The following is a 111,612-nucleotide window of genomic DNA, read 5'->3' as shown; positions in this document are numbered from 1 at the left end:
CTCGAGGAAGATGACCGGGTCGTCGCAGGCGATGGCCTGCTGGATCATCCAGTAGCCGTCGACCGGGTTCGAGCAGGCCACCACCTTCAGGCCCGGGGTGTGGGCGAACTGCGCCTCGGGGGACTCCGAGTGGTGCTCCACCGCACCGATGCCGCCGCCGAACGGGATCCGGATCACCAGGGGCATCTTCGACCGCCCCCGGGAGCGGTAGTGCATCTTGGCGACCTGGCAGACGATCTGGTCGTAGGCGGGGTAGACGAAGCCGTCGAACTGGATCTCCACCACCGGGCGGTAGCCCCGCAGCGCCATCCCGACCGCGGTCCCGACGATCCCGGACTCGGCCAGCGGGGAGTCGATGACCCGGTCCTCGCCGAAGTCCTTCTGCAGGCCGTCGGTGATCCTGAAGACCCCGCCGAGCTTGCCGACGTCCTCCCCCATCACCAGCACCTTGGGGTCGTCCTCCATCGCCTTGCGCAGGCCCATGTTGAGGCCCTTGGCCAGGGTGATCATCGGCGTGCCCCGTCCTCGAAGGTCTCCAGGTAGGCCGCGTAGCCCTCGCGCTGGACGCGCAGCTCCTCGGTCTCCTCGGCATAGACGTGGTCGAACATCTCCAGCGGCTTCGGGTCCGGCATCGCCTTGCACCCCTCGCGGAGCACGTGACCCAGCTCGTCGGCCTCGTCCTTGAGCTCGGCCACGAAGTCGTCGTCGACCAGCCCGTTGCGGCGCAGGTAGACCTCGACCCGCGAGATGGGGTCGCGCAGCTTCCAGCGCTCCACGTCGTCGGAGAGCCGGTAGCGGGTCGGGTCGTCGGTCGTGGTGTGGGCGCCCATCCGGTAGGTGTAGGCCTCCACCAGAGTCGGGCCCTGCCCGTCGCGGGCGCGCTGCAGCGCCGCCTCGGTCACCGCGTAGGTCGCGAGCACGTCGTTGCCGTCGACCCGGACGCCGGGGAAGCCGAAGCCCAGGGCCCGCTGGTAGAGCGGGATCCGGGACTGCCGCTCGATCGGCTCGGAGATGGCCCACTGGTTGTTCTGGCAGAAGAAGACCACCGGGGCGTTGTAGGAGGCGGCGAAGATGAAGGCCTCGTTGACGTCGCCCTGGCTGGAGGCGCCGTCGCCGAAGTGGGCGACCACCGCCGCATCCCGGTCGGGGTCGCCGGTGCCGACCACGCCGTCGCGCTGCATGCCCATGGCATAGCCGGTGGCGTGCAGGGCCTGGGCGCCGATCACGATCGTGTAGAGCCCGAAGTGCTTCTCCTCCGGGTCCCAGGAGCCGTGGTCCACGCCGCGGAAGAGGCCGAGCAGCGCCAGCGGGTCGATCCCGCGGCACCAGGCGACGCCGTGCTCGCGGTAGGTCGGGAAGACGTGGTCCTGGGGGCGCAGCGCCCGGCCGGCGCCGATCTGGGCCGCCTCCTGGCCCAGCAGCTGGGCCCAGATGCCAAGCTCGCCGTGGCGCTGGAGCGCGGTGGCCTCGGTGTCGATCCGGCGGGTCAGCACCATGTCGCGGTAGAGGCCGCGCAGCTCCTCGGCGGTGAAGTCCCGGTCGAACTGGGGATGGTGGGTGCGCTCCCCCTCCGGGGTGAGCAGCTGGACCAGCTCGGGTCCCCCGTCGGACTGGGAGGGGCCGAACACCTCGGCCAGGTCCGGACCGAAACCATGATGGCTCACGTGCACTCCTTCGTGTCGCGCGGCCTCCCGGGGTCTCCGTCGGGTCGCTCGCCGCCGGTGCCGGTCGGGGTGTGACCCGCACCACAGGGCTCGTAACTTACCGGGAGGCTCCAGCAGGTGACCAGCCGGGCTGGGCCGGCGCCGACGCGGCGGTGTGCGGGCGGGTGCGGAGCGTCTCGTTGGGCAGCACCCCGAAGGCCTCGCGGTAGTGGGCGGCGAACCGGCCCGCCTGGCTGAACCCCCACTGCGCCGCCACGTCGGCGACGGTGACCCCGCTGTCGAGCTCGGCGGCGGCCAGGTCGCGGTGCGCCCCCTCGAGCCGGACCCGGCGCAGGTAGGCGGTGGGGCTGGTGTCGTGGTGGCGGACGAAGGCCTGCTGGAGCGCCCGGACGCTGATGCCGGCGGCCTCGGCGATGTCGCCGACCCGCAGCGGCGAGCCGGCGTTCGCCTCGATGAAGGCGGTCGCCCGGGCGACCGGGTGCTCGGCGTCGACGCCGCCGGTCTCGGCCGCCCCCGTGGTCGGGCGGACGCCGAAGGTGGACAGCGCCGCCTCGGCCAGGCGCCGGGCCACGTCGTCGAGGGAGTGGCCGCCATCGCGCAGGTGCTCGGTGATCTCGCGGTTGGCGCGCCGGACCGCCTGGCGCCACCGCTCCGTGGCCGTGCCGGCCGGCACCGGACCGCGCGGCAGGCTCAGGTCCTCCACCGCGACGCCCGCGGCCTGGGCGAGCAGCTCACGACTCAGGGTGACCACCCCGACGTTGACCGACCTGCTCACCGAGAGCGGGCTGCTCACCTCGTCCATGGCGACCAGGTCGCCGGGGACCAGGCGGGTGACCTCGTCGCCGTCCTCCAGGGTGAGGGTGCCGCCGAGCACCTCGATCACCTGCACCGGGCCGGGCACGGCGGTGGTGGTGAAGCGCAGGCTCGAGGTGTGGGCGAAGCGTTCGACGCGGAAGTCTTCGGAGCGCACCCCGTTGACCTGGAGGGAGAAGCGCGGGCCGAACTCGACTCGGCCCAGGCTGCCCCAACGGTCCCGCAGGAACTCCTCCGCGCTCGCCAAGTCGCTGGTCGCGAAGCGGTGTGGTCGGACCTCCATCCTCCGGGCGTACCCGCAAGGACGCCACGCCATTCATCTACGGTGCTCCCATGGGCTGGGGTCACGGGCACGGACACGGGGGCGCGCCCGGACACGCGGGCGCTCGTCACCGCTGGCGCCTGGTGGCGTCGTTCGTCCTGATCGGCTCCTTCTTCGTGGTCGAGCTCGTGGCGGGCCTGGTCGCCGACTCCCTGGCGCTGCTCTCCGACGCGGGCCACATGGCCGCCGACGTGGTCGCGCTGGGCGCCGCCCTGGCTGCCACCCGGATCGCGGTCCGCCCCGACCGGAGCGGGCTGCGCACCTACGGCTCCTACCGCGCCGAGGTCTTCGCCGCCGGTCTGACCGTGCTGCTGATGCTCGGTGCGGCGGCCTACGTCGGCATCGAGGCGCTGCGGCGAGTGGGCCGGGAGGTCGAGGTCGCGAGCGGGCCGATGCTGGTGGTCGGCGCGCTCGGCCTGGTCGCCAACCTGGTGGCCCTGGTGCTGCTCCGTGGTGGCGCCCGGGAGTCGCTCAACGTGCGCGGCGCCTACCTCGAGGTCGTCGCCGACACCCTCGGCTCGGTCGGCGTGCTGGTCGCCGGGGCGCTGGTGGCCACCACCGGAGAGGCCGGCTGGGACACCGCGGTGGCGATCGGCATCGCGCTCTTCGTGGCGGTCCGCGCGGTGCTGCTGGGTCGCGAGGTGCTGGCCGTGCTCGGCCAGCACGCGCCCGCCGGGATGGTGCCCGCCGACGTCGAGACCGCCCTCGAGGCGGTGCCGGGCGTGCAGGAGGTGCACGACCTCCACCTGTGGACCCTGACGTCGGGGATGAACGTGGCCACCGCCCACCTGGTCGCCGCGGACGCCCCGTCCGAGACCGTGCTCCGCGACGCCCGCTCGGTGCTGCGGGAGCGCTTCGGCGTCGAGCACGCGACTCTCCAGGTCGAGAGCAACGGCACCGACTGCGGCGAGGTCAGCTGGTGAGAGCCCTCGTCCTGGCCGTCCTGGTGACGGCGTCGTTGCTGGCGCCCCTCACCCCCGCCGCCGCGGGCGTGCCGCGGCCGGTGCTGCCGGGCAACTTCGCCGACCCGGCGGTCGAGAGGTTCGGCGGCGGCTACGTCGGGTTCGCCACCGGGGAGCGGGCCCCGCGCGCGTGGACCAGGAGCCGCAACGGGACCTGGCGCCCGCACGGGCCGGCCCTGGTGCGGCTGCCGTCATGGTCGCGGCGCGGCGACATCTGGGCCGCCGACGTGAAGAAGGTGCGCGGCTGGTGGCTCCTCTACTACTCCGCGCCGGTGCCCGGGCTCGGCGAGTACGGCCGGTGCATCGGGGTGGCCAGGTCGCGGCATCCGCTGCGCGGCTTCAAGCCCGTCGGCGGACGCCCACTGGTCTGCCCCGCCTACGTGCGCCAGGTGCCGACCGCCCAGGACCCGCTGCTGCCCCGCGACCCCACCCTGCCCCGCGCCGGGGTCATCGACCCGTCGCTCCACCTCGGCGAGGACGGCCCGGTGCTGCTCTACAAGACCGACCGGATCCCGTCCTCGATCCGGGCGGTGCCGCTGACCCGCGGCGGCACCGCGGTGAAGCGCGCGGCGGTGAGCGTCGAGCTCTACCGCTATCCGGGGGTGGTGGAGAACCCGGTGCTGGTGCAGCGCCCCGAGGGGTGGGTGCTGCTCCTCTCCGAGGGCGACTACACCCGGTGCAGCTACCGCACCATCTGGCTGCGCTCGGCGACCCCCACCGACTGGAGCGCCGCGGAGTCGGGGGTGCTGCTCGACCGGGAGACCACCGGGCTCTGCGGACCGGGCGGCGCCGACATCGCCGGCAAGCGCCTCTTCCTGCACGGCTGGGTCTGCCACGGGAAGCCGAAGCCCTGCGCGTCGGGCTTCGACTGGTCCAAGAAGGAGCGCCAGCGCGGCCAGCGGGCCATGTATGCCGCCCGCCTGCGCTGGGTCGGCGGCCTGCCGACCGTGACCGGGTGGCTGCGCCGCTGATCGGGTACCCACCCGGCATGGACCTCGTCGCTCTGCTGGCCGCCGCGGGCCGCGCCGCGTTCCGGCTCGGCTCCCGGGCCCGCGGGGCACGCTTCTTCCACCCTCGCGGGGTGACGCTCGTGGCCCGGCTCCGGGTCAGCGGCCAGGGTCCGCTCCCCGTCGGCGAGACCGACTGCCTGGTGCGGATCTCCAAGGCCCTCGGCACCCCGGGCGACGCGCCCGACATCCTCGGTCTGGGGCTGCGCTACGCCGACCGCGACCGGCCGGTCGACGTCCTGGTGGCCAGCAGCGCCGGTGGCCGGGGCTGGCGGCGCTCCACCCTGTGGCCGGCGGGCGCCTGGGGTGCGGTGAGCCTGACCTCGCTGCTGGCCTGGGAGTCCGAGGACGGCGTCCGGGGCCGCGTCGTGGTGGAGTCCGACGACCCGCGCCTGGCCACCCCCGACGTGCACGACGTCGTGGCGCTCCTCCCGGCCCTGTTCCAGGTGCGCGTCGACGGGGTGGACGGTGTCCTGCAGCGCGGGGAGCTGGAGCTCACCGGCCCGGAGCGCCCGGCCGTCGACTTCGACCCGGTGCTGCACGAGCCGCCCGGCTGGCACTTCGTCCCGCGCTGGGTGGCCCGGGTGCGGGCCGCCTCCTACGCCGGCAGCCGGGAGGGGCGGTCGAGCCGTTCCAGCAGCCCCGTCGCGTCGTGCGGGGCGAACCCCTTCGCGTCGTTGTCGAAGTAGACGAAGACGTCCTGGCCGGCCTCGGACCACTCCCGGCACCTGCGCGCCCAGGCGTCGAGCGCCGCGGCGGAGTAGCCGCTGGTGTAGAGCTCGGAGTCGCCGTGCAGCCGGACGTAGCGGAAGTCGGCGGTGTCCTGCTCGACCCGGGGCCAGCGACCCGCCGTGTCGGCGAGCACGCAGGCCACCCCGTGCTCGCGCAGCAGGTCGTAGGCGCGGTCGGTGACGAACGTCGGGGAGCGGAACTCCAGCGCGTGGCGCACCGGGAGGTCGGCCTCGGCCACGGTCAGCGCCCGGTCCTCGGCGAGCTTGTCGTCGTGTCGGGCGGCCAGCCGCGCGAGCTCCTCGGTGGTGCGGGGCAGCCGGGAGAGGAAGTCGTCGAGCACCTCGGCGTCGAAGGCGAGGTTCGCCGGGAGCTGCCAGAGCACCGGACCCAGCTTGGGCCCCAGGGCCAGCACGCCGGAGGCGAAGAAGTTGGCCAGGGCGGCGTCGACGTCGCGCAGCCGCTTGAGGTGGGTGATGAACCGCCCGCCCTTGACGGCGAAGACGAAGTCGTCCGGGGTGGCCTCACGCCACGCGGCGTACGAGCTGGGGCGCTGGAGGGAGTAGAAGGACCCGTTGATCTCGATGGAGGTGAGCCGGGAGGCGGCGTGCTCCAGCTCGCGCCGCTGGGGCAGCCCCTTCGGGTAGAAGTCGCCCCGCCAGCCGGCGTACCGCCAGCCACTGATGCCGATCCTCAGCTCGCCACGTCCCATGGCCTCCCCGTACCCCCGATACCCTCGCGGCCATGACCTCGGCTCCCCCGCGCAGGATCGTCCTGGCCGCGATAGCCAAGGACGAGGGGTCCTACCTGGTGGACTGGATCCACCACCACCTGCGCGCCGGGTTCGACGAGATCGACCTCTTCCTCAACCGGACCAGCGACACCTCGGTGGAGATCCTGGAGGCGGTCCGCGCGGTGGAGCCGCGGGTGCACTACCGCAACGCCGACCGGATGCTCGACAGGTGCCTGGCGACGGGGCGCAACTTCCAGCACCGGGCCTACGCCCAGCTCGCGCGTCGCGCCGAGCAGCGCGGCGCCACCCACGTGGCCTTCCTCGACCTCGACGAGTACTGGGTCCCGCGCGACCTGACCACCCCGGTCGGCGCCTTCGTCGGCGGCGACGAGGAGGTCGCCGTCGTCTCCTTCCCCTGGTGCCTCGACGTCCCCGACGACGACGCCGCGCCCTTCCGGCACCCCTTCGCGAGCCGGCCCGCCCTCCAGCTCGACCCGCACGTCAAGTCGGTGGTCCGGCTCGGTGACCGGGTCCGCCAACTGCGCACCCACACCGCGCGCACCCACAGCGGACGACGGCTGCTGGTCCGCGAGCCCTTCCCGCTGACCGACGAGGAGGCGCAGCAGTGGGGCAGCCTGGTCCCGGCCGACTGGCTCGCGGAGCGCTGCCACACCCTGCCCGAGGCGTTCGTGCTGCACGCGGTGCACCGCTCGCCGGTGGAGTATCTCGGCTCCCTGGCGCGCGGGCTGCGACAGACCGGCAGCGAGATCGCGGTCAAGGCCAACCGCCCCGGGTTCGTCGCTGCCGGCACGCCGGTGCTGCCCTTCCCCGACCTGCCCGGCCCGCTGGCCGACCACGCCCGGTCCCTGGCCGCCTTCCGCGCCCGGGTCGGGGCCGGGGCCGCCGTCGCGCGGGCGCAGCAGGCCCTGACGGAGCGCGGCGAGGCCCTGGTCGTCGCCGCCGCCGAGGACCTGGGCGTGCTGCAGCAGCTGCGGGCCCCGGCCCGCGGTCTCACCCTCCCGCTGCTCGACGCCCGGCGCCCCGGGTGGGACCACCGGCTGCCGTGGTGCGTGGACGAGGTGTCCGGGAGCGTCGCCACCGGCTGGGCCTACGACCCGCGGGGGCGTCCGCTGGAGTTCGCGGTGCGCGCCGCCGGGTCGCCGCAGGACCGGCCGGTGCGGGCCACCAGGCTGCCGCGGCCGGACGTGGTCGCCGGCCACCCGGCCGCCCCGCCGGGCTGCGGCTTCGCGGTGGAGCTGGCCGACGACGCCGGCGCGGTCGAGGCCGACCCGGTGCTGCGGGTGCGTCCGGCCGGCACCGTGCTCTGGGAGGAGTGGCCGCTCTAGCGCGCTCCCGGCCCCAGCCGCTCGCGCCCGTGGGCGCTGTGCCACGACTCGAGCTCGGGGCCCTTCGGGATGATCCCGGACGGGTTGATGTCGGTGTGCACCACGTAGTAGTGCGCCTTGATCTGCTCGAAGTCGACCGTCTCGCCGAAGCCGGGGGTCTGGAAGAGGTCGCGGGCGTAGCCCCACAGGTTCGGCATCTCGGTGAGCTTGTTGCGGTTGCACTTGAAGTGACCGTGGTAGACCGGGTCGAACCTGACCAGGGTGGTGAAGAGCCGCACGTCGGCCTCGGTGATCGCCTCGCCCATCAGGTAGCGACGGTCCGAGAGCCGCTCCTCCAGCCAGTCCATCGCGGTCCAGAGCCGGTCGTAGGCGTCGTCGTACGCCTCCTGGGAGCCGGCGAAGCCGCACCGGTAGACGCCGTTGTTGACCTCGGTGAAGATCCGCTTCATCACGGTCTCCATCTCGTCGCGGACGTCGTCGGGCCACAGGTCCGGGGCGTCGGGGCGGTGGTGCTCGCGCCACTCGAAGAACAGGTCGTGGGTGATCCACGGGAAGTCGTTGGTGACGACCTGCGTGGTCTCGACCTCGACCATCGCGGGGACGGTGATCCCCTTGGGGTAGTCGGGGTACCGGTTGAGGTAGGCCTCCTGGAGGCGCTCGATCCCGAGCACGGGGTCGCGCCCGCCCGGGTCGCGGTCGAAGGTCCACGAGCGCTTGTCGTGGGTGGGGCCGGGCTTGCCGACGCTGATCACGTCCTGCAGGCCGAGCAGCTCGCGGACGATCAGCGACCGGTTGGCCCACGGGCACGCGGGGGCGGCGACGAGGCGGTAGCGGCCCGGCTCGACCGGCCAGACCTGCACGCCGTCGCGGCCGCCGTACTCGGCGTCGTGCGGGTCCCGGGGACGCTCCCCGGCGAGGATCCGGTCGGGGATGTAGTCCATGTCCCGCTCGAACGCCTTGCCCTTCTCGGTGTAGGTCGGGGTCAGGTCGGCGCTCATGGCCTCGACCCTAGCCCGGCCCCCGCGAGGGTCAGCCGGCGACTCGGGAGCGAGCGCCGGCCTCGTCCCAGCCGCTGGGCAGGGTGGTCGCGGCCCAGTCGGCGGGGGGCGTCCAGGCGGCCCAGGAGCGGTCCCACCACTGGTTGCGCCACGAGAGCATCGACTCGATCCCGGCCGCGACGCCCCGGATCTGCTCGGCCTGCGCGGCGTCGTAGCGGCCCTGGGCCACCCGCTGCTCGAAGGTGGTGTCGGGCAGCCGCTTCCAGCTGCCGTCGGGGGCCATCTCGAAGTCGAGGCCGTGGCCGAGGGTGTCGAAGCCACGCGGGTGGCGGCGGATGGGCTCCTGGAGCAGGATGCGCCAGCCCTCGAACTCGCGCTGCGGGCCCTTCCAGGACAGCTCCACGGCGTAGGCGTCGTCGGGGCGCTGGAGGACCAGCTTGCCGTGACCGCTCCAGGCGCGGCGGCCGGCGGACTTCCACGGGTGCTCCCAGCCGAGCGACTCGGCGGCGCCGAAGCCCAGCTCGGAGCCGGAGGGCAGGAAGACGGCCAGCAGGTCGAAGGAGTCCTCGACGACCCGGACGGACCAGCCGATCCACGGCTGGCCGCGCAGGATCTCACGTCGCACGACGACGTCACCGGGCTTCCACGTGGTGCTCATGGGCAAGACCGTAACCCGCCGGGCCGGAGGGAGGCGAGACGGGACCGGGTACTGATCGGTCACATCACCTGCTCAGGGGGTGACCCGCCGGGCCAGCTCCACGATCCGCTCGCACGCCTCGGGCTCCCCGATGCTCACCCGCACGCCCTCGCCGGCGAAGGGCCGCACCGTGATGCCCAGCTCCTCGGCGGCCGCGACCAGCTCCGGCGTCCGCTCGCCTGCGGGGAACCAGACGAAGTTGCCCTGGGCCTCAGGGATCCGCCAGCCGGCCTCCCGGACGCCCGCGAGGACCCGCTCGCGCAGCCCGACCAGCGCCTCGACCCGCTCCAGCAGCTCGGGCTCGGCGGCCAGCGACGCGATCGCCGCCGCCTGGGCGACGTGGCTGACGCCGAAGGGCAGCGAGACCGCCCGCAGCGCCGCGGCGAGCGGGGGCTGGGCGATCGCGTAGCCGATCCGGAAGCCGGCCAGCCCGTAGGCCTTGGAGAAGGTGCGGGTGGAGACCACGTGGGGGTGACGGCGTACGCAGTCCACCCCGTCGACCGGGTCGGCCATCCGGACGAACTCGGTGTAGGCCTCGTCGACCACCACCAGCACGTGCCGCGGGACGGCGTTCAGGAAGGCCTCGAGCTCGGTCGCGGTGACCGCGGGCCCGGTGGGGTTGTTGGGGGTGCAGACCAGCACCACCCGGGTCCGGTCGGTGATGGCCGCCGCCATCGCGTCGAGGTCGTGGCGCCCCTCGGGGGTCAGCGGCACCGGCACCGCGACGGCCCCGGCCACCGCGATCGCGATCGGGTAGGCCTCGAAGGAGCGCCAGGCGTGCACCACCTCGTCGCCGGGGTCGCAGAAGGCGCTGACCAGCTGGTAGATCAGCCCCACGCTGCCGGTGGCGACGGCCAGGTGGTCGGTCGGCACCTCCAGCCGGTCCGAGAGCGCCTCGTAGAGCGCGGCGCTGCCCATGTCGGGGTAGCGGTTCACCTGCGCCGCCGCCTCCACGGCGGCCTCCAGCACGCCGGGCAGCGGCGGGTAGGGGTTCTCGTTGGAGGAGAGCTTGTAGGTCGTCAGCCCGGGACGCGGGGTCGGCGGCCGGCCGGCGACGTAGGCCCCGAGGGCGGAGACGGCGCTCCGGGGGCGGGGGGTCTGGTCCATGCCCGTCACCCTAGTGACGCCGCCGCCAGGGCTGGAGGATGAGGGTCAGGGCCAGCCCGACCGCCGCCCCGAGCAGCGCCCCGGTGGAGTTGTCGACCACGTCGGTGACGTCGCAGGAGCGGTCGATGCGGGCCAGCTCGAGCTGGGTCAGCTCGATCAGCACCGAGTAGCCGACCAGGCCGGCCAGGCCCAGCGGCACCAGCACCCAGGCCGCCCGCCAGCGCCCCAGGCCGAGCACCAGCAGGGCGCCGGCCGGCACGAAGAGGGCGGTGTTGAGCATCCGCTGGGTGCCGCTGAAGATCCAGAACCCCTCGGGCGCCGGCCCCCCGTAGTCGGTGGAGCAGACCTCACCCCCGGGCTGGGCCGGCACCAGGGTCGTGGTGCCGGTCGGCGGCACCAGGGTGACCAGGGCGATGACCACCAGGGCCCACACGAAGCCGGTCAGCGCGAAGGCCGTCACGGGCCCCAGCCATCTGGCCAGGATCAGCCCGACCAGGGCCAGGAAGAGCCCCGAGACCGCGGCTCCTCCCACCATCAGCGCCGCGGCCCCCACCTCGATCATCGACAATCAGCCTACCTGCGGGACAATGCACCTATGGCTGCCCCGCGCCGGATCGGCGTCTCCCTGGTGGTCCTGGGCGCGGTGCTGTTCATCATCAACTCCGGGGTCTCCCGGGTCGCCCTGCGCAACGGGATCGAGTCGCTGGAGCTGACCTCGCTGCGGATCACCGGCACCTTCGTCACGCTGCTGGTGATCGCGGCGCTGTGGCAGCGCTCCGCTCTCCGGCTGCCCCGTGGCCGCCAGGTGCCGCTGGTCCTCGGCCTGGGCCTCGTCGGGGTGGCGCTGCTCCAGCTGTGCTACTTCGTGGCGCTCGACCGGTTGACCATCAGCCTGGCGCTGCTGCTGGAGTACCAGGCGCCGATCCTGGTGGCGCTGTGGGCCAAGTTCGTCCAGGGCGCCCGGGTCACCGCCCGCCTCTGGTGGGGCCTGGGCCTGGCGGTGGCCGGGCTGGCCGCGGCCACCGAGATCTGGGAGGGCGCCTCCTTCGACTCCCTGGGGGTGCTCGCAGGGCTGGGGGGCGCCGTCTGCTTCGCGGCGTACTTCCTGCTCGGCGAGGCCTGCCACGAGAGGGGCATGTCGTCGGTCCAGGTGATGCTCTGGGGCTTCGGGGTCGCCACCGTGGCGATGAACATCGCCTCGCCGGTGTGGAGCGTGAAGGCCGACTTCGCCGCGTCGGTCTCGCTGCAGGGCAACCTCGACCACCTCTCGGTGCCGCTGTGGCTGGTGCTCGCCTGGGTGGTGCTGCTCGGCACCCTCGCCCCCTTCGGCGTCGAGCTGGTCGCGCTGCGCTTCATCCCCGCCACCCTGGTCACCGCGATCGCGATGCTGGAGCCGGTGGGCGCGGCCGCCCTGGGCTGGGCCTGGTACGCCGAGAGCCTCAGCGCCGTGGCCGTCATGGGCTGCGTGGCCGTGGTCGCCGGGATCCTGCTGGCGCAGACCGCCCGCGCCACCCACCCCGAGGACCCCGTCGCGCTCACCTGACCCCGCCCACCCGGGCGCCCCTAGGGTGGGGGCATGCGCTTCCTCATCTGGCTCGTGGCCACGGCCCTCGCCGTGGCGACCGCCGCCTGGCTCTTCGACGGCATCTCCTTCGAGGGAGCCTCGGCCCCCTTCAGCACCGAGGTGCAGGACAAGATCGGCCCGCTGATCGCGGTCTCGCTCGTCCTGGGAGCGGTCAACATCGTGGTCGGCAAGCTCCTCAAGCTGCTCTCGCTGCCCTTCATCATCCTCACCCTGGGCCTGCTGCTCCTGGTGATCAACGCCTTCCTGCTCAAGCTCACCGCGTGGATCGCCGACGAGCTGGGCCTCGGCTTCGAGGTGCACGGGTTCTGGACCGCGGTCGGCGGGTCGGTGGTCATCTCCCTGGTCGGCTGGTTCTTCGAGACGGTGCTGAGCGACGACTGAGATGCCGCGCCCTCCTCGCCCGCGCACCCTGGGCCGCTACCGGATCGCGGTGGTCTGCCTGGGCAACATCTGCCGCTCGCCGATGGCCCACGTGGTCCTCGAGCGGCAGGTCGCCGAGGCCGGGCTCGCGGCCCGCGTCGAGGTCCGCAGCGCCGGCACCGCCGGCTGGCACGTCGGCAAGGAGATGGACCCACGGGCCGCCGCCACCCTGAGCGCCGCCGGCTACGACGCCACCCGGCACCGGGCCCGGCAGTTCACGGCCGACTGCTTCGACGACCTCGACCTGGTCCTGGTGATGGACCGCAGCAACGAGACCGACGTGCGCGCCCTGGCGCCCGCGGAGGAGGACGCCCGGGTGCGGCTCTTCCGCGACTTCGACCCCGTCGACCCCGGGGGCGAGGTTCCGGACCCGTACTACGGTGGTGAGGAGGGCTTCTCGGAGGTGTTGCAGATGGTCGAGCGGACGAGCGCCGCCCTGGTCGAGGCCGTGGGCGACGAGCTCGCGTCAGGGCCGTGACCCGGCAGCCCGCCGTGGCCCGCCGCGCGGAGGCCCTGCTGGGCACTCCCGTGGTGAGCACCGCACCGGTGGCCGGCGGCGACATCGCCACCGCCACCCGGCTGCGCCTCAACGACGGCACCACCGCCCTGATGAAGAGCCTGCCGCACCCTCCCCGGGACTTCTTCGCCGTCGAGGCGCAGGGCCTGCGGTGGCTGGGCGAGGTGGCCGACGGCGCGCCGGTGGCGCGGGTGCTGGCCGTCGACCAGGACTGCCTGATCGTGGGCTGGATCGAGCCGGGAAGGCCCGGCGCCGACGCCGCCGCCGACTTCGGGCACCGGCTGGCCGCCACCCACCGTGCCGGCGCGGCGGCCTTCGGGGCCACCGGCGCCGGGCACCGCGACGGCTTCATCGGCCGCCTCCCCCTGCCCAACCGCGCGGCGCCGACCTGGGCGGAGTTCTTCGCCACCCGCCGGGTGCTGCCCTACCTCAAGCTGGCCCAGGACCGCGGCGCGATCGAGCCCGACGACGCGCGCAGCATCGAGGCCCTGGTGGGCCGCCTCCCCGCGCTCGTCCCCGACGAGCCGCCGGCCCGGCTGCACGGCGACCTGTGGAACGGGAACTGCCTGTGGGGCCACGACGGTCGCGTCCACCTGGTCGACCCGGCCGCCCACGGCGGCCACCGGGAGACCGACCTGGCGATGCTCTCCCTCTTCGGGCTCCCCCACCTGGCGCGGGTGATGGCCGGGTACCAGGAGAGCGCCCCGCTCGCCGACGGGTGGGAGGAGCGCCAGGGGCTGCACCAGCTCTTCCCGCTGCTCGTCCACGCGTGCATGTTCGGGGGCGGCTACGGGTCGCGGGCCGGCGAGGTGGCGCGGCGCTACTAGCGCGGCGCTACTGGAGCAGTGGCCCCGGCCAGGGGGTGGAGCGCCCCATCTCCAGCGCCCGGGAGAGGACGAACGGGTCCGCCTGGTAGTGGAGCCACGGGCGGCCGAACCAGACGAAGCCGTCGACGTGGCGCCGCGCCAGCCGCCGGATGTCGGCGGGCAGGCCCCAGCGGTCGTCCGCCGTCCGGACGGTCGGCGGGATGCCGAGCGTCACGCAGCGGTTCATCCGGTGGCTCCGGCAGGTGCGGGCGTTGTCGTTCTTCTCGCCCGGCGCCGCCGGGATGACCTGCGGCCACATCGTTGGCCGGCCGGACTTGGCCGTGTCGATGATGAAGTTCTTGTGCCCGAAGCCGCGCTTGCGCAGGATCCGCACGATCTCGCTGCCGTGCAGGATGTTCTCCACCGGCCCGGTGTAGTGGGTGGAGTCGAGGGCGAAGCCGCGGGCGTACTGGATGCCGACCCGGCTCAGCAGGTCGGCGCAGTGCTCGGGCTGCTGGCCGGTGCCCTTCTTGCACCAGTCCGCGGCGCCGGCGTCGAGGTAGACCTCGGTGCGCGGCAGCTCGCTGAGGATCCGGGTCGCGTAGGAGAGCAGCCGGGCCTTCGCGCCCCGGTCGGGGGTGCACCAGAAGAACGGCATGTCCGGCTGCATCACCACGAGTGCCGGGGCGGAGCCGATGCCCGCGGCCACGTTGCGCATCCAGGTCTTGTAGCTGCTCCGCTCCTCGGGGGTGGAGGGGCGCTCGCACGCCTCGCCCTCCCACGGCGACATCCGGAAGAGGGCCATCTGCACCAGCGCCTCCGGGTCGCCCGCCTGGGAGGTCTCGACGTAGCTCGCGACCTTGGCGGTGATCTCCTCGTCCGGGATCCAGCCGCCGAACCACTTCGTCCGGGGCCGGTTCGCGATCTTGGCCAGCTGTGCCTGCTCCTCGCCGGTGGCCGCGAGGAAGGGGGAGTAGACCTGGTCCTGCGGACCGAGGTAGACCCCCCAGCGACGTCCCGCCAGCGGGTTCGACGGGTTCTGGGGGTACGCCGCCTCAGGCACCTGCCACACCTCGGCCGCGGGCAGCAGGCCCGCGGCGGCCTCGCGCTGGTCGTAGCGGGCCGCCTGCCGCGTGTACTCGCGGGTGGTCCTGGAGGAGTCGGACGCCGCGGCGACGGTGGCCGGCAGCAGGCCGGTCAGCGTCGTCAGCAGGCCCAGGACGACCACGGCGGCGGGGTGCAGGAGACGGCTCACGCCACGAGAGTAGGGACGCGGCGCGCCGGTTGTCCCGGTTCCGTCCGAATCGGGCCGGCGCTCACAGGCGACACTCAGGCGCGGCTGGCACAGTGGTGCCGTGCAGAACGCTCCCGCCCGCCCCCGGGTCCTGGTCGTCGACGACGACCGGGCCGTCCGAGAGTCGCTGCGCCGTTCCCTGGAGTTCAACGGCTACGCCGTGTCGCTGGCCTCCGACGGGGCCGAGGCGCTGGCCAGCATCGCCGCCGCCGCCCCCGACGTGGTGGTGATGGACGTGATGATGCCGCGGCTCGACGGGCTCGACGCCACCCGCGCCCTGCGCGCCGCCGGGCACGACCTGCCCATCCTGGTGCTCACCGCCCGCGACGCGGTCGGCGACCGCGTCGAGGGTCTCGACGCCGGTGCCGACGACTACCTCACCAAGCCCTTCGCCCTCGAGGAGCTGCTCGCCCGGCTGCGGGCCCTGCTGCGCCGGGCCGCGCCCGGGGACGACGGCGAGGACGAGGTGCTGACCTTCGCCGACCTGTCGATGGACCTCGCCACCCGCGAGGTGCGGCGCGGCGAGCGCCTGATCGAGCTGACCCGCACCGAGTTCACCCTGCTGGAGATGTTCATGCGCCGGCCACGACGGGTGCTGGAGCGCTCGTTCATCCTCGAGGAGGTGTGGGGCTACGACTTCCCCACCAGCGCCAACTCGCTGGAGGTCTACGTCGGCTACCTGCGCCGCAAGACCGAGGCCGACCACGAGCCGCGGCTGATCCACACCGTCCGCGGCGTCGGCTACGTGCTCAGGGAGGCGTGAGCCGAGGCATGACCGGGTTCCACTACCGGCGCTCGCTGGCCAGCCGGGTCGCCCTGCTCACCACCATGGCCGTGGGCGTGGCGATCGCCTTCATGGCCGCTGGCGCCTTCCTGACGGTGCGGATGCAGCTCCAGTCGAGCCTGGACTCCTCGCTGCTCGACCGCGCCTCCCGCGCGGCCTCCTACAGCACCCTCGCGGAGATGACCTTCCGCGAGGTGCCCCCGTGGATGCTCGGCGCCGCCGACGTCCGCGTCGTCTTCATCACCTCCGACCGCCGGTGGTTCACCGCCGACAGCGACGGGCCCGCCTTCCGCCTCGGCCCCCCCGAGCTCGAGGTGGCTGCCGGCGAGCGCCCCGAGTCCGTCCGCACCCTGAGGGCAGAGGGCGGGGTCCGCTACCGGGTGGCGACCGTCCCCGCCGGGCCGGGGCAGGCGCTGGTGCTGCTCCAGCCGCTGGCCGACACCGACCGGACCCTGCGCGGCGTCGGCACCGTGATGTCGATCTTCGGCGGCACCGGGGTGCTGGTGGCGGCGCTGGCCGGCTGGCTGGTGGCGCGCAACGGGCTGCGCCCGGTACGCCGGCTCACCGGCGCCGTGGAGCGGATCGCCCGCACCCAGGACCTGCGGCCGATCAAGGTCGAGGGCGACGACGAGGTGGCCCGGCTGGCCCGGGCCTTCAACGAGATGGTGCAGGCCGTCTCGGCCTCCCGGGACCGGGAGCGGCGCCTGGTCGCCGACGCCGGCCACGAGCTGCGCACCCCGCTGACCAGCCTGCGCACCAACCTCGACCTGCTCAGCCAGGCCGGGGACGGGCTGCCCCCCGAGGCCAGGGCCGAGCTGCTCGACGACGTGCGCGCCCAGATCGAGGAGCTCTCCACGCTGGTCGGCGACCTGGTCGAGCTGGCCCGCGACGAGCCGCTCTCCCACGTGGTCGCCGAGCTCGACCTCGCCGAGGTGGTGCAGCGGGCGGTCGCCCGGGTGCGCCGCCGCTCCGCCGCCCGGTTCGACGTCCACGTGGAGCCGTGGCCGATGCGCGGCGAGGCCCCGGCGCTGGAGCGGGCGGTGACGAACCTGCTCGACAACGCCGCGAAGTGGAGCCCGCCCGACGGGACCGTCACGGTGCGGCTCTCCGAGGGCGTGCTGATCGTCGACGACGAGGGGCCGGGGATCGCCCCGGAGGACCTGCCACACGTCTTCGACCGGTTTTACCGCTCCGACGACGCCCGGGCGCTGCCCGGCTCCGGCCTGGGCCTGTCCATCGTCCGCCAGGCGGCCGAGCGCCACTCCGGAGCGGTGCGCGCCGACACCTCCCCCAGCGGCGGCGCCCGCCTGGTCATGTGGCTGCCGGGGACCTCGACGACGGAGCCGGGCTGAGGCTTCGCCGTGGGCCCCGCTGGGTACCGGGTGACATGGCCACCACCTCCTCGAACCCGCTCGTCCGCGCGACCCAGGCGCTGGAGCGCAGCCCGCGCCTCGACCCCCTCGTCGGCTTCTACCAGCCGCTGGTCGACGCCCTGGTCGGCAGCGAGGGCCGGCGTCGGCTCCTCCAGGGTGAGTGGCTGGGCCATGCCCTCCACCCCGTGATGACCGATGCGCCCATCGGGATGTGGATGTCGGCGACCGTGCTCGACCTGGTCGGCGGGGAGCGCTCGCGCCCGGCCGCCGAGGTGCTGGTCGCCGGCGGTCTCGCCACCTCCGTGCCGACCGCGCTGGCGGGCTGGGCGGAGTGGCACCGCACCGGGACGGCCGAGAAGCGGGTGGGCGTGGTGCACGCCCTCTCCAACGTCGCCGCGATCGGTCTCTACGGCGCCTCCCTGGTGGCCCGCAAGCGCGACCGGCACGCGGGCGGCGTGCTGCTCGGGCTGGCCGGCAGCACCGCCCTGGGGGTCGGCGGCTACCTCGGCGGACATCTCTCGGCGGGGCGCAAGGTCGGCAGCCGGCACCCGGACCTCGAGGCGGACGGGCTCACCTGAGCGCAGCGAGGAGCGGTTCGGCCTTCCACACCGTCTCGGCGTGCTCCTCGGCGACCTCCGACCGGACCGTGACACCCCCGCCGGTGCCGAGGGTCCAGCGCCCGTCGCCCGGCGTGGTCAGCGACCGGATGACCACCCCGAGGTCCGCGCGACCGTCGCCGGCCAGCCAGCCGAAGGCGCCCGCGTAGGCACCCCGCGGGGTCGACTCGACCGCGTCGATGATCTCCATGGTCCGCAGCTTCGGGGCGCCGGTCATCGAGCCGGCGGGGAAGAGCTCGCGCAGCGCCTGCACGGTGGAGACGTCGTCGCGCAGCAGGCCACGGACCGTGGAGACCAGCTGGTGGACGGACTCGTAGGACTCCACCTCCATCAGGGTCGGGACCTCGACGGTCCCCGGCACGCAGACGCGGGCGAGGTCGTGGCGGAGCAGGTCGACGATCATCAGGTTCTCGGCGCGGAACTTCGGCTCAGCCGCGAGCCGCCGCCGCGACTCCTCGTCCTCGGTCGCGCTCGCACCCCGCGCGGTGGTGCCCTTGATGGGTCGGGTCTCCAGCACCCGGTCGGCCGTGACCAGCGCGTAGCGCTCCGGGGAGGAGCTGAGCAGCCAGGCGCGGTGACCCGCCACGTCGTGCTGCAGGAAGCCGGCGTACGGCGCCGGGTTGAGCTCGCGCAGCCGCAGGTAGACCGCGGCCGGATCCAGCGCGGAGCCGCTCTCGAGCCGGTGGGTCAGGTTGACCTCGTAGGAGTTGCCGGCGTGCAGCTCCTCCTGCACCCGCGCGAAGGCAGCGGCGTACTCCGGCGGCACCGGCGGGGGCGCGGCCGCGCTCCCGGGCCGCGGCGGCCTCACCGGCCGCGACGGCGGGTCGTGGAGGAACGCACGCACGTGGTGCGGGCGCATCCACACGGCGTCGGGCAGGTGCGGGTCGGGCCGGGCCGGCAGGTCGGGCCGGCTGGCGGAGCCCAGGTAGCCGAACCACCGGGCGTCGGCCGGGCCGGCGGCCAGCTCCTGCTCCAGCACCGCGAAGACGTCCTCGCCGACCACCTCGGCCCGGGCCGAGGAGCCGGTGCCGGTGTGGCGGCGCACCACCCGCGCGGCCGCGTCGTAGGTCAGGGAGACGTCGTCCTCGTCGAGCCAGCCGATGATCGAGCGGCGGCCCGACCAGGCGCGCGCGCCGCCGCCGTCGAGCCAGAAGCACCGCGGACGGGTCGCCGCGACCGCGGCGAAGGTCTCCTCCGGCGTCACCGCGCCACCCGGCCGGGGGCGTGGAGGAAGTTGGCGACGATCTGGTGCCCGTGCTCGGAGAGCACCGACTCGGGGTGGAACTGGACGCCCTCCAGCGGCAGGTGCCGGTGGCGCACGCCCATCACGGTGCCGTCCTCGGCCCAGGCGGTGGCGACCAGCTCGGCGGGCAGCGCGAGGGCGGCCAGGGAGTGGTAGCGGACCGCCGCGAACCCCTGCGGCAGCCCGGCGAAGACCCCGACCCCGTCGTGCTCCACGCGGGCGACCTCGCCGTGCGCCGGCCGCACCCGGCCGACGACGCCGCCGAAGACGGCGACCAGGCCCTGCATCCCCAGGCAGACCCCCAGCACCGGCCGGGTCGCGGCGCGGAGCACCTCGGCGCCCACCGCGAAGTCGCGGACGTGGTCGGGGCGGCCCGGCCCGGGCGAGAGGACGACGTGGGTGTGGGCCAGCACCTCCTGCGCCGTCGCCTCGTCGTGCTGCACCACGTGGGGCAGCACCCCGGTGACCGCGGCGACCAGGTGCACCAGGCTCCAGGTGTAGGAGTCGTGGTGGTCGACCACGACCACGTCGATGCCCTGCACCCCACGGAACCTAGTCGGTCCGTGATCCCTGCCGCGGGCGCGGGTCGCGACAGGACGCCGGCACCGCGGTGTCGCCGCGCACCCTCGCGCACCGGTCGAACGCCGCGAGGCGCCCCATCAGCTCGGCCTGCAGGTCGGCGTACTTGGCGACGCCGAACTTGTTCTTCTTCTCCCAGGGGTGCTTGTCGTAGGAGTAGAGCTCGTAGCCGTGCCAGGTCCGGTCCTCGGCGGGGTCGAGGTCGTGGCGGACCAGCAGGGCGTCCCGGGTGCGGACCGCGACATAGCTGGGGATCCGCAGCAGCTCGCCGCCGGTGAACGCCCGGTCGGGGTCGCCGCCGGCGGTGCCGGTGGTGTGCTCGAAGAAGACGTGGGTCCGGGTGCGCAGCCCTGGGTCGGTGAGGCCGGGCACCAGCGAGGTGCCCGAGCGGTACGGCGCCGGCGGGAGCCCGGCCAGCTCCTCGAAGGTGGGCGCGAGGTCGATGTTGCTGGTCATCTCGTGCCGCTGCCCCGGCACCACCCCGGCGCCGGCCAGCAGCAGCGGCACCCGCACGTCGGTGTCGTAGGGGGTGCCCTTGCCCATCCCCAGGCCCAGCTGCCCGAGGTGGAATCCGTTGTCGGAGGTGAGGACGACGAGCGTGTCGTCGTCGACGGCGCGCAGGATGCGCCGCACCGTGCGGTCGACCGACTGCACCATGCGGGCCCGGTCGCGCAGGTGGGTGACGGCCTCGCGCGCGGAGGTGGTGCGGATGGTGTTCCAGGGCCGCGTCCGCTTCCCGGCGCGGGTCCGCGGCACGTTGTCGCGCCGGTTGTCGCCGAAGCCGGGGAGGTCCCGGGTGGTCAGCGAGCGGCACTTCACCCGGCCGCAGTCGCCCCCGGCCTTGGTGCCGCCGGGCCGGTCGGCGAAGGCGGGCGGGAAGACGGGGTCGCCGGGGTAGGCGCCGTCGGGGTTGGTCCGGTTGTGCGGGGCGTACGGCGCGACCTCGAGGAAGTAGGGCTGGTCGGAGTCGCGCTGCGCGGCGATGAAGTCGAGCGCGTAGTCCTCGATCACCTGCCCGGCGTAGGCCCGGTCGAGGACCTCGGGTGGGGAGCCGGCGGCGGGAGCGGGGTGGTGGTCGACCCGGACCTCGCCGTCGACGACCGCGCTGGCATCGAAGCCCCAGCCGTCGTAGGCGGAGCCGAAGAGCACGTTGAACTGGCTCCACCCCGGCGGCACGGGCGGCATGGCCTCCACCCCGGGGACGTACTCGAACTCGTTGAGGTACTTGCCGACGAACCCGGTGGTGTAGCCGACCTCCTGGAGGCGCACGTTGAAGCTGCGCGGCCCGTTGCCGTAGCGGGCGAAGGCCGGGTAGCCGCCGTAGGGCAGCACGCCGTCGGAGGTGTTGGTGCGCACCCCCGTCTGGTGCGGGTACTGGCCGGTCATCAGGCTGGCGCGGGAGACGCAGCACAGCGAGTCGACCGCGAAGTGGTCGTAGCGGGCCCCGGTCCGGGCGAGCCGGCGGGCGCTGCGCATGGTGGGCAGCAGGTCCATGGAGAAGTCGTCCATCAGCACCAGCACGATGTCGGGACGCGAGCCCGCCAGGCTGGGCGCCTCCTCGGTGCCCCGCGCCTCGGCCTGGGCGCGGGCCTCGCCGCCGGTGCGCTCGGGCCGCTCCACCTGCACGGGCCCGCCGGGCGGGAGCGCCTCGCCCTCCTGCCCCGCGGCGGTGCCGCAGGCCGTCATGGCCACGAGTGCGAGGGCGCCGGCGAGCGGCGACCGCCACCCGGACGTGCGCTCTCGCACTCGTGACCTCCCCCGGCCGATCCGCCACGTGACGTGGCGACAACCTAGGAGACGTCCGGGGCCGACGTCCGGTTGCCACACCGGACGAAGTCGGGACCAAGGTCCCTCAGTCGTGGCCGTCCCCCAGCAGCAGGTCGGAGACCAGGTCGTTGACCAGGTCGAAGCCCCGCTCGGTGAGGATCGACTCGGCGTGGAACTGGATGCCCCGGTAGTGCGGGCCGCGCACCAGGTGGACGTCGCCGGTGGCGGGGTCCGCCTCGACGCTCACCTGGTCGGGCAGCGCCGCGTCGCCGACCCGGCCGACGAAGGTGTTGTAGAACCCGACCCGCTCCACCCGGTCGCCGAGCGGGACGGCCGCCTGGGTGCCCTGGAAGACGATGTCCTTGAAGACCAGCGGGATCCCCAGCGTGTGGCACAGCGTCTGGTGGCCCAGGCAGACGGCGAGGAAGGGCTGCTCGCGCGCCAGCAGCCGCTCGGTGGCCCGGCGGACCGTGGCGATCTTGGGGTCGTCGCCGTCGCGCGGGTCGCCCGGGCCGGGCCCGACGATCACCAGGTCGTAGTCGTCCAGGCAGCCCTCGACGTACGCCTCGTGCCGGATCACCTCGCTGGTCATCCCCATCACCGCGAGCAGGTGCCTGAGCATGTTGACGAAGTCGTCCTCGGCGTCGAGGATCCCGACCCGCTTGCCGGCCAGCTCGGGGTCGGGCGTGGCGCCCGCCTGGTCGGTGAGCCAGAACGTGGAGAGCCGGCGGTTGCGCGACTGCAGCGCGATCAGCACGTCCTCGTCGCGGGCCAGGTCGGCCAACCCCTCGGAGGGGGAGCCGGCGGCCGGCACCAGGCCGAACGCCGACAGGATGCCGCCGGCCTTCGCGTGCGTCTCGGCGACCTCGTAGGCCGGGTCGGAGTCGCGGACCAGGGTGGCCCCGGCCGTCACCTTCATCCGCCCCTTCAGGTCGACGTCGGCGCTGCGGATCACGATCGGACTGTCGGCGGTGGGCAGCCCCTCGTCGTCGCGGCCCAGCAGCGCCAGCGCCGCGCCGTAGTAGCCGCGGCCCTGGGTCTCGTACTGCTTGATCAGCCGGACGGCGTTCTCCACCGGGCTGCCGGTGACGGTGGCGGCGAACATGGTGTCGCGCAGGATCTCGCGGACGTCGCGGCGCGACCGGCCGGCCAGCAGGTACTCGGTGTGCACCAGGTGGGTCATCGGCTTCAGGAACGGGCCGAGCACCATCCCGCCCTCGTGGCACAGGTCGCACATCATCTTGAGCTCTTCGTCGACGACCATGAAGAGCTCGTAGATCTCCTTCTCGTCGCGCAGGAAGTCCAGCAGGGCCGGCTTCATCTCGGCGGCGGTGCGGCCGCCGACGCGGAAGGTCCCCGAGATGGGGTTCATCCGGACGTCGCCGCCGTGCACGCTGACGTGGCGCTCGGGGCTGGCGCCGACCAGGAAGCGGTCGCCGGTGAAGAAGACGTAGGTCCAGTAGGCCCCCCGCTCCCGCTCCAGCAGACGGCGGAAGACGGTCAGCGCCTTGTCGACGCCCCAGTCGGCGACCACCGCGCGGTAGTGGCGCCCGACCACCAGGTTGGCGCCCTCGCCCTGCCCGATCTCGTCGCGGATGATCGCCTCGACGACCTCGGCGTAGTCCTCGTCGGAGGTGTCGAAGCCGCCGCGGTCGGTGAAGTCGATCCCGGTGTCGGGGATCGCGGCGAGCACGTCGGCCACCGGGTGGCGGCGCTCCAGCTCGATGTCGACCACCACCAGCGGCGCGCCGTCGTCGTGGGCCTCGAAGCCGCGCTCGCGGACCTGGCGGAAGGGGACGGCGAGCAGCCGGTCGAAGCGACGGCCCGCGGCCGGGACGCCGTCCTCGAGCGGCACGTCGAGGAGCGACTCGACCTCGCTGCGCGCGCCGCCGACGAAGGTGACGACGTCGGCGTCGCCGGGCTCCTTGCGGGCGAGGCGGATCACGGCCCACGCCTCGTGCCCCTGGAGCTCGGCGAGCGTGGCTCGCACCTCCTGGGCCGGCGCGGGTGTGGTCTCCATGCCGTGCACCCTAGTTCGGCCCACCCTGGGCGGGGCCGCCGGTCTCAGCAGCCCGGTGCGACCTGGGGCACACTGTGCGCCATGTCCGACTCCGCACCCGAGGCCCCCTACGTGACCTATGCCGTCGCCGACGGCGTCACCACGATCACCCTCGACTCCCCGCACAACCGCAACGCGCTCTCCCGGCGGCTGGTCACCGAGCTCTACGAGCACCTCGAGGCCGCGGCCGCCGACGACTCCGTCCGCGTCGTGCTGATCCAGAGCTCCGGCAAGGTCTTCTGCTCCGGCGCCGACCTCTCCGAGGCGGCCACCACCAGCATGGAGGAGGGCACGAAGCGGATCATCGCGCTGCAGCGCCTGATCGCGACCATGCCCAAGGTGGTCGTGACCAAGAACCTCGGCGCCGTCCGGGCCGGCGGCATCGGCATCGTCGCCTCGGCCGACATCGCGGTCTCGGCCGAGGAGGCCACCTTCGCGCTGACCGAGGTCAAGCTCGGCCTGGCCGCGGCGATCATCAGCCTGTCGGTCTTCCACCGGATGACCCCGCGGGCCGCCTCGCTGACGGCGCTGAGCGGCGAGGTCTTCACCGGCGCGCAGGCTGCGGAGTTCGGCCTGGTCACCAAGGCGGTGCCGGCCGCGGAGCTCGACGAGCACGTCGCGAAGCTCTGCGCCGACGTGGCGACCGGCGCCAACCAGGGCATCCGGGAGACCAAGGGCATCCTCAACGCCGGCCTGGTCGCGCGGATCGACGAGCTCGGCGACGACATGTCCGCGCTGAGCACCCGGCTCTTCGGCTCCGACGAGGCCCGCGAGGCGATGACCGCCTTCCTGAGCCGCAAGAAGTAGCAGGCAACCCTTTCCCCCTGCCGACGGGTAGTAGGGGGCATGACCGTCCTGTCTGCCCACGAGACCCGGGAGGGGCCGGTGCCCGAGCCCGTCGGCTTCGACGACTTCGTCGCGGCCCGGTCCCCCCACCTGCTGCGGACCGCCTATCTGCTCACCCGGGACCACGCCCTGGCCGAGGACCTGCTCCAGACTGCCCTGGCCAAGGCGTGGTTCGCCTGGCGGCGGATCGACGGGCACCCCGAGCCCTACGTCCGGCGCATCCTGGTCACCACCTACTCCACGTGGTGGCGCCGCCGGTGGAACGACGAGCGACCCACCGGGGAGCTGCCGGAGAACGGCACCGCGGACACCACCGGAGCCGCCGAGGACACCCACGACCTGTGGACCGCGATGGGTCGGCTGCCGCGCCGGATGCGTGCCGTCGTGGTGCTGCGCTACTTCGAGGACCTCTCCGTCGAGGAGACGGCCGCGCTGCTCCAGTGCTCGACCGGGACGGTCAAGAGCCAGACCAGCAAGGCGCTGGCCAAGCTGCGGATCGACCCTGCTCTCGGCGACGCCCGACCGGACGGAGACCTGCGATGAACGACCTCGACGACCTGCGCACCGCGCTGCACGACCGCGCCCACGGCCTCGCCGCCCCGCTCGACGCCGGCACCCGGACCTCGCAGGTGCGCGGCCGGGTCCGCGCCGCCCGCCGGCGCCGTACCGCCGGGGTGGCGGTGGTCACCGCAGCCGTGGTCGCCGCCGTCGCCCTGGCGCCGGCGCTGCTCCCCGGGGACCGGGCGCCCGGCCCCGCCTCCGTGCCCACCGAGCTCGCCGGGCACCCGGTGCCCGCGACCATCGAGGCGGCCGGGTGGACCTACGAGTACGCCGGCTCGGTCACGGGCACCGACCACGTGGAGCTCGACCTGGAAGGCCTGGGCCACCCGATCGTGATCGCCTGGGCCAACGAGGCGGTCCCACCGCCGGGTGAGCTGGACGACTGGAAGGTCGCGGAGCCCGACGGGGACGTCTACCAGCCGACGGCGGCGGACTTCTCCCAGTACTGGCGGGCGGACGCGGGCGAGGAAGGGACCTTCGAGTTCCACGGACCGGGCGTGAACACGCTGGCCTTCTACGAGCTCTCCGACGAGCGGCCGCCCGGCGTGACCGTGGAGGGACTCACCTTCCGCGACCGGGTCGCAGGAGACCGGCTGATCGTCGCCGACGCGGTGCGGGGGCAGGAGTCGCTGCGGCTCCCCGTGGAGGTGCCCGACGGCGCCCTGCGGTTCGGTGCGGTCTGCTCAGGCACCGAGGAGTCCGTCCAGTACGAGCTCCTGCTCGAGGGTGAGCCCGTGGTCTCCGGCGGCAGCTGCACCGACGAGGTCACCTTCGACCCCGGCACCGTCACGCTGGCCACCCTGACCGACGGGGTGGAGACCGAGGCCGGCCGGCTCGCGCCCGGCGAGATCGTGCAGGCGGAGGTGCGGCTCGTCGACGCCGACGGTCGCCCGGTGGAGGGATCCGACGCCCTGCTCGCCGCGGGGTTCTACGAGGTGGCCGAGCCGGCCAGCCTGCTGGAGCCTGGCGGGGTGCCGTTGCCCGAGCTGGTGGAGGTGGACGGGGTGACCTGGACGCTGGCACAGGCCAGCAGTGGCGACCTCGGAAGGCTCCGGACCCGGAGCGGGACCGTCGACGAGCCGTCCATGGGATACGCGTTCGCCTCCGGGATTCCGAGGAGGTCCGAGGCCGTCGTCACCGTCGACGGTGAGATCCGAAGCACCATGCAAGGAGGCGGCGGCATGGGTCCCTTCTTCCTCCCCGCGGGCAGCCGGATCGACGTCCGGGTCGATGACCTCCCGGCGGGCGAGAACTCCACCCTGGGCACGGCGGTCTACACACGGACGCCCTGACGCCCCGCGGGCGCGGGGTCGGTAGTCTTGACGACTTGCCGAAACCGCGTCCGCGGTCGCACAGGAGTGAGGAAGCCGAGTTGTCCGAAGAGCTCGTCGAGCGGGAGATCGCCACCGAGCAGGCGTTCGTCGACCGGGTCTACCTGCAGCTGGAGAAGTCCGCTGCCGCCGCGCAGCAGCTCGCCAAGGAAGGGCACAGCCGCGCCCACCTCGGCCACGAGGGCGGACTGGTCGAGCGTGACGCGATGGTCTTCCAGGCGTCCCGGCGGATGGCCCAGCTCGACGCTGCGCACGAGGGGCTGGTCTTCGGCCGCCTCGACCTGCGCGACGAGCTCGACCCCGAGCCTCGCTACGTCGGCCGGATCGGCCTGCGCGACGAGCACCGGGACTCCCTGCTGATCGACTGGCGCGCCCCGGCCGCCGCCGTCTTCTACCAGGCCACGGCCGCCACCCCCCAAGGCGTCATCCGCCGCCGGGTGCTCCGCTCCGACCACCACACGGTCGTCGGCGTGGAGGACGAGCTGCTCGACGCCGAGGCGCTGGCGGAGTCCGGACGCGACCTGCCGATCGTCGGCGAGGGGGCCCTGATGGCCCAGCTCTCCCGCGCCCGCGACCGCTCCATGCACTCCATCGTGGCCACCATCCAGGCCGAGCAGGACCGGGCGATCCGGGCGCCCGGCAAGGGCGTGGTCTCCATCTCCGGGGGCCCGGGCACCGGGAAGACGGTGGTCGCCCTGCACCGCGCCGCCTACCTCCTCTACGCCGACCGCCGCCGCTACGAGAGCGGCGGGGTGCTGGTGGTCGGGCCCAGCGGCGTCTTCATGCGCTACATCGAGCGGGTCCTGCCCTCCCTCGGCGAGACCGCGGTGGCGCTGCGCTCGCTCGGCGAGGTGGTCGACGGGGTGCGCGCGACCCGGCACGACGCGCCCGAGGTCGCCGCGGTCAAGGGCGCGGCCCGGATGGCCGAGGTGCTGCGCCGCGCCGCGCGGCAGCAGGCCCCGGGTAGCCCCCGGGAGTTCCGGATCTTCTGGCGCGACGACTCGATCCGCCTCGACGCGGCCGTGCTGCGCCGGGTCCGCGGACAGCTGATGGGTCAGGGCGGGCGCAACCGCCAGCTGCCCCGGGTGGCCAACGCGCTGCTCGACGCGATGTGGCGCCAGGTCAAGGGTGAGCGCGGGCGCGAGCGCGGCCGCGAGCACTTCAACGACGACATGCTCTCCACCGCCGCCTTCGTCGACTTCGCCGCCGCCTGGTGGCCGCCGCTGGAGGCCCGCGACGTGCTGGGCTGGCTTCGCGACCCGGAGTTCCTGGCCCGGGTGGCCGAGGGCGTGCTCTCCGTGGACGACCAGAAGCTGCTGCTGCGCTCCTGGCAGGAGGCCGACCCCGAAGGGCTGGGCCTGCTGCCCACCCGCCCCGGCCACACCGAGCCGCTGAGCGTCGAGGACGTGGCGCTGCTCGACGAGCTGCGCTACCTGCTCGGCGACGTGCCCCAGCGCACCGACGAGGACCACGACCTCGACGACACCCTCGCCTACCGCGACGGCGGGGTCGACCTCCAGGAGCTCACCACCGCCGCGGAGCGCGAGTTCGCCCCCCGCGGGCGGGTCTGGTCGCCGCCGCTGCACAAGCTCGAGGACGACCCCTTCGCCCACGTGCTCATCGACGAGGCCCAGGACCTCACCCCCATGCAGTGGCGGATGGTCGGCCGGCGCGGCAGGGCGGCGTCGTGGACGATCGTCGGCGACCCGGCACAGTCGTCCTGGCCGGTGCGGTCCGAGGCCGAGGAGGCCCGGGCGGCCGCGCTGACCGGCAAGGAGGTGCACTCCTTCCACCTGTCGAAGAACTACCGAAACTCCGCCGAGATCTACGACTACGCCGCGGCGTACGCCCGACGGGCGGGCCTGGACGCCGACCTCCCGGAAGCGGTCCGCTCCACCGGGGAGGCACCCGTGGAGCGCGAGGCCGGGCCCGACCTGCGCGCGGCCGTGCGCGCCGCCGTCGGGGAGATCGCCGCGCGGGTCACCGGCACGGTCGGCATCGTGGTGCCGGCCGAGCGCCGCTCGCTGGTCAACGAGTGGCTGGCCTCCTGGCCGGAGTTCGCGGCAGACGCCAAGGGCGCCCGCGCGGCCATCGACCCGGCGGTGCCGCCGTCGGGCGACGACCGGGTCGTGGTGCTGTCCGGCCTGGACACCAAGGGCCTGGAGTTCGACGGGATCGTGGTGGTGCGCCCTGAGGAGATCGAGACCGAGTCGGCCACCGGGCGCGCGACGCTCTACGTGGTGCTGACCCGGGCGACCCAGCTGCTCACGGTCCTCAGCGGCTCCTGAGCCGGCCCGCCCGCGGGCGGGCTCAGTCCCCGGAGAGCTGCCGCTCGACCCGGGCGCGCTGGGTCGGCTTCAGCGCCGCGGCGAAGGCGTCGGCCCGGCGGGTGGCCGCCGCGACCCGCTTCGCCGCCTTGGCCTTGCGCTTCTCGAGCCGCTCGGTGAGCGTGCCGACCCGCGCCGACAGCGACTCCAGCGTCTCCCGCGCCTGGGCGAGCTCTTGGTCCCTGGCGGCGACCACCAGGTTGAGGTCGTGCACGAGGGTGAGCGCGTCGCGCAGCTCGTCGTTGACCTCGCTGACCCGGGCGGCGAGCCAGGCCCGCGCCTCCTCGTGCTGGCGGCGGATGTCGTCGATCAGCTCCTCCTGCTCGCCGACGATCTGCTCGGCCCGGCGCAGGCGCCCCAGGTCCTCCCGGAGCACCGAGGTCTCCCCGGCGGGGAGCAGCAGCGGTCGGGAGTCGATGAAGCGGTTGATGGCCGCGTTGTTCTGGGCCCACTCCTCCGGCGAGTGGATCGACCGCGAGGACTCCCGGCGGGTCCACCACTGGTAGAGGGCGATGACGCGCGGGATGTCGGTGACGCCGGTCAGGCTCGCGGAGCGGAGCAGGAAGTCCCAGTCCTCGGTGGTGGAGAGGTCCTCGTTGAAGGAGAGCCCGAAGTCGGCGTGCAGCGACCGGGGGAAGGCGAAGGAGAGCGGCGGCGTCTGGTTGCGGACGAGGTGGTGGGCCAGCGAGAACTCCTGGTCGTAGACCGCCTCGGGGGCGTCCAGCGCCCGGACGCCGGGCTCGCCCCGGACGTCGACCACGTCGACGTCCTGGCGCAGCGCGACGCCGCGCAGGATCCGGCCCCGGTTGTCCTGCTCGGCCTTCCGGAACGACTCGACCCAGTGCGCGAGCAGCACGTCGTCGTCGTCGAAGATCGAGACGTAGCGCCCGCGCGCCTGGCGGAGCGCGACGTTGAGCGGCGCCGTCCGGCCGCCGCTGTCGAGCAGCACCAGCTTGACCCGGCGGCGCAGGCTCGGCGGCTGGTCCTCCAGCACCCGCTCGACGGCGACCTGCTCCTCCCGGGTGGTGCGGTGGGCCACGAGGATGACCTCGAAGTCCTGGCAGGACTGCGCGGCCAGGCAGAGCATCGCCTCCCGCAGCTCCTGAGGACGCCGGCCCTGGGTGCGCATGAGGACGCTGAGGAAGACCTCGGACTCCGCGCGGTGGGTCGGCGCGTCCGGCTGCGCGGGGGCAGGGCCCAGCGCCCAGACGAACTGGTTGGTGCTGCCGTGCGGCTCGGCGTCGGCGCGCACCACCTGGAGCAGGTGACCCAGCGAGCTGCGCTGGGAGAGGCCGAGGTGGTCGGCCGGCAGGTGCTGGTCGCTACGGGCCAGCACGACGTCGGCGGAGTCCAGGCGCGCGAGCCCGGCGGCGCGCAGCACCGCCTCCAGGGTGCGGGCGCCGAAGAGCTGCACGTGGGTGGAGTCCAGCAGCCCAGCGTCGGTGTACTCCCACTCGCCCAGCAGCGCCTTGGTCGCCACGTCCAGGTGGGTGACGTTGGGGACGCTGGTGACGGCGACGGCGCGGTGGGTCGCCAGCAGGTGGGAGATCGCCCGCAGCACCGGTGCGCCGTCGACGAGGTGCTCGAGGCCGTCGAGGAAGGTGACCGAGGCGAGCCGGCGGCCGTCGAGGATCCGCTCGAGCACCTCGGTGACGTCAGCGTCGGTCAGGCTGGCCCGGTGGGTCTCCAGCCCACGCGCGGAGAGCGCGGCGAGCGAGTCGGCGTCGAGGTCCACGCCGACGTAGTGGAGGCCGAACCGCTCGGCCACCGGCTCGGCGACGTGGCCGAAGCCGCAGGCGAGGTCGAGATGGACCGCACCGACGACGTCGGGGGCGAGGTGCTTGCCGAGCAGCGCGAGAGCGTGGCCGTAGACGTTATCGTCGGCGATCTCGTTGTCGTAGCGGTGCCGGCCGTCGGGGGCGGTCACAGCGCGAACCTGTGCTCGGCGTACATGTCCCCGACGAACGTCGCGACGCGGTGCTCCGGGTCGCGCTGGGGCACCAGCAGCCCCGCGTCGCGGCGGCGCCGGAACTCCGCGGCCGCCCGCCGCTCGTCCTCGACGTCGGAGTGGTCGAAGTAGCCCAGGACCCTGCGCACCACGTCGTCCCGCGACCACTTGTGGGCCAGCAGCAGCGCCGCCTCGGCCGAGAAGCGGCGCTCGGCGCCGGTCGGCATCCACTGGGCGTCCACGGTGAGCTCCTTGTCGTGGAAGACCACCGCGGCGGGCAGGAAGACGACGCGCAGCCCCGCCTCCCGGACCAGCCACGAGTAGTCGACGTCGTCGCAGTACATGAAGAAGGTCTGCTCGTCGAAGCCGCCGAGGCGCTCGAAGAGGGCCCGCGGGGTCATCGCGAACGCCGTCGTCGCCCAGGAGGTGTGCCCGGTGCCCAGGTCGTAGTCCTTGGGGTGCTCGAAGGGCAGCTGCTTGGCCTCGACCATCCCCACCGCCGGGTCGGCGGCGGCCGAGGCCATCCGCCACAGCGCTCGGGCGTCGGCCACGACGTCGGGGTTGGCGGTGACGACCAGGTCGGTGTCGCTGAGCCGGGACAGCGCGTTGTGCCCCTTGGAGGTGCCGACGTTCTCGTCGAAGAAGACGTACTCGATCCGGTCGAGGGCGTCGAACCGCTCCCGGAGGCCGGCGAGCGTCGTCTCGTCGAGCAGGGGAACGCTGCTGGCGTCACCGAGGAGAACCTCGAGGCGGGCGCACAGGCCCTCGGCCCGGCCGATCCGGGCCGAGTGGTCGAGCGCCTCGAGGGCCCGCTCCAGCGCCGGCACGGCGGTGTGGAAGAGGATCGACTGGACGGCGACCGAGGCGCCAGGAAGGTGGGCAGCCCCTGAGGCTTCCGGCACGAGTGAATTCCCCCTGATTATCTGCGGTCGGACGCGCTTATGGCGGGTCACCTTACAGTGGCCGGTCCGAACGCTCCTATGCTGACCCCGCCCCGCACCTACAGAGAGCCTGCGCCTTGACCCAGCCACTTCGCCTGGCCGTCCTGCTGACGGACTGGAGCCAGGACGCCGCCCCCAGCACGGAGGCGTGGCAGCCCACGCTGGAGCGGGCCCGCCGGGACCACGACCTCGAGGCCCCGTCGGTCCGCGTGGTCCACCCGCGTGACGACCGGTGGTGGGAGCAGCCGGTCGCGGAGCTCGGCCTGGGTGACGACGACCTCGTGCTCGTCTCGGAGGCCGTGTCGGTCCCCTCCCCCTTCCTGCTCACCCGCCTGCTGGCGCGGCACGCCTCGACCGCCCCCGACGTCCTGCTCGACGCACGGGTGCTGCCCGCCGACAACCGGGCCACGCTGCCCGAGCACGACGACGCCCAAGACGAGCAGGAGCCGGCCGAGGACGACGACGTCGAGGCGCCCGGCGACCTCGACGAGGACGAGCTGCTCGGCAGGCCGCTGCCGCCCGTCGGCCCGTGGCTGGTCTCGGGCGCCGCCTCCCTGCTCCAGGTCCGCACGCTGCGGGCCGTGGGCGCGGCCTGGCGCTCCTCCCCGCAGGACGGCGCCGGCGCGCGGCTCGAGGAGCTCCTCGCGGCCGCCGGCATCCGGGCGGTCCCCGAGCCGGCCGCGACGGTCTTCCGCCGGGTCCGCTTCGACAGCACCGGGCACCCGCTGCCGCTCGACCGGGCCCGCGACACCACGCCCGTCCCCGCGCCGCGGGCCTCGGGCACCCTGCATCCGGCCGCCCTCCCCGCCACGACTCTGCACCGCTTCCTGCGCTCCCTCGGGCTGACCCAGGAGCCGGGCGACGAGGCCGTGGTTCAACGGCCCTTCCTGTCGGTCGTCACCCGCACCCAGGGCACCCGGCCGCGCTGCCTGGAGGACGTGCTCTCCTGCCTCGCCGCCCAGACCGACCGCGACTTCGAGCTGCTCCTCATGTGTCACCGTGCAGCACCCGAGGCCGTCGCCGAGACCCGCGAGATCCTCTCGGCGTTCCCTGGCTGGCTCCAGGAGCGCACCCGTCTGGTCGAGGTCGAGCGGCCGGGCCGCTCCGCCCCGCTGAACGACGGCTTCGAGCAGGCCCGCGGCCGCTACCTGGTGATGCTGGACGACGACGACACCGTCACCGAGCACTGGGTCGAGGCCTTCCACCGCGCCGAGCAGGACGGCGAGGGGCGGCTGCTGCGCTCCGTGGCGCTGCTCCAGCCGGTGCGTCAGGACCCGGACACCGAGGACTTCGTGCCCCGGGCCGTCGGCCCGGTCGAGCGGGAGTGGCCGCTGCAGTTCGAGATGGTCGACCACCTGCGGGCCAACTACAGCCCCTGCATGACCATCGCCTTCCCCCGCGGCACCTTCCACGACCTCGGGCTGCGCTTCGACGAGAGCCTCAACACCACCGAGGACTGGGACCTCATCGTCCGCTCCGCGGGCGTCGTGGGCGTCCGGTCGACCCCGGAGATCACCTCGGTCTACCGCTGGTGGGGTGCGGGCTCCTCGCGCGACGAGCACTCCAAGAAGGAGTGGGACGAGGCGATGTACCGGGTGATGGACAAGTTCGACTCGGTCGAGATGCTCATGCCACCACACGCCTTCGACCGGTTCCGCGCGCTGATCAAGAAGGCGCAGGCCGACTCCAAGGAGATGAACGACAAGGCCCGCGACTTCGCGACCCTGCTGCACGAGACCAACCTGCACGTCAGCGCGCTGAGCGAGGAGCGCGACGCCACGCTCACCGACCGCGACCACTGGCAGGAGCAGGCGCAGGCCACCCGGGAGAAGCTGCTCAAGCGCACCGCACGCCACGAGCAGCGGCTCGAGCTGCTCCGCGAGGTCGACCTCCTGCTCGCCGAGCGGCCGAGCCTGCGCCCCGAGGGGTCGATCGTCGACCTCGGGATCAAGAAGCTCGAGGAGCTCGCCGCGCAGCTGCGCGAGGCCGACCCGGAGCCGGAGCCCGAGCGCCGCGGGTGGCGGCTGCGGAAGTAGGGGCCGCTCAGCGGTCCCGGCGGCCCCAGCGACGCTTCCCGGACTCGGCCGAGTCCTCCGGGGTGGTCACCGGGTCGTCCGACTTCACCTTGGCGCGCAGCTTCCGGATCCGCTCGTCCTTGCGCTCGACGGTCTCCTCCAGGGCCGCGACCCGCTCGCCGAGCCGGGCCACGTCGGCCTCGACATTGGTGATGTGGTCGTCCTTGAGCCCGAGCTGGCGGCGCAGCTCCGCGGCCTCGGCGGCGAGCTCGTCGCGCCCCTCGATCAGTGCCCCGAGCGACCGGCCGGGCAGAGGCCACGGCTGGCCGTCCAGCCGGGCCAGCAGCCGGTCGAGGTCCTCGGGGGTCTCGTCGGGGCCGGCCTCGGAGCGGATCGCCACGACCTCGTCGATCTCGGTGACCCCGGTCCGGGCGACCGCGCGCAGCAGCAGCTCGCGCTCGGCCGCGCTGCCCCACGACGGGTCGGGCACGAGGTCCCGGAGCACGGTCGTCGGGACGGCGTACCCGTGCCGCGAGGCGACCGGCGGGTGCTGGGGCGCGGCGGTGCCCCGGACGCCGGCGCGGCCACCGACCCCGGCGACCACGGCGGGCTGGTGCAGCACGAGCCCGTGCAGCGTCGTCGTCCCGTCGCCGGCGTGCGCCTCGCACGCCTCCACCCAGTGGGCGAACCAGGTGAGGCCGCGGGAGACGGTCACGTAGGCGCCGCGCGCGGCGGCCAGCGCCGCCGCGCGGTCCTCGACGACCCGGAGCCGCGAGGTCAGCGTCCGCGGCTGCCCGGACAGCACCTCGTGCGGCGGGGCCCCCGTCGCCCCGGGCACCAGGAGCACCTCGAACGACGTGGAGGTCTGCGCGGTGAGCGACAGCAGCTCCTCGGCCAGCGCCTCGGGGGTGCCGTCGGCGAGGACGAGGAAGGTCATGAACGGGCGATCTCGGTCATTCACAGCGGGTACCTGTGCCTCGCGTAGAAGCCGCCGGCGAACTCCGCCACGCGGTGGTCGGGGTCGTGCCGCGCGACGAGGCGGCCGGCGTGGCGGCGCTGCTCGAACTCGGAGACGGCGTCGTGGTGCTCGCTCAGCTCCGAGGCCCGGAAGTCGGCCGCCACCTGCTCGACGACGTCGTCGCGCGACCACTTGTGGGCGAGCAGCAGTGCGGCCTGGGCCGAGTAGAAGATCTCGGCGCTGGTCGGCTGCCAGCCGCCGGCGGTCGAGAGCCGCTTGTCGTGGAAGGCCAGGGCGGCAGGCTGGAACCGCACCTGGTGCCCTGCCTCGCGGACCAGCCACGAGTAGTCGACGTCGTCGCAGTACATGAAGAAGGTCTGCTCGTCGAAGCCGCCGAGCCGGTCGAAGAGCTCGCGGGAGGTCATCGCGAAGGCGGTCGCCGCCCAGCCGGTCTCACCGGTCTCGGCGTCGTACTCCTTGGGGTGCTCGACCGGGAGCTGCTTGGCCTCGACCATCCCCGTGACCGGGTCGTCGAAGAGCTCCAGCATCCGCCACAGCGCCCGGGGGTCGGGGACGATGTCGGGGTTGCTGGTGACGAGGTAGGCCGAACCGGTCATCCGCGCCATCAGGTTGTGGCCCTTGGCGGTGCCGGTGTTCTCGTCGAAGAAGACGTAGTCGAGCGACCTCAGCGCGGGGAACCGCTCGCGGTAGTCGTCGAGGACGTGGTCGGCGACCAGGCGGCTGGGCGAGGCGTCGCCGAGCACGACGGAGAGGCCGTCGCCCCACCCCTCGCGCGCGGCCAGGGCGGCGGAGGCGTCGAGCGCCTCCAGCGTCCGTTCGAGGGCGTCGAGCCGGGTGCCGTAGAGGATCGACTGGACGGTGACGCTGCGCTCACGCGCGGCGTCGCGCTCGTTCGGGGAGGTCATGGCGTCCCGTATGCTACAAGCCCCGGTGCGCCCCGCTCGTCCGGCGCTCCCTCCCGCTCGCGGTCAACAGAAGGTGCTCCGTCATGTCCTCACGCCTCGGTCCGGTCCTGGTCACGGGAGGCGCGGGCTTCATCGGCTGCGCCCTCTCCCAGGAGCTCGCCGCCGACGCCGAGCGGTGGGTCGTGCTCGACAACCTCCACCCGCAGGTCCACCCCGTCGCCGAGCGCCCCGCCGCGCTGCACGAGGCGGCCGAGCTGGTCGTCGGTGACGTCACCGTCGCAGCCGACCTCGACGCGGTCCTGGCCGACCTGCGGCCGCAGGTCGTCGTCCACCTCGCCGCCGAGACCGGCACCGCGCAGTCGCTCGACGAGAGCACCCGGCACGGGCTGGTCAACGTCGTCGGGACCACCCAGGTCCTCGACGCCCTCACCCGCGTCGGCCACGTGCCGGAGCACGTCGTGCTCACCAGCAGCCGCGCCGTCTACGGCGAGGGCGAGTGGCGGCGCGCCGACGGCTCCTCCTTCTACCCGGGGCTGCGCACCCACGCGCAGCTGGAGGCGGCGCGCTGGGACCACGAGTCCGGCACCGCCCAGCCGCACCGCGCCGGCCACACCGTGCCCGCGCCGGTCAACGTGTACGGCGCGACCAAGCTCGCCCAGGAACACGTCCTCTCGGCGTGGACCGGCTCCCGCGACACCTCGCTGACCGCGCTGCGGCTGCAGAACGTCTACGGTCCCGGCCAGTCACTGACCAACCCCTACACCGGGATCGTGTCGCTCTTCTCCCAGCTCGCCATGCGCGGGGAGTCCATCCCGCTCTACGAGGACGGCGACATCACCCGCGACTTCGTCTTCATCGACGACGTCGTCTCCGCCCTGGTCACCGCGGTCCGCAACCGGCCCGACGGGACGCGCCTGGGCGACGTCGGCTCCGGCCAGCCGTCGACGATCCGCCAGCTGGCCGAGACGATCGCCGCGCACCACGGCGCCCCGGCCCCGCACGTCACCGGCCAGTACCGCGACGGCGACGTCCGCCACGCCTCCACCGGCGTGGACCCGGGCCTCGTCGAGCTCGGCTGGAAGCCGCAGGTGTCCCTCGCCGAGGGCGTCGCCCGGCTGCAGGACTGGATCCGAGACCAGCTCGCGGCCGGCTGACCGTGGCCTCGACCCAGCCGACCACCGCGGCCACCCCGGCGGGGGTCCGGTCCAACAACCTGGACTTCCTGCGCCTCGTCGGAGCGGTCGCGGTGATCATCGGGCACTCCTACCCGCTCACCGCCCGGGTCGCTCCGGTGCCGCACCTCGTCGGCTACTCGGTCTCCACGCTCGGCGTGGTCATCTTCTTCTCGATCAGCGGCTACCTGATCACCGCCAGCTGGCTGCGCACCCGCGACCTGTTCGGCTACCTGGCGGCGCGCTGCCTGCGGATCTTCCCGGCGCTCGTCGTCGTGGTGGCGGTCAGCGCCCTCGTCGTCGGGCCGCTGGTCTCCTCCCTGCCGGCCGGCGACTACTTCGCGAACGCCCGCACGTGGAGCTACTTCGACAACATCCGGCTCTACGTCCAGTACGACCTGCCCGGCGTCTTCGGGGACCTCCCCTACGCCGGCGCGGTGAACGGCTCGCTGTGGACCCTGCCGGCGGAGTTCTTCTGCTACCTGGCCGTCCCGGTGGCGTTCCTGGTGCCGCGGGTGCTGCGGGTCCCGATGGTCCTCGCCCTGCTGGCCGTGAGCCTCTGGCTCGCCTCCACCCCCGCGTTGGAGTCCCCCGTCATCTACGGCTCGCGCCTCAGCGACGCCGCCTCGATGTGGGTCTTCTTCGCCGCCGGTGCGCTGCTGCGGCTCGCGCACGACCGGTGGCGGGGCCTCTTCCGCACCGACGTGGCGGCCGGCCTGCTCGCGACGTACCTCATGGTGATCGCGGTCTACGGCACGTGGATCCCGTGGGTCTCCTGGGTCGCGCTGCCCTACGTGGTGATGACCGTCGGCCTGGCGAACACGCCGTACGTGCGCCGGGCGGCGCGGTACGGCGACCTCTCCTACGGCCTCTACGTGTGGGCGTTCCCGGTGCAGCAGGTGTTCGTCCATCTCGTCGGGGTGCAGGGGATGTGGCTCAACCTGGTCGTGGTCGTCGGCGTCAGCGCGGCGCTCGCGTGGCTCTCCTGGCACGTCGTGGAGAACCCGTCGCTCCGGCTCAAGGACCGGCTGCTGGAGCGCCGCAAGGCCCGCCGGACGGCGCGCGTCAGTCGCGAGCGGGAGGCCCTCATCCCGGCGACTGAGTGAAGGGCGTGGGGCCCGTGTACGACCTCCCCGCGGTGCTGAGCCGGTAGACCTCGCGCCGCTCCTCCTCGGTGAGGTCGGACTCGGCGAGGACCTTCTGCAGCACCAGCGACTTGCCCGCCACGTAGGTCTCGACGTCCATCTCCGGCTGGGCGGCGAGCATCGTCTTGACGGCGGCGTACTCGTCACGCAGGTCGTCGCGGGCCCGCAGCACGTCGCGCACCGCGAGGTGGTTGCGCAGGGCCAGCGTGCCCGTCAGGCAGACGTAGACGTTGCGCCGGGGCTCCTGGTCGGGCGCGCTGAACGCCTCCCGCCCGGTGACCCCGAGGTCGCCACGGTGCAGGTAGCCGATCGACTCCAGGGCGTCGATCGCCGCCTCCGTGTCCGGGCCGTCGACCACCACGTCGACGTCGAGCACCGGCTTGGCGGCCAGGCCCGGCACCGAGGTCGAGCCCACGTGCTCGACCCGGGCGGAGGCCACCTCGCGCAGCGCGTCGCGCAGCACGGCCGCGACCTCCTCGAACTGCCCGGCCCACGCGGGCGACCACGCCACCACCTCGATCATGGCCCCATCCTGCCCGACCAATCCGCAGGGGCCGCCGCGACGAACCCCTGCCATGTCCTGGACCGCGCGTGCCCGCTGTGCCCTGGCCGGAGTCCTGGCCGCCCTCACCGGCGCAGCGGCGGGTCACCTCGTCGCGGCCCTCACCGATCCGGCGACCTCCCCGGTGCTGGCGGTGGGCTCTCAGGTCATCGACCTCACCCCCACGCCGGTCAAGGAGTGGGCGGTGGCCCGGTTCGGCTCCGCCGACAAGCCGATCCTGATCGGCAGCGTCCTGGCCGGGACGCTGCTCCTGGCCGCGGTGGCCGGGCTGGTGGCCGGCCGCCGGCTGTGGTGGGGCGTCACGCTCCTCGGTCTCCTCGCCGCCGTGGCGGGCCGGGTCGCGGTGGCCCGCCCAGAGGCCGGTCCGGCGGCCGTGCTGCCGGCCGTGGCCACGGCGGCGGTGGGGATCCTCGTCCTGGTGCGGCTGACCCCGGCGGCGGCCGGCGTCCCCTCGCCGCGCGCCGGTCTCCTCTCCGGCGGCCCGGACCGGCGCGCCTTCCTGGTCGCCGCGGGCCTCGCGACGGCGTTCGCCGCCGGCGGGGAGTGGCTGGCCCGGGCCCGCACCCGGATCGCCGACGTGGTGCTGCCCGCCGCCGCCCGCCGGGCGCCGCCGCTGCCGGCCGGGCTGGAGGGGGAGGTCCCGGGGATCTCCCCCTTCCGCACCCCCACCCGCGACTTCTACCGGATCGACACCCGCCTCACCCTGCCGATCGTCGACCTCGACTCCTGGCGCCTCACGATCGACGGCGACGTGCCGCGCCGGGTCGAGCTCTCCTTCGACGACCTGCTGGGGATGGACCTGGTCGAGCGGGACATCACCATGACCTGCGTCAGCAACGAGGTGGGCGGCGAGTACGTGGGCGCCGCGAGGTGGCTGGGCGTCCCGCTGCCCCGCCTGCTGGCGATGGCCGGGGTGCGCCGGACCTCCGACACCGGCGCCGACCAGCTCCTGTCGACCGATGTCGACGGCTTCACCATCAGCACCCCCCTGGAGGTGGTGCTGGACGGCCGCGACCCGCTGGTGGCGGTCGGCATGAACGGCGACCCCCTCCCCCGCGAGCACGGCTTCCCGGTCCGGCTGGTCACCCCCGGCCTCTACGGCTACGTCGGCTCCACCAAGTGGCTGACCCGGCTGACCCTGACCGGCTACTCGGCCGAGGAGGCCTACTGGACCGAGCGCGGCTGGGCCACCGAGGGGCCGGTCAAGGTCTCCAGCCGGATCGACACCCCCCGCCCGCTGGCCGAGGTGCCGGCGGGGGCGACCGTGGTCGGTGGGGTCGCCTGGGCGCAGCGCCGCGGCATCGAGCGGGTCGAGCTGCGCGTCGACGGCGGAGCCTGGCAGGAGTGCGAGATCGGGCCGGACGCGGGGATCGACTACTGGCGGCAGTGGTTCTACCGCTGGGACGCCACCCCCGGCTCCCACCGGCTGGCGGTCCGCGCGAGGACCGCCGACGGCGAGGTCCAGACGGCCGTCCGGGCGGCGCCCTTCCCGGAGGGCTCCAGCGGCGTCCAGGAGATCGTCGTCCGGGTCGCCTGAGCCGGCCCGGGAACTTTTCTTCCGATCCGACCAATCCGCCTCCCGCCCGGCCCCGAATCCCTCCCGACACCGACCGAGAAGGTCACCCCCGAGCAAAGGACGAGCACCATGCGCACCACGACCCGCTCCATGACCCGCACCGGCGGACTGGCCGCACTGGCCCTGACCCTCTCCCTCGGTCTCGCGGCCTGTGGCGACGACAGCGACAGCGACAGCAGCGCCAGCGACACCACCACCTCCTCGAGCCCGATGGAGTCGGAGTCCCCGATGGAGTCCCCCAGCGAGTCGATGTCCGGCTCGGCCAGCATGGACGAGGACGCGGCGTTCGGTGAGGCCTGCGCCTCCCTGCCGGCCGACGGCCCCGGCTCGGCGACCGTGATGGCGGAGGAGCCGGTCGCCACCGCGGCCTCCGGGAACCCGCTGCTCAAGACGCTGGTCACCGCCGTCACCGAGGCCGAGCTGGTCGACACCCTCAACAACGCCGAGGAGCTGACCGTCTTCGCCCCGACCGACGAGGCGTTCGCCAAGATCCCGAAGAAGGACCTCAAGGCCCTGCTCAAGGACAAGCAGGCGCTGACCCAGGTGCTGACCCACCACGTGGTCGAGGGCGAGCTGGAGCCCGACGAGATCGCCGGCGAGCACACCACCCTCAACGGCGACACCGTCGAGGTGACCGGCGAGGGCGAGATGTGGCAGGTCGGCGACGAGATGGCCCAGGTCCTCTGCGGCAACGTCGAGACCGCCAACGCCAAGGTCTACGTCATCGACACCGTGCTGATGCCCTGACCGGCCCTGGCCCCCTGCTGTTACATGGATCCCATGAGCCACCTCTCTCCCGTCCCCTCCGGTCCGCCGGGGGGGACGGGAGACGAGCTCGCCGCGCTGCTCCACCTCGCCGCCCGCGGCGACGAGCAGGCGTTCGCGTCGGTCTACGACGCCACCGCGCCGCGGGTGCACGGGCTGGTGCTGCGCGTGCTGCGCGACCCCGCCCAGTCGGAGGAGGTGACCCAGGAGATCTACCTGGAGGTCTGGCGGACGGCGGCGCGGTTCGACACCGCGCGCGGGTCCGCGCTGGCCTGGCTGATGACCATGGCCCACCGCCGGGCCGTCGACCGGGTGCGGGCCGCCCAGGCCGCCACCCGGCGGGAGACCACCTACCACGAGCAGAACCAGGAGGTGGCGCACGACGTCACCTCCGACGCGGCGACCGCCGCCCTGGACGCCCACCGGGTGCGCCAGGCGCTGGAGTCGCTGACAGACGTGCAGCGCGAGGCCGTCGGCCTCGCGTTCTTCGGTGGCTACACGCACACCGAGGTGGCCCAGCTGCTCGACCTCCCGGTCGGCACGGCCAAGACCCGCATCCGGGACGGACTGATCCGGCTGCGCGACCAGATGGGAGTGGCGTCATGAGCGACATCCACGCCCTCTCCGGTGCCTACGCGATCCACGCCGTCGACGAGGTCGAGCAGGCGAAGTTCGAGCGGCACCTCGAGGGGTGCTCCGAGTGCCGCGCCGAGGTGGACTCGTTCCGGGAGGCGACGGCGCTGCTGGCCGGCCTGGCCGCGCTCGACGCCGCTGCCCCTCCCCCCGACCTGCGCGGCCGGGTCCTGAGCGGGATCCGCACGGTGCGGCCACTGCCGCCCCGGTCCGAGGCCGGCGGACGCCGCTCGGCCGACCGCGGACGGCGCTGGCTGCCGGCCACGGTCGCCGCGGCGGTCGCGGTGCTCGGGCTCGGCGTCGGCATCGGTGTCGCGGTCTGGCCCGAGGACGACGCCGGCGGGTCCTCGCGCGTGCTGACCGCCAGCGACCGGGTGCTGGCCGACACCGACGCCGACCGGGTGGTGCTCGAGCTGGGCGAGGCCCGGGCCACGCTCGTCCGGTCCCGTGCCGAGGGCCGGGCGGTGCTGGTCACCGAGGCGATGCCGCCGGCCCCCGACGGCAAGGTCTACGAGCTGTGGTTCCAGACCCCCGACGACGACATGGTGCCCGCGGGCCTGATGCCGCGCCGCACCGACCAGACGGTGCTGCTCGACGGCGACGCCTCCGACGCCACCGCGGTGGGGATCACCGTGGAGCCCCGGGGCGGGTCGGCCAGGCCCACCAGCGACCCGATCGCGCTCTTCGAGCTGGGCTGAGCGCGGCCGAGGGTTGATCCCGGGCCGCCGCGCCCGTCCAATGGAGGGATGGACGCGGTCGACCGGGCCTTCGGGCGTCTCCCCCGCGAGGGGTTCCTGCCCCCGCAGGTGCGCGACCGCGCCGGCCACGACGGTCCGCTGGAGATCGGCGCGGGGCAGACCAGCTCCCAGCCGCGCACCGTCGCCGAGATGCTCCGTCTCCTCGACGTCCGGCCCGACCAGCACGTCCTCGACGTCGGGGCCGGGTCGGGCTGGACCACCGCCCTCCTCGCGCACCTGGTGGGCCCGGGGGGCCGGGTCCGCGGGGTGGAGCGGGTGGCGGAGCTGGTCGCCTTCGGCGCCGCCAACCTGGCGCGCACCGGGCAGCCGTGGGCCAGCCTGGAGCCGGCGGTGCCCGGCGTGCTGGGCCTGCCCGGGCACGCGCCGTACGACCGGGTGCTGGTCTCGGCGATGGCCACCCGGCTGCCCGCCGAGCTGCGCGCCCAGCTCGGCGCCGAGGGGGTGATGGTGGTGCCGGTGGACGGGGTGATGCTGCGGGTCACGCCCGAGGAGGTGACCGAGCACGGGCACTACCGGTTCGTGCCCCTGCTGTGACGCGGATTGTCACTCCACGTTGCACTCGGTGTCCGTTCCGGTCTGGACCACTCGCTCGGCGGGCTCCCTGAAATCGGGGATTCCGGAGGCTCGAAGTCCCACGCCCCCGTCGGCTTCTCCAAGATGGGCGACCATGACGAGGACCCACTCCAGCACCAATGCGGTCGCCGACCTCTTCGGTCGGGTCGAGTACCTGCTGGCGCGATGCGCCCAGCGCGACCCCAGGGCACTGGTCCACCTCTTCGACCTCACCGGCACCCGGGTGCTCGGGCTCGCCTCCCGCGTCGCCGGCCCCGGCGAGGAGGCGCACGACGTCGTGACCGAGGTCTTCCGCGCGCTGTGGCAGGGCCACGAGGTCCCGGCGGGGGCGAGCCTGCCGTGGCTGATGCACCAGACCCACCGGGTCGCGGTGGCCCGCTCCCGGACCCGGGTCCCCCAGCAGCGCGGCGCCGCCGGCGCGGTCAGGGCGTTCCCGCCGGACCGGGGCTGGCTGCCCGGTCTGGCCGAGGACGAGCGCGAGGCCCTCTCGGAGGTCTACCTGCGCGGCCACAGCGTCGAGGTCGCCGACCAGCGGCTCGGGTGGACCCCGGGCACCGCGGTCGCCACCCTGCACCGGGCGATGCTCCACCTCGCCGAGATCCACAACGGCGCCGGCCTCCCGGTCGCCGAGGCGCACCTGTCCACCGATCGCGAGGTGCTGGCATGAGCACGGTCCACGACATGTCGGTCGCCTACGCCCTCGAGGGCCTCGAGGGGATCGAGGTGCTCCGCTTCGAGGGGCACCTGCTCGAGTGCCCGGAGTGCCGCGACGACGTGGACGACGTCCGCGACGCCGCCGAGCTGCTCTCCGTCGGCATCGAGCTTCCCACCCCCGCCGAGCTGCGCACGCGGGTCCAGGAGCTCACCAGTCTTCCGGTCGAGACCGTGCCGGAGCCCGTCCTCGCCGAGCCCGCGGCGCCACGCGAGCGTCGCCGCCGCTGGCTCTCGTCGGGGGGATGAAACGGGGGGCGAGGGAGGCTCACGCCGGGGATCCGTTGGTCCGGCCCCGGCGTGAGCCCCTCCCGTGCTCGGCGTCGCGCCGCAGCACTCAGTAGGACTTCGGCAGCCCCAGCGAGTGCATCGCCACGAAGTTGAGGATCATCTCGCGGCTCACCGGGGCGATCCGGCCCAGCCGGGCTGCGACCAGCATGTTGGCCAGCCCCAGCTCGGAGGTCAGGCCCGACCCGCCGTGGGTGTGGACCGCGACGTCGGTGGAGTTGCAGGCCACCTCACCGGCGGCGTACTTGGCCATGTTGGCGTACTCCCCGGCCCCCATGTCGTCGCCGGCGTCGTAGAGCGCCGCCGCCTTCTGCTGGAGCAGCCTGGACTGCTCGAGCTCGATCTTGATCTTGGCCAGCGGGTGGGCGATGCCCTGGTGGCTGCCGATCGGCCGGTCCCGCCAGACCGCGCGGGTCTTGGCGTAGTCGACCGCGGCGTTGAGCGCGAAGCGCGACATGCCGTTGGAGTAGGCCGCCCCCATGATCCGCTCGGGGTTGAGGCCAGCGAAGAGCTGGAGCAGACCGGCGTCCTCGTCGCCCACCAGCGCGTCGGCCGGCAGCCGGACGTCGTCGAAGAAGAGGGTGAACTGCTTCTCCGGGGCGTCGAAGGTCATGTCGATGACCTGCTTCTCCAGGCCGGCGGCGTCGGTCGGGACGACGAAGAGGCACGGCTTGAGGTTGCCGGTCTTCGCGTCGGCCAGGCGACCGACCACCAGGATCCCCTGGGCCTCGTCGACCCCGGAGATGTAGGTCTTCGAGCCCTTCAGCACCCACTCGTCGCCGTCGCGGGTCGCGGTGGTGGTGATGTTGTGGGAGTTGGAGCCGGCGTCGGCCTCGGTGATCGCGAAGGCCATCGTGTAGGAGCCGTCGGCGATGCCGGGCAGCCAGCGCTGCTTCTGCTCCTCGGTGCCGAAGCGGCCGATGACCGACCCGCAGATGGCCTGGGAGACGACCATCATCAGCATCGGGGCACCCGCCGCCGCCGCCTCCTCGAGGACGGCCGCGAGGTCGCCGATGCCGCCGCCGCCACCGCCGTGCTCCTCGGCGATGTTGACGCCGAGGAAGCCGTGCTTGCCCATGTCCTGCCACAGCTCGGTGACCTTGCCACCGGTCTTCGCCTTCTCGGCGACGTAGCTGTGGCCGTACTTGCTGGCGAGCGAGAAGACCGCCTTGCGCAGCTCGCGGCGCTCCTCGGACTCGGTGAACGGGTTCTCGCTCATCACTCTTCCCCCTCTGCGCCGTCGACGACGGCAAGCACGTCCCCGGCCCCGACCTGGGACCCGGTCTTCACGTTGATCTCCGAGACCACGCCGTCGGTCGGCGCGCTCACGGTGTGCTGCATCTTCATGGCCTCCATCACCAGGATGGTCTGGCCGGCGGTGACCTGCTGCCCGAGCTCGACGGAGACGCTCAGGACGCTGCCCGGCATCGGTGCCAGCAGCGACCCGGTCGCGACCTGCTCGGACGGGTCGACGAAACGAGGCACCCGGGTGAGCCGCACGTAGCCCAGCGGCGAGTCGACGTGCACGACCGGGGCGGTGAGCGAGGTGCTGGTGTCGACCACCACGGCGTACGTCGTCGCGACGCCGTCGTGCTCCAGGGTCACGCTCCTGGAGGAGGCGGCCAGCACGGCGACGTCCCCGTGGGCGTCGCGGTAGCCGTCACGACCGCCGAACCACTCGACCCTGATCGGCTCCTCGGCACCGTCGAGGAGCAGCTCGGTGACCTGGGGCGCGGAGACCACGTTGCGCCAGGCGACCGGGATCCCCCGCTGGACCGTCCGCGTCTCGCGGGCCACCTCGGCCAGCGCCACCGTGGCGGCGAACGCCGAGCGGGCCACCGCGGTCTCGTCGACCCCGGTGCCGCGGGTGGCGAGCTCCTGGGTGTCGAAGAAGTCGGTCGACACGTCGCCGGCCACGAAGACCGGGTGACGCAGCACCTCGACCAGCAGGTCGCGGTTGGTGGTCAGCCCGTGGACCTTCGACTTCGCCAGGGCGCCGGAGAGCCGGCGCAGGGCCTGCTCGCGGGTGGGGGCGAAGGCGATCACCTTGGCGAGCATCGCGTCGTAGTGGGTGCCGACCTCGGAGCCGGCGACGAAGCCGGTGTCGAGGCGGATCCCGGAGTCGAGGTTCTCGAACTCGGCCTCGACGCCGGGCACCTCGAATGAGGTCAGCGTGCCGGACTGGGGCTGCCAGTCGTGGGCCGGGTCCTCGGCGTAGAGGCGCACCTCCACGGCGTGACCCCGGGGCTCGCCGGGCAGGTACGGCGTGATCGGACGGCCCTCGGCCACCGCGATCTGGGCCTCCACCAGGTCGACCCCGAAGATCGCCTCGGTGACCGGGTGCTCCACCTGGAGGCGGGTGTTCATCTCCAGGAACCAGAAGCGGCTCGGGTCGTTGGCGTCGACCAGGAACTCGACCGTGCCGGCCCCGACGTAGTCGATGGCCGCGGCGGCGTTGCGGGCCGCCTCGTGGAGCGCGGCGCGGGTCTCGTCGGAGAGCCCGGGGGCCGGGGCCTCCTCGACGACCTTCTGGTGGCGGCGCTGGATCGAGCAGTCGCGCTCGCCGTAGACGGCCACGGTGCCGTGGGTGTCGCCGACGACCTGGACCTCGACGTGGCGGCCGTGCTCGACGTACGGCTCGACGAAGACGGTGCCGTCGCCGAACGCCGAGGCCGCCTCGGCCGACGCCTTCCCGACCTCCGAGGGCAGGTCGGCCAGCGACCGGACGATGCGCATGCCGCGGCCGCCGCCGCCGGCGCTGGCCTTGACCAGCAGCGGGAGGTCAGCCTCGGTCGCGGTCTCGCCGAGGTCGGCGAGCACCGGCACGCCGGCGGCCTCCATCAGCTTCTTGGACTCGATCTTGGAGCCCATCGAGACGATCGAGGACGGGTCCGGGCCGATCCAGGCGAGCCCCGCGGCGGTCACCGCGGCGGCGAAGTCGGCGTTCTCCGACAGGAAGCCGTAGCCGGGGTGCACCGCGTCGGCGCCCGCCTTGCGGGCGGCCTCGATGACGAGGTCGGCGCGCAGGTAGGTCTCGGCGGGGGTGTTGCCGGGCAGCCGCACCGCGGCGTCGGCCTCCGCCACGAAGGGCAGCAGCGCGTCGGCGTCGGAGTGGACGGCCACGGTCTCGATGCCGAGACGGCGGGCGGTGGCGAAGACGCGACGGGCGATCTCGCCGCGGTTCGCGACGAGGATCCGGGTGATGGTGGTGTTGGTCATGGAGTCACTCACATCCTGAAGACGCCGAAGCGGTCGGTGCCCTCGACGGGCACCGTGTCGATGGCTGAGAAGGCGATCCCGAGGATCGTCCGGGTGTCGCGCGGGTCGATGACGCCGTCGTCGTAGAGCATCCCGCTCAGGACGTAGGGCAGGGACTGCTCCTCGACCATCTGCTCGACGAAGGCACGCATCCCGGCGTCGCCCTCCTCGTCGTACTCCTTGCCCTTGGCCTCGGCGGCGGCGCGCGAGACGATCGACAGGACACCGGCGAGCTGGGCCGGGCCCATCACCGCCGACTTGGCGTTGGGCCAGGTGAAGAGGAAGCGCGGGTCGTAGGCGCGTCCGTTCATGCCGTAGTTGCCGGCGCCGTAGGAGGCGCCGATCAGCACCGAGATGTGCGGGACGGTCGAGTTGGAGACCGCGTTGATCATCGCCGCACCGTGCTTGATGATGCCGCCCTGCTCGTACTCCTTGCCGACCATGTAGCCGGTGGTGTTGTGCAGGAAGAGCAGCGGGGTGTCCTTGGCGTTGGCCAGCTGGATGAACTGCGTGGCCTTCTGGGCCTCCTCGCTGAAGAGCACGCCCTGGGCGTTGGCGAGGATGCCGATCGGGCGGCCGTGCAGCTGGGCCCACCCGGTGACGAGCGAGGAGCCGTAGAGCGGCTTGAACTCGTCGAAGGGCACCTCGTTGCTGGGGGAGACACCGTCGACGATCCGGACGATGACCTCGCGCGGGTCGAAGGGCTCCTTGAGGTCGGTCGGGATCAGGTCGAGCAGCGTCTCCGGGTCGTGCTCCGGCTCGGCGTAGGTGCGCTCCTGCTCGGGGCGCGCCTTGCGCCAGTTGAGGCGGGCCACGATGCGGCGCCCGATCCGGATGGCGTCGCGCTCGTCCTCGGCGAGGTAGTCGGCGAGGCCGGAGGTCCGGGCGTGCATCTCGGCGCCGCCCAGCTCCTCGTCGTCGGTCTCCTCGCCGGTGGCCATCTTGACCAGCGGCGGGCCGGCGAGGAAGACCTTCGCCTGCTCCTTGACCATCACCGTGTAGTCGGAGAGGCCGGGGACGTAGGCGCCGCCGGCGGTCGAGTTGCCGAAGACCAGGGCGACGGTCGGCTGGCGGCGGCCCGAGGCGCGGGCCAGGTCGCGGAAGATCTTGCCGCCCGGGATGAAGATCTCCTTCTGGGTCGGCAGGTCGGCACCGGCCGACTCGACCAGGGAGATCATCGGGAGGTTGTTCTCACTCGCGATCTGCGCCGCCCGGAAGGTCTTCTTCAGCGTCCAGGGGTTCGAGGCGCCCCCCTTCACGGTGGGGTCGTTGGCGCTGATCATGCACTCGACGCCCTCGATGACGCCGATGCCGCAGACGGTGGAGGCGCCGACGGTGAAGTCGGAGCCCCAGCCCGCCAGCGGGCTCAGCTCGAGGAAGGCCGAGCCCTCGTCGATCAGCAGCTCGATGCGCTCGCGCGGCAGCAGCTTGCCGCGCTTGCGGTGGCGCTCGATGTACTTCTCCCCACCCCCCGCCACGGCCTTGGCGTGCTCGGCGTCGAGGTCGGTCAGCTTGGCGAGCAGGCTGTTGCGGCGCTGCTCCTCCACGGTGGTCTCTTCCACGGTCGTCTCAGTCACTTCGTGTATCCCAACAGCTTGGCGGCAAGGTCAGTGAGTACTTCGGTGGCTCCGCCCCCGATGGGCAGCAGCCGGGCGTCGCGGTAGTGCCGCTCGACCTCGGTCCCGTGCATGTAGCCCGCCCCGCCGTGCAGCTGGACGGCCTGGTCGCAGACGTAGGTCGCGGCGTTGCAGGCGGTCTCCTTGGCCATGCAGGCCGCGGCGATGACGGCCTCGTTCGGTCCCCCCGCCGCCACGTACTGCGCGGCGACGGCGTGCGTGTAGGCCTTCGCGGCCTCCACCTGGCGGCGCATCTCCACCAGCTTGTGGCGCACCACCTGGCGCTTGATCAGCGGCTCGCCGAAGGTGCTGCGCTGGCGGCAGTAGTCGACCGTGAGCTCCAGGGAGCGCTCGGCGATGCCGTAGCCGTGGATCGCCAGCGCCATCCGCTCGACCACGAACTGCTCGGCGATGTACCAGAAGCCGGCGTTCTCGTCGCCGACCAGGTTGGTCACCGGCACCCGGACGTCGACGTAGCTGAGCTCGGCGGTGTCGGAGCTGTGCCAGCCCATCTTGGCCAGCCTGCGGTCGACGGTGAAGCCGGGGGTGTCGGTCGGCACCACGATCAGCGAGACGCCGCCGGCGCCGGGGCCGCCGGTGCGGACCGCGGTGGTGACGAAGTCGGCGCGGGTGCCGGAGGTGATGAAGGTCTTGGCCCCGTTGATCACCCACTCCTCGCCGTCGCGCCCTGTCACTCTCCGGGCGGTGGTCGCGATGTTGCCGACGTCGGAGCCGCCGCCGGGCTCGGTGATGCCCAGCGAGCCGATCAGCTCACCGGCCAGCGTCGGGCGCACCCAGCGGTCGACCAGCTCGGGGCTGCCGTGCGCGGCGATGTGCGGACAGGCGATGCCGTGGGTGAAGAGCGCCGACATCAGGCCGCTCGAGGCGCCTTCGGAGAACATCCCCTCCTGCAGCGCCACGGTGTCGAGCAGGTCGCCGCCGGAGCCGCCGACCGACTCGGGGAAGCTGACGCCGAGCAGGCCGGCGGCACCCGCCTTGCGGTGGAGCTCGCGCGGCAGCGCGCCGGCGTCCTCCCACTCCTGCAGGTGCGGGGCGATCTCGCGGCGGGTGAAGTCGGCGGCCATCTTCCGCAGCGCGTCGCGCTCCTCGGCGCTCGATCCGGTCACAGCAGGTCTCCTTGGATGTGGACGTGACGGGCGCGGCCCCACTCGCCCAGGGCCTTGGCCTGGGGGTCGATCCGGGTGGAGGCGGCCACCCCGGCGCCGAGCAGCCCGTGGATCAGCACGTTGACCGCGCCGAGCTTGGGCAGCGCGAAGACCTCGACCTCGAGGTCGGCGGCCTCCGGCAGCAGCTCCTTGATCCGGGCGGGGGTGACGAACGCGGTGAGCCACTCGACCCGGGCGCGGTGCTTCTCCTCGTCGGCCGAGGCGTCGTCCCGGGCGACCCAGAGACCGAGGTTGGCGTTGCCGCCCTTGTCCCCGGAGCGGGCGTGCACGAAGGTGCCCAGCGGCACCTTGCGGGTGACGGTCTCCGCGGGCGCCTCGGGCGACCCGGCACTGAGGCCGGCCCGCGGCACGGCGGCGAGCTCCTCGGCGGTGAGGAACGTCGTCGGGTCGGCGACCACCTCGCGGGTGCCGTCGGCGTGCACGACCGTGTGCTCGACCGCCGCGCGGTCGACGTACTCCGGGCGGTAGATGCCGTACGGCGTCGCCGGTCCGGGCGGGGCCATCAGGGTGAGCCCGGGGAACGAGCCGAGCGCCACCTCGACCGCGGGGGCGGTGAAGCCCTTGCCCGCGACCTTGGGGTCGGCGTCCAGCGCCATCACCCGGAGCACGCACGAGGCGAGCTCCTGGGAGTCGGGGTCCTCGACCGGCGGGGCGGAGCGCGACCAGGCGACGGTGGCCGGGGCCTTGTCGCCCCAGGCCGCGACCATCTGCTCCTTGACCCACGCCTCCTTGGCGTCGATCTCCAGGCCGGTGAGCAGGATCTCCATGCTGTTGCGCCAGCCGCCGAGCTCGTTGACGCAGACCTTGAGGGTGGCCGGCGGCGCCTCGCCGCGCACCCCGGAGACCGCGACCCGGTCCGGGCCCTGCTGGGTGAGCTCGACGGTGTCGAGCCGGGTGGAGACGTCGGGGTTGAGGTAGGTGGCCGACTGGATCTCGTAGACGAGCTGCGCGGTGACGGTGTCGACCGTGACCGCACCCCCGGTGCCCTCGTGCTTGGTGACCACGAAGGAGCCGTCGGCGGCGATCTCGGCGAGCGGGAAGCCGAGCGGCCTGGCCCGCAGCGCCGGGTCGATCCCGGTGAACCCGGAGAAGTTGCCGCCGGTGGCGTGCGTGCCGCACTCGATCACGTGGCCGGCGACCACGGCGCCGGCCAGCTCGTCGTACTGCTCGGGGGTCCAGCCGTGGTGGAAGGCCGCGGGGCCGACGATCACCGAGGCGTCGGTGACCCGGCCGGTGACGACCACGTCGGCGCCGCCGCGCAGCGCGGCGACGATCCCGAAGCCGCCGAGGTAGGCGTTGGCGGTGAGCGCGTTCGGGAAGCCGAGCTCGGCGGCCCTCGGCCGCAGGTCGTCACCCTCGACGTGCGCGATCTTGGCGTCGAGGCCCAGGCCGGTGGCCACCTCGCGGAGCTTGTCGGCCAGCCCGGCGGGGTTGAGCCCGCCGGCGTTGGCGACGATCCGGACGCCCTTCTCCAGGGCCAGGCCGAGGCAGTCCTCGGCCTGGCGGACGAAGGTCCGCGCGTAGCCGAGGCTCGGGTCCTTCATGGTGTCCCTGCCGAGGATCAGCATGGTCAGCTCGGCCAGGTAGTCGCCGGTCAGGTAGTCCAGCTCCCCTCCCTCGAGCATCTCGCGCATCGCCGAGAGGCGGTCGCCGTAGAAGCCGGAGCAGTTGCCGATCCGCACGGGCGCGGTCATCGCGCGGCCCTGCCTTCCCCGGCCGGGCCGGCGAAGCACTGCGCGATGTCGAGCCACCGGTCGGCGTCGGCGCCGGTGGCGACCAGCGCGGTGTCGGCGCGGTGGATCCGCTGGGTGGCCAGCAGGCAGAGGTCGTAGGCCGGACCGGTAACGGTCTGCGCGGCGTCCTCGGGGCCGTAGACCCAGGTCTCGCCCGACGGGGAGACGAGCTCGATCCGGAACTCCTCGGCCGGCTTCTCCAGCCCGCGGTTGGCGAAGGAGTAGTTGCGGGTGCGGACCGTGAGGTGCGCGACGTGCCGGATCCGGTCGGTCCGCTCCGGCTCGGCGCCGAGCGCCTCGTGCACGTCGAAGGAGTGCGCCCAGGTCTCCATCAGCCGGGCGGTGGCCATCGAGGTGGGCGACATCGGCGGGCCGAACCAGGGCAGCTTCTGGCCCTCGGGGACGTCGCGCAGGGTCTGCGCCAGGGCGGCCCGGGCGGTGCGCCAGCGGGCGAGCAGCTCGGCGGGGTCGACGGCGCCGCCCTTGAGCGCCATCTCGTCGACGTAGCCCTCGGGGTTGCCGATCGCGCCCATCACCTCGGCGTCCCAGGCCTCCTTGTCGGTCGCCGCCTTGACGGCGACCTCGTCGGTCCAGGCAAGGTGGGCTACCTGGGTGGCCACGTCCCAGCCCGCGGCGGGCGTGGGAGTGCGCCACTGCTCGGGGGCGAGCGGGGTGACCAGCGCTTCGAGGCGGTCACCCTCCGCGGTGAGGTCGGCCAGGACGTCGTCCAGCAAGGTTCAGGCTCCTTCGGTGGTGGGCTCGTCGGTCGAGCTTGTCGAGACCAGCGCGGCGTCGAGGGTGACCGCCCACTGGTCGAGGATCCGCTCGCGGCGACGGGTGTCGTCGGAGAAGGTGTTGGCCAGGCCGAGCCCGCGCAGCAGGTCGAGGGTCGCCTGGACCAGCTCGCGGGTGCCCGGGGCGCTGCCGTCGACCCCGAGCGCCGCGGCGGTCAGCTGGTGGGTCTGCCGGCCGACCCGCTGCTCCAGCGGCTGGACCGCGGCCAGCAGCTGCTCGTCGGTGCGGGCGGCGACCCACAGCTCGAGGGCCGCGACGAAGACCGGCGAGGTGAAGTGGTCGGCCAGGATGCCCAGCACCGCGCGGGTGCCGTGCTCGCGGCGCGCGTCCTCCCCCAGGACGGTGGCCAGCTCGGAGGCGCGCTTGACGGTCAGGTGCTCGACGGCGGCGACCACCAGGTCGTTCTTGGTCGGGAAGTGGTGCAGCTGGGCGCCGCGGGAGACCCCGGCGCGCTGGGAGACCAGCGTGGTCGAGGTGCCGGAGAAGCCGCGTTCGACCAGGCACTCCACGGTCGCCTCCAGCAGGCGCGCCCGCATGGCGCGGGTCCGCTCCTCCTGCGGGACGCGGGTCGGCTGGTCGGTCATGTGCACAGCCTGCGTCACGAACTAACAAACAGTCAAGCCTGACTTTTTGTGGATTCGTGCATGACGAAGCGGTAGCCCATGCCCGGTTCGGTGAGGAAGAGCTGCGGATGCGCGGGGTCGCGCTCCAGCTTGTGGCGGATGCTGGACATGTGGACCCGCAGGTAGTTGGTCTGCCGATCGAAGCGGGGCCCCCACACGGCGTGCAGCAGGTCGCTCTGGCGCACCAGCCGCCCGCGGCGGCGGACCAGGTGCTCGACGATCCGCCACTCGGTCGGGGTGAGCCGGAGCTCCTCGCCGTCGCGGCTGGCGGTGCAGTCAGTGACGTCGAGGACCAGCCCGTCGACCTCCACCCGCAGCGCCGGGGACTCGGCTCCGGCCCGGCGGGTGGCCGCACGCACCCGGGCCAACAGCTCCTCGATCGAGAAGGGCTTGGTGATGTAGTCGTCCGCGCCCAGGTCCAGCGCCTCCACCTTGTCGTCGGACTCGGTGCGCGCCGAGACCACGATCACCGGCACCTCGGCCATCGCGCGCAGCCGGCCGAGCACGGTCACCCCGTCGAGGTCGGGCAGGCCGAGGTCGAGCAGCACCACGTCGGGCGCCTGCTCGTCCACCGCCTGCAGGGCCGAGCGGCCGTCGCCGGCGGTCTCCACCTCGTAGCCGCGGGCCCGCAGGTTGACCCCGAGGGTACGGCGGATCGCAGGGTCGTCGTCGACCACCAGGACACGGGTCACGAGAGCTCCTCCTCGAGGGCGGGTGACAGGACGGGTGACAGGGCGGGCAGCTCCAGCACGAAGGTCAGGCCGCCGCCGGGGGTCTCCTCGGCGCTCAGCGTCCCGCCCATCGCCTCGGTCAGGCCGCGGGCCACGGCCAGCCCCAGCCCCACCCCGTCCTCCCGGGGCACGTCGCCGAACCGCTGGAAGGGGTCGAAGAGCCGGTCCCGGTCGCCGGAACCGACGCCCGGCCCGGTGTCGGCGATCCGGAGCACCACCCGGTCGCCGGCGAGGGTCGTCGCGTCGACCCGGATCCCCGCCGTCGCGGACGTGTGCTTGAGCGCGTTCTCGCAGAGGTTGGCCAGCACCCGGTCCAGCAGCCCCGGGTCGGCGAGCGCCACCAGCCGCTCGTCGACCGCGACCTCGATCCGCGCCGACCCCGTCAGCGGGGCGAGCGCGTCGTGCACCGCGTGGGCCAGCACCACCTCGGCGCTCCGGGGCCGGATCGACCCGGTGTGCACCCGGCTCATGTCCAGCAGGTTGGTGACCAGGCCGATCAGCCGGTCGGTCGCCTCCTGGATCGTCGCCAGGAGCTCGCGCTCGTCCTCGGGCGACCACTCCACGTCGGGGCTGCACAGGCTGTCCACCGCCACCTTGACCGCGGCCAGCGGCGAGCGCAGGTCGTGCGAGACCGCGGAGAGCAGGGCGGTCCGGGTGCGGTCCGCCTCGGCCAGTCGTAGCCGCTCCACCTCCCCCTCGGTGGCGCGGCGGCGGTCGGCCATCACGCCGGCGTAGGCGGCGTAGGCGTTGAGCAGGCTGCGCTGCGAAGCCGGCAGGTCGGCGCCCGCCAACGCCAGCGTGCTCCGCTCGTCGATGGCCGCGGTCACGTCGGCGGCCTCGCGGTCCCGCGGCGCCTTCCCCCAGGTAGCCACCGCCACCTCCGCCGTGCCCGTGCCGTCCTCACGCCGGAAGATCGCCGCACCGTCGGCGTTCAGGAGCTCGCACGCCGAGGCGAGCAGCCCGTCGGTGTCGTCGGTGGCGTTGAGCAGGCTGTGGGCGAGCACCGTGAGGGCGTCGGCCTCGGCCCGGGCCCGGGTCGCCTGGGCCGAACGGCGGGCTGCGTCGCCCACGACCGTGGCCACCGCGATGCCCACCATCAGGAAGAGCGCGATCGTGACCGCGTTCTCCGGCTCCGCGATGGTCAGGGTGTCCACCGGCGGGGTCAGCAGCAGGTTGAGCAGCAGTCCGCTGGCGAGGGCGGAGACCAGGGCCGGCGCCAGCCCGCCGATCAGGGCGGTCGCCACCACCACGACCATCAGCACCATCGCCTCGGTGGGCAGCGCGTGCAGGTCCTGGGTCCAGCGCAGCAGCAGGCTCACCAGCAGCGGGACGAGGATCCCGAAGACCAGGCCCACGGCTCTGCGTCGACGTCCCAGGCCCTCGGGCGGGTGCGACCTCGCCACTCCCTGGCGGGCGTGCTCGTGGGCGACGATGTGGACGTCGATGTCGCCGGAGCCGGCGACCACGCGCTCGCCGACCCCAGGGCGCAGCAGCGTGGAGACCCGGCCGCGCCGACTGGCACCGATGGTGATCTGGGTGGCGTTCTCGGCGCGGGCGAAGTCCAGGATGGCCTCGGCCGGATCGTCCCCGACCACGGTGTGGAAGGTGCCGCCGAGCTCCTCGGCCTTGCGTCGCAGGCTGATCAGCGTGTCGGGGGAGACGCCGGTGAGACCGTCGTTGCGGGTGACGTAGAGGGCACGCCAGCCCGCCCCCGAGGAGCGCGAGGTGATCCGGGCGGCCCGGCGCATCAGGGTGGTGGACTCCGGTCCGCCGGAGACCGGGACGACGATCCGCTCGCGGGTGGCCCACGTGGAGTCGATCTGGTGCGCGTCGCGGTAGCGCTCCATTCCCTCGTCGACCCGGTCGGCGAGCCAGAGCAGGGCCAGCTCGCGCAGCGCGGTCAGGTTGCCCTCCCGGAAGTACTGCGAGAGCGCCGCGTCGACCCGGTCGGCGCTGTAGATGTTGCCGTGCGCCATCCTGCGCCGCAGCGACTGGGGGCTCATGTCGACCAGCTCGATCTGGTCCGCGGAGCGCACCACGTGGTCGGGCACCGTCTCCCGCTGGCGGACGCCGGTGATCGACTCGGTCACGTCGTTGAGCGACTCCAGGTGCTGGATGTTGACGGTGGTGACCACCTCGATCCCGGCATCCCGCAGGGCCTGCACGTCCTGCCACCGCTTCTCGTGCCTGCTGCCCGGCACGTTGGTGTGCGCCAGCTCGTCGACCAGGGCCACCGCCGGGCGTCTCGCCAGGACGGCGTCCAGGTCCATCTCCTCCACCACGGTGCCCCGGTAGCCGATCGCGCACCGCGGCACCACCTCGAGACCCGCCGCGGCCTCCGCGGTGCGGGGCCGCCCGTGGGTCTCCACGTAGGCCACCACCACGTCGGTGCCGCGCTCGACCCGGCGATGACCCTCGTCGAGCATCGCGAACGTCTTGCCCACCCCGGGCGCGGCTCCCAGGTAGACCCGGAGCCTCCCGCGTTCGCCAGGCCTCATGGCATCAGTCTCCACCCTCGTCCGCCCGCAGCACCGCCAGGTTGAGCTCCAGCACGTTGACGCCCGGCTCGCCCAGGAAGCCCAGGCTGCGTCCGTCGGTGCTCGCCTCCACCAGGTCACGCACCTGCTGCACGTCCAGGCCCCGAGCCGCCGCCACCCGGGGCGCCTGGATCGCGGCGTACTCCGGCGAGATGTGCGGGTCCAGGCCGGAGCCGGAGGCGGTCAGCGCGTCCGGCGGTACGTCGTCGGCCGCCACCGACTCCCGCGCCGCGACCTCGGCGCGACGCTCCTCGATCAGCTCGAGCAGGTCGGTGTTGCTGGGTCCGAGGTTGCTGGGAGCCGAGGCCAGGGTGTCGTAGTCGTTGGCCGAGGGACGGGAGTGGAACCACTCCTCTCCTTCGAACTGCTGACCCAGCAGGCGGGAGCCGACGACCTGCCCGTCGTGGCGCAGCGGCTGCCCCTCGGCCCGGTCGCCGAGCGCCTGGCCGGCCGCCCACACCGTCACGGGGTAGGCGACCCCGAGGATCACGGTGAAGACGAGCATGGCCCGCAGGGCGGTGAGTGACTGGCGTACGAAGTCGGTGTTCATGTGATCAGCCAATTCCTGGGATGTGGGAGACGACGAGGTCGATGAGCTTGATGCCGACGAAGGGGACGAGGACGCCGCCCAGCCCGAAGACGAGCATGTTGCGACGCAGCACCTGGGTGGCCGAGGACGCCCGGAACCGGACGCCGCGCAGGGCCAGCGGGATCAGGAAGACGATCACCAGGGCGTTGAAGATCACCGCCGACAGGATCGCCGACTGCGGTGTCGCCAGGCCCATCACGTTGAGGGCGTCCAGGGAGGGGTAGGCGGCCACGAACATGGCCGGGATGATCGCGAAGTACTTCGCGACGTCGTTGGCGATGGAGAAGGTGGTCAGGGCGCCGCGGGTGATGAGCAGCTGCTTGCCGATCTCCACGATGTCGATGAGCTTGGTGGGGTCGGAGTCCAGGTCCACCATGTTGCCGGCCTCCTTGGCCGCCGCGGTGCCGCTGTTCATCGCGACCCCCACGTCGGCGGCGGCCAGCGCCGGCGCGTCGTTGGTGCCGTCGCCGGTCATCGCCACCAGCCGTCCCCCGGACTGCTCACGGCGGATGTAGGCCAGCTTGTCCTCCGGAGTCGCCTCGGCGAGGAAGTCGTCGACCCCGGCCTCGTCGGCGATCGCCCGCGCGGTGAGGGCGTTGTCGCCGGTGATCATCACCGTGCGGATGCCCATCGAGCGGAGCTCGGCGAACCGCTCGGCCATCCCCTCCTTCACCACGTCCTTGAGGTGGATGACACCCAGCACCCCCGAGTCGGTGCCCGCACCGCAGCGAGCCACCACCAGCGGGGTGCCCCCGGCGCGGGCGATCTCGTCGACCACGTCGGCCATCTCGGCCGCAGGGCCGGCGCCCAGCCACGCCGCCACCGCGGAGCCCGCCCCCTTGCGGATCTGGGTGCCGTCGGCCAGGTCGACCCCCGACATCCTGGTCTGTGCGGTGAACTCGACGAACGTCGCACCAGCCGGCAGGTCCCGGTCGTCGGCGCCCAGGCTCAGCGCCAGCTCGACCACGGACCGACCCTCCGGGGTCTGGTCGGCGAGGCTGGAGAGCCGCGCCGCGGCCAGCAGCTCCGCCTCGCTCACGCCCGGAGCGGGGATGAACCGGGCGGCCTGCCGGTTGCCGAGGGTGATGGTGCCGGTCTTGTCCAGCAGCAGCGTGGAGACGTCGCCCGCTGCCTCGACCGCGCGGCCCGACATGGCCAGCACGTTGACCCGCACCAGCCGGTCCATGCCGGCGATGCCGATCGCGGAGAGCAGGGCGCCGATGGTGGTGGGGATCAGGCAGACCAGCAGGGCCACCAGGACGACCAGGTCCTGGGGCGCCCCGGCGTACTCGGCCATCGGTGCCAGCGTGGCGACGGCGGCCAGGAAGACCAGGGTCAGGCTGGTGAGCAGGATCGAGAGGGCCACCTCGTTGGGCGTCTTGCGCCGAGAGGTGCCCTCCACCAGGGCGATCATCTTGTCCAGGAAGGTCTCCCCCGCGGCCGCGGTGATCCGTACGACGATCCGGTCGGAGAGGACCCGGGTGCCGCCGGTCACCGCGCTGCGGTCCCCTCCGGCCTCGCGGATCACCGGCGCGGACTCCCCGGTGATCGCCGACTCGTCGACGCTGGCGATGCCCTCGACCACGTCGCCGTCGCCGGGGATCACCTCACCGGCCTCCACCACCACGCGATCCCCGACGAGCAGTTGGGTGCCGGGCACCGCGGTCTCGTGGCCGGCCGCGTCGAGCCGCCGGGCGACCGTGTCGGTCCGGGCCGCCCGCAGCGAGGCGGCCTGGGCCTTGCCGCGGCCCTCGGCCACGGCCTCGGCCAGGTTGCCGAAGACGACGGTCAGCCACAGCCACACCGCGAGCGCCGCGGTGAAGACACTGGGGTCCACGACCGCGGCCACCGTGGTCACGATCGATCCCAGCCAGACCAGGAACATCACCGGGGAGCGCCAGAGGTGGCGCGGGTCGAGCTTGCGCAGCGCCTCGGGGAGCTGCGCCAGGCCTTGGGCGACCAGCTGGCGGGAGGAGATGGACTGGGCGGTGGACTGGGCGGTGCTCATGCGAGTGCCTCTGCGATCGGTCCGAGGGAAAGGGCGGGGAAGTAGGTGAGCGCGGTCATGATCACGATCACGCCGACCACCAGGCCCACGAAGAGCGGCTTGTGGGTCGGCAGCGTGCCGGCGGTGGCCGGGACCTTGCCCTGCTCGGCGAGCGAGCCGGCGAGCAGCAGGACCATCACGATCGGCACCAGACGGCCGAGCAGCATGGCGAGCCCGAGGGTGATCTGGAAGAAGTCCGAGGTCACCGTGATGCCGCCGAACGCGCTGCCGTTGTTGTTGGCCGCCGAGGTGTAGGCGTAGAGCACCTCGCTGAACCCGTGGCCGCCCGGGTTGCCCATCGCCTCCGGCGTGGAGTCCAGCGAGATCGCGAGGCCGGTGCCGATCAGCACCAGGGCGGGGGTGGTGAGCGTGTAGAGGGCGACGTAGGTCATCTGCCGCGAGCCGATCTTCTTGCCGAACAGCTCAGGGGTGCGGCCGACCATCAGCCCGGCGACGAAGACCGCGAGGATCGCCATCATCAGGATCCCGTAGAGCCCCGTCCCGACGCCGCCCGGTGTCACCTCGCCGAACATCATGTTCATCAGCACCATCCCGCCCCCGAGCGGGGTCAGCGAGTCGTGGCTGGCGTTGACCGCCCCGGTGGAGGTGCCGGTGGTGGCGACCGCGAAGAGCGCGGAGGCCCATTCGCCCAGGCGGGTCTCCTTGCCCTCCATCGCGGCGCCCGCCGCCTGTGCGGCGTCCGACCGGGCGCCGACCTCGGCGGCGGTCACGACCACGAGCGAGAGGGTGACCAGCACGCCCATCGCGCCGAGCACCGCCAGACCCTGGCGACGGTCGCCCAGCAGGGTGCCCATGGTGCGGGTCAGGCAGACCGGGATGAGCAGGATCAGGAAGATCTCCAGCAGGTTGGTGAACCCGCTGGGGTTCTCGAACGGGTGGGCGGAGTTGGCGTTGTAGAAGCCACCGCCGTTGGTGCCGAGCTCCTTGATCGACTCCTGGCTGGCCACCGGTCCGCCGGTAAGCACCTGGCTGTGGCCGGCGAGGGTCTCCATGGCGGTGTCGGAGAAGCTCTGCACCACTCCGCCGAGGATCAGCAGCAGTGCGCCGACGAAGGCGATCGGCAGCAGGATCCGCAGCGTGCCCCGGGTCAGGTCGACCCAGAAGTTGCCCAGCGACCCGCTGCGCACCCGGACGAAGCCGCGGATCAGGGCGACCGCGACCGCCATGCCGACAGCCGCGGAGAGGAAGTTCTGCACCGCCAACCCGGCCATCTGCACGGTGAAGCCGAGGGTCGACTCGCCACCGTAGGACTGCCAGTTGGTGTTGGCGACGAAGGAGGCCGCGGTGTTGAAGGACATCCAGAAGGGGGTGCCTGGCAGGTCCCTGCTCATCGGCAGGTGCGCCTGGGCCATCTGCATGACCATCAGCAGCACGACCCCGACCAACGAGAAGCCGAGCACGCTGACGGCGTAGGAGCGCGGGCTCTGCTCGACGTCGGGGTTCACCCCGGTGAGCCGGTAGACGCCGCGTTCGGCCCGCAGGTGCCGGGCCCCGTCGTAGACGCGGGCCATGTAGTCGCCGAGGGGGACGTAGAGGAGGGCGAGCAGCCCGAGGAGGGTGGCGATCGAGAGGAGGCCGGAGACGGTGTCGGACACTAGAAACGCTCCGGGAGGATCAACGCCGTGAGCAGGTACGCCGCGATCGCGAGGACCGCCGCGATCAGGAGGCCGGTTGCAAGACTCATGCGACCAGCCAAGCCGTGGACAGACCTCCGGGCGCCGATGTTGACGCGATCTTGACGCCTCTTGACGCCCTCTTGTCGAGTCACCGCGGCGACCCCTGTCACCGGGGCGCGGACAGGGCTACCGTCGAATCCTCGGGCGTCGTCCACCGGCGTCGGGCAGGAGGCTGGAGATGTCCGTCCGTCACAGGCGCACGATCGTGGGAGCCGTGGTGGCCCCTCTGCTGGTCACGCTGCTGGCCTCCGGCAGCGCAGCCGAGTCACCCGGCGGCCCCGGCGCGGGGGACCCGTACTTCCCGCTGGCGGGGAACCGGGGCTACGACGTGAAGCACTATGACCTGACCCTCGACTACACCCCACCCCGGGCGGGTGCCCCGCGGCTGCGGGGGCGGCTCGACGCCGTGGCCAGGATCAGGATGGTGCCGAGCGAACGCCTGGGCCGATTCAACCTCGACCTGCGGGGGCTGCGGGCGACGTCGGTCGTGGTCGACGGCCGCCCGGCGCGGTTCCGCCAGGTCCGTGACCACGAGCTGGTGGTCACCCCGCGCGCCTCGCTGCGCCCCTGGCAGCGGCACACGGTGGTGGTCCGGTACGGCGGCACCACCGGCCGCCCCAAGGACGCCGAGGGCGCCCTCTACGGCTGGGTCACCACCCGCGACGGCGCGATCGTGGTCAACGAGCCGGACGGCGCCCCCACCTGGTTCCCGGTCAACGACACCCCGAAGGACAAGGCCACCTACCGCTTCGAGGTCACCGTGCCGAAGGGTTTGGCCGTGGCGGCCAACGGGCTGCTGGAGAGCCGGCGCACCCGCCACGGCCGGACCACCTGGGTCTGGGACGCCCCCGACCCGATGGCCTCCTACCTCGCCACCGCCACGATCGGGGACTTCCGGATGCGCCGCTCCACCGTCGCCGGCGGACTGCCGGTGATCGACTTCCTCGACCGGGACCTCCCTGCCCGCGACCGGCGGGTCAGCCGGGCCACCCTGGCCCTGACGGGTCCGATGGTGAGGTTCTTCGAGGAGCGGTTCGGTCCCTACCCGTTCGTCGCCTACGGCGCCACGGTCGACGAGGACTCGGTCGGCTACGCGCTGGAGACCCAGACCCGCTCGGTCTTCAGCAAGGTGGCGACCGAGTCCACCGCGGCGCACGAGCTGGCCCACCAGTGGCTGGGCGACTGGGTCGGCCCGCGCCGCTGGTCCGACATCTGGCTCAACGAGGGCTGGGCGGAGTACGCGTCGTGGCTGTGGACCGAGGCCCGGGGCGGCACCACCACGCAGCAGGCGTTCGACGAGGTGCTGGCCACGCCGGCCGACGACGAGTTCTGGACCACCGTGGTCTCCGACCCGGGCCGCGACGACCTCTTCGCCGACGCGGTCTACGAGCGGGGCGCCGCCACCCTGCACGCGTTGCGCCAGCGGCTCGGCGACGAGACGTTCTTCCGCCTCGCGAAGACTTGGATCAGCACCTACGGCGGCCAGGTCGTCAAGATCGAGCAGTTCCGCCGACTGGCGGCCCGGGTCAGCGGCCAGGACCTCGAGGCGTTCTTCGACACCTGGCTGGACAACCCGGCCAGGCCGACCACCTGGTGAGGCGTCACCCGGCGAGCAGCCGCAGCGTCTCCTCGCGGGCCGGGGTCGCGGCGGCGGGAGTGCCGGCGTAGGAGCCGGCGACCGGGTGGACCATCACCTCGTCGACGCCGAACTGCGCGGCGAGGTCGGCGATCCGGCGCCTCGAGGACTCCGCGTCGCCGATCACCCAGCGGTCCATCATGCCGTCGGCGATCCGCTGCCGGCCGGCGTCGAGCTCGACCTTCTCGGCCTCCTCGACCAACGCCTGCGGGGTCAGCGTCCCGCCGGTGACGATGGCGAGCATCTGCAGCACCTGCGGCCGGGCCAGCCGGCGCGCCTCCTCCTCGGTCTGCGCGACGCAGGCATTGACGGTGAGGAAGGTGCGCGGCGTGGGGAAGCGCTCCGAGGGCTGGTAGGTCGAGCGGTAGAGCTCGAGCGCCTCGGCCGTGCCCTGCCCGGAGAAGTGGTGGGCGAAGACGTAGGGCAGCCCGCGGGAGGCGGCCAGTCGCGCGGAGTAGTCGGAGGAGCCGAGCAGCCAGATCTGCGCGACCGACGCGGCCTTGGGGGTCGCCTTGAGCGGGTGCTCACGGCCCTGGAAGGCCATCGCCGCGCCGTGCTCGGACATCAGCACGCCGATGTCGTCGACGTACCTCGGGAACTCCGCGACCGGGTCCTCGCCGCCGGCGCCCTGACGCAGCGCGTAGCGGGTGAGCTGGTCGGTGCCCGGGGCGCGGCCGATGCCGAGGTCGATCCGGTCGGGGTACGCCGCCTCGAGGAGCGCGAACTGCTCGGCGACCACCAGCGGGGAGTGGTTGGGCAGCATCACGCCGCCGCTGCCCACCCGGATCCGCTGCGTGGCGCCGGCGACCATCGCGATCAGCAGCGGCGGGTTGGTCGCCGCGACCGCCGGCATGTTGTGGTGCTCGGCCAGCCAGTAGCGGGCGTAGCCCAGCTCGTCGGCGGTCTTCGCCAAGGAGAGCGTCGCGTGGACCGCGTCCCCGGTGGTCTGGTCGGTGCGCACCGGCACCAGGTCGAGCACGGACAGGGCGGGCATGGCGGGGTCGGTCACCCCGGGTCAACCCCGTGGACCCGGGGTGTCATTCCCCCTCACTCCAGCCGTGCCGCCATCGGCAGCCGGGACCGCGTGCACAGCGCCACCAGGGCGGCGGTGAGCAGCGGGAGCAGCAGCACGACGGCGCCGATCATCAGCCAGGGGATCTCCACGAAGGGACCCACGGAGGCGTCGCCGGCGTTGCCGTAGGACCGGGTCAGCGGGAAGGCGACCGCGATCCCCGGCACCAGCCCGACCAGCGCCCCCAGCACGGCGCCGACGAACCCGACCACCAGGGCGTACGACGCCGCCACCGCCCGCCGGGTCCGGGGCGCGGCGCCCACCGCTGCCAGGGTCGCCAGGTCGGGGCGCGCGTCGCTGAGGGCCAGGAAGGTGACGGTGAGCGTGCCGCCCACCATCAGCACCCCGCCCAGCGCCGCCAGCACCCAGGTCACCCACCGCTCGGCCGGGTGCGGCGCGTAGCCGCGCTCCAGGTAGAACCCGGCGTACTCCCCCGTGGCCGCCACCGCCTCGTCGAGATCGTCCGCGGCCTGCTCCGGGATCACCACGCCGCTGACGTGCAGGGCGACGGTCGACACCTCCATCCCCAGCCCGGCGGCCACCTCGGTGGGGACCACGGCCGGGACCGGGTAGCCGGGGGTCTCCACCTGGACGAAGGTGGCGGGCAGCGTCTGGGGGCCGAAGATCGTCGTCTGCTCCATGGCCTGGTCGTCCCACATGGTGCCCTTGACCCGCACCTGGTCGGCCTCGACCGGGTCGGTGGTGAAGACGACCAGCCGGCCCTCGGCGAGCGCCCGGTCGCCGCGCTCACGCTCGGCGTCGCTCAGGTCGCGCAGCACCGCGGGCAGCTCGTCGGCGACCAGGCCCGAGGTGCCCAGGTTCCCGCCCACCCACTCCAGGAACCAGCCGGACCCGCGCTCCCCGGGCAGCCGGTACCCGACCTCGACGTGGCCGTCCATCAGCTCGGGCACCCCGACCACCGGGGTCACCGTCGCCGCGGGCAGCTCCCGGCGCACCAGCTCCTCCAGCTGCTGCCACTGGGCGGACGGCGACCCACCGGCCCTGACGATCCCGTCGCCGTGCGGCAGCTGCGGAGCGTAGGTCGCCTCGTTCTCGCGGGCGTCGCTGCTGGTGCTGATGCCCAGGGCCACCACGCCGCAGACGGTCGCGGCGACTGCCGCCACCGCGGGCACGGTCCTGGTGCGGTGGCGCACCGCGTCGCGCACGGCGTACCGCAGGGGCAGGGGCAGCCGCCCGCCCACCCGGGAGAGCAGACCGAGGACCACCGGCACGATCAGCACCATGCCGAGGACCGACACGATGGCCGACCCGGCGATGAAGGTCTCGCCGCCGGACTCCTTCCGGGCCCCGACCACGGCGCCGGCGACACCTGCGCCCAGCAGCACCACGCCGAGCAGGGGCGAGCGGGTCGAGGGGGCGGCGTCGCCACGCCGGCCGGCGAGCACCGCCACCACGTCGGTCCGCGAGGCCAGCCAGGCCGGTGCCGCCGCGGCGAGCAGCGCCGCCAGCAGGCCGCAGCCCGCGACGACCGCCACCAGCGGCCAGGGCACGTCGAAGGGGCCGAGCCAGGAGCTGCTGTAGTGCTCGACCACCGGGGCGATGCCGCGGGCCAGCGCGATCCCGCCCAGCGCCCCCGCCGCGGCCGCGAGGCCCCCGAGCACCAGGGCGACCGCCAGGATCGCGCCGCGCGCCTGGGCGGGGGTGCCGCCGACGGCGGCCATCAGGGCCAGCGTCCGCGACTGCCGGCGGGCGGTCACCGCGAAGGCCGGGCCGGCGAGCAGCACCACCTCCAGCAGCACCATCACCACGACCAGCAGCAGCACCGTCATCGCCTCGTCGCCACTGCCTCCGCGCAGCTCGGGGGCGACCGCGGAGTCCGGCGGCGGGTCGCGCAGGACGGCGCGGGAGAGGACCCTGGCGCCGTGCTCGTTGAGGGCCCGCACCTCCTCCCAGGTCACCTCACCGGCGTCGACGAGCCAGCTGACGGGAGTCCCGGTCGCGGACGGCGGCGCCTGGGGCGTGAAGAACGTCGGGAACTGCTTCGTCACCGCGTCCTCGCCGACGCCGACCACCTCGTAGGTGGTGCCGTCGGCCAGGGTGAGCGTCTCGCCGAGCCCGGGGCCACGGTCGGCCAGCGCGCGGTTGACCAGCGCCTCCCCGGCCTCGCCGGGGAACCGGCCCTCCTCGAGCGTGGCCAGGCCCTCGGTCAGCGGGTCGGCCAGGTCGAGGTAGGAGGCACCCGCTCGGACGACACCGCGGTCGGTCTCCACCCCCAGCTCGGTGCGGCGCCACTCCACCGCCCGGACGTCGCGGTCCAGCACCTGCTCCAGGGTGCCGAGGGTGAACCGCGCGTCCCGGCCGTCCCCCTCGCCGGCTCCCATGCCCCTGTCGGGATCGGGGGTCTGGGAGACCCGGGAGGAGTAGCCGTCGAACTCGACCAGCGCGTCGGCCGCGCCGAGCCGACGCTCCAGCGCCTCGGTCCCGGTCACCAGCGCGGTGGAGGTCAGCACCAGCGCCGTGGTCACCGCGAGCACGGGCAGCGCGATCAGCACCAGCACCAGGGCGCTGCGCGCCCGGGCACGGCGTACGTCGCGCCAGGCCAGCCGCAGCAGCGGCCGCCAGCCACGCATCAGGCACCGCCGGTCGCGCTCGGCGTGAGCAGGTCGTCGGCCGCCGGGACACCCGACTCGTCGACGACCATCCCGTCGCGGAGGAAGACCACCCGGTCGGCCCAGGCCGCGTGCCGGGCCTCGTGGGTGACCAGCACCCCCGCGGCGCCCGCATCGCAGCGCTCCCGCAGCAGGCGCAGGATCTCCTCCCCCGTCTCGGTGTCCAGCGCCCCGGTCGGCTCGTCGGCGAGGATCAGCCGACGCTCCCCGACGACCGCCCGGGCGATCGCGATGCGCTGCTGCTGGCCGCCGGACATGTCGTCGGGGAAGCGGTCGGCGAGCTCGAGGACGCCGACCTCCTCCAGCGCCGCCCGGGCCTGCCGGCGGGCCTCCGCGGAGCGGACGCCGCCGAGCTCGAGCGGCAGGGCCACGTTCTCGGCCGCGCTCAGTGCCGGGATCAGGTTGAAGTCCTGGAAGACGTAGCCGACCGACGTGCGCCGCAGCCTGGCCCGGGCGGCGAGATCGAGGCCGGCCAGGTCGACCCCGTCCACCGTCACCGTGCCGGCGGTGGGCTGGTCCAGCCCACCCGCGACCGTCAGCAGCGAGGACTTGCCGGAGCCGGAGGGCCCCATCAGCGCGACCAGCTCTCCGGGGGCGGCACGGAAGGAGACACCGCGCAGTGCGTGCACCTCGGTCGCGCCCGTGCCGTGGACGCGGGTCACCGCGTCGAGTCGCAGGATCGCTTCGTTGCTCATCGATTCCCCCGGTTCGTCGGTGTCGTGCTGGTCGTCGTGCCGGCGGACTTCCGTCGCAGGCGGGCCTCGCAGTGGTCCAGCCACCGGATCTCTGCCTCGGCGGCGAAGACCAGCGAGTCCAGGACCAGGCTCCAGGCGAGCTCCTCGGGCTCCGTCGGCTGCGCAGCCCGCCCGGTGCGCTTGAGCCGGGTGTACTCCTGGAGGGCGGTCATCGTCGCGGTGCGCTGAGCCTGAATCAGCGCCTCGACGTCCACTCCCGGCAGCGTGACCGCGATCGCCAGCTTGATCGCCAGCTCGTCGCGGGGCGGCGGCTGCTCGCGCGGCACCGGGGTCACGAACCAGCTGCTCGCCTCCGCGCGGCCGGCCTCGGTGATCTGGTAGGTGACATGACCCTCGTCGTCGGCCGCCCCGTCGCTCTCCACGAGCTGGTCGCGCTCCAGCCGGGACAACGTCGTGTACACCTGCCCGATGTTGAGCGGCCACGTCGCGCCGGTGCGCTCCTCGAACTCCGTGCGCAGCTGGTAGCCGTACTTGGGTCCCTGCTCGAGCAGCGCCAGGAGCGCCTGCTTGACCGACATCCCTCCCCCGTCCCGGCGACACCTCGGCGCCACCATACTCGGTATGTATACCGGGTATGCGCGTGGCCGGCAAGCATCCCGGACCCCGTGGTTTGGTCCGGTCTTCAGCGGGCAGAAGGTCCCCGCGCTCACTAGGCTGCGAGGCGCAGCCCGGCGCCGCCAGGCAATCTGCAGAGGGAGAGACGATGTCGAACTACGGAAACCCGCCCGAGAACCCGTACGGCCAGGAGAACCCGTACGGGCAGGGCGACCCGCAGGGCGGCCAGCCCTACGGCCAGCAGCCCTACGGCGAGCAGCCCACCGCGCCGTACGGCAGCCAGCCGGCGTACGGCGGCTACGGCACCGACCCCAGCCTGCCGCAGGGGCAGTCGGACAAGGGGTTCTTCGGCAGCCTCTTCGACTTCTCCTTCACCAGCTTCATCACGCCCAAGGTGGTCAAGGTCGTCTACGCCTTGGCGGTCGGCCTGATGGTCCTCTTCTGGCTGTTCTTCGTGCTCGCGAGCTTCGTCCAGAGCGCCGGCGCCGGGCTGGCCGTGCTGATCCTCGGCCCGGTCGTCCTGGTCTTCTACCTGTGCCTGATCCGGATGACGCTGGAGTTCTACGTCGCGATCGTGCGGATGAGCGAAGACATCCACCAGCGCCTGCGCTGACGCCTCACGCCCATCCCGGTCCCGCACCTCGGCGGGCCGGGGTGGGCGATGTGCGTCACACTGGCGCCATGACCCAGGCGAGCACCATCGCGAAGACCACCCTGATCACCGGCGCCAGCAGCGGGCTGGGCGCCGAGATGGCCCGCCAGCTCGCCGCCCTCGGGCACCCGCTCGCCCTCGGCGCCCGGCGCACCGAGCGGCTCGAGGAGCTGCGCACCGAGATCCAGGCCGCCCACCCCGGCCACCCGGTCCACCTGCGCGCCCTCGACGTCAACGACCACGACCAGGTCTTCGAGGTGGTCCGCGGGTTCCGCGACGACTTCGCCGCCGACGGGCGCACCCTGGACCGGGTGGTGGTCAACGCCGGCATCGGCAAGGGCGCCCCGTTGGGCACCGGGCGGTTCGACGCCAACCGGGAGACCGCGATGACCAACTTCGTCGGCGCGCTGGCCCAGGTCGAGGCGGCGATGGAGGTCTTCCGCGCCCAGGGCAGCGGCCACCTGGTGATCGTCTCCAGCGTCTCGGCGGTGCGCGGGATGCCGAAGTCGATGACGACGTACGCCGCCAGCAAGGCCGCCGTCGCCCACCTGGCCGAGGGGCTTCGCGCCGAGCTGCACGGCAGCCCGATCAAGTTCTCGGTCATCTACCCCGGCTACATCGCCTCGGAGATGAACCCCACCGGCCCGGGCACCACCCCGCCCCCGCTGATGGTCTCCACCGAGCGTGGGGTGCGCTCGATGGTCGCCGCGATCGAGGCCGAGCGCGCCTCCGCGCACGTGCCCGGCCTGCCGTGGGAGGTGCTGGCCCGGGTGATCCGGCACGCGCCGACGCCGCTGTTCCGCAGGCTGGTCTGAGCGGACGGGGCCGGGCAGGTCAGGCCGGCAGCACCCGGCGCAGGAACTGCCGGGTCCGCTCCTCGCGCGGCGCGGTGAAGATCTCCTCGGGCGGGCCCGCCTCCAGGATCCGGCCGCCGTCGAGGAAGCAGACGCGGCTGGCCACGTCGCGGGCGAACCGCATCTCGTGGGTGGCCAGCACCAGGGTGGTGCCGGCCTCCGCGAGGGCGCGCACCGCGTCGAGCACGTCGCCGACCAGCTCGGGGTCCAGGGCGGCGGTGATCTCGTCGAGCAGGAGCAGGCTCGGCGCCGGGGCCAGGGCCCGGACCAGCGCGGCCCGCTGCTGCTGCCCGCCGGAGAGCCGGTCGGGGTGCGCGTCGGCCTTGTCGCCGAGGCCGAACCGCTCGAGCAGCTCGCGGGCCCGCTCCTCGGCCTCCCGCCGTCCCACCCCGTGCACCTTGCGGGGCGCGAGGGTGACGTTGTCGAGCACGCTCAGGTGCGGGAACAGGTTGTAGGCCTGGAAGACCATCCCCATCCGGGAGCGCACCGCCCGGCGGTCGACCCGCGGGTCCGAGATGTCCACGCCGTCGAGCTCGACCAGCCCGTCGTCGATCTCCTCGAGCAGGTTGAGGCAGCGCAGCAGCGTCGACTTGCCCGAGCCCGAGGAGCCGATCAGGCAGACCACGTCGCCGGTCGCGACGTCGAGGTCGATGTCGTGCAGCACCACCTTGTCGCCGTAGCTCTTGCGCAGCCCGCGGACCCGCAGCAGGTCGGTCATCGGGCACCCGCCCTCTCCCGTGCCGCGGTCCGCCTGGCCAGGTAGTCGGTCAGCCGGGCCAGCGGGATGGTGATCGCGACGAAGAAGAGCGCCACCACCACCAGCGGGGTGTCGTTGAAGTTGTAGTTGCCGTAGTCGCGGGCCGCGAAGACGGCGTCGAAGATGCCGACCGTGGAGACCAGCGCGGTGTCCTTCTGCAGCGAGACGAAGTCGTTGAGCAGCGGCGGCACCACCCGGCGTACGGCCTGGGGCACCACGACGTGCCGCATGGTCTGGAAGCGGGTGAGCCCCAGCGTCTCCGCGCTGGCCAGCTGGGAGGGGTGCACCGACTCGATGCCCGCCCGGAAGACCTCGCCGACATAGGCGCCGTAGGAGAGCACCAGCGCCACCAGCGCCCAGAAGAACCGGTCGTTGGTCACCCCCTGCAGCTGCAGCGCCGGCATCCCGAAGGCGAGCAGCACCACCAGCAGGATGGTCGGGATCCCCCGGAACAGGTCGGTGTAGAGGGTGGCCAGCAGCCGCAGCGGGGTCAGCCACGGCACCCGGGCCTGGCGCGCCAGGGCCAGGCCCAGGCCGAGCACCAGGATCAGCGGCTCCGCGATCAGGAACATCTTCACGTTGAGCCAGAAGCCGGCCCAGATCGCCGGGAACGACTCCCGGGCGGCCTCGGGGTCGAAGAAGTAGTCCTGGACCGTGGCCCAGCCGGGCGAGGTGACCACGCCGGCCGCCATCGCGCCGAAGACCACCACCGTCGCCAGGACGGCGACCGTCAGCGAGCGGCGGCGCAGGGAACGGCGGACCCGGCGCCGCTCGAGCTCACGCTCGCTGGGCTGCCAGGCCGCCTCCGGAAGGGTCACGGGCGTGAGGTCACTTGAGCTCGGGCACGCCGACGGTCTCCGAGAGCCACTCCTCCTCGAGCGAGGCCAGGGTGCCGTCCTCCTCCATCTGCTCCAGCGCGGCGTCGACGCAGGCGGTCATCGGGCTGCCCTTCTCCAGCAGCAGGCCGAACTCCTCCTGGTCGCCGGTCTCGGGCTGGAACTGGCCGACGATGGAGCCCTTCGGGATCTCCACCGCGGTGATGTAGAAGGCGGTCGGCAGGTCGGCCAGGATCGCGTCGACCTGGTCGTTCATCAGGGCCTGCTTGGCGGCGTTGGTGTCCTCGAAGACCGAGACCTCGGCGTCGGGCTGGATCACGTCGCGGATCGCGGTCAGCGAGGTGGTGCCGGTCTGGGCGCCGAGCCGCAGGTCGGCCAGCTCCTCGACCGAGGTGGCGTCGGCGGCCGGGCTGCCGTCGAGGGCGATGACGGCCTGGGCGGCGGAGTAGTAGCCGCGGGAGAAGTCGACCCGCTCGGCGCGCTCGGGGGTGATCGAGATCTGGTTGATGTCGAAGTCGAACTCCTTGGGCCCGGGCTTGTAGGAGGTGTTGAAGGGCACCGTCACCCAGGTGACCTCGTCCTCGGAGAAGCCCAGGCGGTCCGCGACCTCGTAGGCCACCGCCGACTCGAAGCCCTCACCGGTGGCGGGGTCGTTGTCGGTGAACCACGGCTCGTAGGCCGGGGAGTCGGTGGCGATGGTCAGGGTGCCCTCGGTGCGCACGGCGTCGGCGGCGCACTCGGCGGGGTCGACGGTGGCGGCCGAGGACTCCGGGCCGGCCTCGGCGGCGGTGTCGTCCGAGTCCTCGGTGGGGGCGCAGGCGGCGCCGACGAGCAGCAGCGGGGCGGCCGCCAGGGCGCCGATACGGCGTACGGCGGGACGGGAGAGACGGAGGGAACGGCGCGGGTGCATGAGCGAATCGTAGGCGCTCGGCTCAGGCTGCGACGGTGGTGCTCACCCACGCGCGGGCGACCGGGTCGGCCCACCGGCGGGCGGCCCGGCGCCAGCGCAGCGCCGACCAGCCCAGCATCGGCAGCGCCACCACCACGCTGACCCAGCCCGGGGCCGTCCAGGAGAGGGTGGAGAAGACCATGGCGGTGATCGTGGTGCTGGTCGCGAGGCGGGCGGAGTAGCCCACCATCACCGCCGGCGGGGCCGGGGTGGCTCGCGCCGAGCGCAGGTCGACCGAGAACGGCCGCCGGATCGACCAGGTCATCGCCACCGCCACCACCTGCCCGGTCACCACCAGCAGGGCGCAGAGCAGCGCGACCGCCTCCGCGCCGGTGGGGCGGCCGGCGCGGAGCGAGGCCAGCACCACGGTGAGCAGCGCCGCGCACAGCAGCCACTCGGTCATCACCCAGCTGCGGGCCCGGAAGACCAGCGCGGGGTCCACCGGGAGGCTCTCGCGCCACAGGCCCCCGCGGCCGTCGAGCGCCCAGGCATTGACCCCGAAGAGCAGCACCCCGCCGCTGACCACCAGCCCCGGGAGGATCACCACCACGTCCCAGGAGAGCGCCCCGGCGAGCGCGACCAGCCCGGGTCCGAGGGCCAGCACCCAGAGGCCGCGGCGCATCGGGACCGCCCGCCACACCGAGGCGCGGTCGAGCCGCACCAGCATCGCCAGCTCCGAGCGCGGGGTCGGCCGGGCCGGATAGGTGGCGCTCTCGACCCGCTGCTCGTCGCGGGCCAGCCGGCGGGCCGCGGCGTGCGCCGGCACCGCCCCGAGGACCACCGCCGCCACGATCGCGGCCGCCTCGAACGCGACCGCCGCGACCCAGGTGCCCGACCAGCCGCTCACGCCGGCCACGACCAGGTCCAGCGTCGGCAGGGCGTCCAGCACCGGCAGCCAGCGCCCGGACAGCTGCAGCCACAGCGCCACGCCCGCGCCGCCGACGCCCAGCAGACGGACGAGGTGGATCCCGTGGCGACCGCGCCGCAGCGCCTCGACCCACCAGGCGAGCACCTGCGCGAGCGCGGTGGCCAGGGCCAGCCAGAGCAGCAGGACCACCTGGAGGGGAAGCAGGCCTGCCGGGCCGTTGCCCCAGGCGGCCGCGCCCAGCAGGAACCACGCCTGGATCAGCCAGGCGATGTTGAGGGGCGCCTGGAGCAGCGCCCCGAGGTGGTCGGTGGTGGGGCTGACCGGGAAGGCGACGGCCTGGGCGTGCGGCAGCAGCTCGCGCCCGCCGCCCGAGGCGACCGCGGAGACCACGGCCAGGCCCAGGAAGCCGGCCATGAAGGTGGGCAGCAGGATCAGCACGTCGAGGCTGCGCCCCGACTCCTCCCCCGCGCCGGGGGCCAGGGCGGGGGCGACGAGGGCCACCGCGGTGATCCCCAGCAGCACCCCCCAGCCGATCCGGGCCGCCCGGGGGCGGCGTACGGCGGCGGCCCGGAAGCGGACCAGGTGGGCGGTGTCGGCCAGGGGCCGGAGCACGCGCATCTCCCAGGCGCCGGGCGCGGGCGCCGGCTCAGTCGAGGAGAGCGCGGTAGGCATCGGCGCCGACCTCCCCGAGCAGCTCGCCGGCGTCCAGGGTGGCCACCCGCTCACCGCCGCGCAGCACCAGCGCGGAGGTGCAGACCTCGACGGCCAGCTCGCGCAGGTGGGTGGAGAGGAGCACGCTGGCCCCCCGGGCCCGCGCGTCGGCGACCACGTCGAAGGTCGCCTCCACGCCCAGCGGGTCGACCCCGTCGAAGGGCTCGTCGAGGAGCAGCACGTCGGGGCGGTGGAACGCGGCCAGCACGACCGAGAGGCGCCGTCCCATGCCGTGGGAGAAGCCGGCTGTCACCCGGTGGGCGACGTCGCCGAGCTCGAAGCGCTCGAGCAGGTCGCGCGCCCGCGGCTCCCAGTCGGGCAGCCGCCGCAGCCGGGCGGCGAGCTGGAGGTGCTCCCAGGGGGTGGCCCGGGGCACCAGGCCGCCCACGTCGGGGCAGTAGCCGACGGCGCGCTTGACCGCCAGCGGGTCGCGGGCCACGTCGTGGCCGGCCACCAGCACCCGGCCGGAGGTCGGGGGGACGACCCCGGCGAGGACCCGCATGGTGGTCGACTTGCCGGCGCCGTTGCGGCCCAGCAGGGCGGTGGACTGGCCGGCCAGGGCGGTGAAGGAGACGCCGGCGACCGCCTCCACCTCGCCGAAGCGGACGTGCAGGTCCTCGACCGCGACGGCGGCAGGCTGGGGGACGGCGTCGGTCATTCGCCGATTCTCACCGACCGCAGCCTCCGGCGGGGCAGAACCGGGGACATGGGTGGAGACCCCCACCCACGCCAGTGAGGGGAAGCAGGAGCACCACCTCCGGTCCGGAAATGGTGCTCCCGCTTCCCCTCGGCGCGGGTCAGGCGCGGGTCAGGCGGGGAAGGACTCGCCCTTCTCCGCCATCTCGCGCAGCCGCGAGGTCGGCGCGAAGCGCTCGCCGTACGCCGCCGCGAGCTCGTCGGCGCGAGCCACGAACGCCTTCAGGCCCACGGAGCCGTCGGCACCCTCGTAGCCGGTCATGAACTGCGCCGCCCCACCGGTGCGGGCGGGGAAGCCGATGCCCATGATCGAGCCGATGTTGGCCGCGGCGGCGGAGGTGATGACGTCCTCCTCGAAGCAGCGGGCGGTCTCCAGCGCCTCGATGAAGAGCATCCGGTCCTGCACGTCGCGGAACGGGATCTGCTCCTGCGCGGGCGGGAAGGTCTCGGCCAGGCCGGACCAGAGGCCGGCGCGCCGGCCGTCGGCGTACTCGTAGAAGCCGGCGCCCTTGAGCTTGGAGGAGCGGCCGAGCTCCAGCATCTTCTCCACCACCTGGGTCGACGGGTCGGCGGCGACGTCCTTGCCCTCGGCCTGCCAGGCGGCCTCGTTGGCGATCCGGATCTTCTTCATCAGCTCGAGGTTGAGCTCGTCGCTGATCTGCAGCGGCCCGACCGGGAAGCCCGCCTGGGTGGCGGCCCGCTCCAGCGTCATCGGGCGGACGCCCTCGCCGAGCATCCGCAGCCCCTCGTTGATCTGGGTGCCGATCACCCGCGAGGTGTAGAAGCCGCGGCTGTCGTTGACCACGATCGGGGTCTTGCGGATCTGCTGCACCACGTCGTAGGCCTTGGCCAGCGTGGCGTCCGAGGTCTCACGACCGCGGATGATCTCCACCAGCGGCATCTTGTCGACCGGGGAGAAGAAGTGCAGGCCGATGAAGTCGGCCGGCCGGTCGACGCCCTCGGCGAGCTCGGTGATCGGCAGGGTGGAGGTGTTGGAGCACAGCAGCGCGTCGGGGTTGACGTACGGCGCCACCTCGGCGAAGACCTTCGCCTTGAGCGAGGCGTCCTCGAAGACCGCCTCGATCACCAGGTCGCAGCCGGCCAGGTCGGCCGGGTCGGCGGTCGGGGTGATCCGGCCGAGCAGCTCGTCGGACTTCGCACTCGTCAGCTTGCCGCGCGAGACGGCCTTGGCGTTGAGCTTCTCGCTGTAGGCCTTGCCCTTCTCGGCGTTCGCCTGCTCGACGTCCTTGAGCACCACCTGCATGCCGGCGCGGGCGCAGACGTAGGCGATGCCGGCGCCCATCATCCCGGCGCCCAGGACGCCGACCTTGGTGGCCTTGAACTTCTCGATGCCCTGCGGGCGCAGCGAGCCGGAGTTGATCGCCTGCAGGTCGAAGAAGAACGCCTGGATCATGTTCTTGGAGTTCTGACCGGTGATCAGGCTGGTGATGTAGCGCGACTCGATCCGCGAGGCGGTCTCGAAGTCGCTGGTCGCACCCTCGACCGCGGCGGCCAGGATCGCCTTCTGGGCCGGGTAGTCCGCACCCTTGAGCTGCTTGCGCAGCAGCGCCGGGAAGGCCGGCAGGAAGGCCGCCATCGCGGGCGACTTGGGGTTGCCGCCGGGCATCTTGTAGCCGGGGCGGTCCCACGGCTGCTTCGCCGCGGCCTCGTCGTCCTTGACCGAGGCCAGCCAGGCGCGCGCCGCGGGGAGCAGCTCGTCCTGGGTGGCCACCAGCTCGTCGACGAGGCCCTTGGCCTGGGCGTCGGCCGGCTTGAACTGGGTGCCCTGGAGCAGCACGTCCATCAGGGCGGTCTGCAGGCCGAGCATCCGCACGGTGCGGGTGACCCCGCCGCCGCCCGGGAGCAGGCCCAGGGTCGCCTCGGGCAGGCCGATCTTGATCCGGCTGTCGTCGACGGCGATCCGCCTGTTGGTGGCCAGCGCGATCTCCAGGCCGCCACCGAGGGCGGCGCCGTTGATCGCGGCGACCACGGGACGGGGGAAGGTCTCCAGGCGGCGCAGGGTGGCCTTCATCGCCTCGACCTCGGCGAAGATCCGCTCGGCGTCGTCCTTGGTCGCCTGGCTCATCATCTTGAGGTTGCCGCCGGCGAAGAAGGTCTTCTTCGCGCTGGTGACGATCACGCCGGTGACGGAGTCCACCTCGTCGTGCAGACGGCTGACGGCCGCCTCCATCGAGCGCTGGTAGAGCTCGTTCATGGTGTTGGCGCTGGACGTCGGGTCGTCCATCGTCAGGGTGACGACGCCGTCGGCGTCCTTGTCGTAGCGCACGGCGCTCTGGTCTGTCTGGGTGCTGCTCATGTCAGTCGTGGTTCCTTCGCGGAGGGTGAAAGAGAGGGGGAGGTCAGACCAGCTCGACGATGGTGGCGATGCCCATGCCGCCGCCGACGCAGAGCGTGGCCAGGCCGCGGCGCTGACCACGGCGCTCCAGCTCGTCGATCAGGGTGCCGAGGATCATCGCGCCGGTGGCGCCGAGCGGGTGGCCCATCGCGATGGCGCCGCCGTTGACGTTGGTGATCTCGTCGTCGATCCCCATGTCGCGCATGAAGCGCATGGCGACGGCGGCGAACGCCTCGTTGATCTCGAAGAGGTCGATGTCGGAGACCTCCAGGCCGGCCTTGGCCAGCGCCTTGCGGGCGGCGGGCGCCGGTCCGGTCAGCATGATCACCGGGTCGGCGCCGGAGACGGCGGTGGCGATGATCCGGGCCCGCGGGGTGAGTCCGAGGTCGGTGCCCACCTGCTCGGAGCCGATCGCCATCAGCGCGGCGCCGTCGACGATGCCCGAGGAGTTGCCCGCGTGGTGCACGTGGTCGATCCGCTCCAGCCAGTGGTACTTCTCCAGCGCGACCTCGTCGAAGCCGGCGTCGGCGCCGATCTGGGCGAAGGACGGCTTGAGCGCGGCCAGGCTCTCCTGGGTGGTGCCGGGACGGATGGTCTCGTCGCGGTCGAGCACCACGAGGCCGTTGATGTCGCGCACCGGCACCACGGCACCGTCGAAGTAGCCGTTGGCCCACGCCTTGGCGGCCCGCGCGTGCGACTGGGCGGCGTAGGTGTCGACGTCCTCGCGGTTCCAGCCCTCGACGGTCGCGATCAGGTCGGCGCCGATGCCCTGGGGCACGAAGCCGGTCTTGAGCGCGGTGGCCGGGTCCTGCGCCCAGGCGCCGCCGTCGGAGCCCATCGGCACCCGGCTCATCGACTCCACGCCGCCGGCGAGGATCAGGTCCTCGAAGCCGCCGCGGACCCGGGAGGCGGCCTGGTTGACGGCCTCGAGGCCCGAGGCGCAGAAACGGTTGAGCTGCACGCCCGCCACGGTGTCGGGGTAGCCGGCGGCGATGGCCGCGGTCTTGGCGATGTCGGCACCCTGCTCGCCGACCGGCGAGACGACGCCGAGCACGACGTCGTCGACGCGCGCCGGGTCGAGGCCGGGGTTGCGCTCGCGCACCGCGTCGAGCAGCCCGACGGCGAGGTCGATGGGCTTGACCTCGTGGAGCGTGCCGTTGGCCTTGCCCTTGCCGCGCGGGGTGCGGATGTGGTCGTACACGAATGCTTCTGCCATGACCGTCCTTGCTGGTGCCTGTGGTGCCCCGGCGCGACGCGAGGCGCGCCGCCGGTGGCTGGGTGTCCCATGATTGTGACACTCTTACTGTCACAATCGTCAAGGGATCATGCGATCCGGGTCGCGTGTGATCCGGGGCACAGTCCGCAGTGCCGAGCGAGAGGAAGGGGGTGGACCGGTGTCCGAGCGTGCCGAGGGCCTGCTGACCCTGGAGGAGCTGACCTCACGGGTGGGGATGAGCGTGCGCAACGTGCGCTTCTACACCTCCCGCGGCCTGGTGCCGCCGCCGATCCGCCGGGGCCGCTCGGGGTTCTACACCGCCGACCACGTGGCCCGCCTCGAGCTGGTCCAGGAGCTGCAGAGCCACGGGCTCACGCTGTCGGCGATCGAGCGCTACGTCGCCTCGATCCCCGAGAGCGCCACCGCCGAGGACGTCGCCCTGCACCGGACCATGCTGGCCCCCTGGATGGCCGAGCACCCGGTCCGGATGACCCGGGCCGAGCTGGAGGGCCGCGCCGGCCGCGCGCTGAGCGAGGAGGACCTGCTGACGCTGCAGGCGCTGGACATCGTGCTGCCCGGCCCGGACGGCGACCACACCGTCGCGGTCTCGCAGCTCTCCGTCGGCCTGGGACTGCTCGAGCTCGGCTACCCGGTGGAGGCGGCCAAGGCCGCCACCGCGCTCTACGCCCGGCACGGCCGGGAGCTCGCCGAGGAGCTCTACGAGCTCTTCCGCACCATGGTCTGGCCCAAGTACAAGGAGTCCGGGATGACCCCGGAGCGGCTCCAGGAGGTGGTCGAGCGACTCAAGCCGCTCTCGGTCACCGCGCTCGTCTCCGCCTACGAGGCGGCGATGGACGAGGCCAAGCGCGAGGGCATCCGGCGGCGCACCGGCTGAGCCGACCGGCTCACTCCTCCTCGCCCGAGGTGATCCGGGCCAGGTGCGAGACCATCGCCGCCGGGTCGGAGCCGGCGAGGAGCTCGCGCTGACGGGCCGAGCCGGTGCCGTGCGCGAAGACCCGCTCGACGCCGGCGTGCACGGCCTCCCGGTCGCCGTAGGTGCCCAGCGCGTCGTCCACGTGCTCGAGCAGCCCGTCGATCACCTCGCGCGCGGCCCGCGGGACGCAGGACGTCGGGCAGACCAGGTTGCCGGTCAGGCCGTAGCGACCGGCCTGCCAGGTCGCGAGCCGCAGCACCGGCACCTCCGCGGTCGGCACCGGTCGCCCCTCGCGCCACTCCCGGGAGGCGGTCTCCACCAGCGCGCGGCTGAGCGCGGCCACCAGCACGGTGTCGCGCACGTCGAGGCAGACGTCGGCCGCCCGCACCTCGACGGTCGGGTGCTGCGCCGAGACCCGGGCGTCGGAGTAGACCATCGCCTCGTCGAGCAGCACCTCGGTCGCGAGCATGGCGTCGACGTGCGCCCGGTAGGCCTTGACCGACCCGAAGACCGGCGTGGGGCCGCTGCTCGGCCACCGGATCATCATCTGCGACCGGTAGCTCTCGTACGCCGTGTCGGCGCCGTTGACCCACGGGGAGTTGGCGCTGATCGCCAGCAGCGACGGAAGCCAGACCCGGATCCGGTCCAGGACCGCGACGCCCTCCTCGTCGTCCTCCACGTCGACGTGCACGTGGCACCCGCAGGTCAGCTGCTCGGCCATGGTCAGGCCGTAGCGGGCCGCCATCGCGTCGAACCGGGGCGTGCGCAGGTGGCCGGTGCGCCCCTCCAGCGGGGAGGTGCCGGTGGCCAGCACCCGGGCACCGACCTCCAGGGCGCTCGCCCGGGTCCGCTCGCGCCAGGCGCGCAGGGACGACTCGAGGCCCTCCAGCGTGGCCTCCGGCGGGGTGTCGGTCTCGACCTGGCTCTTCTGCAGCTCGTGGCCCAGGGACCCGCCCTCCTCGGTGGCGGGCGCGGGGTCGTTCTCCTCGCGCACGGCCGCGGCGCGCAGCACCTGGGCCGCCCGCGGGGTGGGCGCTCCCGTCGTCGGGTCGACCAGCAGCAGCTCTTCCTCGACACCCATCGCTCGCATGCGCTCCATTACCCGGCGACACTCTGTCGAGAAACGTCCCGGGTGGGGGATTCATGGCCTGGCGGGGATCGGGCACGGGGTGGGGAACATCCGATCCTGAGGAGGAACCTCCCTGATGTGCCGCTTGCTGGGCTATGTCCGACGTACGCCGACCTCGGTCGAGGAGCTGCTGGGGCCCGACGGCCTCGAGGGGTTCACCGCCCTCACCGCGGTCCACGCCGACGGTTGGGGCATGGCCTGGCAGGACCAGGAGGGCACGACGCACTCGGCCTCCTCCCCCGGCTCCGCGGCCACCGACCCCGCGTACGCCGACCTGGTGCGGCAGCCGCTGGGCCGGGCGGGCCTCGTGCACCTGCGCTGGGCGACCGGCGGCCTCCCGGTGCGCCCGGAGAACACCCACCCGTTCGTGGAGGGCGACTACGCCTTCGCCCACAACGGGCACGTCTCCCCGATCGGCGAGCTCGAGACGCTGCTCAAGCCCGAGACCCGGGAGGCGCTGGTCGGCGACACCGACAGCGAGCGCTACTTCCGCTTCGTCAAGCAGTCCGTCGACGAGCACGGCAGCGTGGAGGCCGGCGTCCGGCACGCCCTGGGCCGGTTGCTGCGCGACTTCGCCGACTGCAGCCTCAACGCGCTGATGCTCACCCCGACCCACATGGTCGCGATCCACGTCAACAGCCGGGCCACCTCGCCGCGCGAAGGGCTGCGCGACCTCTTCGACGACGAGGACGACGTGCCGCCCCGCCACCTCACGGAGTACTTCGCGATGGACTACCGGACCGACGAGGACGGGCTCACCATCATCTCCAGCGGCCTGGACGAGCCCGGCTGGACCGCGGTGCCCGACGACATGGCGGTGATGGTCGACCTGGAGACCCTCGAGCTGACCAGGCTGGACCCGGTCGAGGCGCTCAAGGAGCAGGCGCTGGAGTGACCGGCTGCCTCAGGCGTCGTGCCGCATGTGCAGCCACGGCCGGTCCAGGTGGAAACGGCGACCGCTGATCTCGGTGGGCCGGATCTCGACCACGTTGTACTTCAGCGTGTCGACCCAGGGGCGCAGCGGCACGTTCTCGGCCCGGTGCTCCTCGTCCTCCTCGAGCTTGCGGGCCACGCCGCGCACGATCACGCTCGTGGCCTGCTGGGCGTCGTGCTCGTCGACCTCGAACGCGACGTCGGAGTTCATCACGATCCCGAGGAGCTTGCTGCCCTCCGCGGTGCGGAAGAGCAGGGTGCCGTGGTCGACGGCGTAGTTGATCGGCGCGATGTGCACCTCGTCGAGGAGGTGGAAGGCCAGCCTGCCCAGCTCGTTGCTGCGCAGGAACTCCCACGCCTCGGCCTCGTCGAGGGCACCCGGAACGAAGTCGCTGCTCATGCCACCCAACCTACTCCTGCCTAGAGTCGGCAGCATGACCTCGAGCCCAGTCCTCGTCACCGGCGCCACCGGCTTCGTCGGCCGGTGCCTGGTCCCGGCCCTGCTGGCGGAGGGGCACGACGTCCGGGCGATGACGCGGCGCCCCGACTCCTACGACGGGCCCGGCACGCCGGTGGGGGCCGACGTCACCGACCCCGCCGCCCTGGCCGCCGCGCTGGCGGGGGTGGAGGTGGCTTTCTACCTGGTCCACTCCCTGGACAGCGACGACTTCGAGGCCGAGGACGCGCGCGCGGCCCGCACCTTCGGCGAGCAGGCGGCGGCCGCCGGCGTCCGGCAGATCGTCTACCTCGGCGGCCTGGGCAGCGACGACGGCGACCTCTCCGCGCACCTGCGCAGCCGCCGCGAGGTCGAGGGCCTGCTCGCCGAGGCCGGCTGCCCGGTCACGGTGCTGCGGGCCGCCATCGTGGTCGGGCGCGGCGGGGTCTCGTGGGAGCTCACCCGTCAGCTGGTCAAGAACCTGCCGGCGATGGTGGTGCCCCGCTGGGTCTCGACCCGCACCCAACCCATCGCCCTGGACGACGTGGTCCGCTACCTGGTGGGGGTGGTGGGCGACGACCGCGCCCTGGGCCGCGTCTTCGAGGTCGGCGGCTCGGAGGTGCTCACCTACCGGCGGATGCTCGAGATCGCCGCGGAGGTGATGCACGGGGAGGCCGTCCCGATCGTCCCCGTCCCGGTCTTCACGCCCCGCCTCTCCTCCTACTGGCTCTCCTTCGTCACCGACGTCGACACCACCACCGGCCGCAACCTGATCGACTCGATGAGCACCGAGGTCGTGGTCTCCGACCACTCGATCCGCGAGCTGCTCCCCTTCGAGCCGATCGGCTACGAGGAGGCGGTACGCCGGGCGCTGGAGGAGGGCGGCCGCTAGCCCCCCGCGTCAGCCGATGAGCTGCGGCAGCACCAGCAGCATGGTCAGCGACCAGGACACGTGGGTGATCGCGGGGGCCAGGATCCCGCCGGAGGCCCGCCGCTGCAGGCCGCAGAGCACCCCGAGCAGCCCGGCGGCGAAGGTGAGCATCACGTTGCCGGTGGCGGCGGTGGCCACCACGTAGGCGAGGCTGGTCCACAGCACCGGGTGCCGCGGGATAGCGGCGTAGGCGGCGCCCCGGAAGAAGAGCTCCTCGGCGATCCCGCTGACGGCGGTGATCAGCACCAGCAGCGGCACCGAGCCCTCGTCGGCGAAGTCGAGGACCGAGCCCACCTGGCCCTCCAGGAACGGGACCTGCCGCACCACCAGGGCGCCCAGGATGAAGATTCCCGCCAGCCCGAGGCCCAGCGCCAGCGGGGTGAGCACCGGGCGGGTCAGCCGGTCCCGGAAGGCGATCCGGCCCAGGTGGAGCCGGCCCGAGACGAACGAGCCGGCCGTCCAGAGCGCGGCCAGCGCGGCGGTGCCGACGTAGAAGAGGTCGTCGCCGGGCTCCAGGCGCACCGACCAGCCGAGCAGGGCGGCGCCGAGCAGCACCACCACGACCACGACGACCTGGCGGCGGCGCAGCCCGGCGGCGGTGTCGCGCTGGTCGCGCGGGACGACGTCGACCAGCGCCCGACGCAGGAACGACCGCACGCCGACCACCTGCCTCTCGCGGCCCCTGCCGCCCCAGGTCCCGACTCTACGAGGGGCACGCGCACGACGACCCCGCACGGCGCCGGAGCGCCGTACGGGGTCGTCGGGAGGTGCTGGGCAGAGCCTGGGGTCAGCGGCGTCCGCTGAACGACGACGCGCTGTGCGAGGAGCCGCCCGTGGAGGTGCTGTAGACCGAGGCGCTGCCGGAGCCGCCGCGACGACGGTTGCCGCCGCCCTGGCCACCGGTCTTGGCGCCTGCCTTGGCGCCGGTGCGGCTGCCGCCGGCGCGGGAGGAGGACTGGCCGGTGCCGCCCTGGCCGCCGGAGCGACGCGAGCGGTTGCGAGCGCCGCCGCCGCTGCGGGCCTGGCCCTGCTCGCCGGCGGGGCGCGTACCCGCCGGTGCCGGGGGTGCGTAACCACCCGGCACCAGCGTGCGCTCGCCCGGCGCGAGCTGGACGAGGATCGGGTGGCCCATCGAGGTGACCTTGGTGGTGGTCGGCTTGATGCCGGCCAGCCGGGTCAGGTCGCGCACGTCGCGCACCTGGTCGTCGGTCATCAGGGTGATCACGGTGCCCTCGGCGCCGGCGCGGGCGGTGCGGCCCGAGCGGTGCAGGTAGGCCTTGTGCTCGGACGGCGGGTCGGCGTGCACCACGAGGGCGACGTCGTCGACGTGGATGCCGCGGGCCGCCACGTCGGTCGCCACCAGGGTGGAGGCCTTGCCGGAGTGGAACGCCTCCATGTTGCGGGTGCGGGCGTTCTGCGACAGGTTGCCGTGCAGCTCGACCGCGGTGACGCCCTTGCTGTTGAGCTGGCGGGTCAGCGCCTTGGCACCGTGCTTGGTGCGGGTGAAGATCACCGTGCGGCCGGGGGCGCTGGTCAGGTCGACCAGGACCGGGACGCGCTGCTCGCGGCCCACGTGGAGCACGTGGTGCGACATCTTCGAGACCGGCGACTGCGCCGAGTCGGCCTGGTGGGTGACCGGGTTGGTCAGGTAGCTCTTGACCAGGACGTCGATCGCCTTGTCGAGGGTGGCGGAGAAGAGCAGCCGCTGGCCCTGCTTGGGGGTCTTGTCCATGATCCGCTTGACGCCGGGCAGGAAGCCCAGGTCGGCCATGTGGTCGGCCTCGTCGAGGATGGTGACCTCGATGGCCGAGAGGTCGCAGTGACCCTGGCCCATCAGGTCCTCGAGGCGGCCGGGGCAGGCGATGACGATGTCGACGCCCTTCTTCAGGCCGGCGACCTGCGGGCCCTGGCCGACGCCGCCGAAGACGGTCAGCGTGGAGAGGCCGGCCTCCTTGGCGAGGGGCGCCAGGGCGTCACGCAGCTGGGTGACCAGCTCGCGGGTCGGCGCCAGGATCAGCGCGCGGGGCTTGCGCGTCATCGCGGGCAGCTTGCTCGCGTCGAGGCGGGCGACCAGCGGCAGCAGGAAGGCGTAGGACTTGCCCGAGCCGGTCCGGCCGCGGCCGAGGACGTCGCGTCCGGCCAGCGAGTCGGGCAGCGTGGCCGCCTGGATGGGGGTGGGGATGGTGATGCCTTGCGCCTCGAGCACTGCGGACAGGTTCGAGGGCACGCCGAGTTCGGCGAAGTTCATGTGTTGATCTTTCGGTTGGTGTCTCACCAACGCGCTTCCGCCGGTGGCGGGGCTGACGGTCTCGGACCGCTGCGTGTGCCTCACGAGTGTGAGGGCGGGGCCCGAGCGTGTCGGGCTCCGCAGGACGCTCGAGGCAAGACTTGACGAGGCGTCTGCAGGGGACACTACTCCGCCGTTCCGATATCCGGTGAATCCCCGGCCTTTATCACCGCTGGGGCGGCGGCTGGCTCAATGGAAGGCGAGGACCCCGTCGTCGATCGCCCCGCGCCGGATGGTGCGCACGTCGTGCACGTAGTTCTGCCGCAGCTTCCACGGCTCGACCGAGCCCTGCTTGGGCAGCCGGTCGAGCGCGCGCAGCACGTAGCCGGCGCCGAAGTCCATGAACGGCGCCTCGCCCACGGCCGGGTCGCGGACCGGGACGGCCGAGGCATACCCGTGCGCGTCGAGGTGGGTCAGGAGGCGGCAGACGTACTCGGCGACCAGGTCGGCCTTGAGCGTCCACGAGGCGTTGGTGTAGCCGATCGTGAAGGCGAAGTTCGGCACGCCGGTGAGCATCATCGCCTTGTAGGCCATGGTCGAGGGCAGGTCGACCGGCTTCCCGTCGACGCTCAGCTCCAGCCCGCCGAAGGCGAGCAGGTTGAGACCGGTGGCGGTGACCACCAGGTCGGCGTCCAGATGGGTCCCGTCGGTGAGCCGCACGCCGGTCTCGTCGAAGGTCTCGATGGTGCCGGTGGCGACCGCGGCGTCGCCCTGCTTGATCGCGCGGAAGAGGTCGCCGTCGGGGACCAGGCACATCCGCTGGTCCCACGGCCCGTAGGTCGGCTTGAAGTGCACGTCGACCGGGTAGTCCTCGGGCAGCATCCGTGCGTTGAGCTTGCGGATCATCTTCCGCACCGGGCCCGGCCACTTCTGCGAGGCCTCGAAGAGCAGCGTCGCCTGGGCGACGTTCTTCCAGCGGGTCACGGCGTACGACGCCTTCTCCGGCAGGAACCGCTTGAAGGCGCGGCCGATCTTGTCGATGCCGGGCACCGGCAGCACGTAGGTCGGGGAGCGCTGCAGCATGGTCACGTGCGCCGCGCCGCCCTCCTCGACGGCCGGCAGCGCCATCGCCGGCACCAGGGTCACCGCGGTCGCACCGGAGCCGATCACCACCACCCGCTTCCCGGCGTAGTCCAGGCCGGCCGGCCAGTGCTGCGGGTGCACGACGGTGCCGCCGAAGTCGGCCAGGCCGGGCAGCTCGGGCAGGTAGCCGCGGTCGTAGTCGTAGTAGCCGCTGCAGGCCCAGAGGAAGGAGCAGGTGTAGGTCTCGTGCGCTGTGATCATCCCCCCGCCGACGTCCTCGTGGGTGGTCTCCACGGTGACCGTCCAGAGGGCGTCGTCGGAGTCCCAGTCGGCGGCGACGACGCGGCGGTCGTAGCGCACGTGCCGGTCCACCCCGTGCTCGGCGGCGGTCTCCTTGACGTACTCCAGGATCGAGGCGCCGTCGGCCAGCGCCTTCTCCCCGCGCCACGGCTTGAACCGGTAGCCGAGGGTGAACATGTCGGAGTCCGAACGGACGCCGGGGTAGCGGAAGAGGTCCCAGGTGCCGCCCATCCGCGGGCGGCGCTCGAGGACCAGGTAGCTCTTGCCCGGCAGCTCGCGGCTCAGCTGGCTGGCCGCTCCGACCCCGGAGAGGCCGGCTCCGATGATCAGTACGTCGACGTGCTCGACGGGGGCGTGAGTGTGCATCCGGTGAATGTAGCCGCCGGGACCCTCAGACGGCAGGGGGCCGCAGCGCGTCCTCGGGGTTGTCGCCGGGCGACTCGTCGGCGAGCAGCACGCTGACCATGCCGTTGGGCTCCAGGTAGGCGCGACGGACCGTCGAGACGTCGTCGATCCCGTGCAGCCGCAGCTGCGACATCACCTCGTCGTAGGACATGAACTCGCGCCGCATCACGTGCCGGTTGAGCTCGCCGTCGCGGATCAAGGGCTTCGCCCTGGCCTTGACCACCTTGCCCAGGGCCGGCCACCGGTAGGAGAGAGCGTCGAGCAGCACGCTCCAGAAGAGCAGGGTGACCACCAGGACCAGCCCGTCGCCGACGGAGCTGGCCTCGCCGGTGAGCCCCGCGCTGGCGGCGTTGACCACCAGGACGACCAGCAGCAGGTCGGTGAGGCCGAGCCCGCCGGCCTCGCGCTGGCCGACGATCCTCATGAGGAGCATCAGCGCCAGGAAGGTGACCGTTCCGCGCAGGACGAGCTCAAGCACCGGCGCGTTGAGCGCGAAGACCGTGGCGAAGTCAGGCATGCCCCCACTTTGTCAGGCCTGGACGGCCGCCCCGGAGGCGAGCAGTCCGTCGACGTCGGAGACGCCCCAGGCCTCCAGCGCCTCCCGGGTGCTGCCGCCCACCGCCTGCGGGGAGCACTGCACGGTCGCCGCGGTCCGGGAGAAGCGCGGCGCCGGGGCCGGCTGCAGCACGCCGTCGCGCTCGACGTAGGTGCCTCGGGAGGCCAGGTGGGGGTGGCGCGCGGCTTCGGCCATCGGCACGATCGGGAAGACGCAGGCGTCGGTGCCGTCGAAGACCTCGGCCCACTCGGCCTGGGTGCCCTCCTTGAAGCGGGCGGTGAACGCCTCGCGGATGGCGGGCAGGTTGGCCGGGTCGTCGCGGTCGGGCAGCTCCTCGAGCCCGAGCAGCCGGAGCAGCTCGGCGTAGAACTGCGGCTCGAGCGCGCCGACCGACACGTGCTTGCCGTCGCTGGTCTCGTAGACGTCGTAGTACGGGACGCCGCCGTCGAGCAGCGAGGCGGCGCGTCGCTCCCCCAGCACGCCCATGGCCTGCAGGCTGGCGCCCATCAGGTTGAGGTGCGCGGTGCCGTCGACGATCGCGGCGTCGACCACCTGCCCCTGCCCGGAGACCTTCGCCTCGAGCAGCGCGGCGAGCACGCCGATCACCAGGTAGGTGGAGCCGCCGCCGAAGTCGCCGAGCAGGTTGCTCGGGAAGTGCGGCCGCGCCCGGTCCTGGCCGAGGCCGTGCAGCACCCCGGCGGCCGCCACGTAGTTCATGTCGTGCCCGGCGACCTCGGCGAGCGGGCCGTCCTGGCCCCAGCCCGTCATCCGGCCGTAGACCAGCGCCGGGTTCTTCTCCCAGCACTGCTCGGGCCCGAGGCCGAGGCGCTCGGTGACGCCGGGGCGCATCCCCTCGACGAGGACGTCGGCGCTCGCGACCAGCTCGAGGACGGCGGCCACCGCCGCCGGATTCTTCAGGTCGAGGGCGACGCTGGGCCGCCCCCGGGTGAGCAGGTCGGCCGGACCGCCGCCGAGCGGGTTGCCGCCCGGCCGCTCGATGCGGATCACGTCGGCGCCCAGGTCGGCCAGGATCGTGCAGGCGTGCGGCCCGGGCCCGATCCCGGCGATCTCCACGACCTTGACCCCGCGCAGCGGACCGGTGCCCTTCCCCAGCTCGTATGTCATGCGCCACATTGTGACAGAACTGCTGTCACGGTTGGGGCACGTCAGTCAAGCCGGTGCCGCATCTACCGGACTGGGTATTCCCGGTTTGGTGCTGCCGCGACCGGGCATGCGCTGGTTCGGGAGGTGCGCCCATGAGCGTTCAGGTGATTCACGACGCGTTCACCCAGGCGAGGAGAGACGTGGCGGAGGCGAGCGCGCGGCTGGACCGGGACCGAGCCAGGATCGACCGCAGGGTGTCGGCGTTCCTCGGCAGCGCTTGTTGTAGTGCCTGAGGGCGTTCTTGGGATTGGAGTGCCACTTGCCCTGGGACTACTTCCTCTCGCAATAGGACTCGACATGACTGTCAACAACCACTGCCGCGTCTGTGGCTACGACTGGGGCGAGCCGCCGTGGGGCGTCACGGGCAAGACCCCGAACTTCGAGATCTGCCCTGTGTGCGAGGTGGAGGCCGGATACGAGGACAACAGCCCCGAGAGCACCCGCGCTTACCGCGCGAGCTGGCTCGCCCGAGGCGCGCCATGGGCGGACGAGGAGGTCCCGCACGACGGTCTCAGCACCGAGGAGCGCCTGCGCCATGTCCCTCCGGGGTTCGAGTGAGGCCGCGATGACTCACGGACCGGTCCTCGGAGCGGCGGACCGGCCGGACCCGCTCGAGGAGATGGCCCGATCCGCGCCGGCCGCCGCGCTCCTGCGCAGCAGCCTCACCGCCCTGGCCCAGCAGCACGAAGGGACACCCCTGGCCGGGTTGCTCCGTGACGTGCTGGCCGGGAGACGTCCGTGGCAGGACCTACGCCATGACCCCGTGCTCATGGAGACCGCCCGGCGGGGGGTGCAGGACTACCGCGACCATCTCGCCTCTCTCACGCCTGAGGAGCGCGTCGCCCTGACGGCCGAGGCGGAGTCGCTGGCAGCCCGCGACGAGGGCTGACGCCCAGCTAACCGGCCACCAGCCCGTGCGCGTGCGCGAAGACCACGATCTGCACCCGGTCGCGCAGCGCGAGCTTGCGCAGGATCGCGCCCACGTGGGTCTTCACCGTGGACTCGCTGGTGAAGACCCGCCCGGCGATCTCGGTGTTGGACAGCCCCAGGGCCACCGCGTCGAAGATCTCCCGCTCCTTCTCGGTGAGCGCCAGGTACGCCGCCGGCGCGGGGCCGGGCGAACGGAACTGACCGTCGAGCAGGGTGGAGAGGTCCTGCGGCGCGAGCACCGCGTTGCCGGCGTGCACCGTGCGGATCGCGTCGCCGCCCGGTCGTCGAGGTTGAAGGTGGTCAGCACCACCACCCGCAGCGGCTTGGTGCGGCGGGCGGCCCGCTCGCGGGAGAAGAGCTGCCGGGTGGCCTCCACGCCGTCCATCTCCGGCATCCGGATGTCCATCAGCACCACGTCCGGCTCGAGCTCGTCGACCAGGCGCACCGCCTCGAACCCGTCACCGGCCTCGCCGACCACGCACATGCCCTCCTGGGCGTCGACGATCACCGCGACGCCGGCGCGGAAGAGCACCTGGTCGTCGACGAGCAGCACCCGGATCTGCTCGGCGGTCACGACTCACCCGCCCGCAGCGGTATCCACGCGGTCACGGTGAAGGTCGGGCCGGACTCCTCCTGCCGGCGGCGTACGTCGAGTCGCCCACCGACCGCCTCGACCCGGCGTCGCATCCCCTCCAGGCCGCGACCGGCCGAGGGCCGCGGCTCCTCGGGCAGCCAGGCCGTCAGCGGCTCCTCGTCCAGCGCCCGGATCGGCATGGTCGGCACGTCGCCGGTCAGGTCCTCGCCGGCGTCGGTGGTGGGCTCGACCTCGTTGCGCACCTCGATCCGCAGCTCACCCTCCCAGTGCCGCTCCACGTGCACCACGCCGTCGCGCCGCCCGTGCCGGATCGCGTTGGTGAGCATCTCCTGGAGCACCCGGAAGGCGACGGTCTCCAGCTCGGGAGGCAGCGGACGCGGAGCGCCCTCCTCGGTGGAGAGCACCCGGTGGCCGCTGCCCGGACCCGAGGGTCCGACAGGAGGATCATCATGGCTCCACGCTCCCCCGGCGCGGGGGGCGAGCGGCTCCACCTGAAGTGCCGGAGCGCTGTCCTGGAGGACGAGACGGCACCCCCGAGGGCCAGGTCCGGATCCCACTTTGGGGGATTGCAACTCGTTGCACACTGTGTCACTCTTCCGCGGTGGCCCTTGAACACGCCCTTCTGGTGGCACTCCGCGAGAAGCCCGGCTCCGGACTGGAGCTGGCCCGCCGGTTCGACAGGTCGATCGGCTTCTTCTGGCACGCCACCCACCAGCAGATCTACCGGGTGCTGGGCCGGATGGAGTCCGACGGCTGGCTCGCCGTCGAGGTGGTGCCCCAAGCCGGCAAGCCGGACAAGAAGGTCTACGCCGTCACCGACGCCGGGGCCGAGGTGCTCGCGCGGTGGCTGGCCGCGCCCAGCCCGATGGAGGACCCGCGCAGCGAGATTGCGGTGAAGATGCGCGGCGCCTCGTTCGGCGATCGGGAGGCCGTGCTGGAGACGGTGCGGGGCAACCTCGCCGACCACCAGCTGCGGCTGGCCCACTACCGCCAGCTGCACAAGCAGTACGCCGACCCGTCGGCACTGACCGGCCACGAGCTCGACCAGTACCTCGTGCTCCAGGGCGGCATCGGCCTGGAGCAGTTCTGGGTCGGCTGGCTCGAGGACTACATCGACGCCCACAGCAAGGACCGCTCATGAGTGACTACCCCCACCTGCTCGCCCCGCTCGAGCTCGGCCCGCTGACCCTGCGCAACCGCGTGGTGATGGGCTCGATGCACACCGGCCTGGAGGACGCCCCCTGGCACCTCGACCGGCTCTCGGCCTACTTCGCCGAGCGCGCCCGCGGCGGCGTCGGCCTCATCGTCACCGGCGGCTACGCGCCCAACAAGCGCGGCTGGCTCAAGCCCTTCGCCTCGGAGATGACCACCCGGCTGCAGGCGATGCGGCACCAACAGGTCACCGAGGCGGTGCACGCCGAGGGCGGCGCGATCGCGATGCAGATCCTGCACGCCGGGCGCTACGCCTACCACCCGTTCAGCGCCGGCGCCTCGACGCGCAAGTCGCCGATCACCCCGTTCAAGCCCGCCGCGCTGTCGGCCAAGGCCGTCGACCGGACCGCGACCGACTTCGCCAAGTCCGTCGCGCTGGCCAAGAAGGCCGGCTACGACGCGGTCGAGATCATGGGCTCCGAGGGCTACCTGATCAACCAGTTCCTCGCCGCCCGCACCAACGACCGCACCGACGCCTGGGGCGGCAGCGCGGAGAAGCGGATGCGCTTCCCGATCGAGGTGGTGCGCCGCACCCGCGAGCTGGTCGGCGACTTCCCGGTGATGTACCGCATCTCGCTCCTCGACCTGGTCGAGGAGGGCCAGACGTGGGAGGAGACCGCCGAGCTCGCGCTGCGCCTGGAGGAGGCCGGCGTCACCGCGTTCAACACCGGCATCGGCTGGCACGAGGCACGGGTGCCCACGATCATCACCCAGGTGCCGCGGGCGGCGTGGCGCTCGGTCACCGCCCGGCTCAAGGCCGAGGTCTCGGTCCCGGTCTGCGCCTCCAACCGGATCAACACCCCCGAGGTGGCCGAGGAGATCCTGGCCGCCGGCGAGGCCGACCTCGTCTCCATGGCCCGCCCGCTGCTCGCCGACCCCGACTTCGTGGCCAAGGCCGCCGCCGGCCGCGCCGACGAGATCAACACCTGCATCGCCTGCAACCAGGCCTGCCTGGACCACACCTTCTCCAACAAGACGTCGTCCTGCCTGGTCAACCCCCGCGCCTGCCACGAGACCCTGCTGGTGCTCTCCCCCGCCCGCCGCAAGGAGTCGGTCGCGGTCGTCGGCGCCGGCCCCGCCGGCCTGGCCACCGCGGTCAGCGCCGCGGAGCGCGGGCTGGCGGTCACCGTCTTCGAGAAGGCCCCGCAGATCGGCGGGCAGTTCCGGCTGGCCATGCAGGTGCCCGGCAAGGAGGAGTTCGCCGAGACGCTGCGCTACTACGCCCGGCGCCTCGAGGTGCTCGGCGTCGACGTCCGGCTCTCCACCGAGGCCCGCCCCGACGACCTGGCCGGCTTCGACCACGTCGTGGTGGCCACCGGGGTGGAGCCCCGGGTGCCGCAGATCGACGGCATCGACCACCCCAAGGCGGTCTCCTACGCCGACGTGCTGGCCGGCCGGGTCACGGTCGGGCGCCGGGTGGCGGTGATCGGTGCCGGCGGCATCGGCGTCGACGTCTCGCACTTCCTCGCCCACGACCCGGGCGAGACCTTCGACGACTGGATGGCGCAGTGGGGCGTCGGCGACCCGTCGCTGCACCGCGGCGGGCTGACGGAGCGCAAGCCCCGGCCGGTGGTGCGGGAGGTGACGCTGGTCCAGCGCAAGGAGACCCCGATCGGGATCGGCCTGGGCAAGACCTCGGGCTGGGCCCACCGCGCGGTGCTCAAGCAGTCCGGCGTGCGCCAGGTCAGCGGGGCGACGTACGACCGGATCGACGACGCCGGCCTGCACCTGACCGTCGGCGGCGAGCCGGAGCTGCTCGAGGTCGACCACGTGGTGGTCTGCGCCGGGCAGGAGTCGGTGCGCGACCTGTACGACGCCCTGCAGCGCCCGGCCCAGCTCCCCGGCGGTGCCGCTCCGCACCGGGTCGGCGGAGCCACGGTGCATCTGGTCGGCGGAGCCGACGTCGCCGCCGAGCTCGACGCCAAGCGGGCGATCAAGCAGGGCACCGAGGTCGCGGCCGCGCTGGGCTCCTGACCCGACGCCCGGACCTGCTCAGCGGGTGAGCTCGGCGGTGACGTAGTCGTCGTTGCAGGGCTGGGAGCGGCCGCCCACGATCGGGCACTGCGGGCCGTGGTCCGCACCCTTGGTGACGGTGTAGACGTCGAGGCGCGCCTTGCGGTTGAAGGGCTTCGGGTCCTCGGCGCCGTCCAGCGAGATGGTGACCCGGTTCCTGGTCCGGTCCCACTGGGCCTGCGCGGGCAGCGAGGCCCCCTCCTCCTCACCGGCGCGGGTGAAGGTGGCGCGGGTGACGACCTTGCCCGATCGGAAGCGGGTGCGCACCTTCACCGTGCTGCCGTCGGGGTAGTACACGCTGCCGAAGACCCGGGTGCGCTTGCGGTTGATCCGCTCCAGCTTGGCCACGAAGACCGTCTCGGCCTCGTCGTAGGTCAGGGTGCCGCGCACCAGCTGGTTGGCTCGGTCCTGCAGACGGGGCCCCGCCTCGTCGGTGACGGTCACGCTCTCGGCCCAGGCCGGCTGCGCGGCCGCGAGCAGACCCGCGGTCAGCACCGCGGCGACCGCGCCGGCGCGTCGCCGCCCGGCGGCGCCGCTCACCGCTTGCCCGCTCGCCTGGCCTTGGCCTTCTCTACGGCTGACCTGATCTTCGCCTGGTTGTGAGGCTTGCGCGCCTCGTCGTAGACCTTCTTGGCGACACCGGCCATGGCGAGCTTCCGCATGATCTTCATGGGCCCGTCGTACCCCTGATGCCCCCCTCCTCATGCGTCGGCCGTGCTCCGGCCGTGCTCCGGCCATGCGTCGTCAGGCGCCGGTGGCGTGCCGGACCCACACGTTCGGCTCCACGTAGACCGCGGTGCCGTGCTCCGCGTCGCAGTGCACAGGCGTCAGGGCTCCCGGCACCTCCACCGGTCCGGTGCGGTCGAACGGCAGGCCGGTCCAGGCCCGCCACTGCGCCAGGGTCCCCGGGATCACCATCGAGCGCGGCGCGACCTTCTCGATCCGGCCACCCACGCGGGCGTGCACCCGCAGCCACGGGTCGACGGGCAGTCCGTCGTCGCGGGTGCGGAAGGCGTAGCGCGCCATCGGCTCGGCGGGGTCCTTCGTGCCGTTGGGTCGCACCGGGGCGAGCAGCTCGCCGAACCCGAGCCGGGCGGCGTTGTCGCGCAGCGCGAGCAGGACCGGACCCGACAGCCCACGGCCCTGCAGGTCGGGGCGGATCGCGATCTCGATCGCGGAGACGTGCGTGGCCGGCTCGCCGGTGAGCCCGGCCTGCACTGCCCGGCGGATCACCCCGTCCCAGCCGTCGTCCGGCAGCTCGTCGCCGGCCAGCGGGAACGGCACCGAGTGGGCCTTGGCCACCATCGCACCGTCCGCGTCGAGGCAGACCAGGACGAACTCGGCGAACCGCTCGAGGTTGCCGTAGTAGATGTTGCCGATCGGGTCGTGGAGCATGAACTCCGGCCACGAGCTCTCCATGTCCCAGAACCGGTCCATCAGGTCCGGGCGCTCGGCCAGGGTCACGATCTCGGCGATCCCGGCGATCCCGGCGATGTCGGCGTTCATGCCGCCATCCTCCCAACCTCCGCCTCGGACTCGGCCCGCGGGCTTCGCCCCTACACTCACTGCTCGTGAGCCAAGAGCCGAGCCGGACCGCCTCCCCCGTCGTCGAGGACTGCCCCACGATCGCGGTCGTCGGTCTGGGCTACGTCGGCCTGTCGATCGCGGTGCTGCTCTCCCAGCACTGCGACGTGGTCGGCGTCGAGGTCGACCCCGCCAAGGTCGAGGCGCTCAACGCCCGCCGCTCACCGATCCACGACGCCGAGATCTCCGACTTCCTGGCCACCCGCGACCTGCGGCTCACCTTCACCCTCGACGGCACCGAGGCCTACGCCGGCGCCGAGTACGTCGTGATCGCCACCCCCACCGACTACGACCCGGCCACCAACTACTTCGACACCTCCTCGGTCGAGACCGTCATCGCCCAGGTCCACGCCGCCAACCCCGACGCGGTGATGGTGATCAAGTCGACCATTCCCGTCGGTTTCGTCGACGACGTCCGGGCGCGCCTCGGCACCGACAACGTCATCTTCTCCCCCGAGTTCCTGCGCGAGGGCAAGGCCCTGCTCGACAACCTCCATCCCTCGCGGATCATCGTCGGGGAGCGCAGCGCGCGGGCCCGGCGCTTCGCCGACCTGCTGCTCGCCGGCTCCCTGGAGTCCGACGTCCCGGTGCTGCTCACCGACCCCACCGAGGCCGAGGCGATCAAGCTCTTCGCCAACACCTACCTCGCGATGCGGGTCGCCTACTTCAACGAGCTCGACTCCTTCGCCGTCACCCGCGGCCTCGACACCCGCGCGATCATCGACGGCGTCGGCCTCGACCCCCGGATCGGCACCCACTACAACAACCCGTCGTTCGGGTACGGCGGCTACTGCCTGCCCAAGGACACCAAGCAGCTGCTCGCCAACTACTCCGAGGTCCCGCAGACCCTGATCTCCGCGATCGTCGAGGCCAACCGCACCCGCAAGGACTTCATCGCCTTCGACATCCTCGACCGGAAGCCCTCCGTGGTCGGGATCCACCGCCTGATCATGAAGGCGGGCTCGGACAACTTCCGCTCCTCCTCGGTGCAGGGCATCATGAAGCGGATCAAGGCCAAGGGCGTGGAGGTCGTCGTCTACGAGCCCGAGCTCACCGACGACACCTTCTACGGCTCCCGGGTCATCCGTGACCTCGACACCTTCAAGGCCGAGGCCGACCTCATCGTCGCCAACCGCCTCACCAACGACATCAAGGACGTCGCCGACCGCGTCTACACCCGGGATCTCTTCGGCTCCGACTGAGGCGGGCGCCACCCGGGCGGCGGTGGATGACCAGGGAGATCAACGCGATGCGACCGCTCCGCTACTCGATCAACGTCACGCTCGACGGCTCCTGCCACCACGAGGCGGGCCTGCCCCCCGACGAGGAGTCGATGCGCTACTGGACCGACGCGATGGCGCGCGCCGACGCCCTGCTGCTCGGCCGGGTGACCTACGAGATGATGGAGTCGGCGTGGCGCCGGCCGGCCACGGGCACCTGGCCGGACTGGATGAGCGAGTGGGAGGTCCCGTTCGCCGAGGCCATGGACACCGCCAGGAAGTACGTCGTGTCGAGCACGCTGAGCGAGGCCGACTGGAACGCCGAGCTCGTGACGGGCGACCTGGGCGAGACGGTCCGGCGGCTCAAGCAGGAGCCGGGCGAGGGCCTGTGGGTGGGCGGGGTGACGCTGCCCACCGCCCTGGCGGACCTGGGGCTCATCGACGAGTACGAGTTCGTGGTGCAGCCGGTCCTCGCCGGACACGGTCCGACGCTGCTCGCCGGCCTGCGCACGCCCACCCGGCTCGAGCTGGTGGACCGCCACGAGCTCGGGTCGGGGGCGGTCGCCCTGCGCTACCGGCCCACGCCGGCTCCGGCCTGAGACGAGGCGCCGAGGCAGACCGGTCGCAGACGCCTGCTCAGTAGTGTCGCGCCATGACCGGTGCCGAAGAGCTCGAGCTGACCAAGACCTCCCGCAAGGCCTGGGGTGCCCTGGAGGTGGTGCACGTCCTGGCCCACTTCGCGGCGCCCGTCACCCAGGCCTACGTCGACCTGGGGCTACGGCCCCGGCTCTCCTACTTCGCGGCGCGCTCCGCACCGTTCGGCGCGGTCGGCCCGGCGGTGCCGGCGGCCACCTTCTACGGCTTCGCCCCCTGGCTCTTCGACAAGACCCTGCCCTCCTCCTGGGAGATCGCCTCGCCCGAGGAGGTGCTCGACGCCCAGCGCCGGTCGATCACCGAGGTGATGGCGCAGGTGACGGCTCCGATCGAGGAGGGGGACGTCGCCGAGCTCGCCGGCCTGCTCCGGACGGTCTGCGACGGCCTGACCGCCCCGGGACGTCCGCTCTACGCCGCCTACGCGGCCCTCCCCTGGCCCGAGGACCGCGGGCTCGCGCTCTGGCACGCGGCCACCCTCATCCGCGAGCACCGCGGCGACGGCCACCTCGCCCTGCTGGTCCGCGCCGAGCTCGACCCGGTGGAGGCGGGCGTCCTCAACGGCCTCTTCGCGGGCACCACGGAGTTCCTCCGGGCCACCCGCGGCTGGAGCGACGAGGAGTACGACGCCGCCCGGGCGCGGTTGGCGGCCCGGGGCCTGGTCGCCGACGGAGCGCTCACCGAGGAGGGCGTGCGCTTCCGCCGCGAGCTGGAGCGCGAGACCGACCGGCTGGCCCTGGAGGGCTGGCGCCACCTCGGCCTCGACGGCACCCGCCGGGTCCTGGAGCTGGCGGTGCCGCTGCGCGACGCCACGCTGGCCAGCGGATTCCTCCCCGACTGGATGACCGGGGGCCGCTGACCGCGCGGGTCAGGTCACGCGCCGGCGCGCTCCTCGGCCCGGAAGGAGTCCCGTCCGCGACCACCCGAGAGGTGGTCGCGCCGGCGGTCGGCCACCAGGACGTCGTTCCCACGCTGGCCGAACATCGAGTCCCGGCCGTAGCCACCCCGGAGCACGTCGTCGCCGGAGCCGCCGCAGAGCAGGTCCTTGCCCGCGCTGCCGGCGAGGATGTCGTCGCCGCCCCGGCCGATCAGGACGTCCGTCCCGCGACCGCCCACCAGGTGGTCGGCGCCGTCGGTGCCCACCTGGACCCGGATCGTCAGTGACGCCCGGCCGGTGGGACCGGTCGCCCGGAGGCGGATGCTGGCCGCCCCGGAGATCCGGGCGCGGGGACGCAGCTCCAGCACGGCCCGGTCACCGTCGCGGGTCACGGAGATCCGGGAGGCCGGCAGCAGCTTCCGGTTCGAGGAGCGGGCGGTCACGGTCGCGCCGTCGAGGTCGTCGAGGCGGACCGCCACCCGGGCGACGTCGCCCCGGCAGGACTGGTCGAAGACCGGAACCAGAGCCGGGGCCGGTGTCGGCGCGGGCGCCGGGGCCGGTGTCGGCGCGGGCGCCGGCGCGGGCGCCGGCGTCGGCGCGGGCGCCGGCGTCGGCGTCGGCGTCAAGGCCGGCGCCTGCCACGCCACGAGCGGCGAGTCGGTCCGGGCGCTGCCGTTCCCAGCGGCGTCCTCCACCGCGCCGGCCGAGACCCGCAGGCCCACCGTCCCGGTCGAGGTCATCCCGGTGACGGCGACCCGGAAGGTCCGGTCGCCCGTCCGCGTGACCACGGCGGTGGTCCCACCCGCGGCACCCAGGACGCCCACGTCCCCGGCCCCCAGCGCGGAGACCGGCTCGTCGGCGGAGACCATGAAGACGACCTCGTCGCCGGTGACCGGGTCCGGCTGCCCTGCCGCCGGCGCCACGCTCAGCGTCGGGGCGGTGGTGTCCACGGTCCAGGACCGCGACGCGGCCGCGCCGGCGTTGCCGGCGGCGTCGACCGCGCGGACCTCGAACGCCCGGGTGCCGTCGGCGAGACCGGTCAACGTCACCGGGCTGGTGCACGCGGCCCAGGCCCCACTGTCGGTGCGGCACTCGAACGAGGTCACGTCGGCGTCCGGGCTGGAGAACGCGAACGTCGCCTCGTCCGACGACCGCAGCGAGCCGTCGGCCGGGCCGGCGTCCACGACCACGGCCGGGGCCGTGGTGTCCACGGTCCAGGACCGGGCCGCGGCCGCGCCGGTGTTGCCGGCGGCGTCGACCGCGCGGACCCCGAAGGTGTGGCCACCGTCGGCGAGCCCGGTCAACGTCACCGGGCTGGTGCACGCGGCCCAGGCCCCGCCGTCGGTGCGGCACTCGAACGACGCCACGTCGGCGTCCGGGCTGGAGAACGCGAACGTCGCCTCGTCCGACGACCGCAGCGAGCCGTCGGCCGGGCCGGCGTCCACGACCACGGCCGGGGCCGTGGTGTCGACCGTCCAGGACCGGACCGCGGCCGCGCTGCGGTTGCCCGCACGGTCGACGGACCGGACCGCGAACGCCCGGGTGCCGTCGGCGAGACCGGTCAACGTCACCGGGCTGGTGCACGCGGCCCAGGCCCCACTGTCGGTGCGGCACTCGAACGAGGTCACGTCGGCGTCCGGGCTGGAGAACGCGAACGTCGCCTCATCCGACGACCGCAGCGAGCCGTCGGCCGGGCCGGCGTCCACGACCACGGCCGCGGCCGTGGTGTCCACGGTCCAGGACCGGGCCGCGGCCGCGCTGCGGTTGCCCGCGCGGTCGACGGACCGGACCGCGAACGCCCGGGTGCCGTCGGCGAGACCGGTCAACGTCACCGGGCTCGCGCACGCGGCCCAGGCCCCGCCATCAGTGCGGCACTCGAACGAGGCCACGTCGGCGTCGGCACTGGAGAAGCTGAACGAAGCCTCGCGGGTCCTCACGAGCGAGCCCTCGGCCGGGCCGGCGTTGAGCGAGACGTCCGGCGCGGTGACGTCGATCGTCCACTCGCGCGATGAGGGGGTCCGGTCCCGGTTGCCCGCCTGGTCGACGGCGCGGACCGCGAAGGTGTGTGCGCCCTCGACCAACCCGGTGTAGGTGGTGGTCTCCGCGCACGCGACGAACGCTGCCCCGTCGAGGCTGCACTCGTAGGTGACGGGCTCGCCGTCCGGGTTGAACATCACGAACGTCGCCGAGCCGCTGCTCTGGAAGGACGCGTTGTCGGGGGCGGTGGCGATCCGCGTGTCCGGCGGGACGGTGTCGACCGTGACGGTCGACGTCGCGGGGGTGGGGTCGACGTCGCCGTCACCGTCCACGGCCCGGACCTGGAACGTGGTGGTGACGTTCTCCGTGAGGTTCTCCGAGCGCGGCGAGGTGCAGGAGACCCACGTCGAGCCGCCGTCGAGGGAGCACTGGAACCCCACGGCGGTGGGGGATCCCGTGAACGTCCAGGTGGCACGGCTCGTGTTGATCAGAGCCGCCGGGGCGCTCGTGATCGTGGTGTCCAGGGGCAGTTCGGCCGTCAGGGAACCGGCGGTCACGTCACGCCAGGGAGAGCAGTTGTAGCACTCCGTGCTGCCCGGGACGTCGAGGGGCACGGCTGCGCCGGGCAGGGCATCACGCAGCGCCGTCCGGTCGACGAGCAGCCGGAGCAGGCGTTCGCCCGCCTTCGTGCGATCAGCGAAGACGGTGAACCCGGTCGAGAGGGTCCACAAGTCGGCGCCGGCGCCGGTGTCGTAGGTGAAGGGTGAGACGAAGGCCGCGGTGGTGCCGCCCGACACGGTGATGTCAGCGGCCACCACGGAGATGGTGTCGTCGACCACCAGGGTGCCGACCGCCTTGGCGCCGTCTGAGAAGGTCACGCCGGTGAGGTGGAAGACCCGTTCCCCCGTCGCTTGGGCGGGCGCTGGCAGGCCGACCAGCACGACCAGCGCGGGGAGGAGGGCCAGCAGCCCCCCGGCAGCCGCCAGGACCCGTCGGTGCAGCGGGGATTTCTGGGCAGGGGGAAGTGCCTCGGGATCGCTCACGAGGCAACAAGGTAGGGCGGCGGGTCCGGTCGCCGCAGGCGTTCGGCCGAAATAGCACCACAACAGCCGACTTTGTTGACCGGGACATCATCGACTCCCCCTCCTCGGGCACGACCACCGCCGAATCATGCTGCGCACACCAGCGGGTACAGGACGCCATGACCACGACACCAGGCGAGCCCCTGACCGACCCCGAGATCGTCCCCAGCGGCGACCCCGCGCCGATCCCAGACCCCGGCGCCCCCATGCCCGGCGAGGACCCGGGAACGATCCCGGACCCCGACTCCCCGGAGACCGAGCCCGCACCGCTCTAGCGTGCTCCCCGGCGCGCTCAGGCTGGTGACCGCCAACGCCGCCGCCGGACGCAGCGGGGAGGGTCCGCCCGACCTCGCGCCGTTCGCGGCGGCCGCGGCGGCGCTGGGCCCTGACGTCCTCGCGGTCCAGGAGGTCGACCACCTGCTGCCGCGCTCCGGGGACGTCGACCAGACCGGACTGCTGGCCCGCACGCTGGCGGCAGGCGGACCGGAGTGGCACGCCCGCTTCGCAGCGGCGGTCCTCGGGACACCGGGGAACGTCGCCACCATGCGGTCCGCTCCCGCCACCGACCTCGCCGAGCCGTCGTACGGCGTCGCGCTGCTGAGCCGGCACCCGGTGCAGGAGTGGTGGGAGCACCGGATGGCGCCGTCGTCGGTGAAGGTGCCGGTGCGCAAGCCCTCGTGGACCGACGAGGAGCACGTCGTCGTCGGCGACGAGCAGCGGGTCGCGCTCGCGGCCCGGGTGGCGGCACCGGGCGGCCCGGTCACCGTGGTCACCACCCACCTCTCGTTCGTCCCGTGGCGGGCGGCGGGCCAGCTGCGCGAGCTGGTCGCCTGGGCCCGGGACCTGCCGCGGCCGCTGGTGCTGATGGGCGATCTCAACCTGCCGGCCGGCCTGGTCACCCGGTTGACCGGCTGGTCACGGGTGCCCTCGGGATCGACCTACCCGGCACACCGGCCGGTCGCCGCGCTCGACCACGTGCTGCTGGCGGCGGGATCCGCGCTGCGGCCGGTCACCGGGGCGACGACCCACCGGCTGGCGGGCAGCGACCACCTGGGGGTGCTGGTGAAGCTGGGCGCCGGGGGGCGCTGACTACCGGCGCCACCAGGGCTTGCGCCCGGCGTCGCCGGGCTCGCCGGCGTCGTCGGGCTCGCCGCCGGGCTGCGGCGCGGACGGCGGGGTCGCCTCGCCGAGCAGGATGGCGCGCGACTCCTCCGGGCTCATGGCGGGCTTCGGCTTCAGCACGAACCGCGGCACCTCGCGCTCCTCGGTGGGCACGAAGCCGACCTGGGCGGCGTCGTACGAGGCCGTCCCGAAGGCCTGCTCCATCAGCTCGTCGCGGTCGTCGCCGACCTGGGCGACCCGCTCGACCCGCGCCAGCGCGGCGATCCGCTCCAGCCGCGCCTCGGCGCCGTCGGGGTAGACGATGACGCGCCGGCCGTGGTGGGTGCGCTCCAGGTCGTCGAGCAGGGCCTGGAGCGCGTGCGGCAGCGGGGCGTGGGAGGTGTCGGGCAGGGTCAGCCGGAACTCGGCGTCGGTGGCGTCGGGGGTGCCGGGCGGCAGCTCCTCCACCAGCCGGACCCGCGGCTCACCGCGGTAGGAGCGGTGCACGATCCGCAGCTCGAGGGTGGGGTCCTCCACCGGCTGGGTGCGCTCCTCGTGCACCCGGCTCCACGGAGCCGCCAGCAGCACCCGCAGGTCGGAGAACTCCGCGTCGAGCAGGGCGTCGACGCAGCCGATCACCTCGTCGGCGGCCTGCTCGAGCGAGCAGTCGGTGAGCCGTTCGGCCACCGGCACCACCACCTCGAGGTAGGGCACCTCGTAGTTGCGCCCGTGCACCCGGCGCTTGGGGCGCATCGCCGGGACCAGGTTGGCCAGGTAGGGGTCGTTGTAGCGGTTGACCTGGTCGGCGCGGCGCAGCACCTGCGACCGGCCCAGGTGCCACGACCGGGCCTCCCGGTCGACCACGAAGACGGCCCCGACCTGGGCCAGCTCGTGACCCAGCGCCATGTCCTCGCCGAGCCGCAGCGTCGGGTCGAAGCCGCGGGAGGCGCGGTAGAGGTCGCGGGTCACCGACCCGGTCATCCCGATGTGCACCCGCTGGGCCCGCGGCCCGGCCAGGGTGAGGTCGCGGGTGCGGCGCCAGTAGCCCTCCACCCACTTGTGCTCCTCGTGCGGCTGGCCAGGGAAGAAGTCGCCCGCCTCGCCGGCCGCGACCCGGTCGCGCACCAGCGCGGGGTCGAGCTCCAGGACCCACTCGGGGTCCACGAAGCGCTTGTCGCCGCCGGGCACCGCGTAGTCGAGGAGGTGGTGCCACCGCATGTGCGCCTCGACCTCCTCGCGGTAGGGGAGCATGTCGGCGTCGTACCAGTGCAGCACGTCGCCGTCGCTGCCCTCGAAGCCGAGGTGGCAGGCGTTGGCCCGGCCCCAGCCGGCCTCGACCCGCAGGATGCGGGTGTGCTCCGGCCGCACCTCCGGCAGCTCCAGCGGCGGGGTGGACTGGTCGTCGACCACCACCACCTCGAGCAGGTGACCCGGATAGCTCTGCCCGGCCAGCCCGGCCAGCACGTAGGGCAGCGTCCGGTGGTAGTTGAACGCCGGTACGACCACGGAGACCGACAGGCGCGGCTCCCACTCCCCCAGCCGCGGCGGCTCCAGGGAGCTGTAGTCGTTGTGCCGCACCAGCGGCTGTCGTGGCATCAGTCGACTCCCCCGTCGGCTCCTGACTCGATCTCGCTGCTGGGCCGGAAGCCCGACCACTCGGTGTCGATGATCTCGGGTCGCCGGAACTCGTCGTCGTCCCGGGTCCAGGTGTGGCCGTCGCCGACCCGGCGCAGCACGTAGCCGAGCCCGTGGGTGCGGTAGATCCGGCCCCCGGCCGCCTCCACGCCGCTGAGCAGCTGGGTGTCGACGAACCGGCGGACCCGGCGGAAGCCGCCGAGCGAGTCGAGCAGCTCGCGGCTCAGCAGGGTCGTGCCGCCGGCGACGAACCGGTTGAAGACCTCGGAGGGGTGGTTGCGCCGCACCGTGAGGTCGCGCTCGGCGAGGTAGACGAACTCGCTCGGCATCCCGACCACGTCGGCTCCGGAGAAGCGCCGCGCCATCAGCAGGTCGTGGACGGCGTTCGGGGAGTACCAGTCGTCGTCGTCGATCTTGAGCAGCAGCCCGGCCGAGGCGGCGGCCTTGGCGGCGTTGAGGACGTCGCCGAAGTAGGCCTCCTCGGGGATCTCCAGCACCGTGGCCGGCACGTCGCCGAGCAGCTCGCGGACCCGGTCGCGGTCGGGCGAGAAGCCGTGGGCGGCGAGCACCAGCTCGACGTCCGCGCCGCGCTGACGGGCGACCTGGCCGAGCACGAACTCCAGCTGGTGGGGCCGGCGGGTGGCGAGCAGGATGCTGACCGGCGGGAGGGCGGAGCGGCTCCCCAGGCCCGCCGTGGCGGCCAGCTGCGCGCGCCAGACCAGCGTGGAGTGGGCGTCGAAGGCGGCGCGCCGCACCCGCAGCGCGTGCTCCTCGCGGGCCAGCGGGTCGTCGAGGTCGCCGGCGCCGTCGAGCGTGGCCCGCAGCACCGGGTCGAGCTGGGGAGCGTCGTGCGGCTGCTGGCCGGTCGCCAGCAGCGGGACGCCGGCCATCGCCAGCCGCAGCACCTGGGCGGCGTCGTCACGGGACAGGTCGACCCGGACGCCCTGGTGTGCGCGGGCTGCGGCGACCACGGCCTCGGTGACGCCGGCCGGGCCGGGTGCGAGGTCGAAGAGGTCCACGACCGGCTTCTCCCACTGCTTGCGCCAGCCGATCGGGTTGAAGACCAGCTCGTCGACCGGGTCGAGCCCCGGGGAGCGGACCACCGTCGGGGCACGGTCGATCACGTGGTGGCTGGCCGGTACCGGCGCGCCCGACTCCACCGATCCGGCTGCCGCCGCGTCGGTCAGCACGACGTCGGGCGGCACGTCGCGCTCTGGGTCGCCGGCCTGCTCGGGGTCGCCCAGGTGCAGGGCGCGCGGGTCGAGGCCGGGCGCCGGCCCGCGGCCGGCGTAGGCCAGCACGACGCCGTGGTGGGTGGGGTCCGCTGCCGGCACGGACTGGCGGGCCAGCTCGGCGATCACCAGGTGGGCGCCGACCGGCTCGGCGAAGCGAGCCACCGTGAGGAAGCCGGCGTGGTCCTGCTCGCCCTTCTCACCGTGCAGCGGCCGCGCGTGCAGGCTGGTCATCAGCGGCCACTCGCCGCGCGGGTGCAGCACCAGCGGCGCGCACCCCTCGGTGAGCCAGACGCCGACGGTGCGGCACTGGCCCAGCCGCGGCACCATCGAGGCGGCCCGGCGCAGCGCGGCGCGGTCGGAGGCGACCAGCAGCACGGTCTTCCAGCCCCGCTTGACCGGCTGCCCGGGCTCGACCTGCGACAGCGCGAGCAGCGAGCCCTCGAACCCGATGGGGAGCGCGGCCACCACCGGGTCGTCGCCGGCGACCACCAGCACGGGGGCCGGGGAGTTGGCGAAGAAGGAGTCGAGGGGGTGGGTCACCGGGTGGTCCTCTCACGCGGGGCCCGCTCCCGCAGGGCGGCGGGCAGGCTGTGCTTGACCAGGGGCCTGGGGGCCTGGCGAAGCCAAGTCTGGGTCACGTGGTCGATGACGTGCACGCCGGGCGGGGCGGTCACCTTCGTCAGCCCGCCCAGCTCCTCGGCGCGGCCTTCCCGGATCGCCCGGTCGACCTCGAACTCGCGGAGCTTGCGGTAGAGACGGGTGGAGGTGAAGTCGACCCCCTCGGTGCGCCAGTGGGCGTACTCGTCGGCGTCGAGCCACTTGACCTCCACGACCAGGCCCTGGGGCAGCACCACCCGCTCGATGCCGGGCGGGAACTCGCGCAGCTCCCAGTCGAAGGCCTTGACGAAGGTGAACTCCGGGCCCATCGGATAGACCCACGGCTCGAGGAAGCGCAGGCTCAGGTCGAGCCAGCCGGTGGAGTCGTCGACCACGGTCAGCGGGTGGCGGGGCATCGCCACGATCGCCTCGGTCGCCTGGAGCTGCCAGGAGAGGTCGGCCAGGATCCGCGAGCCCTCCGGGGTGAGCACCATGTCGCCGTCCCACTTCATCGAGTAGGTGGTGCGGACCTGGCTGAAGGACCAGTTGTAGAAGTGGGTCAGGGAGTGCACCGAGGTGGCGGGGGTGGCCAGGTGCTCGCCGCCCGCCCGGGCGACCCGGTGGGGGTAGTCGAGCACGGTGAGCCGGTCGGCGGCGCCATGCTCGGCCGCCACCCGGCGGGCCACGTCGGCGGTGCCGTCGTCGGAGCCGTTGTCGACGACCAGCACGTGCTGGACCGCCGCCATGATCGGCGGCAGCACCCACGGCAGGTTGCGGGCCTCGTTGCGGAGCCGGAAGACGCAGGTCAGGCCGGGCTCGAGGGGGCGCGGGCGCCCCTGCTCGTCGTGCCAGGGCCAGTGCACGTCGAAGTCGGGGAGGCCCTCCAGGCAGGCGATGTCAGCGGGCACGCCCCATCGCCTTCCGGATCGTGCGCCGGGCGGAGGCCGGCACCATCGCGCGCACCCGGTGCGGCACCCGGTCGAGCCCGCCGCCCGGCTGCTCGGCTCGGCCCTCCTCGCGTCCCTGGCGCACCCCCTCGCGGCGGGCGGCCAGCACGCTGGAGGCCGCGAACGCCTCCGCCTCCTCGTACTGCTCGCCGTAGGCGGTGCGCAGCTGGTCGCAGGTCCGGTGCGCCTCGGGGGTGTCACCGCCGGGCTCGGCCATCGAGTCGAGCACCCGCCAGGTCTCGTCGGCGAGCTCGCGCAGTCGCGCCGGCACCTGGACGTCGTCCCAGGTGAGGGTGACGCGGCGCAGCGAGGGGTCGATGAAGGAGTGGACGGCGGCGATGTCGGTGGCCATCGCGGTCTTCACCGCGTGGAGGTCGAAGGCCTCGCCGAGGGCGAAGACCGGCACGGTCCAGTCGGCCAGCATGTCGGCGTACCGGACGAAGGCGCGCTGCTCCCCCCGGGTGGCCCGCTCGGTGCCGAGCATCATGTTGACCCACGCGGCGGTGCGGGTGGTGCCGCCCTGCTTGGCGTCGTAGTACTTCTGCTTGCTGCCGACCACCTCGGTGACCGGCCGCAGCATGGTCACGTAGGAGGTGGTGGCCCCGTTGCGCTCGGCCGCGGCGCGCCACAGGCCCAGGAACCAGGCGGCGCGGGGGTCCTTGAGCACCAGCTCGTCGGCGCCCCCGGACGCGGTGTCCAGCTGCTCGGCCAGCCACCCGGTGACCCGCTCGCGGACGGCGTGGTCGGCGCTCACCTGACCGGCGTCGAGCCAGGCACGGGGCCGGGCGTCGGAGACCTGCACCCCCGAGCGGCGCAGCAGCTCGTCGTGGAGGTCGACGAGCCACTGGGGCTCCCCGAACCCCTTGGGGTTGGTGGTGTCGGCGGCCACCTCGGGCTGCGGCACGTGCAGGCCCAGGGTGCGCAGCGTGCCGGCCATCGTGCTGGTGCCGCTGCGCCCCGACCCGACGACGTAGACGACACGACGGGGGCTGCTGGGCGCACTCGGCTCGGCACTCATGCGGGTCAGCGTAGTGGCCTGGCCGCCAGGCTCCGCGTCACCGGTCGGCGGGCTGCGAGGCGATCATGTCGGCGTACCAGCGGAAGGAGCGCTTCGGCGTGCGCCGCTGGGTCTCGAAGTCGACGTGCACCAGCCCGAAGCGGCGCTCCAGCCCCTTGGCCCACTCGAAGCAGTCCAGCAGCGACCAGGCGTAGAACGCGCGGACGTCGACGCCGCGGTTGACCGCCTCGGAGACGGCACGCAGGTGGGAGTCGTAGAAGTCGATCCGCGCCTGGTCGTCGACCACGCCGTCGGCGTCCGGGCCCGTGTCGTAGGCGCAGCCCGCCTCGGTGATGAAGATCGGCGGCAGCGCGGCCCGGTAGCGGGCCCGGAAGATGATCAGCCACTCGCGCAGCGCGTCGGGCACCACCGGGGAGCCGGCGTCGGTCTGCGGGTAGCCGACCACGTCGACGAACTCGAACGGGTTCTCCTGCTCCTCGGGAGCCGCCGCGATGCGCAGCGGGTAGTAGTAGTTGACGCCGTAGAAGTCGAGGGGCTGGCGGATGGTGGCCATGTCGCCGGGCTCGACGACGTCGTCCATCATCGGGGCCAGGTCGACCGGGTAGCGGCCGAGCAGCATCGGCTCCAGGAAGAGCCCGTTCCACATCTGGTCGAAGATCTTGCTCATCCCGGTGTCGGCCACGTCCTCGCTGGCCGGCCAGATGGGTGCGTGGTTGTTGGCGCACCCCACGCTCCGGGCGCCCGCGGCCCGCAGCGCGGAGGCGGCCCGGCCGTGGGCCAGCAGCTGGTGGTGGGCGGTGGGCAGCGAGTCGAAGAGGAGCCCCTTGCCGGGGGCGTGCCGGGTCTCGGCGTAGCCGAGCATGGTGACCACGTTGGGGTCGTTGATCGGCACCCAGTGGGTGACCCGGTCGGCGAGCCGCCCGGCCACCACGGCCGCGTAGTCGGCGAACCGGCCGGCGGTGGCCCGGTTGAGCCAGCCGCCGTCGTCCTCGAGCCCCTGGGGCAGGTCGTAGTGGTAGAGCGTCGCCATCGGCGAGAGGCCCTGCTCCAGCAGGCTGTCGACGAGCCGGTCGTAGAAGTCCAGGCCGGCGGCGTTGACCGGGCCGGAGCCGGTGGGCAGCACCCGCGGCCACGAGATCGAGAAGCGGTAGCCCGGGGCTCCCAGCTCGCCGAGCAGCGCGGCGTCCTCGGCGACCCGGTGGTAGTGGTCGGCCGCCCGGTCGCCGGTGCTGCCGTCGGCCACGTGGCCCGCCTCGTGGGTCCAGGTGTCCCAGACGCTCGGCCCGCGGCCGTCCTCGGCGACGGCGCCCTCGTGCTGGTAGGCGGCGGTGGCTGTCCCGAAGTGGAACCCGGCGGGCAGCAGGGGGAAGTCCCCCGACCCCCGGTTTTGGTTGGGACTGGTCACCCAGAGACGATATCTGGATGCAGATCAGCGTGTACGCCGGTTCGGAAAGGTTCGCCTCACGGCAGCCGGACCGCGTCACCCACCACTCGTTCTCGTTCGGGGAGTTCTACGACCCCGACAACGTCGCCTTCGGCCCGCTGATCGCCCACAACGACCACCACCTCGCCTGGGGGGCCGGCTACCCCGACCACCGCCACTTCGACGTCGAGCTGGTCACCTGGGTGCTGCACGGCGCGCTGGTCCACACCGACTCGCTGGGCACCACCTCCACCCTGCCGGCCGGGACCGTGCAGGTGCAGTCGGCCGGCTCCGGCATCACCCACGCGGAGATGGCCGCCACCGGCGCACAGCCGACCCGGTTCGTGCAGTCGTGGCTGCGGCCCGACGAGCCCGGGGAGCCGCCCGCCCGGTTCACCGCCGCCGGCCTGGCCGGCCCGGGCCTGGTCGCGGTGGCCGGCGAGGGTGGGCAGCTGCCGATCGGCACCCGCGGCGCCACCCTGTGGATCGGCAAGCTGGCCGCCGGCACCGACCACGGGCTCCCCACCAGCCCCCGCCACCACCTCTTCGTGGCCACGGGCACGGCGCGGCTGCTGCTGCCGGCGGGCGAGCCGACCCTGCTGGAGCCCGGCGACGCGGTCCGGCTGTGGGAGGCCGGCGACGAGCGCGACCTGGCGGTGGAGGCGGTCACCGACGCCGAGATCCTGCTCTGGACGTTGCCGGACTGAGGCCGACCCGGGGCCAGTGCCCGGGCGCGTGCCGGACTCAGTGGATCAGGGCCAGCGCCTGGGGCTTGAGCTCGATCCGCAGCAGCTCGGCGTGGTCGGGGGCCAGCGTGCCGAGCGGCTCGCCGTCGCCGCCGAGCAGCACCCCGCCCGGACAGTGCGCGGAGAGCTCCACCCGGACCCCGCGCAGCCGGGTGACCTCGGGCAGCCGCACGTGGCCGCCGTCGTAGACCCGGGGCAGCGACCGGATCAGCTGCCAGCGCGAGGCGGCCTCGATCACCACCACGTCGAGCAGGCCGTCGTCGACCACGGAGTCGGGCGAGATCATCATCCCGTTGCCGTAGTAGCGGGAGTTGGCCACCACCACCGTGGCGGCCCGGAACTCGTGCTGCTCCCCGTCGACCCGGATCCGGTGGTGGACCGGGGTGTAGGCGGCCAGCGCCCGGACGGCGGCCAGGGGGTACTGCGCGCGCCGCGGGACGCGCCGCATCGCGGCCACGTGGGCGGCCGCCTGGGCGTCGACCCCGGCATAGACCGAGCCGGCGACGACCCGTCTCCCCTGGGGGCCGGAGACCTCGAGCAGGTCGACCCGGGCCGCCGGGGCGTGCAGCAGGACGTCGGCGACCCCGGCCGGGTCGGAGGGGAGCCCGACCATCCGGGCGAAGTCGTTGCCCCGCCCGACCGGGACGATCCCCAGGGTGCCGCCGGAGTCGGCGACCGGGCCGACCACGCACGAGAGCATCCCGTCGCCGCCGACGGCCACCACCACGTCGCCGCGGGCCACGGCGGCCACGACCAGGTCGCCCGTCGCGGCCGGTCCGGGCGAGTAGGTGATCTCCACCCGGGCCCCGGCCTCCCGGAGCAGCCCGGCGACCGGCAGCACCGCGGCGGACGCGGCACCGCCGCCGGCAGCGGGGTTGACCAGCAGGCTGAAGCCCCGCGGCGCGTCGTCGTTCACGGGATCAGTATCCCGGGGTTGAGGATGCCCGCCGGATCGAGGCAGTCCTTGACGGCCCGCAGCGCCCGCACCCCCACCGCGCCGACCTCGTCGCCCAGCCAGGGTCGGTGGTCGGTGCCGACGGCGTGGTGGTGGGTGATGGTCGCGCCGGCCGCCACCATCGCGTCGGTGGCCCGCTCCTTGGCCGCCTGCCACTGGGACAGCGGGTCGGGGCCCTGCCGGACGGCGACGGTGAAGTAGAGCGAGGCGCCGGTCTCGTAGACGTGCGAGACGTGGCAGAGCACCAGGGCGCCCTCTCCCAGCGCCCCGGTCAGGGCGCTGCGGACGGCCTCGTGGACCGCGCCGATCCGCGACCAGTAGGTGGCGGTCTCCAGCGTCTCGACGAGCACGCCGGCGTCGAGCAGCGAGTCGCGCAGGTAGGGCGCGTCGAAGCGGCCACCGGCCCACCGCTGGCCCGGCTCGGACCCGGCGGGCGCCCCGCCGAGCTCGTCGGCCAGGCCGGAGAGCAGCGCGGTGAGAGCGGTACGCCGGGCAGCGACGGCCTCGGCGCTGCCCTCCTGGCCGACGATCATCAGGCAGCCCGCCCCGTCCCCGCCCCCGACGGCGGCGGGGTCGGCGAGGTTGATCGCGGTCTCGGTCTCGTCGGAGAGGCGCAGCACCGTGGGGAGCAGCCCGGCCTGCACCACCCGGCGCACCGCCTCGGTGCCGGCCGCGAACGAGGGCCAGCGCCACCCCTCGTACTCCTTGACCTCGGGCACCGGGCGGACCCGGACGGTGACCGAGGTGATCACGCCCAGCGTGCCCTCGGAGCCCAGCAGCAGCTGGCGCAGGTCGGGTCCCGCGGCGCTGGCCGGAGCCACCCCGAGGTCGAGCGGGCCCACGGGGGTGACCGCGGTCAGCCCGGTGACCAGGGAGTCGAAGCGGCCGTAGCCCGCCGACGACTGCCCCGAGGAGCGGGTGGCGGCGAACCCGCCGATCGAGCCGTGCTCGAAGCTCTGCGGGAAGTGGCCCAGCGTCAGCCCGTGCTCGGCCAGCAGCGCCTCGGCCTCGGGGCCGCGCAGCCCGGGCTCCAGGGTGGCGGTCCGCGAGACCGGGTCGACGGCGAGCAGGCGCTTCATCCGGACCAGGTCGAGCGAGACGGCGGCGGTCAGCGGGGCGCCCCGGCCGGCCCCGAGGTCGGCGACCAGACCCCCGGTCACGCAGGTGCCGCCGCCGAAGGGCACCACGGCGACCCGGTGCTCGCCGGCCCAGGCCAGGACCGCGGCCACCTGGTCGGCGTCGGCGGGGCGGACGACGGCGTCCGGGGCCTCCTCGAAGCGGCCGAGCCGGGCCTTGAGCAGGTCGGGGGTCGACTTGCCGCGAGTGCGGAGCCGGCGGGTCTCGTCGTCGACCAGGACGTGCCCGGGCCCGACGAGTGTCCGCAGTTCGTGCAGGCGCGCGGGGTCCAGGCGGATCGGTGGCAGGATCGCCCCGGAGGCGTCGGGGTCGGCGCTGGCCCGGTCCTGGTGACCGAAGGCCAGCTCGACGAGCCCGCGGGCGGATTCCGGGAGGGCTGCGGCACGATCGGGATCGCCCCACCGTGTGGGATGCATCTCATTGAGCCCTACGGGCGGGGTGGTCATGTGACACAATGTGACACATGACGTCACTCCGTCACAATGGTCGGCTGGAGGCCTCGCTGGCCCGCGCCGCCGGGCTCGACCCGCGGCTGGACCCCTACCTCGACGCCGCTCGCGCCTGCATCCTCGACGTCGGGTGGCGGCGTACCACACTCACCGAGGTCGCCCGCCGTGCCGGGGTGAGCCGGATGACGATCTATCGGGCGTGGCCCGACATGCGGGCGCTGATGGCCGACCTGATGACCCGCGAGTGGGGAGCCGTGGTGGCCGCGGGGGTGGCCACCGGCACCATCGCCGACGGCGTCATCGCCGTCGTGCAGCAGCTGCGCGACAACGAGTTCTTCGCCCGGATCGTCGAGCTCGACCCCGACCTGCTGCTGCCCTACCTGCTCGACCGCCGGGGTCGCAGCCAGCAGGCGATCCTGGAGTCGCTGAGCGCCCGGATCGCCAGGCACCAGGCCACCGGGGAGGTCCGCGCGGGCGACCCCGAGGCGATGGCCCGCGCGCTGCTGCTGATGGGCCACGGGTTCGTGCTGAGCCTGCACACCATGGTCGACGACGACGGCACCGCCGAGGCGGGGATCCTGGGCGAGCTCCACACCATGGTCACCCGGTTCCTGGCACCGTGATCCGGATGCCGGCGCGATGACCCCCGGCGGCCGGCTCGGCCACGGCACCGAAGGCCTGCCCGAGCGGGTCGACGTGCTGGTGGTCGGCCTCGGGGTCACCGGCGCCGGCTGCGCCCTGGACGCCGCCTCCCGCGGGCTGGAGGTGCTCGCCGTCGACGCCCACGACGTCGCCTTCGGCACCTCCCGCTGGTCCTCCAAGCTGGTCCACGGCGGGCTGCGCTACCTGGCCCGCGGGCAGCTCGGCGTCGCCCACGAGAGCGCGGTCGAGCGCGGCATCCTGATGGAGACCACCGCGCCGCACCTGACCCACCCGCAGCCGATGCTGATCCCCCTGACCACGGCCACCCCCCGGCTCCAGGAGCGGCTGACCCGCCTCGGGCTGGCCGGGGGCGACCTGCTGCGCCGGGGCGCCCGCACCGGCCGCGAGACGCTGCCCCCGCCGCGGCGGCTGACGGCGACCGAGACCGCGGCGATGGCGCCCGGCCTGCGCGCCGACGGTCTCCGCGGCGGGCTGCTCTCCTGGGACGGCCGGCTCGAGGACGACGCCCGCCTGGTCCTCACCCTCGCCCGGACCGCCGCGCAGCAGGGCGCCGTGGTGCGCAGCCGGGCGCGGGTCCTCGAGCTCGCCGGCGGTCAGGGGCCGGTCGCGGCCCGGCTGCTCGACACGCTCACCGGCCGTCACCGGACGGTGCA

At 73.5% G+C, this 111,612-nt stretch carries 104 protein-coding genes and 1 pseudogene (2 of these 105 only partly in view); 43 read left to right on the top strand and 62 right to left on the bottom strand.

All coding sequences use genetic code 11. The annotated features are described in order from the left end of the window. The 3 genes from AC4BGE_RS09010 to AC4BGE_RS09000 form a co-directional block, all read right to left on the bottom strand. On the bottom strand, positions 1-510 hold the 5' portion of the coding sequence (locus tag AC4BGE_RS09010) for an alpha-ketoacid dehydrogenase subunit beta (RefSeq protein WP_490570885.1). 462 nt of this gene lie to the left of the window's left edge; the window shows 510 of its 972 coding nt (coding positions 1-510); the start codon lies at positions 508-510; the stop codon falls past the left edge of the window. Continuing rightward, positions 507-1,670, bottom strand: a complete 1,164-nt coding sequence (pdhA, locus tag AC4BGE_RS09005) for a pyruvate dehydrogenase (acetyl-transferring) E1 component subunit alpha (RefSeq protein WP_490570886.1) — start codon at positions 1,668-1,670, stop codon at positions 507-509. The genes AC4BGE_RS09010 and pdhA overlap by 4 nt, the downstream gene beginning before the upstream one ends. A 91-nt stretch (positions 1,671-1,761) precedes the next feature. Next, positions 1,762-2,760: an AraC family transcriptional regulator gene (locus AC4BGE_RS09000; RefSeq protein ID WP_490570887.1), complete on the bottom strand. Its 999-nt coding sequence runs from the start codon at positions 2,758-2,760 to the stop codon at positions 1,762-1,764. A 122-nt stretch (positions 2,761-2,882) separates the two neighbouring features. Between AC4BGE_RS09000 and AC4BGE_RS08995 the strand changes: the two genes are divergently transcribed. From AC4BGE_RS08995 to AC4BGE_RS08985, 3 genes are read left to right on the top strand one after another with little or no spacing between them, the layout of a single operon-like run. Beyond that, positions 2,883-3,722 carry a cation diffusion facilitator family transporter gene (locus AC4BGE_RS08995; RefSeq protein ID WP_490575057.1) on the top strand — a complete coding sequence of 280 codons (840 nt, stop codon included), beginning with the start codon at positions 2,883-2,885 and terminating at the stop codon, positions 3,720-3,722. Beyond that, a complete protein-coding gene (locus AC4BGE_RS08990; RefSeq protein WP_490575056.1) occupies positions 3,719-4,732 on the top strand; it encodes a family 43 glycosylhydrolase in 1,014 nt (337 codons plus the stop codon). Before AC4BGE_RS08995 ends, AC4BGE_RS08990 begins: the two co-directional genes overlap by 4 nt. 17 nt (positions 4,733-4,749) lie before the next feature. Continuing rightward, the gene (locus AC4BGE_RS08985; RefSeq protein WP_490575055.1) at positions 4,750-5,457 is read left to right on the top strand and encodes a hypothetical protein; all 708 of its coding nucleotides are present in this window, start codon (positions 4,750-4,752) and stop codon (positions 5,455-5,457) included. Here AC4BGE_RS08985 and AC4BGE_RS08980 read toward each other — a convergent pair. Further along, positions 5,367-6,209 carry a DUF72 domain-containing protein gene (locus AC4BGE_RS08980; RefSeq protein WP_490575054.1) on the bottom strand — a complete coding sequence of 281 codons (843 nt, stop codon included), beginning with the start codon at positions 6,207-6,209 and terminating at the stop codon, positions 5,367-5,369. The two genes, AC4BGE_RS08985 and AC4BGE_RS08980, sit on opposite strands and share 91 nt — an antisense overlap. A gap of 32 nt (positions 6,210-6,241) precedes the next feature. Here AC4BGE_RS08980 and AC4BGE_RS08975 point away from each other — a divergent pair, with 32 nt between their 5' ends. Next, positions 6,242-7,576: a glycosyltransferase family 2 protein gene (locus tag AC4BGE_RS08975; RefSeq protein WP_490575053.1), complete on the top strand. Its 1,335-nt coding sequence runs from the start codon at positions 6,242-6,244 to the stop codon at positions 7,574-7,576. On the opposite strand, the gene AC4BGE_RS08970 is transcribed toward AC4BGE_RS08975, so the two are convergent. From AC4BGE_RS08970 to AC4BGE_RS08955, 4 genes are all read right to left on the bottom strand, one after another. After that, entirely contained in the window at positions 7,573-8,574 is a 1,002-nt protein-coding gene (locus AC4BGE_RS08970; RefSeq protein WP_490575052.1) for a glutathione S-transferase family protein, read from the bottom strand. The genes AC4BGE_RS08975 and AC4BGE_RS08970 overlap by 4 nt on opposite strands. 31 nt (positions 8,575-8,605) lie before the next feature. After that, positions 8,606-9,232, bottom strand: coding sequence for a DUF402 domain-containing protein (locus AC4BGE_RS08965; protein ID WP_490575051.1), 627 nt, complete (start codon positions 9,230-9,232; stop codon positions 8,606-8,608). Positions 9,233-9,304: 72 nt separating this feature from the next. After that, positions 9,305-10,378, bottom strand: coding sequence for a histidinol-phosphate transaminase (gene hisC / locus AC4BGE_RS08960; RefSeq protein WP_490575050.1), 1,074 nt, complete (start codon positions 10,376-10,378; stop codon positions 9,305-9,307). Positions 10,379-10,388: 10 nt separating this feature from the next. Then, entirely contained in the window at positions 10,389-10,940 is a 552-nt protein-coding gene (locus AC4BGE_RS08955; protein ID WP_490570896.1) for a VanZ family protein, read from the bottom strand. A gap of 33 nt (positions 10,941-10,973) precedes the next feature. Here AC4BGE_RS08955 and AC4BGE_RS08950 point away from each other — a divergent pair, with 33 nt between their 5' ends. The 4 genes from AC4BGE_RS08950 to AC4BGE_RS08935 are packed head-to-tail and all read left to right on the top strand — an operon-like array spanning position 10,974 to position 13,727. Beyond that, complete coding sequence (locus AC4BGE_RS08950) at positions 10,974-11,921, top strand: EamA family transporter (RefSeq protein WP_490570897.1); 948 nt, start codon at positions 10,974-10,976, stop codon at positions 11,919-11,921. Between the two features lie 33 nt (positions 11,922-11,954). Next, on the top strand, positions 11,955-12,344 hold the full coding sequence (locus AC4BGE_RS08945) for a phage holin family protein (protein WP_490575049.1): 390 nt from the start codon (positions 11,955-11,957) through the stop codon (positions 12,342-12,344). A gap of 1 nt (position 12,345) precedes the next feature. Continuing rightward, positions 12,346-12,861 (top strand): low molecular weight protein-tyrosine-phosphatase, encoded by a 516-nt coding sequence (locus AC4BGE_RS08940; RefSeq protein WP_490575048.1) that lies wholly within the window; start codon positions 12,346-12,348, stop codon positions 12,859-12,861. Then, on the top strand, positions 12,858-13,727 hold the full coding sequence (locus AC4BGE_RS08935; protein WP_490570900.1) for a fructosamine kinase family protein: 870 nt from the start codon (positions 12,858-12,860) through the stop codon (positions 13,725-13,727). Before AC4BGE_RS08940 ends, AC4BGE_RS08935 begins: the two co-directional genes overlap by 4 nt. 7 nt (positions 13,728-13,734) lie before the next feature. Here AC4BGE_RS08935 and AC4BGE_RS08930 read toward each other — a convergent pair whose 3' ends face one another. Next, entirely contained in the window at positions 13,735-14,961 is a 1,227-nt protein-coding gene (locus tag AC4BGE_RS08930; protein WP_490575047.1) for a glycoside hydrolase family 6 protein, read from the bottom strand. A 100-nt stretch (positions 14,962-15,061) separates the two neighbouring features. On the opposite strand from AC4BGE_RS08930, the gene AC4BGE_RS08925 reads away from it, so the two are divergent. The 3 genes from AC4BGE_RS08925 to AC4BGE_RS08915 are packed head-to-tail and all read left to right on the top strand — an operon-like array spanning position 15,062 to position 17,735. Continuing rightward, complete coding sequence (locus AC4BGE_RS08925) at positions 15,062-15,763, top strand: response regulator transcription factor (RefSeq protein ID WP_490570902.1); 702 nt, start codon at positions 15,062-15,064, stop codon at positions 15,761-15,763. Between the two features lie 8 nt (positions 15,764-15,771). Further along, on the top strand, positions 15,772-17,136 hold the full coding sequence (locus tag AC4BGE_RS08920) for an ATP-binding protein (protein WP_490575046.1): 1,365 nt from the start codon (positions 15,772-15,774) through the stop codon (positions 17,134-17,136). A gap of 35 nt (positions 17,137-17,171) precedes the next feature. Further along, positions 17,172-17,735 carry a DUF2231 domain-containing protein gene (locus AC4BGE_RS08915; RefSeq protein ID WP_490575045.1) on the top strand — a complete coding sequence of 188 codons (564 nt, stop codon included), beginning with the start codon at positions 17,172-17,174 and terminating at the stop codon, positions 17,733-17,735. Here the strand turns inward: AC4BGE_RS08915 and AC4BGE_RS08910 are convergent. From AC4BGE_RS08910 to AC4BGE_RS08895, 4 genes are all read right to left on the bottom strand, one after another. Further along, the gene (locus AC4BGE_RS08910; protein ID WP_490575044.1) at positions 17,728-18,978 is read right to left on the bottom strand and encodes an anthranilate synthase component I family protein; all 1,251 of its coding nucleotides are present in this window, start codon (positions 18,976-18,978) and stop codon (positions 17,728-17,730) included. The two genes, AC4BGE_RS08915 and AC4BGE_RS08910, sit on opposite strands and share 8 nt — an antisense overlap. Further along, the gene (locus tag AC4BGE_RS08905; RefSeq protein ID WP_490575043.1) at positions 18,975-19,559 is read right to left on the bottom strand and encodes an anthranilate synthase component II; all 585 of its coding nucleotides are present in this window, start codon (positions 19,557-19,559) and stop codon (positions 18,975-18,977) included. Before AC4BGE_RS08905 ends, AC4BGE_RS08910 begins: the two co-directional genes overlap by 4 nt. A gap of 10 nt (positions 19,560-19,569) precedes the next feature. Further along, positions 19,570-21,342, bottom strand: a complete 1,773-nt coding sequence (locus tag AC4BGE_RS08900; protein WP_490575042.1) for a sulfatase-like hydrolase/transferase — start codon at positions 21,340-21,342, stop codon at positions 19,570-19,572. A 106-nt stretch (positions 21,343-21,448) separates the two neighbouring features. Next, a complete protein-coding gene (locus AC4BGE_RS08895; protein WP_490575041.1) occupies positions 21,449-23,383 on the bottom strand; it encodes an anthranilate synthase family protein in 1,935 nt (644 codons plus the stop codon). A gap of 81 nt (positions 23,384-23,464) precedes the next feature. Here AC4BGE_RS08895 and AC4BGE_RS08890 point away from each other — a divergent pair, with 81 nt between their 5' ends. From AC4BGE_RS08890 to AC4BGE_RS08875, 4 genes are all read left to right on the top strand, one after another. Beyond that, positions 23,465-24,229 (top strand): enoyl-CoA hydratase-related protein, encoded by a 765-nt coding sequence (locus tag AC4BGE_RS08890; protein WP_490575040.1) that lies wholly within the window; start codon positions 23,465-23,467, stop codon positions 24,227-24,229. 39 nt (positions 24,230-24,268) lie between these two features. Continuing rightward, positions 24,269-24,811: a SigE family RNA polymerase sigma factor gene (locus AC4BGE_RS08885; protein WP_490575039.1), complete on the top strand. Its 543-nt coding sequence runs from the start codon at positions 24,269-24,271 to the stop codon at positions 24,809-24,811. Further along, positions 24,808-26,121 carry a hypothetical protein gene (locus AC4BGE_RS08880; RefSeq protein ID WP_490575038.1) on the top strand — a complete coding sequence of 438 codons (1,314 nt, stop codon included), beginning with the start codon at positions 24,808-24,810 and terminating at the stop codon, positions 26,119-26,121. Before AC4BGE_RS08885 ends, AC4BGE_RS08880 begins: the two co-directional genes overlap by 4 nt. Before the next feature lie 80 nt (positions 26,122-26,201). After that, positions 26,202-28,448: a HelD family protein gene (locus AC4BGE_RS08875; protein ID WP_490575037.1), complete on the top strand. Its 2,247-nt coding sequence runs from the start codon at positions 26,202-26,204 to the stop codon at positions 28,446-28,448. Positions 28,449-28,470: 22 nt separating this feature from the next. Here AC4BGE_RS08875 and AC4BGE_RS08870 read toward each other — a convergent pair whose 3' ends face one another. Together AC4BGE_RS08870 and AC4BGE_RS08865 are read right to left on the bottom strand one after the other, a co-directional pair. Continuing rightward, positions 28,471-30,414 carry a methyltransferase domain-containing protein gene (locus tag AC4BGE_RS08870; RefSeq protein WP_490575036.1) on the bottom strand — a complete coding sequence of 648 codons (1,944 nt, stop codon included), beginning with the start codon at positions 30,412-30,414 and terminating at the stop codon, positions 28,471-28,473. Further along, positions 30,411-31,337 carry a glycosyltransferase family protein gene (locus AC4BGE_RS08865; protein ID WP_490575035.1) on the bottom strand — a complete coding sequence of 309 codons (927 nt, stop codon included), beginning with the start codon at positions 31,335-31,337 and terminating at the stop codon, positions 30,411-30,413. Before AC4BGE_RS08865 ends, AC4BGE_RS08870 begins: the two co-directional genes overlap by 4 nt. A gap of 116 nt (positions 31,338-31,453) precedes the next feature. On the opposite strand from AC4BGE_RS08865, the gene AC4BGE_RS08860 reads away from it, so the two are divergent. Next, positions 31,454-33,412, top strand: coding sequence for a glycosyltransferase family 2 protein (locus AC4BGE_RS08860; protein WP_490575034.1), 1,959 nt, complete (start codon positions 31,454-31,456; stop codon positions 33,410-33,412). A 7-nt stretch (positions 33,413-33,419) separates the two neighbouring features. On the opposite strand, the gene AC4BGE_RS08855 is transcribed toward AC4BGE_RS08860, so the two are convergent. Beyond that, positions 33,420-34,328 carry a hypothetical protein gene (locus AC4BGE_RS08855; protein WP_490575033.1) on the bottom strand — a complete coding sequence of 303 codons (909 nt, stop codon included), beginning with the start codon at positions 34,326-34,328 and terminating at the stop codon, positions 33,420-33,422. Between the two features lie 20 nt (positions 34,329-34,348). Further along, the gene (locus tag AC4BGE_RS08850) at positions 34,349-35,275 is read right to left on the bottom strand and encodes a glycosyltransferase family protein (protein ID WP_490575032.1); all 927 of its coding nucleotides are present in this window, start codon (positions 35,273-35,275) and stop codon (positions 34,349-34,351) included. A gap of 83 nt (positions 35,276-35,358) precedes the next feature. Here AC4BGE_RS08850 and AC4BGE_RS08845 point away from each other — a divergent pair, with 83 nt between their 5' ends. Then, complete coding sequence (locus AC4BGE_RS08845) at positions 35,359-36,429, top strand: NAD-dependent epimerase/dehydratase family protein (RefSeq protein WP_490575031.1); 1,071 nt, start codon at positions 35,359-35,361, stop codon at positions 36,427-36,429. Positions 36,430-36,431: 2 nt separating this feature from the next. After that, positions 36,432-37,553 carry an acyltransferase family protein gene (locus AC4BGE_RS08840; RefSeq protein WP_490575030.1) on the top strand — a complete coding sequence of 374 codons (1,122 nt, stop codon included), beginning with the start codon at positions 36,432-36,434 and terminating at the stop codon, positions 37,551-37,553. Here AC4BGE_RS08840 and AC4BGE_RS08835 read toward each other — a convergent pair. Then, the gene (locus AC4BGE_RS08835) at positions 37,534-38,115 is read right to left on the bottom strand and encodes a GrpB family protein (protein ID WP_490575029.1); all 582 of its coding nucleotides are present in this window, start codon (positions 38,113-38,115) and stop codon (positions 37,534-37,536) included. The two genes, AC4BGE_RS08840 and AC4BGE_RS08835, sit on opposite strands and share 20 nt — an antisense overlap. A gap of 52 nt (positions 38,116-38,167) precedes the next feature. Between AC4BGE_RS08835 and AC4BGE_RS08830 the strand changes: the two genes are divergently transcribed. The 7 genes from AC4BGE_RS08830 to AC4BGE_RS08800 all read left to right on the top strand — a co-directional run bounded on the left by AC4BGE_RS08830 (position 38,168) and on the right by AC4BGE_RS08800 (position 43,419). After that, positions 38,168-39,691 carry a molybdopterin-dependent oxidoreductase gene (locus AC4BGE_RS08830; protein ID WP_490575028.1) on the top strand — a complete coding sequence of 508 codons (1,524 nt, stop codon included), beginning with the start codon at positions 38,168-38,170 and terminating at the stop codon, positions 39,689-39,691. Positions 39,692-39,799: 108 nt separating this feature from the next. Beyond that, positions 39,800-40,477, top strand: coding sequence for a fasciclin domain-containing protein (locus AC4BGE_RS08825; protein ID WP_490575027.1), 678 nt, complete (start codon positions 39,800-39,802; stop codon positions 40,475-40,477). 33 nt (positions 40,478-40,510) lie between these two features. Then, the gene (gene sigK / locus AC4BGE_RS08820; protein ID WP_490570931.1) at positions 40,511-41,101 is read left to right on the top strand and encodes an ECF RNA polymerase sigma factor SigK; all 591 of its coding nucleotides are present in this window, start codon (positions 40,511-40,513) and stop codon (positions 41,099-41,101) included. Continuing rightward, entirely contained in the window at positions 41,098-41,826 is a 729-nt protein-coding gene (locus AC4BGE_RS08815) for an anti-sigma factor (RefSeq protein WP_490570932.1), read from the top strand. The genes sigK and AC4BGE_RS08815 overlap by 4 nt, the downstream gene beginning before the upstream one ends. Before the next feature lie 48 nt (positions 41,827-41,874). Next, positions 41,875-42,420 carry a protein-L-isoaspartate O-methyltransferase family protein gene (locus tag AC4BGE_RS08810; RefSeq protein WP_490575026.1) on the top strand — a complete coding sequence of 182 codons (546 nt, stop codon included), beginning with the start codon at positions 41,875-41,877 and terminating at the stop codon, positions 42,418-42,420. Between the two features lie 133 nt (positions 42,421-42,553). Then, positions 42,554-43,126, top strand: a complete 573-nt coding sequence (locus AC4BGE_RS08805; RefSeq protein ID WP_490575025.1) for an RNA polymerase sigma factor — start codon at positions 42,554-42,556, stop codon at positions 43,124-43,126. After that, the gene (locus tag AC4BGE_RS08800; RefSeq protein ID WP_490570935.1) at positions 43,123-43,419 is read left to right on the top strand and encodes a zf-HC2 domain-containing protein; all 297 of its coding nucleotides are present in this window, start codon (positions 43,123-43,125) and stop codon (positions 43,417-43,419) included. The genes AC4BGE_RS08805 and AC4BGE_RS08800 overlap by 4 nt, the downstream gene beginning before the upstream one ends. An 88-nt stretch (positions 43,420-43,507) precedes the next feature. Here AC4BGE_RS08800 and AC4BGE_RS08795 read toward each other — a convergent pair whose 3' ends face one another. From AC4BGE_RS08795 to AC4BGE_RS08735, 13 genes are all read right to left on the bottom strand, one after another. Continuing rightward, on the bottom strand, positions 43,508-44,677 hold the full coding sequence (locus AC4BGE_RS08795) for an acyl-CoA dehydrogenase family protein (protein WP_490575024.1): 1,170 nt from the start codon (positions 44,675-44,677) through the stop codon (positions 43,508-43,510). Then, the gene (locus AC4BGE_RS08790) at positions 44,677-46,677 is read right to left on the bottom strand and encodes an acetyl/propionyl/methylcrotonyl-CoA carboxylase subunit alpha (protein ID WP_490575023.1); all 2,001 of its coding nucleotides are present in this window, start codon (positions 46,675-46,677) and stop codon (positions 44,677-44,679) included. Before AC4BGE_RS08790 ends, AC4BGE_RS08795 begins: the two co-directional genes overlap by 1 nt. Positions 46,678-46,685: 8 nt before the next feature. Beyond that, positions 46,686-48,293 carry an acyl-CoA carboxylase subunit beta gene (locus AC4BGE_RS08785; RefSeq protein WP_490575022.1) on the bottom strand — a complete coding sequence of 536 codons (1,608 nt, stop codon included), beginning with the start codon at positions 48,291-48,293 and terminating at the stop codon, positions 46,686-46,688. Next, positions 48,290-49,459 (bottom strand): acyl-CoA dehydrogenase family protein, encoded by a 1,170-nt coding sequence (locus AC4BGE_RS08780; protein WP_490575021.1) that lies wholly within the window; start codon positions 49,457-49,459, stop codon positions 48,290-48,292. Before AC4BGE_RS08780 ends, AC4BGE_RS08785 begins: the two co-directional genes overlap by 4 nt. Then, a complete protein-coding gene (locus AC4BGE_RS08775) occupies positions 49,456-51,213 on the bottom strand; it encodes an acyclic terpene utilization AtuA family protein (protein WP_490575020.1) in 1,758 nt (585 codons plus the stop codon). The genes AC4BGE_RS08780 and AC4BGE_RS08775 overlap by 4 nt, the downstream gene beginning before the upstream one ends. Beyond that, positions 51,210-51,986 (bottom strand): TIGR03084 family metal-binding protein, encoded by a 777-nt coding sequence (locus AC4BGE_RS08770; protein WP_490570941.1) that lies wholly within the window; start codon positions 51,984-51,986, stop codon positions 51,210-51,212. The genes AC4BGE_RS08775 and AC4BGE_RS08770 overlap by 4 nt, the downstream gene beginning before the upstream one ends. A 3-nt stretch (positions 51,987-51,989) precedes the next feature. Beyond that, a complete protein-coding gene (locus AC4BGE_RS08765) occupies positions 51,990-52,631 on the bottom strand; it encodes a TetR/AcrR family transcriptional regulator (protein ID WP_490570942.1) in 642 nt (213 codons plus the stop codon). Between the two features lie 32 nt (positions 52,632-52,663). Further along, on the bottom strand, positions 52,664-53,362 hold the full coding sequence (locus tag AC4BGE_RS08760) for a response regulator transcription factor (RefSeq protein ID WP_490575019.1): 699 nt from the start codon (positions 53,360-53,362) through the stop codon (positions 52,664-52,666). Then, positions 53,359-55,899, bottom strand: a complete 2,541-nt coding sequence (locus AC4BGE_RS08755) for an ATP-binding protein (RefSeq protein WP_490575018.1) — start codon at positions 55,897-55,899, stop codon at positions 53,359-53,361. The genes AC4BGE_RS08760 and AC4BGE_RS08755 overlap by 4 nt, the downstream gene beginning before the upstream one ends. A 4-nt stretch (positions 55,900-55,903) precedes the next feature. Continuing rightward, positions 55,904-56,488, bottom strand: coding sequence for a potassium-transporting ATPase subunit KdpC (gene kdpC, locus AC4BGE_RS08750; RefSeq protein ID WP_490575017.1), 585 nt, complete (start codon positions 56,486-56,488; stop codon positions 55,904-55,906). Between the two features lie 4 nt (positions 56,489-56,492). After that, positions 56,493-58,412, bottom strand: a complete 1,920-nt coding sequence (kdpB, locus tag AC4BGE_RS08745) for a potassium-transporting ATPase subunit KdpB (protein WP_490575074.1) — start codon at positions 58,410-58,412, stop codon at positions 56,493-56,495. A 119-nt stretch (positions 58,413-58,531) separates the two neighbouring features. Beyond that, complete coding sequence (gene kdpA, locus AC4BGE_RS08740) at positions 58,532-60,190, bottom strand: potassium-transporting ATPase subunit KdpA (RefSeq protein ID WP_490575016.1); 1,659 nt, start codon at positions 60,188-60,190, stop codon at positions 58,532-58,534. After that, on the bottom strand, positions 60,190-60,279 hold the full coding sequence (locus AC4BGE_RS08735) for a potassium-transporting ATPase subunit F (protein WP_489965218.1): 90 nt from the start codon (positions 60,277-60,279) through the stop codon (positions 60,190-60,192). The genes kdpA and AC4BGE_RS08735 overlap by 1 nt, the downstream gene beginning before the upstream one ends. A gap of 170 nt (positions 60,280-60,449) precedes the next feature. Here AC4BGE_RS08735 and AC4BGE_RS08730 point away from each other — a divergent pair, with 170 nt between their 5' ends. Further along, the gene (locus AC4BGE_RS08730) at positions 60,450-61,868 is read left to right on the top strand and encodes a M1 family metallopeptidase (RefSeq protein ID WP_490575015.1); all 1,419 of its coding nucleotides are present in this window, start codon (positions 60,450-60,452) and stop codon (positions 61,866-61,868) included. Positions 61,869-61,872: 4 nt separating this feature from the next. Here the strand turns inward: AC4BGE_RS08730 and AC4BGE_RS08725 are convergent, their stop codons facing one another. From AC4BGE_RS08725 to AC4BGE_RS08710, 4 genes are read right to left on the bottom strand one after another with little or no spacing between them, the layout of a single operon-like run. After that, positions 61,873-62,916 carry an LLM class flavin-dependent oxidoreductase gene (locus AC4BGE_RS08725; protein ID WP_490575014.1) on the bottom strand — a complete coding sequence of 348 codons (1,044 nt, stop codon included), beginning with the start codon at positions 62,914-62,916 and terminating at the stop codon, positions 61,873-61,875. 38 nt (positions 62,917-62,954) lie between these two features. After that, positions 62,955-65,570, bottom strand: coding sequence for an ABC transporter permease (locus AC4BGE_RS08720; RefSeq protein ID WP_490575013.1), 2,616 nt, complete (start codon positions 65,568-65,570; stop codon positions 62,955-62,957). Further along, positions 65,570-66,304, bottom strand: a complete 735-nt coding sequence (locus AC4BGE_RS08715) for an ABC transporter ATP-binding protein (protein WP_490575012.1) — start codon at positions 66,302-66,304, stop codon at positions 65,570-65,572. The genes AC4BGE_RS08720 and AC4BGE_RS08715 overlap by 1 nt, the downstream gene beginning before the upstream one ends. After that, entirely contained in the window at positions 66,301-66,882 is a 582-nt protein-coding gene (locus tag AC4BGE_RS08710) for a PadR family transcriptional regulator (RefSeq protein WP_490575011.1), read from the bottom strand. Before AC4BGE_RS08710 ends, AC4BGE_RS08715 begins: the two co-directional genes overlap by 4 nt. A gap of 185 nt (positions 66,883-67,067) precedes the next feature. Between AC4BGE_RS08710 and AC4BGE_RS08705 the strand changes: the two genes are divergently transcribed. Next, a complete protein-coding gene (locus AC4BGE_RS08705; protein ID WP_490570952.1) occupies positions 67,068-67,532 on the top strand; it encodes a DUF4282 domain-containing protein in 465 nt (154 codons plus the stop codon). 68 nt (positions 67,533-67,600) lie between these two features. Further along, a complete protein-coding gene (locus AC4BGE_RS08700) occupies positions 67,601-68,386 on the top strand; it encodes an SDR family oxidoreductase (protein WP_490570953.1) in 786 nt (261 codons plus the stop codon). A gap of 19 nt (positions 68,387-68,405) precedes the next feature. Here the strand turns inward: AC4BGE_RS08700 and AC4BGE_RS08695 are convergent, their stop codons facing one another. The 7 genes from AC4BGE_RS08695 to AC4BGE_RS08665 form a co-directional block, all read right to left on the bottom strand. Further along, positions 68,406-69,143 (bottom strand): amino acid ABC transporter ATP-binding protein, encoded by a 738-nt coding sequence (locus tag AC4BGE_RS08695; RefSeq protein WP_490570954.1) that lies wholly within the window; start codon positions 69,141-69,143, stop codon positions 68,406-68,408. After that, positions 69,140-70,000: an amino acid ABC transporter permease gene (locus AC4BGE_RS08690; RefSeq protein ID WP_490575010.1), complete on the bottom strand. Its 861-nt coding sequence runs from the start codon at positions 69,998-70,000 to the stop codon at positions 69,140-69,142. The genes AC4BGE_RS08695 and AC4BGE_RS08690 overlap by 4 nt, the downstream gene beginning before the upstream one ends. A 10-nt stretch (positions 70,001-70,010) precedes the next feature. After that, positions 70,011-70,928 (bottom strand): ABC transporter substrate-binding protein, encoded by a 918-nt coding sequence (locus tag AC4BGE_RS08685; RefSeq protein WP_490575009.1) that lies wholly within the window; start codon positions 70,926-70,928, stop codon positions 70,011-70,013. A 22-nt stretch (positions 70,929-70,950) separates the two neighbouring features. Then, a complete protein-coding gene (locus AC4BGE_RS08680) occupies positions 70,951-72,507 on the bottom strand; it encodes a hypothetical protein (RefSeq protein ID WP_490570957.1) in 1,557 nt (518 codons plus the stop codon). Continuing rightward, the gene (locus AC4BGE_RS08675) at positions 72,482-73,204 is read right to left on the bottom strand and encodes an ABC transporter ATP-binding protein (protein WP_490575008.1); all 723 of its coding nucleotides are present in this window, start codon (positions 73,202-73,204) and stop codon (positions 72,482-72,484) included. Before AC4BGE_RS08675 ends, AC4BGE_RS08680 begins: the two co-directional genes overlap by 26 nt. Before the next feature lie 150 nt (positions 73,205-73,354). Beyond that, on the bottom strand, positions 73,355-75,559 hold the full coding sequence (locus AC4BGE_RS08670) for a 3-hydroxyacyl-CoA dehydrogenase NAD-binding domain-containing protein (RefSeq protein ID WP_490575007.1): 2,205 nt from the start codon (positions 75,557-75,559) through the stop codon (positions 73,355-73,357). Between the two features lie 43 nt (positions 75,560-75,602). Beyond that, a complete protein-coding gene (locus AC4BGE_RS08665) occupies positions 75,603-76,814 on the bottom strand; it encodes an acetyl-CoA C-acetyltransferase (RefSeq protein ID WP_490570960.1) in 1,212 nt (403 codons plus the stop codon). Between the two features lie 178 nt (positions 76,815-76,992). On the opposite strand from AC4BGE_RS08665, the gene AC4BGE_RS08660 reads away from it, so the two are divergent. Further along, positions 76,993-77,709, top strand: coding sequence for a MerR family transcriptional regulator (locus tag AC4BGE_RS08660; RefSeq protein ID WP_490570961.1), 717 nt, complete (start codon positions 76,993-76,995; stop codon positions 77,707-77,709). A gap of 10 nt (positions 77,710-77,719) precedes the next feature. Here the strand turns inward: AC4BGE_RS08660 and AC4BGE_RS08655 are convergent, their stop codons facing one another. Further along, a complete protein-coding gene (locus AC4BGE_RS08655) occupies positions 77,720-78,847 on the bottom strand; it encodes a carboxylate-amine ligase (RefSeq protein WP_490575006.1) in 1,128 nt (375 codons plus the stop codon). A 106-nt stretch (positions 78,848-78,953) separates the two neighbouring features. Here AC4BGE_RS08655 and AC4BGE_RS08650 point away from each other — a divergent pair, with 106 nt between their 5' ends. Next, on the top strand, positions 78,954-79,772 hold the full coding sequence (locus AC4BGE_RS08650) for a class II glutamine amidotransferase (RefSeq protein ID WP_490575005.1): 819 nt from the start codon (positions 78,954-78,956) through the stop codon (positions 79,770-79,772). A gap of 9 nt (positions 79,773-79,781) precedes the next feature. On the opposite strand, the gene AC4BGE_RS08645 is transcribed toward AC4BGE_RS08650, so the two are convergent. Further along, positions 79,782-80,210: a pyridoxamine 5'-phosphate oxidase family protein gene (locus AC4BGE_RS08645; RefSeq protein WP_490570964.1), complete on the bottom strand. Its 429-nt coding sequence runs from the start codon at positions 80,208-80,210 to the stop codon at positions 79,782-79,784. Positions 80,211-80,244: 34 nt separating this feature from the next. Between AC4BGE_RS08645 and AC4BGE_RS08640 the strand changes: the two genes are divergently transcribed. Beyond that, entirely contained in the window at positions 80,245-81,138 is an 894-nt protein-coding gene (locus AC4BGE_RS08640; protein ID WP_490575004.1) for an NAD(P)H-binding protein, read from the top strand. Between the two features lie 9 nt (positions 81,139-81,147). Here AC4BGE_RS08640 and AC4BGE_RS08635 read toward each other — a convergent pair whose 3' ends face one another. The 5 genes from AC4BGE_RS08635 to AC4BGE_RS08615 all read right to left on the bottom strand — a co-directional run bounded on the left by AC4BGE_RS08635 (position 81,148) and on the right by AC4BGE_RS08615 (position 86,873). Beyond that, the gene (locus AC4BGE_RS08635; RefSeq protein ID WP_490575003.1) at positions 81,148-81,834 is read right to left on the bottom strand and encodes a CPBP family glutamic-type intramembrane protease; all 687 of its coding nucleotides are present in this window, start codon (positions 81,832-81,834) and stop codon (positions 81,148-81,150) included. A 130-nt stretch (positions 81,835-81,964) separates the two neighbouring features. Beyond that, positions 81,965-83,425 carry a DEAD/DEAH box helicase gene (locus AC4BGE_RS08630; protein WP_490575002.1) on the bottom strand — a complete coding sequence of 487 codons (1,461 nt, stop codon included), beginning with the start codon at positions 83,423-83,425 and terminating at the stop codon, positions 81,965-81,967. Between the two features lie 228 nt (positions 83,426-83,653). Then, positions 83,654-85,153 (bottom strand): flavin-containing monooxygenase, encoded by a 1,500-nt coding sequence (locus tag AC4BGE_RS08625; protein ID WP_490575001.1) that lies wholly within the window; start codon positions 85,151-85,153, stop codon positions 83,654-83,656. A 25-nt stretch (positions 85,154-85,178) separates the two neighbouring features. Next, the gene (locus AC4BGE_RS08620; RefSeq protein ID WP_490570969.1) at positions 85,179-85,709 is read right to left on the bottom strand and encodes a DUF421 domain-containing protein; all 531 of its coding nucleotides are present in this window, start codon (positions 85,707-85,709) and stop codon (positions 85,179-85,181) included. Positions 85,710-85,721: 12 nt separating this feature from the next. Then, positions 85,722-86,873, bottom strand: coding sequence for a CaiB/BaiF CoA transferase family protein (locus AC4BGE_RS08615; RefSeq protein WP_490575000.1), 1,152 nt, complete (start codon positions 86,871-86,873; stop codon positions 85,722-85,724). 336 nt (positions 86,874-87,209) lie between these two features. Between AC4BGE_RS08615 and AC4BGE_RS08610 the strand changes: the two genes are divergently transcribed. Then, positions 87,210-87,470, top strand: coding sequence for a hypothetical protein (locus tag AC4BGE_RS08610; protein ID WP_490570971.1), 261 nt, complete (start codon positions 87,210-87,212; stop codon positions 87,468-87,470). A gap of 7 nt (positions 87,471-87,477) precedes the next feature. Beyond that, positions 87,478-87,801: a hypothetical protein gene (locus AC4BGE_RS08605; protein WP_490574999.1), complete on the top strand. Its 324-nt coding sequence runs from the start codon at positions 87,478-87,480 to the stop codon at positions 87,799-87,801. Positions 87,802-87,808: 7 nt separating this feature from the next. Here AC4BGE_RS08605 and AC4BGE_RS08600 read toward each other — a convergent pair. Both AC4BGE_RS08600 and AC4BGE_RS08595 read right to left on the bottom strand, forming a co-directional pair. Continuing rightward, positions 87,809-88,416 (bottom strand): annotated as a pseudogene (locus AC4BGE_RS08600) (response regulator transcription factor). Beyond that, positions 88,413-88,841, bottom strand: coding sequence for a sensor histidine kinase (locus AC4BGE_RS08595; RefSeq protein ID WP_490570974.1), 429 nt, complete (start codon positions 88,839-88,841; stop codon positions 88,413-88,415). The pseudogene AC4BGE_RS08600 and the gene AC4BGE_RS08595 overlap by 4 nt, the downstream one beginning before the upstream one ends. Positions 88,842-89,038: 197 nt before the next feature. Between AC4BGE_RS08595 and AC4BGE_RS08590 the strand changes: the two genes are divergently transcribed. Next, complete coding sequence (locus AC4BGE_RS08590) at positions 89,039-89,578, top strand: PadR family transcriptional regulator (RefSeq protein ID WP_490570975.1); 540 nt, start codon at positions 89,039-89,041, stop codon at positions 89,576-89,578. After that, a complete protein-coding gene (locus tag AC4BGE_RS08585) occupies positions 89,575-91,623 on the top strand; it encodes an FAD-dependent oxidoreductase (protein ID WP_490574998.1) in 2,049 nt (682 codons plus the stop codon). Before AC4BGE_RS08590 ends, AC4BGE_RS08585 begins: the two co-directional genes overlap by 4 nt. 18 nt (positions 91,624-91,641) lie before the next feature. On the opposite strand, the gene AC4BGE_RS08580 is transcribed toward AC4BGE_RS08585, so the two are convergent. The 3 genes from AC4BGE_RS08580 to AC4BGE_RS08570 all read right to left on the bottom strand — a co-directional run bounded on the left by AC4BGE_RS08580 (position 91,642) and on the right by AC4BGE_RS08570 (position 93,168). Next, positions 91,642-92,202 carry a hypothetical protein gene (locus tag AC4BGE_RS08580; protein ID WP_490574997.1) on the bottom strand — a complete coding sequence of 187 codons (561 nt, stop codon included), beginning with the start codon at positions 92,200-92,202 and terminating at the stop codon, positions 91,642-91,644. Next, entirely contained in the window at positions 92,199-92,333 is a 135-nt protein-coding gene (locus AC4BGE_RS08575; protein ID WP_490570978.1) for a hypothetical protein, read from the bottom strand. Before AC4BGE_RS08575 ends, AC4BGE_RS08580 begins: the two co-directional genes overlap by 4 nt. A gap of 73 nt (positions 92,334-92,406) precedes the next feature. Continuing rightward, positions 92,407-93,168 (bottom strand): N-acetyltransferase, encoded by a 762-nt coding sequence (locus tag AC4BGE_RS08570; RefSeq protein WP_490574996.1) that lies wholly within the window; start codon positions 93,166-93,168, stop codon positions 92,407-92,409. Positions 93,169-93,287: 119 nt separating this feature from the next. Between AC4BGE_RS08570 and AC4BGE_RS08565 the strand changes: the two genes are divergently transcribed. Genes AC4BGE_RS08565 through AC4BGE_RS08555 form a run of 3 tightly spaced genes read left to right on the top strand, consistent with a single transcriptional unit; the run spans position 93,288 to position 95,976 of the window. Then, complete coding sequence (locus tag AC4BGE_RS08565) at positions 93,288-94,448, top strand: nucleotide sugar dehydrogenase (RefSeq protein ID WP_490571074.1); 1,161 nt, start codon at positions 93,288-93,290, stop codon at positions 94,446-94,448. 26 nt (positions 94,449-94,474) lie between these two features. Continuing rightward, positions 94,475-95,065 carry a dihydrofolate reductase family protein gene (locus AC4BGE_RS08560; protein ID WP_490574995.1) on the top strand — a complete coding sequence of 197 codons (591 nt, stop codon included), beginning with the start codon at positions 94,475-94,477 and terminating at the stop codon, positions 95,063-95,065. A 53-nt stretch (positions 95,066-95,118) separates the two neighbouring features. Further along, positions 95,119-95,976: an SCO6745 family protein gene (locus AC4BGE_RS08555; RefSeq protein WP_490574994.1), complete on the top strand. Its 858-nt coding sequence runs from the start codon at positions 95,119-95,121 to the stop codon at positions 95,974-95,976. 14 nt (positions 95,977-95,990) lie between these two features. Here AC4BGE_RS08555 and AC4BGE_RS08550 read toward each other — a convergent pair whose 3' ends face one another. Further along, positions 95,991-99,014, bottom strand: a complete 3,024-nt coding sequence (locus AC4BGE_RS08550; protein WP_490574993.1) for a calcium-binding protein — start codon at positions 99,012-99,014, stop codon at positions 95,991-95,993. Positions 99,015-99,172: 158 nt separating this feature from the next. On the opposite strand from AC4BGE_RS08550, the gene AC4BGE_RS08545 reads away from it, so the two are divergent. Continuing rightward, positions 99,173-99,328 (top strand): hypothetical protein, encoded by a 156-nt coding sequence (locus AC4BGE_RS08545; RefSeq protein WP_490570982.1) that lies wholly within the window; start codon positions 99,173-99,175, stop codon positions 99,326-99,328. Positions 99,329-99,353: 25 nt separating this feature from the next. Then, positions 99,354-100,142 (top strand): endonuclease/exonuclease/phosphatase family protein, encoded by a 789-nt coding sequence (locus tag AC4BGE_RS08540; RefSeq protein ID WP_490574992.1) that lies wholly within the window; start codon positions 99,354-99,356, stop codon positions 100,140-100,142. Here the strand turns inward: AC4BGE_RS08540 and AC4BGE_RS08535 are convergent, their stop codons facing one another. Genes AC4BGE_RS08535 through AC4BGE_RS08515 form a run of 5 tightly spaced genes read right to left on the bottom strand, consistent with a single transcriptional unit; the run spans position 100,143 to position 106,991 of the window. Next, positions 100,143-101,750: a glycosyltransferase family 2 protein gene (locus AC4BGE_RS08535; protein WP_490570984.1), complete on the bottom strand. Its 1,608-nt coding sequence runs from the start codon at positions 101,748-101,750 to the stop codon at positions 100,143-100,145. It abuts the gene before it with no gap. Further along, complete coding sequence (locus AC4BGE_RS08530) at positions 101,750-103,564, bottom strand: hypothetical protein (protein WP_490574991.1); 1,815 nt, start codon at positions 103,562-103,564, stop codon at positions 101,750-101,752. Before AC4BGE_RS08530 ends, AC4BGE_RS08535 begins: the two co-directional genes overlap by 1 nt. Further along, complete coding sequence (locus AC4BGE_RS08525) at positions 103,561-104,529, bottom strand: hypothetical protein (RefSeq protein ID WP_490570986.1); 969 nt, start codon at positions 104,527-104,529, stop codon at positions 103,561-103,563. Before AC4BGE_RS08525 ends, AC4BGE_RS08530 begins: the two co-directional genes overlap by 4 nt. Further along, positions 104,519-105,586, bottom strand: coding sequence for a sulfotransferase family protein (locus AC4BGE_RS08520; protein WP_490570987.1), 1,068 nt, complete (start codon positions 105,584-105,586; stop codon positions 104,519-104,521). Before AC4BGE_RS08520 ends, AC4BGE_RS08525 begins: the two co-directional genes overlap by 11 nt. Before the next feature lie 37 nt (positions 105,587-105,623). Beyond that, positions 105,624-106,991 carry a GH1 family beta-glucosidase gene (locus AC4BGE_RS08515; RefSeq protein WP_490574990.1) on the bottom strand — a complete coding sequence of 456 codons (1,368 nt, stop codon included), beginning with the start codon at positions 106,989-106,991 and terminating at the stop codon, positions 105,624-105,626. Positions 106,992-107,008: 17 nt separating this feature from the next. Here AC4BGE_RS08515 and AC4BGE_RS08510 point away from each other — a divergent pair, with 17 nt between their 5' ends. Further along, complete coding sequence (locus AC4BGE_RS08510; RefSeq protein ID WP_490570989.1) at positions 107,009-107,716, top strand: pirin family protein; 708 nt, start codon at positions 107,009-107,011, stop codon at positions 107,714-107,716. A 37-nt stretch (positions 107,717-107,753) separates the two neighbouring features. Here AC4BGE_RS08510 and AC4BGE_RS08505 read toward each other — a convergent pair whose 3' ends face one another. Both AC4BGE_RS08505 and AC4BGE_RS08500 read right to left on the bottom strand, forming a co-directional pair. Then, positions 107,754-108,671, bottom strand: a complete 918-nt coding sequence (locus tag AC4BGE_RS08505; RefSeq protein ID WP_490574989.1) for a diacylglycerol/lipid kinase family protein — start codon at positions 108,669-108,671, stop codon at positions 107,754-107,756. Then, on the bottom strand, positions 108,668-110,263 hold the full coding sequence (locus AC4BGE_RS08500; RefSeq protein WP_490574988.1) for an FAD-binding oxidoreductase: 1,596 nt from the start codon (positions 110,261-110,263) through the stop codon (positions 108,668-108,670). The genes AC4BGE_RS08505 and AC4BGE_RS08500 overlap by 4 nt, the downstream gene beginning before the upstream one ends. 47 nt (positions 110,264-110,310) lie before the next feature. Between AC4BGE_RS08500 and AC4BGE_RS08495 the strand changes: the two genes are divergently transcribed. Both AC4BGE_RS08495 and AC4BGE_RS08490 read left to right on the top strand, forming a co-directional pair. After that, the gene (locus AC4BGE_RS08495) at positions 110,311-110,919 is read left to right on the top strand and encodes a TetR/AcrR family transcriptional regulator (RefSeq protein ID WP_490574987.1); all 609 of its coding nucleotides are present in this window, start codon (positions 110,311-110,313) and stop codon (positions 110,917-110,919) included. Between the two features lie 16 nt (positions 110,920-110,935). After that, positions 110,936-111,612, top strand: partial view of a glycerol-3-phosphate dehydrogenase/oxidase gene (locus AC4BGE_RS08490; RefSeq protein WP_490574986.1) — the 5' end (the start) only. Its footprint extends 895 nt past the window's final position; the window shows 677 of its 1,572 coding nt (coding positions 1-677); it begins with the start codon at positions 110,936-110,938; its stop codon lies beyond the right edge, outside the window.

The organism is Nocardioides sp. Z50_6, assembly GCF_058215755.1.
Note: the sequence above shows the minus strand (reverse complement) of the source record. Positions and strands in the feature narration are given on the sequence as shown.

Excerpts from the sequence above, each read along its gene's own strand:
- AC4BGE_RS08920 (WP_490575046.1), top strand. The coding sequence starts at position 15,772 with ATGACCGGGTTCCACTACCGGCGCTCGCTGGCCAGCCGGGTCGCCCTG.
- AC4BGE_RS08555 (WP_490574994.1), top strand. The coding sequence starts at position 95,119 with ATGACCGGTGCCGAAGAGCTCGAGCTGACCAAGACCTCCCGCAAGGCC.
- AC4BGE_RS08885 (WP_490575039.1), top strand. The coding sequence starts at position 24,269 with ATGACCGTCCTGTCTGCCCACGAGACCCGGGAGGGGCCGGTGCCCGAG.
- AC4BGE_RS08810 (WP_490575026.1), top strand. The coding sequence starts at position 41,875 with ATGGACGCGGTCGACCGGGCCTTCGGGCGTCTCCCCCGCGAGGGGTTC.
- kdpB (WP_490575074.1), bottom strand. The coding sequence starts at position 58,412 with ATGTTCCTGGTCTGGCTGGGATCGATCGTGACCACGGTGGCCGCGGTC.
- AC4BGE_RS08975 (WP_490575053.1), top strand. The coding sequence starts at position 6,242 with ATGACCTCGGCTCCCCCGCGCAGGATCGTCCTGGCCGCGATAGCCAAG.
- AC4BGE_RS08815 (WP_490570932.1), top strand. The coding sequence starts at position 41,098 with ATGAGCGACATCCACGCCCTCTCCGGTGCCTACGCGATCCACGCCGTC.
- AC4BGE_RS08845 (WP_490575031.1), top strand. The coding sequence starts at position 35,359 with ATGTCCTCACGCCTCGGTCCGGTCCTGGTCACGGGAGGCGCGGGCTTC.
- AC4BGE_RS08775 (WP_490575020.1), bottom strand. The coding sequence starts at position 51,213 with ATGACCGCGCCCGTGCGGATCGGCAACTGCTCCGGCTTCTACGGCGAC.
- AC4BGE_RS08500 (WP_490574988.1), bottom strand. The coding sequence starts at position 110,263 with ATGCATCCCACACGGTGGGGCGATCCCGATCGTGCCGCAGCCCTCCCG.
- hisC (WP_490575050.1), bottom strand. The coding sequence starts at position 10,378 with ATGGACCAGACCCCCCGCCCCCGGAGCGCCGTCTCCGCCCTCGGGGCC.
- AC4BGE_RS08705 (WP_490570952.1), top strand. The coding sequence starts at position 67,068 with ATGTCGAACTACGGAAACCCGCCCGAGAACCCGTACGGCCAGGAGAAC.
- AC4BGE_RS08570 (WP_490574996.1), bottom strand. The coding sequence starts at position 93,168 with ATGAACGCCGACATCGCCGGGATCGCCGGGATCGCCGAGATCGTGACC.
- AC4BGE_RS08545 (WP_490570982.1), top strand. The coding sequence starts at position 99,173 with ATGACCACGACACCAGGCGAGCCCCTGACCGACCCCGAGATCGTCCCC.
- AC4BGE_RS08985 (WP_490575055.1), top strand. The coding sequence starts at position 4,750 with ATGGACCTCGTCGCTCTGCTGGCCGCCGCGGGCCGCGCCGCGTTCCGG.
- AC4BGE_RS09000 (WP_490570887.1), bottom strand. The coding sequence starts at position 2,760 with ATGGAGGTCCGACCACACCGCTTCGCGACCAGCGACTTGGCGAGCGCG.
- AC4BGE_RS08915 (WP_490575045.1), top strand. The coding sequence starts at position 17,172 with ATGGCCACCACCTCCTCGAACCCGCTCGTCCGCGCGACCCAGGCGCTG.
- kdpC (WP_490575017.1), bottom strand. The coding sequence starts at position 56,488 with ATGAACACCGACTTCGTACGCCAGTCACTCACCGCCCTGCGGGCCATG.
- AC4BGE_RS08625 (WP_490575001.1), bottom strand. The coding sequence starts at position 85,153 with ATGCACACTCACGCCCCCGTCGAGCACGTCGACGTACTGATCATCGGA.
- AC4BGE_RS08880 (WP_490575038.1), top strand. The coding sequence starts at position 24,808 with ATGAACGACCTCGACGACCTGCGCACCGCGCTGCACGACCGCGCCCAC.
- AC4BGE_RS08665 (WP_490570960.1), bottom strand. The coding sequence starts at position 76,814 with ATGGCAGAAGCATTCGTGTACGACCACATCCGCACCCCGCGCGGCAAG.
- AC4BGE_RS08585 (WP_490574998.1), top strand. The coding sequence starts at position 89,575 with ATGAGTGACTACCCCCACCTGCTCGCCCCGCTCGAGCTCGGCCCGCTG.
- AC4BGE_RS08830 (WP_490575028.1), top strand. The coding sequence starts at position 38,168 with ATGTCCTGGACCGCGCGTGCCCGCTGTGCCCTGGCCGGAGTCCTGGCC.
- AC4BGE_RS08945 (WP_490575049.1), top strand. The coding sequence starts at position 11,955 with ATGCGCTTCCTCATCTGGCTCGTGGCCACGGCCCTCGCCGTGGCGACC.
- AC4BGE_RS08640 (WP_490575004.1), top strand. The coding sequence starts at position 80,245 with ATGACCTCGAGCCCAGTCCTCGTCACCGGCGCCACCGGCTTCGTCGGC.
- AC4BGE_RS08605 (WP_490574999.1), top strand. The coding sequence starts at position 87,478 with ATGACTCACGGACCGGTCCTCGGAGCGGCGGACCGGCCGGACCCGCTC.
- AC4BGE_RS08955 (WP_490570896.1), bottom strand. The coding sequence starts at position 10,940 with ATGATCGAGGTGGGGGCCGCGGCGCTGATGGTGGGAGGAGCCGCGGTC.
- AC4BGE_RS08800 (WP_490570935.1), top strand. The coding sequence starts at position 43,123 with ATGAGCACGGTCCACGACATGTCGGTCGCCTACGCCCTCGAGGGCCTC.
- AC4BGE_RS08790 (WP_490575023.1), bottom strand. The coding sequence starts at position 46,677 with ATGACCAACACCACCATCACCCGGATCCTCGTCGCGAACCGCGGCGAG.
- AC4BGE_RS08520 (WP_490570987.1), bottom strand. The coding sequence starts at position 105,586 with ATGAGTGCCGAGCCGAGTGCGCCCAGCAGCCCCCGTCGTGTCGTCTAC.
- AC4BGE_RS08680 (WP_490570957.1), bottom strand. The coding sequence starts at position 72,507 with ATGCCTACCGCGCTCTCCTCGACTGAGCCGGCGCCCGCGCCCGGCGCC.
- AC4BGE_RS08715 (WP_490575012.1), bottom strand. The coding sequence starts at position 66,304 with ATGAGCAACGAAGCGATCCTGCGACTCGACGCGGTGACCCGCGTCCAC.
- AC4BGE_RS08510 (WP_490570989.1), top strand. The coding sequence starts at position 107,009 with ATGCAGATCAGCGTGTACGCCGGTTCGGAAAGGTTCGCCTCACGGCAG.
- AC4BGE_RS08855 (WP_490575033.1), bottom strand. The coding sequence starts at position 34,328 with ATGACCTTCCTCGTCCTCGCCGACGGCACCCCCGAGGCGCTGGCCGAG.
- AC4BGE_RS08980 (WP_490575054.1), bottom strand. The coding sequence starts at position 6,209 with ATGGGACGTGGCGAGCTGAGGATCGGCATCAGTGGCTGGCGGTACGCC.
- AC4BGE_RS08650 (WP_490575005.1), top strand. The coding sequence starts at position 78,954 with ATGTGCCGCTTGCTGGGCTATGTCCGACGTACGCCGACCTCGGTCGAG.
- AC4BGE_RS08805 (WP_490575025.1), top strand. The coding sequence starts at position 42,554 with ATGACGAGGACCCACTCCAGCACCAATGCGGTCGCCGACCTCTTCGGT.
- AC4BGE_RS08560 (WP_490574995.1), top strand. The coding sequence starts at position 94,475 with ATGACCAGGGAGATCAACGCGATGCGACCGCTCCGCTACTCGATCAAC.
- AC4BGE_RS08620 (WP_490570969.1), bottom strand. The coding sequence starts at position 85,709 with ATGCCTGACTTCGCCACGGTCTTCGCGCTCAACGCGCCGGTGCTTGAG.
- AC4BGE_RS08965 (WP_490575051.1), bottom strand. The coding sequence starts at position 9,232 with ATGAGCACCACGTGGAAGCCCGGTGACGTCGTCGTGCGACGTGAGATC.
- AC4BGE_RS08835 (WP_490575029.1), bottom strand. The coding sequence starts at position 38,115 with ATGATCGAGGTGGTGGCGTGGTCGCCCGCGTGGGCCGGGCAGTTCGAG.
- AC4BGE_RS08730 (WP_490575015.1), top strand. The coding sequence starts at position 60,450 with ATGTCCGTCCGTCACAGGCGCACGATCGTGGGAGCCGTGGTGGCCCCT.
- AC4BGE_RS08535 (WP_490570984.1), bottom strand. The coding sequence starts at position 101,750 with ATGCCACGACAGCCGCTGGTGCGGCACAACGACTACAGCTCCCTGGAG.
- AC4BGE_RS08630 (WP_490575002.1), bottom strand. The coding sequence starts at position 83,425 with ATGAACTTCGCCGAACTCGGCGTGCCCTCGAACCTGTCCGCAGTGCTC.
- AC4BGE_RS08720 (WP_490575013.1), bottom strand. The coding sequence starts at position 65,570 with ATGCGTGGCTGGCGGCCGCTGCTGCGGCTGGCCTGGCGCGACGTACGC.
- AC4BGE_RS08615 (WP_490575000.1), bottom strand. The coding sequence starts at position 86,873 with ATGACATACGAGCTGGGGAAGGGCACCGGTCCGCTGCGCGGGGTCAAG.
- AC4BGE_RS08765 (WP_490570942.1), bottom strand. The coding sequence starts at position 52,631 with ATGACCGACCAGCCGACCCGCGTCCCGCAGGAGGAGCGGACCCGCGCC.
- AC4BGE_RS08575 (WP_490570978.1), bottom strand. The coding sequence starts at position 92,333 with ATGAAGATCATGCGGAAGCTCGCCATGGCCGGTGTCGCCAAGAAGGTC.
- AC4BGE_RS08970 (WP_490575052.1), bottom strand. The coding sequence starts at position 8,574 with ATGAGCGCCGACCTGACCCCGACCTACACCGAGAAGGGCAAGGCGTTC.
- AC4BGE_RS08710 (WP_490575011.1), bottom strand. The coding sequence starts at position 66,882 with ATGTCGGTCAAGCAGGCGCTCCTGGCGCTGCTCGAGCAGGGACCCAAG.
- AC4BGE_RS08850 (WP_490575032.1), bottom strand. The coding sequence starts at position 35,275 with ATGACCTCCCCGAACGAGCGCGACGCCGCGCGTGAGCGCAGCGTCACC.
- AC4BGE_RS08755 (WP_490575018.1), bottom strand. The coding sequence starts at position 55,899 with ATGAGGCCTGGCGAACGCGGGAGGCTCCGGGTCTACCTGGGAGCCGCG.
- AC4BGE_RS08825 (WP_490575027.1), top strand. The coding sequence starts at position 39,800 with ATGCGCACCACGACCCGCTCCATGACCCGCACCGGCGGACTGGCCGCA.
- AC4BGE_RS08695 (WP_490570954.1), bottom strand. The coding sequence starts at position 69,143 with ATGACCGACCTGCTGCGGGTCCGCGGGCTGCGCAAGAGCTACGGCGAC.
- AC4BGE_RS08495 (WP_490574987.1), top strand. The coding sequence starts at position 110,311 with ATGACGTCACTCCGTCACAATGGTCGGCTGGAGGCCTCGCTGGCCCGC.
- AC4BGE_RS08735 (WP_489965218.1), bottom strand. The coding sequence starts at position 60,279 with ATGAGTCTTGCAACCGGCCTCCTGATCGCGGCGGTCCTCGCGATCGCG.
- AC4BGE_RS08655 (WP_490575006.1), bottom strand. The coding sequence starts at position 78,847 with ATGGAGCGCATGCGAGCGATGGGTGTCGAGGAAGAGCTGCTGCTGGTC.
- AC4BGE_RS08895 (WP_490575041.1), bottom strand. The coding sequence starts at position 23,383 with ATGGAGACCACACCCGCGCCGGCCCAGGAGGTGCGAGCCACGCTCGCC.
- AC4BGE_RS08795 (WP_490575024.1), bottom strand. The coding sequence starts at position 44,677 with ATGAGCGAGAACCCGTTCACCGAGTCCGAGGAGCGCCGCGAGCTGCGC.
- AC4BGE_RS08890 (WP_490575040.1), top strand. The coding sequence starts at position 23,465 with ATGTCCGACTCCGCACCCGAGGCCCCCTACGTGACCTATGCCGTCGCC.
- AC4BGE_RS08685 (WP_490575009.1), bottom strand. The coding sequence starts at position 70,928 with ATGCACCCGCGCCGTTCCCTCCGTCTCTCCCGTCCCGCCGTACGCCGT.
- AC4BGE_RS08610 (WP_490570971.1), top strand. The coding sequence starts at position 87,210 with ATGACTGTCAACAACCACTGCCGCGTCTGTGGCTACGACTGGGGCGAG.
- AC4BGE_RS08670 (WP_490575007.1), bottom strand. The coding sequence starts at position 75,559 with ATGAGCAGCACCCAGACAGACCAGAGCGCCGTGCGCTACGACAAGGAC.
- AC4BGE_RS08950 (WP_490570897.1), top strand. The coding sequence starts at position 10,974 with ATGGCTGCCCCGCGCCGGATCGGCGTCTCCCTGGTGGTCCTGGGCGCG.
- AC4BGE_RS08940 (WP_490575048.1), top strand. The coding sequence starts at position 12,346 with ATGCCGCGCCCTCCTCGCCCGCGCACCCTGGGCCGCTACCGGATCGCG.
- AC4BGE_RS08675 (WP_490575008.1), bottom strand. The coding sequence starts at position 73,204 with ATGACCGACGCCGTCCCCCAGCCTGCCGCCGTCGCGGTCGAGGACCTG.
- sigK (WP_490570931.1), top strand. The coding sequence starts at position 40,511 with ATGAGCCACCTCTCTCCCGTCCCCTCCGGTCCGCCGGGGGGGACGGGA.
- AC4BGE_RS08700 (WP_490570953.1), top strand. The coding sequence starts at position 67,601 with ATGACCCAGGCGAGCACCATCGCGAAGACCACCCTGATCACCGGCGCC.
- AC4BGE_RS08645 (WP_490570964.1), bottom strand. The coding sequence starts at position 80,210 with ATGAGCAGCGACTTCGTTCCGGGTGCCCTCGACGAGGCCGAGGCGTGG.